Here is a 114735-nt window from a genome sequence, read left to right as displayed (position 1 = left end):
AGGCCAGGTTGGCCATCGGCCCGTACATCTGCGCGTCCACGTAGCCGCGGTTGACGGCGCGGGCGATGGCGTAGGCGTAGATGGCGGTGGCGGACGTCTCCTGGTAGGTGTCCGGGCGGTCGATCAGCTGGTGCCAGAAGCCGTCACGGGTCTGGTAGGAGGCCAGGCCCTTGATGTGGGCGCGCAGTTGCTCCTGCACGGCGCCGTACTGCTTGTGGTTCTTCGGCAGCACTTCCAGGATCTCCACCATCGACATCACGGCCCAGCCGTTGGCGCGCGCCCAGTGCATCTCTGGATGGTCGCGCAGGCCTTCCACGTAGCCGTGCATATAGATGCCCAGCTTGGGATTGAACATGCGCTTGGAGAACTGCAGCACCTGTTTGGCCGCGTCGTCGAAGTGCTTGCGGTCGCCGCTCACGGCGCCCAGGTAGGCCATGGTCGGCACGCCCATGAACATGTCGTCCAGCCACAGCGTATCCTGCAGCGGACGCATTTTCACGCCGCCCTTGCCGTCCGGGCCACCGCGCGCCAGCGTGCCGTCCTTCAGGCGGTATTCCTTCTTGGTGACGAAGTCGCCGCAGATGCCTATCATCTGGCCGTAATCGACCGGCGAGCCGCCCAGCTTGGCCTTCATGAAGCTGTGGCACAGCGCGCCCGCGTCATCCAGCGCGTGCGGGTTCAGGAAGCTCTTGATCGGCGCGTGCGAATTCTTGGGATCGGCCTGCACCACCGGATAGTAGGTTTTGGTGAGCTGGGACAGCAGCTGGTGGCGCTTGACCGTGTAGGCGGTGTAGCGCTTGTCGCCGGTGGCGGCGCCCGCGGCCAGCATGCCCAGGTAGGTAACGCCCCATTCATAGCTGGTCAGGCGGAAGTCGCCCGGCTTGAGCACCGCGTCCGGATCGGCGCGGGTCAGGTCGGTCACGGGCGCGCCGCTGCTCTTGCTGATCAGTTCAGCCGGCGTGGTGCGGTCCAGGTAGTCGAACACGCGGTCCAGCACCGCCTTCACCTCGCCCGCCTCCATGGCGCGGTACGGGGTGGGATAGGTCACCGTCAGCGCGTGCAGCATGGCGTCGGCGGCGGCCGGCCCCTTTTCCTGCGGCGGCGGCGCTTCCTGGGCGGATACGGTCAGCGCCAGCGGGAACAGGCCGGCGACCAGCGCGCCGGTTACACAGCGGCGCAGCTTCGGGGCATTCATTGATACGTCTCCTTGGTCGAATCTTGTCGAATAATTGTTGCCAAACATGGCCATAAGGATATTCGACAAAGATTGATTGGAATGATCAATATTGTGACTAAAGATCCGTTGGCCGATCAAGCGCGATCCCGCCCTACTTCGCAGCCTTGCCGCGATAGTAATCCGCCAGCACGCCAAAAGCCTGCTTGCGCACCCCGGTTTCGGACAGCAGGCCCTTGCGGTTCCAGCCGTTCTGGAATACCGGGTGCTCGCGGCGCGGCGACTGGAAGTCCTTCAGTATCCACGGCGACATGCCGGCCAGCGTTGGCATGGCGTCGGCCATGGCCAGCGTCTTGCGGTAGTACTCGGTCTGGTACTCCTCGGTGAACTTCTTGTTGCCGTCGTTGCGGTAGCCGGCCAGCGCGTCGGCGCCGAACTCGGACAGGATCAGCGGCCGGTCCGGCGGCACCTGCCATTTCAGCCCGGGCAGCGCGTCCAGCGTGTCGCTGCCGTACCAGCCGGCGTAGGTGTTCACCGCCAGCACGTCCAGCTTGCCGGCCAGCGGATCGTCGATGGCGGTCACGTCTTCGCCGTTGACCTTGCGGCGCTCCACCAGCAGGGCCGCGCTGACCAGGCGGGTGGGATCGAGGGCGCGCACATTGTCGGCCATGGCGCTGTGGAAGCGCGTGCGCGGCGCGGACACCGGCGTTTCGTTCCCCACGCTCCACATCACCACCGAAGCGCGGCTGCGGTCGCGGTAGATGGCTTCGGCCTGCATGGCCAGCGCCTTGCGCAGCACGGCCGGGTTGTCCCAGTCCACGCTCCAGTAGACCGGAATCTCGCTCCACACCAGCAGGCCCATCTCGTCGGCCAGGCGCAGCGTCACTTCCGAGTGCGGATAGTGGGACAGGCGCACATAGTTGGCGTTCAGGCCGTGCTTGATCTCGTGCAGCAGCGCGCGCGCAGCCGGCTCGGTCATGTTGCGCGCCGGGTTGGGGCCGAACTCCTCCTCGTGCAGCGAAATCCCGCGCAGGAAGATGGGTTTGCCGTTCAACAGGATCTGCCTGCCCTTGACGGCGATGGTGCGGAAGCCGATGCGGTCGCGCACGGCGTCGCCGGCGGCCGCGTAGCGCACGTCGTACAGCCTGGGGCTATCCGGCGACCAGCGCTGCAGGCCGGCCGGCGCGGCGATGTCGAACACGGCGCGGCCGCCGGCGTCGGTCACGGCGCTGGCCGTGGCCAGTCCGGCTATCGTCACGTTCACGTTCTGGCGCGCCGCCTGCGGCCCTTGCAGGCGCAGCTCGCCGGCGATGCGCCCGTCCGGCTTCAGGCTCAGGGTGGCGTCGTCGATGAAGGTGGCCGGCGTGTAGACCAGCCGCACCGGGCGCGTGATGCCGCCGTACAGGTCCCAGTCGGTGATGACGGTCGGGATGGTCTGGGCGTCGTGGCTGGAGTCCACGCCCACCGACAGGCGGTTGCCGCCTTCGCGCAGCGCGTCCGTCACTTCCAGCACGAAGGGCGTGAAGCCGCCCTCATGGCGGCCGATCTCCTTGCCGTTCAGGTAGACATAGGCGCGGTAGTTCACCGCCTCGAAGCGCAGGAAGGCGCGCCCGCCGTTAAGCGGCTTGGACTGGAACTTGCGCTGGAACCAGACCAGGCCGTCGTAATAGCGCAGCTCGGGCCTGGCCGCGTTCCAGGCGCCGGGCACCGCCATGGCCGGCCCCCGGTCCAGGTCGAACTCGAAGAAGTCGGTGCCGCCCTGCGCTTCCAGGGCCGCGACGTCCAGGTCGCGGTAGCGCTGCATGCGCGACTTGGCAACCCAGCCGTTGATGTCGTTCAGGCCCGTGCGGTACAGGTCTTTCGAGTACGTCCATTGCCCGGACAGGTCCTGCGTATCGCGCGACGGCGAAGCGGTCAGCAGGAAGGCCGGGCGCAGGTCCTCGGCGGAGGCGGCGATGCCGGCCGCGCCCCAGCAGGCGGCGGCGATCAGGAAGGTGAGGAATTTTTTCACGTTGTCAGAACTCGTACTTTACGCGCAGGCCGAAGTAGCGCTCGGAATTGCGCGGCAGTGCCTGCGTCAGCACGTGCGCGCCGCTGTAGAAGTTGAAATTATCGCCGATGAAGGCGGCGTAGCTCTTGTCGAACAGGTTGTTCACGTACAGCGTCACCTTCACCGCCTGCGACGGCGAGTTGAGCGCGATGCTGCCGTTGACGATGCCGTACGCCTTCTGCACCAGCAGCGGATTGTTGCCCAGGTCGAAATTCACCGCCGACTGGTGCTGGTAATTGAGGTTGGCGATACCGCTGTAGCCGCCCTCGCCCAGCGGGAAATTGTAGGTGGCGCCCAGGTTCAGCTTCAGGCGCGGCGAGTTGGCCAGCCGCTTGCCCGCCAGGTCCTGCACGGACGCGGTGCCGATGCGCACGCAGCCCTCGGCCACGGTCTGGCCCGGATAGCAGTTGGCGCGCGGGTACTTCTTGATCACCGCGTCCACGTAAGCCACCGAACCTTCCAGCAGCAGCGTGTTGACCGGCTTGGCCGCCACTTCCAGCTCCACGCCGCGCGTGCGCAGCTCGCCGACGTTGGTGAGCGCGTTCTGGGTCAGGTTGGTCACCGGATCGAGGCGGCTGGACTGGGCCTGGAAGTCCTCGTAGTCGGCGTGGAAGGCGGTGGCGTTCACTTGCAGGCGGTTTTGCAGGAAGCGGCTCTTCAGGCCCAGCTCATACGATTTGGACGTCTCCGGCGCAACCGGCAGGCGCACGCGCGACGCGTCGAAGCCGGAGGAAATGTCGTAGCCCGCGCCCTTGTAGCCGGTGGCGAAGGAGCCGAACACCATCACCGCCTTGTCCAGGTCATGCTGCAGCGCCAGCTTGCCCGTCACGGCGTTGTCGCTGCTCTTGCCGGTATACGTGAGCGGCGTGGCCGGCACGCGGTTGACGTAGTAGACATCGATGGTTTCGCGGTTGAAGCGCAAGCCGGCGTTCACGCGGGTGGCGGGCGCGAGCTGGTAATCCATCTGGGTGAAGGCGGCGATAGTCTTGTTGCCGGCGCGGGAATCGAAGCTGGACACGGACAGCTGCGGCCCGCGCGTGAAGGCGCGCGCATTGGTGGCGTCCGCGTAGTACAGGCCGCCGAGGTAGTTGAACACGCCCTCGCCGTTGGAGGCCAGGCGCAGCTCCTGGGTGAACATGTGCGAGCTGTACGGGCCGCCCTGCGTGACGCCGCCGTGGCGCGCGCCGTTGGAGAGCGCGCCCACCAGGTCCACGGTGCTGCCGTCGTAGTCGGTCAGCAGGTCGTAGTTCCAGTTCTGGTAGGTGCTCACGGAAGTGAGCGTGTGGCGGTCCAGCTTCCAGTTCAGGGTGCCGCTCAGGCTACTGTTTTCGCTGTCGGCGTAGCCGGGGTCGTCCATGCGCACGTTGCGGTTTTCCGCGCCGGGCGTAATGCCGGACAGGGCCGGCTCCAGCGGCGCCACGTTCTGCTGCCTGGCGCCGGCGGGCACCACGCGCAAGGTGGTGACGGGGCCTTCCGTATGGCGCTTGCTGTAGTCGGCAATCAGCTTGCCCTGCAGGGCGGCGGACGGCTTGAAATCGAGGCGCAGGCGCACACCCTTGCTGGTGTCGCCGTTCAGGTCCGCGCCCGTGGCCAGGTTCTTGATTTCGCCGTCGCGCTGGCCGGCGTAGGCGTTCAGGCGGAAGCCCGCCTTGTCGCTCAGCGGGCCGGACAGGCCGGTTTCGACGCGGCGTTCGCGGTCGCTGGTGAGCGTGAACTGCACGTGCCCTTCGCGCTCCTCGGCCGATTCCTTGGTGACGATGTTGATGACGCCGGCCGACGAGTTCTTGCCGAACAGCGTGCCCTGCGGCCCGCGCAGCACTTCCACGCGGGCGATGTCGCTCAGGTTGGAGAACGCTTGCAGCTGCTGCAGCACGGGCACGTCGTCCACGATCACCGAGACCGCCGATTCAATGCCGATGCTGTAGGCGAAGGTGCCGATGCCGCGCAGGGAGATGTTGTTGTTATTCGGATTCTGGTTGATGGTGAGCGCCGGCGACACGCGGGTCAGGTCGCTGAAGTCCACCAGCTGCTGGTTCTCGATGGCGCGCGCATCGATGGTGCTGACGGCCACCGGCACGTTCTGCATGGACTGCGGGCGCTTTTGCGCGGTCACTACCACGCTCTGCAAGCCTTCCTCGGGCTTGGCGGCGCTCTCCTGGGCCAGCGCCGGCGCCCCCCATGGCCATCAGCGCGGCCGCGTGGGCGATGGCTGTCATGGCAGGACGGTAGCGGTGAAGGGGAAAAATCATGGGTGGTCTCCGTTGTTGGCTGATCCGCGAGGCGGCATTCATTGTTTTAGAACACTAATATATTAGTTCAGAAACATGAGTGTCGCCGTGCTGGAACAATCAACTTGTTGACTGCTTGCGGGCCACACGGCTGGGGGCGGACCGCCGGTCCTCCCCCGCTCCACCCGAAAAACGGATCAGCCGAAGGTAAACGCGTAGGCTTCGGCGCCCTTGTCCAGGAAGCGGATTTCAAAGCGGCGCTGGCGCACCTTGCCGGTCTGGCGCACCAGCTGGTACAGGCGCGTGGCGGTGATGACGCCGTTGCCTTCCGCGTCGATATCGGCGCCGTGGTCCGCGCCCGGCGGCTGGCCGTCTAGCGTGACCTTGATGCGCACGCTGGCGCCGGCCTTGCCCGGTCCCAGCACCAGGTGCAGGTCGCGCGCGCTGAAGCGGTGCGCCACGGCGGCATCGGGCTGCACCGCCATCGCGCTCTCGGCGCCGACGGTCCACTGCCCGGAAAGGCCCCACTCATTCAGCTGCAGCGCGCCCACCGAGTACTGCTGCGGACGGTCCTCGCGCACCCGCTCCGGCGAACGGAAATTGGCGGCCTGGCGGTAGCCGATGTAGGCTTCGCCGGAACCGAGGCGCTCCAGGTCCGGCTGCATCTGCTCGGCCGGCGTGGGCGGATTCACCAGGCCGCTGTCCACCGGCTTGCCGCTGGCCTCGGCCAGCAGCGACTGGATGGCGCGTTCCATCTTGTCGTAATTGCCTTCGCCGAATTGCTTGTAGCGGATCTTGCCGTTGGCGTCCACCAGGTAGTAGGCCGGCCAGTAGCGGTTGCCCCAGGCTTGCCAGATGCTCTGGTTGCTGTCCACGGCGATGGGGAAGTCGATCTGGAAGCGGCCGACGGCGGCATTCACATTGGTCAGGTCCTGCTCGAACTTGAACTCGGGGGTGTGCACGCCCACCACGGCCAGGCCCTGGTCCTTGTACTTGCCGGCCCAGGCGCGCACGTAGGGCACGGTGCGGATGCAGTTGATGCAGGAATAGGTCCAGAAGTCCACCAGCACCACTTTGCCGCGCAGCTGCCTTACCGTCAGCGGCGCCGAATTGAGCCAGGTGACGGCGCCGTCGAAGCCGGGTGCCGTGCCCTCCACGGGCAAGGGGCTGCGGTATGGTGCGGCGGGCGCCGCCGGTGCTGCTGCGGCGGCGCCCGCCACCAGGATGCTTGCCAGGGTCAGGGAAATACGTGTCATCTGCGTGCCTCGTCCAGGGAAGTTGTTGATGTATGGATTACACCGTTTCCCTGTGTCGGGCAGATGTCGGGAAGCGTTCCCAGTGTATCCCGGCTCGGGCCGGACACACTGGGATACATTTCGCCCCGGGGCCGCCTCAGTGACGCCGGCGGCGGCGGCGCGCCAGCATCAGGCCCATGGCGGCCGCGCCGAACAGCGCCAGCGACGGCGGCTCGGGAACCACCATGTCGTCCATGGCCCACTGGGTGCCGCTGCTGTTGTAGATCACCAGCGTGTCGATGCCGGACCAGTCCAGCTGCACCCACAAGGGCGTGACGGTGTCGATCACGAAGGGCTGCGCCGTGGAATGCAGCAGCTCGCCGTTCAGGTAGCCCTCGAACGCGAGTTCCTGCTCCAGCCAGGCGGAAGTGAAGTAGGCGCCCACGAAGTCGAAGGCGCCCGCCCCCGCCTTCGAGATCGCCACCGTGCCGCCGTCGCGGTTGTAGGCGGCATTGGCCTGCGACACCGTGCCCGCCTCGTAGCCGCTGCCCGGGAAGGCATCCGAACGGATGGCGCCCATATTGTCCCAGACCAGCCCTTGGTAGCCGCTGGCGATGGCTTCTGTGAAGTCGCCGGACAGCTCGTCGAAGTTGATCACGCCGGCGTGCGACGCGGCGCAGCAGGCGCCCAGCAACACGGACAGCAGCATTTTTTTCAGCATCGTCGTCATTTCTCGTCCTTCTTCAGTGTGCGAGACTGGAAATTTCGGCGTCGCTCAAGGCCGTGCCGTAGATGCGCAAATCGTCCATCGAGCCTTTGTAGGGCGTGTCCCACCAGTTCACGCCGAGCGCAAACACGCCGCTGGTGGTGGTGAACACATTGGGGAAATTCACGCCGCTGTAGCGCTTCACGCCGTTGACGTAGACGCCGACGGCGCCGTTGTTGACGGCGAGCGCCACGTGCGACCACTGCCCCGCCGGGATGGTCATGCCCAGGCCCGCGTCGTACCAGGCCGTGCCGGACCAGAGCATGCTTGCGCCGCCCACGCCGTCATGCCCTTTCGGCAGGAAGCTGATCCACGCATCGCCGTTGCGGGCGCCGAAGAAGGTGGTGGTGAAAGCCGTCAGCTGCGCCGGCTTGAGCCACATGGCCACCGTGTAGTTGTTGGTCGAGATCAGGCCGTTCGGCAAGCGCACGCCGGTGGCGCCGTTAAACACGGCGGCGCTGCCCTTCATGCCCGCCTCGTAGGCCAGGCTGCCGCCGGGCACGTCGATCTTGCCGCCGATGACGCTGCCCGCGCCGAAGGCGCCGGTGGCATCGGCCAGGCTGCCGTCGAACGTGTAATGGGCCAGCATGCCGCCGATCTTGCGGACGGTGACGGTGAAGCTCTTGACCATGCGCGCCGTGCCCTTGGTGATGGTGGCCGTCAGCGTGAGGGTAACGTCGCCGGCCGGGCTGGTGACCACGCCGGTATTGCTCAACACCGAGGGATTGGACGATGACCAGCTGATGACCGCGTCGCGCGCGCCCACCGTCGGCAGCGCCAGGTTGCCGGTGACGGCACTGGTGTTGCCCAGACTGAGTTCGTTGTAGATGGCCGTCACCACCTGCGCGTCGGTGCGCGGCACCAGGCGGCTGCCCATGATGGAGACGCCTTCGCGCGAAGTGGCGGAGAACGTCATCACGTAGTTCTTCGAGGTTTCGTCCCACTGGCTGAGGAACACGCCCTTGAACGGCGAGAAACCGGGCAGGCTGACCTCGATGCGGTTGGTCTCCACCAGCTTCCAGGTGCCGGAAGCGGCGCCGCTGATGGTGCCGTTGGTGTTGAGGGTAATCAGCCGGGACTTCTTGATGTTGGCCGAAATGTCCTTGGCGTGGTTGACGAACATATAGTCGCCGAGGACGAACTCGCGCCGCACGGCCACCAGGGTTTCATTGGTGTTGCGGTACGGCGCCACCACCGGCCAGCCGTCGGCGTTCATGAACATCTGGTGCACGCGCACCTCGTGCTGTTCGCCGCGCTCCGGGAAGCGGCTGTGGAAAATCAGGAAGTGCTTGCCGGTGGCCGCGTCGTAATAGGCCGAGTTGTGGCCGGCCGACACGTAGCCGGTGCCGATGCCCGTGCCGGCCTCGCCCAGCCTGCGCTCGAACAGGAAGTTGCCCATGATTTTCACGCCGTAGGGCGCGATCGATGCGTCGTCGAACAGCGGCTTGGCGGGGTCCGCCTTCACGTTGGCCATGCTCACGCCCTGCGCGTCCACATAGGGGCCGTCCGGCGAGGTGGCGCGCGCCACCCGCATGTTGTAGCCGCCGGAGGCGTCCAGCCCGCCGAAGGAGGTGAACAGGTAGTAGTACTGCGTGGCGGGGCTGTACATCACGTACGCGCCTTCGATGCGGGCGTGGTTGCCGCCGACAAGGCGCTTGCCGTAGCCCTGCCCCGGCAGCGGCATGCCGTTGGCAGGATTCATCTGCATGATGAAGATGCCGCCGGAGTAGGAGCCGTAGACCATCCACAGCCGGCCGCCGTTATCGAAGAACACATTCGGGTCGACGGTGTTGGGATGCTTGAGCGCGTCGTACACGGTGCCGTCGTAGCTGGCCTGGCCCCACATGCCGGACTTCAGGATCACGCCCTTGTTCACGTACGGGCCTTCGATATTGTCCGCCACGGCGATGCCCAGGGCCGAGCGCGGCGAGTCGCCCTTGCAAGCGTTGTAGTACATGTAGTACTTGCCGTCTGCGAGGCGGATCACGTCCGGCGCCCACAGCGTGGAAGTCTGCGCCCAGCTGAATGTTTCGGCCAGCTCGGTGTACACATTGCTGGCGCCGTTCAGGAACAGCTTGTTGGTGGCGCTGACGGAATCCGTGATCTGCTGCCAGCGCATCAGGTCCGTCGACTTGGCCGAGGCCAGGTGGGAACCGAATACATAGTAGGTGCCGCCCGACTTGATCACCGAGGGGTCGTGCACGGAGACGTTCTGGAACGTCACGGGTGTGTAGGCTGCCTGCGCATTGGCATGCGTTGCGTTGGCGGACAGCAGGGTAGAAGCCAACAGGGCGCACGCGCCCCATAGCGGGATGGTCTTGCTCATCAAGGTCTCCGGTCTGTTATCGTTTTTTTGAGCCGTGTTCGGCCGAAAGCACGATATCGCACGCGAAATTCGACGTCCAATGACGTTTTCCGCCACCTCGATATCCAAACGGATATCAGCCGCGCTGCATACGCCGGCCCGTTCGCTCCGCGCACGAAAGGCAAATGAAAGACTCGCTGAGGCATAGTGGCAGCCATCCGGCGCTGGAGCGCCATATAAGCTGCCGCCGGCAGCACTTACAGTAGGAGACAGCCATGTTGACCGTGTTGGCATATTCAATGGTCGTAGTATTCATGTTCCTCATCATGACCAAGCGCCTGCCGGCGCTGGTGGCGCTGATCGTGGTGCCCATCGCGTTCGGCCTGATCGGCGGCTTCGGCGCGCAGCTCGGCCCGATGATGCTGGCAGGCATCAAGCAACTGGCGCCCACCGGCGTCATGCTGATGTTCGCCATCCTGTACTTCGGCGTGATGATAGACGCCGGCCTGTTCGACCCGGTGATCCGGCGCATCCTGAAGCTGGTGGACGGCGACCCGATGAAGATCGTGGTCGGCACCGCCGTGCTGGCGATGATTGTGTCGCTGGACGGCGACGGCGCCACGACCTATATGATCACCGTGTCGGCCATGCTGCCGCTGTACAAGCGGCTCGGCATCAGCCGCCTGGTGCTGGCGTGCGTGATCATGCTGGCCGGCGGCGTGTTCAACATCCTGCCCTGGGGCGGCCCGACCGCGCGCGCCGCCAGCGCGCTGGGCGTGGACGTGAGCGAGATTTTCGTGCCGATGATACCGGCCATGGTGGCCGGCGTATGCTGGGTGCTGTTCGTGGCCTGCGTGCTGGGCCGGAAGGAGCGCAAGCGCCTCGGCTTCATCGCGCTGCGCACCGAACCATCGGTGCCTGCCGCGCCGGGCGTGAATTTCCCCGGCCTGCAGCCGGTGCTTGCCGGCGCAGCCAACGTTGTCAACGTTGTGAACTCAGCAGCAGCAGCGCCGCAACCCGCGCTGGCGATGGGCGTGCGCGCCACGGCGGACGCCGACCAGGCCGGTCTGGCGGGCCATCCCTTCCCCAAGCATGGCGCAGCAGCAAGCGCGCCGGCGCTGGACCTGCCCCTGGCCGATCCGGGCACGGCGCGGCCCAAGCTGCTGTGGGTGAACTTCCTGCTTACCGCCGTCCTGATGGCGCTGCTGATCCTGGGCGCGCTGCCGCTGCCGGTGCTGTTCATGGTGGCCTTCGCCATCGCCATCATGATCAATTACCCCAAGCTGGAAGACCAGAAGGAGCGCCTCACCGCGCACGCGGCCAATGTGCTGCCGGTGGTGTCGCTGATTTTCGCGGCCGGCATCTTCGTCGGCATCCTGCAGGGCACCAAGATGGTGGACGCCATCGCCGTCAGCGTGATCGCGGCGATTCCGCAGTGGATGGGGCCCTACCTGGCCGTGGTGACCGGCATCCTCAGCATACCGTTCACCTTCTTCATCTCCAACGACGCCTTCTATTTCGGCGTGGTGCCCATCCTGGCCAAGGCGGCGGCGGTGTACGGCATCAGCGCCGCCGAGATCGGCCGCGCGGCCATCATCGGCCAGCCGGTGCACCTGCTCAGCCCCCTGGTGGCGTCCACCTATCTGCTGGTGGGCATGTCGGAAGTCGAGTTCGGCGATCACCAGCGCTATACGCTGCTGTGGTCCATTTCGGCGGCGCTGGTGCTGCTGGCCGCTGCCATCGTGTTCGGCGTGATCCCGCTGGCGGGCGGCATCGCCTGAGGCCTTAGCCTCCCCTCCTCTATCGCCGCCGCATCGGCGCGCGACAATGACAAACAGCCCGCACTTGGCGGGCTGTTTCTATTTGGACTGCTTGCTTGGACTACGTGGACGGCCTTGCGGCCGTCCGCTTGCGTCAGGCCGGGACCTTGACGGAATCGGCCACGCTGCGGAATTCTTCGATCTTGTCGAAGTTCATGTAGCGATAGATGTCATCCGCGTTCTCGGCGATCACGCCGATGTGCGACATGTATTCCGCCTTGGTCGGGATGCGGCCCAGCGCCGAGCATACCGCGGCCAGTTCGGCCGAACCCAGGTACACATTGGTGTCGATGCCCAGGCGGTTCGGGAAGTTGCGGGTCGAGGTCGACATCACGGTGGCGCCCTTGCGGATCTGCGCCTGGTTGCCCATGCACAGCGAGCAGCCCGGCATTTCCATGCGCGCGCCGGTGCGGCCCAAGGTGCCGTAGTGGCCTTCCGAGGTCAGCACCTGTGCGTCCATCTTGGTCGGCGGCGCGATCCACAGGCGCACTGGAATGTCGGACTTGCCTTCCAGGACCTTCGACGCGGCGCGGAAGTGGCCGATGTTGGTCATGCAGGAACCGACGAACACGTCGTCGATCTTGTCGCCGGCCACTTCGGCCAGGGTCTTCACGTCGTCCGGGTCGTTCGGGCAGGCCACGATAGGCTCGTGGATGTCGGCCAAGTCGATTTCGATGACGGCGGCGTATTCCGCGTCCGCGTCCGGCGCCAGCAGCTGCGGGTTAGCCAGCCAGGCTTCCATGGCCTTGATGCGGCGTTCCAGCGTGCGCTTGTCCAGGTAGCCGTTGGCGATCATCCACTTCATCAGCGTGATGTTCGAGTTCATGTACTCGATGATAGGCTCTTTATCCAGGTGCACGGTGCAGCCGGCGGCGGAGCGCTCGGCCGACGCGTCGGACAGCTCGAACGCCTGTTCAACCTTCAGCTTCGGCAGGCCTTCGATTTCCAGGATGCGGCCGGAGAAGATGTTCTTCTTGCCCTTCTTGTCCACGGTCAGCAGGCCTTGCTGGATGGCGTACAGCGGAATGGCGTTGACCAGGTCGCGCAGGGTTACGCCAGGCTGCATTTCGCCCTTGAAGCGCACCAGCACGGATTCAGGCATGTCCAGCGGCATCACGCCGGTGGCGGCGGCGAAGGCCACCAGGCCGGAACCGGCAGGGAAGGAGATGCCGATCGGGAAGCGGGTGTGCGAGTCGCCGCCGGTGCCGACGGTGTCCGGCAGCAGCAGGCGGTTCAGCCATGAGTGGATCACGCCGTCGCCCGGACGCAGGGCCACGCCGCCACGGTTCTCGATGAAGGCCGGCAGTTCGCGGTGGGTCTTGACGTCCACCACTTTCGGGTAGGCGGCGGTGTGGCAGAAGGACTGCATCACCAGGTCGGCCGAGAAGCCCAGGCAAGCCAGGTCTTTCAGCTCGTCGCGGGTCATCGGGCCGGTGGTGTCCTGGGAGCCGACGGTGGTCATCTTCGGTTCGCAGTAGGTGCCCGGACGGATGCCCTGGCCTTCCGGCATGCCGCAGGCGCGGCCAACCATCTTCTGCGCCAGCGAGTAGCCGCGGCCGGTGTCGGCCGGGTTCTGCGGCAGGCGGAACAGGGTCGACGGGGCCAGGCCCAGCGCTTCGCGCGCCTTGGACGTCAGGCCGCGGCCGATGATCAGCGGAATGCGGCCGCCGGCGCGCACTTCGTCGAACAGCACGTCGGACTTGACGGTGAACTCGGCGATCACTTCGCCGTTCTTCAGCGCCTTGCCGTCATAGGGACGCAGCTCGATCACGTCGCCCATTTCCATCTGCGATACGTCCAGCTCGATCGGCAGCGCGCCGGCGTCTTCCATGGTGTTGTAGAAGATCGGGGCGATCTTGGCGCCCAGGCACACGCCGCCGAAACGCTTGTTCGGGATGAATGGAATGTCTTCGCCGGTGAACCACAGCACCGAGTTGGTGGCGGACTTGCGGGACGAGCCGGTGCCCACCACGTCGCCCACGTAGGCGACCAGGTTGCCCTTGGCTTTCAGCGCTTCGATCTGCTTCAGCGGGCCGATCTTGCCCGGCTCTTCCGGGTTGATGCCCGGACGCGGGTTCTTCAGCATGGCCAGCGCGTGCAGCGGGATGTCGGGACGGGTGGTGGCGTCCGGTGCCGGCGACAGGTCGTCGGTGTTGGTTTCGCCGGAGACTTTGAACACGGTCAGGGTCAGGCTTGGCGGCACTTCAGGACGCGAGGTGAACCACTCGGCGTCGGCCCACGACTGGATCACTTCCTTGGCGCGCGCGCTGCCCTTGTCGGCCAGCTCTTTCACGTCGTGGAAGTAGTCGAACATCAGCAAGGTCTTCTTCAGGCCTTCAGCCGCCACCTGGCCCACCACGGCGTCGTCCAGCAGGTCGATCATCGGCTTGATGTTGAAGCCGCCCAGCATGGTGCCCAGCAGGCGGGTCGCCAGTTCGCGCGACACCAGCGGGCTGGTTTCCGTGCCCTTGGCAACGGCTGCCAGGAAGGCGCATTTCACTTTGGCGGCATCGTCCACGCCAGCCGGCACGCGGTAGGTGATCAGGTCGACCAGGAAGGCTTCTTCGCCGGCCGGCGGATTTTTCAGCAGCTCGACCAGCTCGGTGGTCTGGGCAGCGGACAGCGGCAGCGCGGGAATGCCGAGGGAAGCACGTTCAGCGACGTGGTCGCGGTAAGCAGCTAGCATGGGAAACTCTCTCAGTTAAGGTTCATGGCAGGGGGCGCGGGAGGCGCGGCCGCCCTTCAAGTACGCTATTGTACCTCAACAACTCTTCTATAAGACATAAGACAGAATAAAGTTCTCGGATGCAGCGGCCACGCCGGCTTTGTCCAGTACAGCGCGTTGGCGATCGCGCAGTTTTGCCACAGTTTGCGAACTAAATGGCCTGTTATTGCACCAAAGCAATGCCAAACCGAAAATTAGCAGTACTATCTTCACTGAATATCTATATTAAAAAAAACTTTACCAATAAGAAGATATGCAACTAAATGAACCCACAGTCCGTATCCGCAAGGGACCGCCGCGGCTGCAGGATGCGACCGGCCCGATCCCATCCACGGTCCCCACGCACGAGATGGCGGACGTCGACGAGATCGGCGACGCGCTGACCTTGCTGGCCGAGACCGGCGACCCGATCTCGATGTACGCCGCCGGCAGCCGCCAGCCGGTGCTGGGACGGATACTGTCGGTCGATCCCGAGCTGCCGCACTTCGTGATGGAGCTGAACCCAGGGCAAACCCTGGCGCCCGGCAGCGTCACCTTTGTCGCGTGGCTGCACAGCGCCAAGCTGCAATTCCGCCTGAGCGATCCGGCCTGGCGTTCCCAGTCCGGCGCGCCGGCGCTGATCCCGATGACCTTCCCCGAGACGTGCGAAGTGCTGAACCGGCGCGCCACGGAGCGCGTGGAAACGCCGCTGGGGGGCAACTTCATGGCCTCGTTCGTGGTGAACGGCGCGCCCTACGAGCTGCCGCTGTACGACTTCTCGCTGGGCGGCGTGGGCCTGCGCTGCGCGAAGAAGGACGCCAGGGGCCTGATCAAGGGCCGCAAGCTGGTGGACGTGCGGCTGGAGCTGGGGACGGAATCGGTCATCGTCGCCGACCTGGAAGTGCGGCTGACGCGTTCCTACCGCTCATTCCTGCTGGGCGAACAGCTGCACGTGGGCTGCAAGTTCGTGAACCTGTCGCGGGAGACCGAGCGCGAAATCGCCAGCCTGCTCGACAAGCTGAACGCGCCGCAGCGGCGGCGCTGATTCACTGGCCGCAGGCGCGCGCCGCCGGTACTGATGGTGTAGACTGCTGCGATTTTCCGCTTCTACCCATCACGAAAGCACAGCATGAAAAAACTGCTCTCCACCAGCGTCCTGGCGCTGTCCCTGACGCTGACGCTGGCCGCCTGCGACCGCGCCAAAGCCCCGCCTGCGGCCGCAGCGCCTGCCGTGGCCTTCCAGAAGATCGACACCGTCACCGGCAGCGGCAAGGAAGCCGTGGCCGGCAGCACGGCCGTGGTCAACTACACCGGCTGGCTGTACGTGCCGGACGCGCCGCAGCAGCATGGCGAGAAGTTCGATTCCTCGGCCGGCCGCGCGCCGTTCGAGTTCCATCTGGGCGCCGGGCAGGTCATCAAAGGCTGGGACGAAGGCGTGCAAGGCATGAAGGTGGGCGGCAAGCGCACGCTGATCGTGCCCGCCGCCATGGGCTACGGCGACGGCGGCGCCGGACCGATTCCGCCCAACGCCACCCTGATCTTCGACGTGGAACTGCTGGACGTGCGATAAGCCCAAGCGCGGGCCAGGCTGGCAGCCTGGCCTGTCAACCCGGTGTCAGCGGGCCAGCAGGTCCACGCCCAGCGGCTCCAGCCGCAGCGTGCCCGAATACTGCTTGCCCGACAGCACACCCGTCATCGCGCCATCGATGGCCACCTCCTTGGCCCCGCCGGTGGTGTTCACGTACAGCACCCTGCCCACCACGGCGCGCGCGTAAACGCCGTCCGGCGTCTTCGGTCCCGGCGTCAGGCCCAGGCTGGCGTACAGCTGGCGGTACAGCGACCCCATGAGCTGGGGCTGCGCCGGCGTGGCGACATAGATCGCGCGGCCCTTGCCATAGCGGTTGACGGTGACCGAAGGCGGCGTGCCCTCGACATTCGAGAAGCGCGCCAGCACCTGCGCGCTCGACGGTTCCAGCACCTCGTAGTGGCCGATGGTGCTCTTGATTTCCTCATCGCCGAGCTTGGTGAGCAGGCTGCCGCCGTTGTAGAACTCGTTGGTGCGCAGGCCGAACACGTCGGTCAGGCGGCCCGGCAAGGGCGTGGCGTGCCACTGGTTGTGCTCGTCGACCTTGTCGGACCAGGCCGTCATGATGGCCGTGCCGCCGCCGGCCACGAAGGCGCGGATCGCGTCGGCGCTGGCCTTGTCCAGCAGGTACATGCCCGGCACCACCAGCAGGCTGTAGCGGCTCAGGGCTTCATGCGCGACATCGATGACGGCCACGTCGATGTTGTCCTTGAGCAGCGGCTCGAAGGCATTGTGCGCCTGCGTCAGGTACGGTGTGTTCAGGTAGGGGCGAACGGAGTTGGTCTGCTCGGCCCCGCCCGGGTTGGTGGCTTGCATATTGTCGAAGGAGTAGGCCAACGCCACCTTCGGCTGCGTCATGCGCGGGAAGCCGAGCTGTTGCAGCTTGTCGAATTCGGCGGCTATGGTGGCAAACTCGGCCAGTTTCCAGGACGGGCGGTCATCATGGTCGAGCAGGCCGAACAGGGCCTGCTCCTCGCCGCCCAGGTGGCTGTTGTAGGTCCAGGCCAGCACCGCCTGCGCTCCCAGCAGCAGACCGAAGTGCGCCCACATGCGCGAACGGCCCTTGGTGCCGTAATAGCCGGGACCGCCGGCGGTGAACTCGTTGAACCAGATCGGCGCGGCCATGCCGGCCTTCATCCTCAGCGCATCGAAGCCGGAGGCGACCGGGCTGTACGGGTAGAAACCCATGGCGCCGTAACTGGCGTAGCCGCGGTAGGTGGACTGGTAGTCGAAGCCCTTGCGCCTGGAGCTGTCCCACAGATTGGATATGGCCGGCTTGTCCGGGGTGTTTTTCCGGCGGATCGCATCCAGGTCCCTGAGGGTGCCCACGGTGACGTCGGACCAGTAGCGGCGCAGGTCGAGCTGGCGCTCGAACGGGCCGGGACCGTCCGCATACGGCAGGCGCACTTCGTCCCACTGCCCGATCCTGCGCGACCAGCGCTGCGTGGCCCAGGCCTGGTTCAGCGCCGCGATCGTGCCGTACTTCTTTTGCAGCCAGCCGATGAAGCGCTTGCGGTCCGCTTCCGAGTACGACATAAAGCCGTCGCCGATCTCGTTGTTGAAGCCGATCGCATGCAGCGCAGGATGCTTGGCGTAGCGTTTGCTCAGCCTGTCGGCCAGGCGGGCCAGCAGGCGCTGGTAGTCCGGGTCGCTGGGATTGTCCATGTAGCGCTCGGCCGGATCGAGGCGCGTGCCTTGCGCGGTGACCAGGCCAACGCCGGGATAGCGGCGGTGCAGCCACAGCGGCGCGGGCTGGCCGGGAATGTCGACGATGACCTTGATGCCGGCGGCATGCATTTGATCCATGATCCAGTCGAAAGTGGCGAATGCGAAGTGGCCGTCGGCCGGTTCGAAATAGTCCCACGACAGGTCGCCCATGCGCACCACCTTGAAGCCGGACTGCTTCATCAGCGCGATGTCGGTCTTGATCTGCTCGCGCGTGCGGTCGACCGGCTGGTAGCAGGTGCCGACGAACAACTGGCCCGGGCCGGGCCAGCCGGCGGGAATCCCGGCGCCCTGCGCCACCGCGTTGCCCGCGCACAGCGCCGCCAGGGCCAGCGCGCATGCGGCGCGGGCGAGGCCGGCCGCCGACACCTGAAGTCTTGCTGTCCGTCCGTTCACCGTCGTTCCTCCCTCAGGCGTTTTGAATATATCGGATACAGCCGCCATTCTGCCGTGATGGGATGTCAACCGCTTTTATGAAATTCATCAATGCGGAAAAAATATCCGGTGAGCACGCATCCTGACAGCAGGCGCCAGATCAGTTAGAGTTCTCCTGATGCGCCAGCCAGCGAGCGTGGCCCAGAGCGACGCGCTTGTTTCACACTGCGGGATGATCGACTCATGCAATCAGCCTTTCAAAGTGAAGAATTCATCCGAGTGAATTTCCCCAGGCTGGCCACCGCGCTGGAATACATGCCGGCCGGGGTGACCATCGTCGATAGCGACCTGACCATCCGGTTCTGGAATCCCGCCTTTTGCCAGCTGCAGGGCTTGCCGGAGCATTTCATGCACCCCGGCGTCACCATGGCCGACGTCTTCCGCTTTCTGGCGGCGCGCGGGGACTATGGCGACGGCGACATCCATGAGCTGGTGGCGGCCCGGGTGGCGCTGTGCCTGACGTTCCAGCCCCACAACTTCACCCGCATCAGCGCCGACGGCGTGGTGCTGAACATCGTCGGCCGACCCATCTACGGCGCGGACGGCGCCGCCAGCGGCTTCGTCTCCATTTATCACGACGTGACCTCGGAGCGGCACTACGAGCAGCAGCTTGAGGCCAAGAACGAGGAACTGCTGCAGGCCAAGCAGCTGGCCGAGGCGGCGAGCATGGCCAAAGGCCAGTTCCTGTCCAATATGAGCCACGAAATCCGCACGCCGCTCAACTGCGTCATCGGCATGGCCTACCTGGCGCTGAAGACCGAGCTGGACCCGCGCCAGCGCGACTATCTGGAGAAAATCCGCTACGCCGGCGAACACGTGCTGGGCATCATCGACGACATCCTCGACATTTCGAAGATCGAAGCGGGCAAGATGGAACTGCAGCACATCGACTTCTCGCTCGACCAGGTAGTGCAGACGCTGACGGCGGTGGTGGCGCCGAAGGCGGCCTCGCGCGGCCTGGAGCTGGTATTCGACCTCGATCCCGCCCTGCCGCCCGTGCTGACTGGCGATCCGCTGCGGCTGAAGCAAGTACTCATCAACTACGCCAACAACGCCATCAAGTTCAGCGAGCAAGGCAGGATCGCGTTCCGCGTGCGCATGGTGGGCGGCGATGCGGGCAGTTGCCTGCTGCGCTTCGACGTGAGCGACCAGGGCATCGGCCTGTCCGAAGCGGAGATGGCCAAGCTGTTTGTCTCCTTCCAGCAAGCCGACACATCGACCACCCGGGAATACGGCGGCACCGGCCTGGGCCTGGCAATCTGCAAGGAACTGGCCCAGCTGATGGGCGGCGACGTGGGTGTCGCCAGCCAGCCCGGCGCCGGCAGCACGTTCTGGTTCACTGCCCGGCTTGGCATCTCGTCGCGCACCTTGCCCACGCTGATCAGCCAGATCGGCGACGCCGCCGGCGAGCTGCTGGCCGGCACGCGCTCGCCCGCCGTGATGGCGGCGCTGCAGACGGCCCGCATTTTGCTGGTCGAGGACAATATCTTCAATCAGCAGATCGCGCAGGAGATGCTGGAAGAAGTGGGCGCCGCCGTTTGCGTGGCCGGAAATGGCGCCGCCGCGCTGGAACTGCTGCGCGAGACCAGTGTCGACTGCATACTGATGGACTTGCAGATGCCGGTCATGGACGGACTGGAAGCAACCCGCCGCATCCGCGCCGCGCCGCAACTGAGCCATATCCCGGTGCTGGCCATGACGGCCACCGCCACCACCGAGGCGAGGGTGCGCTGCATCGAGGCCGGCATGAACGATTTCATCTCAAAGCCGGTGCAGCCGGCGCTGCTGCACCAGACCATCGCCAGGTGGCTGCCCCAGCGCGTGGCGCAGGCAGAGCCCCGCCCGCCCCCGCCGGCGCCCGCAGCCGCGCACGGCGGCGACACGGATGTGATCGACCTGTCGGTGCTGTCCATGCTGCTGGGCTACGACGAGGCCAAGGTAGGCAAGTTCGCGCTGGCGTTCCTGAGCAGTTCGCGGGACGGCATCGGCGACATGGAGGCCGCGCTGGCACGCGGCGACATGGAGACCGTGCGCCAGCTGGGCCACCGCATCAAGGGCGCCGCGCGCACTGTCGGCGCGTTCCGCATGGGCGACTTGTGCCAGCAGCTCGAGCAGCTTGTGCCGGGCGAGGCAAGCAGCGAGCAGGCCAGCGCCACCGCCATCGTCGGGCAGCTACAGGCACTGCTGCCTCAATTGGCGCAACATATTCAAGAAACCCAGCGACGCAGTTCGTGATCGATGCGCTTGGCCGCCACTCTCATGACACCGGCTTGGTCGATTGCTCAATTGGGACCGCAAAGTGTTCGGTGTGACCGAATCCGTGGGTGTAGTCTAGCAAGGAAATCGATCTGGGCCGCAGTGCGATGAACAACATGCCGGGCCAGGGCAAGACCTCTGTGCTGGAGATAATGGTGGCAAATTCCGGATACTTCTTCAGCAGCAATTGACTGGCCAAAGCCAGTTCATCGGGATCGACGAGCATGCACGCCTTCGCATTGATCGAGAGGCCCCGGATTTCCGCCCAAGACCGGTAGGGTGCATTTACGACGTACGCCACATGGGAATCGTGCCGAATGTCATGTGCCTTCTGGCTGTCCAGGGAGATCGCGCAATACGTCTCCACGCCAGCGTTGGCATAACTCATCGTCGAAGCGTGCGGTGTACCGTCCGGGCGGATTGAAGCGAGCACAAGTTCCTTGCCCGTACCTAGTATTTCTGTCGCCTGCAGCATCTGTCGTCCGAGTACGTCGTCCATAATTATCGCTCCGATCGGGACAAGGTCCGCTGTGGCCCAAGCGCCGTATTGAAGCCAGCCAGGCGCGTTACCTGTTGCATGGCGTGGCCGTCACGGGATAAGGCGAGCGGGAAAGCTGCGGTTGGCTTGACGCGGCAGCGGCAGGCTGAGGGGTTTGGTTCTTGTAGCGTTCCGCGCGCGGCGGGATGGGGTGTCTCCGCCCCCTATCCTAGGCTCTATCGCCTCGCGCAATATCGCAATTTACTATCACTTCTTTGGACACCGCGTATTGGCCTATCGCTCCGCCGGTCGGCACCGTCCTGAATTTTACAGGCGTCACCCTTCATCCCTGCTCGTGCCGGAAGCACTCCATTGCCGCAAAGGCTACCGCCGTTTTTGCGTGCGCAGCCACCATCCGGTCAAACAGCTCGTGGGCCATCAAACTGTAGACCTCCACTTTGACGCACTGGCTCAACTCATAAGCCACTTCTTGTTCCTCAGCAAGTGCCATCGCGAAATCACGATATGCTGTTCGCCCTTCGGGGCGATAGATGAACATAACAACCTCCTGTGTTGGGGTTCGCGCATTTTGACGCCATCGTTCATCCTGTTGAATCTGGCGGCGCTATTGATTCTACTCGCGCGGATCCCAAACGCCGGGAGTCGCTCGCGCTTGCGTCCGCTAGAGATAGATAAGCCCGATAACGCAGGATGCCGGCTAACGCGTTTGCTGACTTGCGACGAGAGCACCCTTATTACGACGCCTTCGGTGGGCATAACTTCCTCAGTTTTCAAAAACGGCGCCGCAGCAGTTGCCACATGCCAGCAGCCGTCTGCTGCCAGCATGCGCCACTAACATCGCAGTTTATAGGCGGATGCGGCCGCCATTCGCGGCATTCTGCGCTTCGGCTTGCTCGTCAACTACGATGTCCTCTTGCAGGACTGCATCATCACGCCGAGCCCGCGTTATGCGCCATGGTCAGCTGCGTGCGCCAGCGCCGGGGGTGCGGCCGGGCCGCCTTGCAGGCATTGAAGTCGATATCGAGTTCGCCCTTCATCTGGCGCGCCACATTTCGCTACTACGCTTGGAGGGCCTTACGCGCCCAGTTCAGCGGTCAGTTGCGGGACGATGTCGAACAAGTCGCCCACGATGCTGTAGTCGGCCACGGAGAAGATCGGCGCTTCGGGATCCTTGTTGATGGCCACGATGGTCTTCGAATCCTTCATGCCGGCCAGGTGCTGGATCGCGCCGGAGATGCCGACGGCGATGTACAGCGACGGCGCCACGATCTTGCCGGTCTGACCAACCTGCCAGTCGTTCGGCACGTAGCCCGCGTCCACGGCGGCGCGCGATGCGCCCATGGCTGCGCCCAGCTTGTCGGCCAACGGTTCCAGCATCTTGAACGCTTCGCCCGAGCCCATGCCGCGGCCGCCGGAGACGATGATCCTGGCGGCGGTCAGTTCTGGACGGTCGGACTTGGCCAGCTCGCGACCGACGCAGGCCGACTTGCCGTTGTCGCCGACAGCGGCGATGGTTTCGGTGGCGGCCGAACCGCCGGTCGAGGCAGCGGAGTCGAAACCGGTGGTGCGCACGGTGATGACCTTGACCTTGTCGGCCGACTGCACGGTGGCAATCGCGTTGCCGGCGTAGATCGGACGCTCGAAGGTGTCGGGCGCATCGACCCTGGTGATTTCCGAGATCTGGGCCACGTCCAGCTTGGCGGCCACGCGCGGCAGGATGTTCTTGCCGTAGGCAGTGGCCGGGGCCAGGATGTGCGAGTAGGCTGCCCCGCCCGCGCCGGCGATGGCGAGCACTTGCTCGGCCACGTTCTCGGCCAGGCCGTCGGCGAAGTGGGCGGCGTCGGCCAGCAGCACTTTCGAGACGCCGGCGATCTGCGCCGCTTGCGCAGCGGCGGCGGCGGCGTTCGAACCTGCTACCAGCACGTGTACCTCGCCGCCGCACTGGGCGGCGGCAGTCACGGTATGGTGGGTGCTGCCCTTCAGGCTGGCGTTGTCGTGTTCAGCGATAACTAGTGCGACCATGGTTGTTCCTTTGTGTGCATGTCGGCGGCTCGCGGCGGGTTACGCGCCAAGCGCTAACCCGCCCTACGGCTGCTGGCATTCTATTAATTAGATGACTTTGGCTTCGGTGCGCAGTTTAGCGACCAGGGTGGCAACGTCCGGCACCTTGATGCCGGCGGAGCGCTTGGCTGGCTCGGCGACTTTCAGGGTCTTCAGGCGCGGGGTCACGTCGACACCCAGCTCTTCCGCCTTGACGGTGTCCAGCGGCTTCTTCTTGGCCTTCATGATGTTCGGCAGCGTCACATAGCGCGGCTCGTTCAGGCGCAGGTCGGTCGTGATGATGGCCGGCAGCGTCAGCGCCAGCGTTTCCAGGCCGCCGTCCACTTCGCGCGTCACGGTCGCTTTGCCGTGTTCCAGCACCACTTTCGAGGCGAAGGTCGCTTGCGGCCAGCCCAGCAGGGCGGCCAGCATCTGGCCGGTCTGGTTGGAGTCGTCATCAATCGCCTGCTTGCCCAGGATGACCAGCTGCGGCTGCTCCTTGTCGACCAGCGCTTTCAGCAGCTTGGCCACGGCCAGCGGTTCCAGCTCGGTGGCGGTTTCCACCAGGATGCCGCGGTCGGCGCCGATGGCCATGCCGGTGCGCAGGGTTTCCTGGCACAGCGCCACGCCGCAGGACACGGCCACCACTTCGGTGACTTTGCCCGCTTCCTTCAGGCGGGTCGCCTCTTCCAGAGCGATCTCATCGAACGGGTTCATCGACATTTTGACGTTGGCGATATCCACGCCCGTGCCGTCGGATTTGACGCGCACCTTGACGTTGTAGTCCACCACGCGCTTGACGGGCACCAGTATCTTCATCATTTTTCCTTTTTACCTTGCATCAGTTGCACGATGCTGGAGAAATCCAGTTCGCCCGCGCCGGCACCGCTGTGCAGCGCATACAGGTTGCGCGCAAGCTCGCCCAGCGGTACCGGCGACTTCGCGGCCATGGCCGATTCCGCCGCCAGCCCGAGGTCTTTCAACATCAGGTTCACGCCGAAGCCGCCGGTGTAGCCGCGCGACGCCGGCGCGTTTTCCATCACGCCCGGTATCGGGTTGTAGACCTCCAGCACCCAGTTGCGGCCCGAGCTCTTGCTCATAATGTCCGACAACACGCGTGGGTCCAGCCCATTGGCCATGCCCAGCGCCAGTGCCTCGGCGGTGCCCGCCATCAGGATGCCCAGCAACATGTTGTTGCAGATCTTCGCGATTTGCCCCGCGCCGTGCGCGCCTGCGTGGAAGATGTTTTTACCCATCGCCAGCAGCACCGGTGTTGCGCGCTCCAGCACCTCGGCCGGGCCGCCCACCATGAAGGTCAGCGTGCCCGCGATGGCGCCGCCGGTGCCGCCGGACACGGGCGCGTCGAGCATGGCCATCCCGGCCCGGGCCGCAGCGCCAGCCACCGCGATGGCCGATTGCGAGGCGATGGTGCTGCACTCGATAATCAGCGCACCGGGGCGCATGCAGCCGATGAGGCCCTCCGCGCCCAGGTAAAGTCCTTCCACATGGCGGCTGGCCGGCAGCATGGACACGACAATATCGGCCTCGCCGACAGCCGCGTGCGCCGACGGCGCCACCTTGGCGCCGGCGTCGGCCAGCGTTTTGAGCGCGCTGGCCGACAGGTCGAACACGCTCAACTTGTGGCCGGCTTTCAGCAGATTCAGGGCCATAGGCCCGCCCATGTTGCCCAGTCCGATAAATGCGATATGGCTCATATGTTCTCCGTCATTAATTGTCCAGGCCCGCCAGCGGATGCTCGCGCGGGCGCCACGGGTTGTCGAGGAAGTGCGCGGTGCTGTCGGCGGGCCGCCAGCGCGGACGCTGGTCCTTGTCGATCAGCAGCGCGCGCACGCCTTCCATGAAATCGCCCTGCGCGCAGCAGTGCAGCGCGGCGCCGTACTCCATGCGGAACACGTCCGCCAGCGACAGGCGCGGCGCCCGTTCCAGCAAGCGCCAGGTCAGCGCCAGCGAACCGGGGGCGGCACGCTGCACGGCGGCCAGGGCCTTCGCCAGCCACGGATCGTCGGTCTGCACAGCCGCGAAAGCTGCCAAAACGGCCTCCAGGCTCTCTTGCCCGCACAGCTTGTCTATCAAGTCGCGGTGCTGCCGCAACGGGCCGGGCGCGCACGCGGCGGCGCTCCCCTCCTCGGCGGCGCGGAGCACAGCGCCCAGCAACACATGGTTGGCGGCGCAGTCAGCGCTCCAGGGCTGGCGCAGCAGCGCGGCCAGCACTTGCGGCTGGTCGGCATGGGCCAGCACGCGGTCGGCAAGCCCGGCGTAGCGCGCGTCGGCGGCGTTGATGCTGGCGCCGGTCAGCGCGAGGAAGCGGCCGATCCCGCCCGGCATGCGGCTCAGGAACCACGAGCCGCCCACATCGGGAAACAGGCCGATGCCGGTCTCGGGCATCGCCAGCCGCGTCTTTTCCGTGGCAACGCGGTGGCTGGCCCCGGCCATGAGGCCGATCCCTCCGCCCATGACGATGCCATGGCCCCAGCACAGTATCGGCTTCGGATAGGTGTGGATGCGGTAATCCAGCGTGTACTCGCGCGCGAAGAACTCGTTGGCGTAGCCGTTGCCGAGCACATCGCCGGCCTGGCGCGACGCGCGATGGCCCATCATCGTGCTGTACAGGTTGTGCAGGTCGCCGCCGGCGCAGAATGCCTTCTCGCCGGCGCCCTGCAACAGCACCATGGCAATGTGCTCGTCATAGGCCCAGGCCGCCAGCTGCGCCGCCAGCAGGTCCACCATCGGCAAGGACAAGGCGTTCAGCGTTTTTTCCGCGCTTAGCGTCAGCACGCCGATCAGGCTGCCATTGTCGGCCACCAGCGTCTCGGCCAGCACCGGCATGTTCAGTCGCTCTCCCATCAGCGGTTCCTCCATTGCGCCGTGCGCTTGCCGAGAAAGGCGTTCACGCCTTCCTTCTGGTCTTCGGTATCGAACAGATCGACGAACAGTTCGCGTTCGACTGGCAGCCACTCGGCCGGCGCACCGGCGCGCGCGCCCTGGATCAGCCGCTTGCAGGCCGCCACGCTGGACGGGCTTTGTTTGGCGGCTTGCGCCGCCAGCGCCAGCGCCGCACGCTTAGCCTCGCCCTTGCCGACCACCTCCTCGACCAGGCCGATGCGCAAGGCGGTCTGCGCGTCAACGCGTTCGCCGCACAAGATCATGCGCTTGGCCCAGCCCTCGCCGACCAGCCATGCCAGGGTCTGGGTCCCTCCCCCGCACGGCAGCAGGCCAACGGCCGCTTCCGGCAGCGCCAGCTGCACCTGCTCTTCGGCGATGCGGATATCGCAGGCCAGCGCACATTCCAGGCCGCCGCCCATGGCATAGCCATTGACGGCGGCAATCGATACGCCCCGGAACTGCGACAGCGTCTCGAATGCCTCGCCAAAATGGCGCGCCATGTCGCGCGCCACCGCCTTGTCGCCATCGGCGAACAGTTTCAGGTCCGCCCCGGCGGAAAAGAACTTCTCTCCCTGGCCCGTGACCACCAGGCTGTAGATCTCGGGATTGGCGTTCAGGTCGCCAACCAGTCGCGTCAGCGCGGCCAGGCTGGCGCCAGTCCAGGTGTTGGCGGGCGGATTGGCCAGCGTCAGGACCGCGGTATGGCCAACAATTTCCAGCTCAAGGTTTGTGTAGTCGCTCATCGGATTTCCTCGGTTGTTTGTTCCAGTAAATGGCGCGAGACAATCACGCGCATGATTTCGTTGGTCCCTTCCAGGATCTGGTGCACGCGCACGTCGCGCAGGTAGCGCTCCAGCGGGTACTCCCGGATGTACCCGTTGCCGCCATGGATCTGCAAGGCCTGGTTGCACACCTTGAAACCGATGTCGGTGGCGATGCGCTTGGCCATGGCGCAATAGACCGATGCGTTGGCGGCGCCCGCATCGAGCTTGGTGGCGGCCAGGCGCACCATCTGCCGCGCCGCCACCAGTTCGGTCTGCATGTCGGCCAGCTCGAACTGCAGGTGCTGGAAGGACGCGAGGCGGTTGCCGAACTGGCGCCGCTCGCCCATGTATTCGCGCGCCGCGTTCAGCGCCGCCTGCGCCGCGCCCACGGAACAGGTGGCGATGTTGATGCGGCCGCCATCCAGCCCGCGCATGGCAATGCGGAAGCCCTCGCCCTCGGCGGCCAGCAGGTGATCGGCAGGAATGCGCACGTCGTCAAAGCTGATGGCGCGCGTGGGCTGGCTGTTCCAGCCCAGCTTCACCTCCTTGCGCCCGAAGCTCAGGCCCGGGGTATCGGCCGGCACGGCAAAGGCGCTGATGCCATTCGGCCCGGCGCCGCCGGTGCGCGCCATCACAACCAGCAGATCGGTGGCGCCCGCGCCGGAAATGAAGGCCTTGGCGCCGTTCAGGTGGTAGAAGCCGCTTTTCAGTTCCGCGCGCATGCTGAGCGAACCGGCGTCGGAGCCGGCGCCCGGTTCGGTCAGGCAATAGGAACCCAGCTTGCGCCCGCTTGCCAGCAGCGGCGCCCAGCGTTCACGCACTGCGGGACTGGCCCAGGTCGCGAGCATCCAGTTGACCATGTTGTGGATCGTCATGTAGGCCGTGGTCGACGGGCATGCGGCGGCCAGCTCCTCGAAGACGATGGCCGCGTCCAGCCGGGACAGCCCCATGCCGCCGTCTTCCTGCGGCGTATACATGCCGCAAAAGCCCAGTTCACCGGCCTTGCGGATGACCTCCACGGGAAAGATGCATTCGGCATCCCAGTGCGCCGCCAGCGGCGCCATCTCCCCGGCGGCAAATTCGCGCGCCGCCTGGCGAAATGCGTTCTGCTCTTCGGACAGTTCGAAGTCCATGTGGCCTCCCCGGGTCGCTTATTTCAGCGAAATAGTGGTGTTGACCGCACCGGCCACGCTGTCGTCGTCGAACCAGCGCGCGGTGATGGTTTTGGTCTGCGTGTAGAACAGGATCACCTGTTTGCCGTAGGGACCGAGGTCGCCCAGCTTGGATGCGCCGGAACCGGTGAACGAGAACAGCGGCACCGGCACCGGAATCGGGACGTTGATGCCGATCTGGCCGGCATCGACTTCTTCCTGGAACTTGCGCGCGGCGGCGCCCGACTGCGTGAAGATGGCCGTGCCGTTGCCGTTCGGGTTGTTGTTGACGAAGGCGATCGCGTCATCCAGCGTGGCGGCCTGGACCAGGCACAGCACAGGGCCGAAGATTTCCTGGTCATAGATCGCCATGCCGGGCTTGACGCCCGAGAAAATGGTGGGGCCGACGAAGTTGCCGCCCGCGTAGCCCGGCACATTGGGCTGGCGGCCGTCCAGCTCCAGCGTGGCGCCGTTTTCGATGCCGCTGGCGATGAAGCTTTCGACACGGCTCTTGGCCGCGCACGAGATCAGCGGCCCGATGTCGGTGCCCGGCTCCGCCCCGCCGTTGATTTTCAGCGCGCGCGCCTTTTCCACCAGTTCGGGAATCCAGTTGTTCGCCTCGCCCACCAGCACCGTCACCGGCAAGGCCATGCAGCGCTGGCCGGCTGCGCCGAAGGCTGCGCCCAGCAAGTTATTCAGCGCTTGCTGCTTGTTCGCATCCGGCAGCACGATGGCGTGGTTTTTCGCGCCCATCATGCACTGCACGCGCTTGCCGGTTTGCGAGGCGCGGTGGTAAACATGGGTGCCGACCTTGGTGGAGCCGACGAAGGACACCGCCTTGATGTCCGGATGGTCGCAGATGGCGTTGACGGCGTCTTCGCCGCCATGCACCACGTTCAGCACGCCGGGCGGGATGCCGGCCTGCAGCGCCAGCTCCACCAGGCGCATGGTCACCATGGGGTCCTGCTCGGACGGCTTGAGCACGAAGGTGTTGCCGCAGGCGATGGCCATGGGGAACATCCACAGCGGGATCATGGCGGGGAAGTTGAACGGCGTGATGCCGGCGCACACGCCGATGGGCTGCTGCAGCGTGAAGGTATCCACACCGCTGGCCACGTTGTTGGCGATCTCGCCCATCTGCAGGCTGCCGATGTTGGCGGCGTGCTCCACCACCTCCAGTCCGCGGAAGATGTCCCCTTCAGCATCGGCCAGGGTCTTGCCCTGCTCGGCCGTCAGCAGCGCGGCCAGCTCCTGCATATTCTCGCGGATCAACTGCTGGTACTTGAGGAAGATGCGGGCGCGGGCGCCGATCGGGGTCTTGCGCCAGGTCTTGAACGCGTTCTTGGCCGCGCCCACCGCAGCCGCGATCTCGGCCGCCGTTGCCAGCGGCACGCGCGCCAGCACCTGCTGCGTGGCGGGGTTGACCACGTCCTGCCATTGGGTGCTCGACGATTCGACAAACTCGCCGTTGATCAGCAGTTTGACGGTGGGGCTCGATTGCTTGGTATTCATAGGGTTCCTCGTACAGTTGATGGGCGGTGCATTGAGAATACGGTCGCACCGCAGGCCCGGCAATGCCCGGAAATTTCAATATCGCTGCAAAAAATTGTCAGTTCGTGATAATGCGTGACGGCGCGCGAGGCTCAGTGCTGGCTGCGCGCCAGTTCCTCGCGCCGGCGATTGCGCAGCGCGAACCGCTGCACCTTGCCGCTCGGCGTCTTGGGCAGTCCGGCGACGAAGTGCACCGTACGGGGATAGGCGTGCGCGGCGAATTTGGTCTTGACCAGGTGCTGGATGCCGGTGGCCAGCGCGGGCGTCGCGCTGATCCCGTCGCGTAATACGACAAAGGCCTCGATGACTTCGCCGCGCACGGCGTCGGGCACCGCAATGACGGCGCATTCGGACACGCTGCCGTGTGTGACTATGATGGACTCCACGTCGAAGGGACCGATGCGGTATCCCGCCATGATGATCACGTCATCGTCACGGGCCGAGAAATAGCAGTAGCCGTCTTCGTCGACGCGCCCGGCGTCCCCGGTCAGGTACCAGCGGCCGTCGGCGGAGAATTTTTCGGCGCTTTTCTCCGCATCGCCGTGATAGCCGCCGAACCAGGCCAGCGGGCTCCCGGACAGGTCGATCGCCATCCTTCCGACCTCGCCAACCGCGACCGGTTGATCCGCGTCCTGCGCCAGCACCGCCGCCTTCCAGCCCGGCATCGCATGCCCCATCGAGCCCGGCCGAATTTGCTTCCTGAGCGTTGCGCGATGGTGGTTGTTGATCAGCATGCCGGTCTCGGTCTGGCCGAAATGGTCGCCCACGGGCATGCCGAGGGCGCCGACCGCCCATTCGTTGACCTCCGGCGTGAGCGGCTCGCCCGCACTGGAGAGGCAGCGCAGCCGCAAGCCTGCCGGCACCGGAATGTCCGACACGCGCAACGAGCGGTACACCGTCGGGGCGGCGGCAAAATTGGTGACGCCGCACTTGAGCATGGTGGCGTAGGTGGTTTCGGGAGAGAACCCGGCCCCCAGCAGGACGCTGCGCACGCCTGTGGCCAGCGATCCCAGCACGCCGAAATACAGGCCGTAGGCCCAGCCCGGATCGGCCGCGCACCAGTACACGTCGTCCGTCCGCAAGCCGATGCCGAACTCCATGTAGGCGTGGAAGCTGGCCAGCGCTTTCAGGGGCACCACCACGCCCTTGGGCCGGCCGGTGGTGCCCGAGGTATAGATGTGGATCAGCGGTGCGTTCGCGCCGAGCGCGGCCGCCTCGGCCAACGGATGGCGCTCGGCCATCAGGTCCTCGAACCGCAGCCCGCCCGCCTCCACCGCGCCCGGCCCGGCGCCGGCCACCACCATCAGCCATGGCGCCTCGGCCGGCATGTCTTCATTCCCGTGCAATTTCGATTGCTGCGACTGGTCGCAGATGACCGCCCTGGCGCCGCTGGCGTTGAGGCGCATGGCAATGGCCGCAGGCGCGAACGCGGTGAACAAGGGCACGTGCACGGCGCCGAGACGCCAGATGCCGACCAGGGCGACCAGCAGCGCGCGGCCTTTGCCCATCAGCGTGGCCACGCGATCGCCCTGCCGTATGCCCCGCGCGCGCAGCGCGGCCGCGAAGCGCTCGGATTCCGCGCGCAGCTCGGCATAGGTGATGGTGGCGACGGACAGGTCGGCGCCGACGATCTGGTATGCCACGCTCGACGGGTCATGGCGATCGCACAGCAGGTGGGCGGCGCTGGCACGGTCCGCGCCATACATTGCGATCAACTGACTGACACGCGTTTGCGGATGGGTGTTTTGGGAAATGTACATGGTTGTCTCCAGTTGAAAATTCGATGACCTCATCCAGCCGCGCCCGCCTGCACGCCGGCCGGCGCAAGCGGCGCCGCCACGTCCCGCGCCTGCATCGCGGCGCTGCGCGAATGATTGATCAGCATGACGGCGATCGTGCCGATGGCGCCGGCGATGCCAATGGCGAAGAAGTTCTGCTCCAGCGGCAGCTTCAGCGACACCAGCCAGCCAATCAGCAAGGGCGAAACCACTCCGCCGATCCGGCCGATACCCGATGCGAACCCCACGCCGGTGGAACGGATTGCGAGCGGATAGAACTCGCCGGCGTAGGCATAGGCAAGCAGCTGCGTGCCCAGCGTGGAGGCGCCCACGATGAACACCATGATGAACAGCAGTTCGGTCGAGCTCGTGTATCCCATCAAGGCCAGGGCCACGGCCCCCAGCGCGTAGAACGACACCAGCACGTACTTGATGTTGAACCTGTCCCCGAGATAGCCGCCAGAGATCGCCCCGGCCATGGCGCCGATATTGAAGGTCAGTACAAAATTGAGCGCCGAGCCCAGGCTGTATCCCGCCAGGGCCATCAGCTTCGTCAGCCATGAACTGAGCGCGTACACCATGAACAGGCCCATGAAGAAGGCGATCCAGATCATGGCCGTGCTGAAGCCCCGGTCGTTTTGAAAAAGAGCGCGCACCGGGCTGCTTCCGCTTGCCTCGCCAAGCGGTGGCAGAAAGCGCTCGTTAGCCGGCACGGTAAAGCCGGGCGCGAGCTTGCCTATCACCTTCCGCAATTCGGCCAGCCGGTTGCGCTTGATCAGGAACGGCAGCGATTCGGGCATCGTCAGCAGGATGAACGGAATCAGCAGCACGGGCGCCAGGGCCGTGTAGAAGATCGACTGCCAGCCGTAGGCGGCGATGACTTGCTTGGCGATCAGCGCAGCCAGGATGCCGCCGATCGAATAGCCGGCAAAGACCAGCGTGACCAGGCGCGCGCGCAGCCTGACGGGCGCGAATTCGGCCATCTGCGCCGTCATGATGGGCAGCACGCCGCCTATCCCCAAACCGGCAAGGAAGCGCGTCGCGCTGAACGAGTACGGATCGCTCGTCAGTCCGGCGGCCGCGGTAAACACGCTGAACAAGCCAACGCAGATCGAGATCAGCATGGGGCGGCCGATGCGGTCGGCCAGGGTGCCGAAGGTGATGGCGCCCAGCATCATGCCCACCAGCGCGGAACTGGCCATGAATCCCGCGCTGTTGGCGTCCACGCCCATGTCCTTCATGATGGACGGCAGCGCGGCGCCGACTATCGCGAGGTCATAGCCGTCCAGGACCAGGATCAGCGCGCCCCAGAAAAGTACCCCCCCGTGAAACCGGCTAAACCTTGATTCATCGGCCAATCTGCGCAGCTCGGAATAGTGCATTGTCGTCTCCATTGTTGTGATGTTGTGTGAACCGCGACGGGTACATTGCCCGTGTATCGGTCGAAGTATAGGGAGACGGCGTCTTGCCGGCGATGCCCGAAATCGCCATTCATCGTGAGCGATTTGGCCATACGGTTTGCCCATGGGATGCGCTATGATCGGGGCGCGCAGGCAACACTTTGCAATGCCGCGTATCGCGTTGTATATGGATGGCTCACATGCAAAAAGGCAGTGTTTCGATTTACTTCGTCAAGTCCGCGCTGGCGCCGGTACTGGCGCGCGGCATCGACGTGGCGCCCTTGCTGGCGGAGGCCGGCATTTCGCCAGCCGTCCTGCAGGCACCGCTGGGCCGCGTGACACCGCAAAGCTTCAGCGCCTTGTGGCTGAGCGTGGCGAAAGTGCTGGACGATGAACTGTTTGGCCAGGATGCGCGGCGCATGAAGGTCGGCAGCTTTGCCATGCTTAGCCATATCCTGACCGACTGCGCGACCTTGCACGATGCCTTGTCGCGCATGGTGAAGTTCTTCAACCTGATACTCGACAATTTTCACTGCGGCCTGGACATCAAGGGACGCCAGGCGCTGTTGACCATCCAGGAGACGCCGGACGCGCCGCAGCCACGGGTGTTTGGCCACGAGACCCTGCTGATGCTGCAGCACGGTCTGGCGTGCTGGCTGATCGGACGGCGCATCCCGGTGCTGGCGGCCACCTTCGCCTATCCCGAGCCGACGCGCAGCGCGGAATACCAGTTCATGTATTCCAGCCAGTTGCGCTTCAATGAAGCCGTGACGTCGCTGTGCTTCGATCGCTCCCACCTCAACCTGCCGGTGATCCAGAACGAGCGCACGGTCAAGGAGTTCGTGCGCAATGCGCCGGCCAACATCGTGCTCAAGTACAAGAACGTCAACAGCCTGGCGGCGCAGATCCGCAGGCAGCTGCGGTCTGCACCCAACTTTGAATGGCCGGAATTCGAGGCAGTCGCCAAGTCCCTCGGCAAAACCCCTTCCACCTTGCGCCGCCGCCTGGAGCAGGAAGGACAATCATTCCAGACCATCAAGGATCAACTGCGCAGGGACGTGGCGATCGACTACCTGTGCCATACCACCAGGAGCATCGCGGACATTGCAGCGGAACTAGGCTTTGGCGAAGCCAGCGCCTTTCATCGCGCGTTCAAGCGATGGGCGGGCGCATCGCCCGGTGAATACCGCTTGCTGGCGCACAAGGGCTGACGCGTCAGAAGCGCGGGCTTATGGACATCATTTCGGATTTATTCAGCCGCCAGTAGTTATTTTCCAGGCTGCCTATTGCATGTCATCGCGCCTGCGGCAGGTGGCGAAGGTGGGATTCTCGTGCAGCAGTTCTTCAAGGCTAGTTCCGTTAAGCGGTGGGCAAAGGAAGTGGCCTTGCGCCTGGTCACAGCGCGCTTTCTCCAAAAACCCGCGCTGAAGATCCGATTCCACCCCAGCTCCGACGATTTCCACGCCCATGTTGTGGCCGATATCGATCAAAGTCTTGGCAAGTCGGCCGCTACGCGCCCTGTCACAGATCTCATTTACAGATGAGCGTGTCATTTTGAGTTGGCTGATCGGAAGGCTTTGCAGGTAGGTGAGGTTGCTTGCGCCTGCGCCAAAGTCGTCTATCGACAGCCTGATGCCCAGCGACCGGCAGGCAGTGGCGACGCCACTGCTCAAATGCGGGTTCCGCATCAGGTGTTCTTCGCGCAATTCCACCTCAAAATTGCTAGGCGAAACGCCGTGACGCCGCAGCGCAGTGCGGATGTTGGTGAGGAAATCGTCCTGGATGAATTCGCGATAGGAGGCGTTGAACGACAACGGCAAATCATGCCGGCCCAGCCGGGAAAGCCGCGCCAACATGGCGCATGCATGGTCGACCACCCACAACCCCATCGGCACGATCAGCCCACTTTCCTCGGCATCGGCCAGGAATGCCGTGGGCATCAGTACCCCCAACTCAGGATGGCGCCAGCGCAGCAGTGCTTCAACGCCGACCACCCTTCCCGTGCGCAGCGACCAGCGGGGCTGGTACACCAGAAATACTTCGTTATTGGCGACCGCGTTGCGCATATCGGTCTCCAGTTTCTGCTTGGCCTCCGTGCTGGATCGCATCTCGGCAGAGAAGAACCGGACGTCCAGCATGCCGTCCCCCTTCGCTTCGTACATGGCCGCATCCGCGGCGCGCACCAAATCGATGGCGCTGGTTCCGTCGTGCGGGTAAATGCTCACCCCCATGGCAGCTCCTACGGTGACGTCCTTGCTGTCGAATAATAGGGGCCGAAGCAGGCCACTGCGCAAACGCTCTATCATGCGCAACGTGAAGCGTAGCGATGGCTGCTCCGTCAGGACCAGGACGAATTCGTCGCCGCTCAGGCGCGCCACCGTGTCGCAGTCGCGCACTGCAGCTTGCAAGCGCCGGCCCACCAGTCTTAGCACTTCGTCGCCGGCCTCGTGTCCCAGCGTGTCATTGATCTGCTTAAACTTGTTCAGGTCCACTAACACCACTGCCACCAGCGTCTTATTGCGGTGCGCCGCGTGCAACGCCTGCTCCAGCCGGTCCCACAGCAGGTTGCGGTTGGCCAAACCGGTCAGCGGGTCGTGGTTGACTTCGTGTTCGAGCAGCGAAGTGCGCTGTTTCAACGCCGTTACATCGTTGATGACGCCAATGAAGTGGGTAACCTGTTCGCGCTCGTTGCGCACCGGCGTGACCGTCAGGTCATTCCAGAACAGCTCGCCGTTTTTGCGCAGGTTGCGAAACACCACATTGATCTCCCGTTCAGCGGCGATGGCGGCGCGCAGCTGGGCGCGCTCCGCCTCGTCCAACCCGGGCGCCGCCATGAACCGCGAGTCGTTGCCGATCGCCTCGGCGGCGCTGTAGCCAGTGATTTTCTCGAAAGCGGGGTTGACATACTCAATGGGATTGTTGCCACCGGCGCAGCGCGTGATGACCACGCCATTGCTGGTGGCGTGCAATGCGCGCTCGCGCAGGCGCAGCGTTTCCTCGTCTCGGCGGCGGGCGGTAACGTCCATGCCCAGGCAGAAAATGTAGTACTGGTTTTTCAGCTGAAAACGGTTGATGGCGAACAGATGAGGTGTGGTGTGCCCGTCCTTGGCCAGTAAGTCGCACTCAAGCAACAGTTCCGCGTCCTGTCCCAATGCTTCGTCTATCCGTCGCTGCACTGTGGCCCGCTGCTGTCCGGGAAACATGTCCGTGGCGCGCGCGGCTGAGAGTTCTTCGCCGGTGAGCTGGGTGGTCTGTTCGATCTGCTTATTCCACAGCACCATCCGGCCACTACTGTTAACGACGCAGAAGTTGTTACTCCCCAAGCTCAACAGTGACTCCAGCTCCAGCGAACCGATCAGCTGGCGTTCGCTTAAAGGCGCTGGAACGGGAACCAGCAGCACGACATAGTCACGCTGGCCTTGGGCATTGTTCTGGGGCAGCAGGCGGATCTCAAAGCACGAACGCGTTCCGTCCGCATGGCGCAGCTCAAGTTGGGTATCCTGCGGCTCTGCGGACAAGGACCGCAGCAGTGCGGCGGAGTGTTCTGCGGGCGCCAGCAACACGTCGACCCGCTCGCCCAACGCATCGATGGCGCGGTGGCCCAGCAGCTGCTCGCACTCGGCAGTCCAGCTTTTGATTGCACCGTTCCCGCCAATCAAAAAGGCAGCAAGGTGATATGGTAGTTTGGCGCGCATAGGATGCTCCAGCTTGAATGTATACTGGTAGACTCCCGAAACGCGGCGTGGTTCGCCGATTTCAGCTCCGAAAAGCGAAGCGCTCTGCACTGTGGACGCGTACCCGCCCGATGAGGGCTACGCGCCGGCAGTAGCGTGGCGCCGATTCAACGATAGTTCACGCCAAGCGGCCATTCGTGTGGGCTGCGCCGTCTGAACGTAAGCGTCCAGCCGTCCCACCTGTTCAGCGGGTTTAGGACTGCGTAGAGTTCGGACATGGCAGCAGCGTATCGAGCTGGCTGTTAGGGTACGTTGGGAGACGTTCCAGTACGCTGGACAGCCAGCGCAACGGATCGAGTCCGTTCAGCTTGGCGGTGGCGAACAAGCTCTGGATGGCGGCGGCGCGGCGGCCGGCCCGCTCCGAACCGGTGAACAGCCAGTTCTTCTTGCCGATGGCAATGGGACGGATGGCGTTCTCGACCGGATTGTTGTCGATCGGCAGACTGCCGGACTCGGCGTAGCGCGCCAGCGCCGGCCAGCGCTTGAGCGCGTGGTCGATGGCCTTGGCCGTGCTGCTGCCGGCGGCGACGTTGCGTTGGGTCGCCAGCAACCAGGCGTGCAGCTCGCCCAGCGCCGGCACGGCCTGGCGCTGGCGCAACGCCAGCCGCTGCGGCCGATCGAGTCCGGCGCCTTGCTGCTCAATCGCGTACAGCGCCGCGATGCGGCGCAGCGCCTCCTCGGCGACGGGGCTGCCGCTGGCGGCGTGCACGTCAAAGAACTTGCGCCGGATATGCGCCAGGCAGGCCAGCTCAGTCGGACCGTCGGTGAACAGCGCCTTGTAGCCGACACAGTCGTCCACCATCAGGTGGCCGCGCCAGCCATGCAGGAAGGCGCGCGCGTGCGCGCCGGCCCGGCTGGTCTGGTAGTCGAACACGACGATGGGCGGACCGGCGTCGTGCACGCCGGAGCGGTAGGCCCACAGGTAGGCGTGCCGGGTCTTGCCGCTGCCGGGGTCGAGTTGGCGCACTGGCGTCTCGTCGGCATGCAGGCAGGCCTGTTGCCGCAGCAGTTCGGCGAGCCGGTCGGCCAGCGGCTGCAAGGCCACGCCGACGCGGCCGATCCACTCGGCCAGGGTCGAGCGCGCCAACGGCACGCCCTGGCGGGCCGCGATCTGCTCGATCCGGTACAGGGGCAAATGGTCGAGGTATTTGCAGGCCGCGATCCACGCCAGCAGGCCGACGGCGGCCATGCCGCCGTCGATGATGGCGGCCGGGATCGGCGCTGCCGTCACGGTCTCGCAGGGACGGCAGGCATATTGGGGACGGATGTGGCGATGCACGAAAAAGCTCGCCGGTTCCACGTCCAGTTGCTCGCTGACGTCCTCGCCGATCTTGACCAGGTCGGCCCCGCACCGGCCGCACTGGCACGATGCCGGCTCATGGCGGTGCTCGATGCGCGGCAGCTCGGGCGGCAACGGCTGCCGGCCGGCGCGCTGGCGCTGCCGCTTGGCCGGCGCCTGCCCCTCGAGCTCTTCCTCGATGGCGGCCAGGTCCATGTCGACCGTTTCCTCGAACAGCAGGCGCTGCTCGCCGACAAGCGCCTCGCTGGCCTTGCCGAAGCGGATGCGCCGGTAGTAGGCCAGCTCGTGCGTCAGCGTGGTGATCTTGAAGTCCTTCTCCGCCAACCTGGCCTGCTGCTGGGCGAACAGCGCCTGCACCTGCGCCAGCAACGCTGGGTCGATGTCGGTGCGGGCAAGGTCGTCGAGCGGGTTCATGCTGCGCGAGTTTACAGGCGGCGGCCTATGTTTACAAGCGCCACTGGGCCGGCGCCGGTGCCGACAGGCGCTGCCAGTCCACGCCCGCGACCAGCCAGCGCCATTGCTCGGCGCTCATCTGCCAGCACGCGTCGTCCGCCTGCGGCCAGACGAACTGGCCACGGTGCAGGCGGCGCAGGCACATCCAGACACCGGTGCCGTCCCAGCACACCAGCTTGAGGCGCGTGCGGCGGCGATTGGCGAACACGTAGGCCGTGCCGTCGCACGGCGGGCGCCCCAGCGCCTGCTGCACATGCAGGGACAGGCCGTCGATGCCGGTGCGCATGTCCACCGCCGCCGTCGCCAGCCAGATCGCATCGGCCGACAGTTCCATCACAGCGCTCGCAGCAATTCGGCCAGCCAGCTGGACGGCACATCGTTCGGCAAGCTCAACGGTAAGCGTCTTCCCAGCGCCGTCTGGACTGCCTGACCAGCGTAATCCATGATCGAATTTTGGCACAGCGTTGTGCCCACAATTTTCGATTATGGACACAAATTTTCAACCGATCATTTCCAAGAATCCACGCGGCCACTACCGCCAGCACCCGCTCGAGTTCAAGCGCGCATTGGTGGCGCTGTCGCTGGAGCCGGGCGCTTCGGTCGCGCGCATCGCGCGCGAGCACGGCGTCAACGCTAACCAGGTGTTCAGCTGGCGCCGTCTCTATGAGCAAGGGCGCCTCGGCGTGCCTGCGTTAATGCGGGATGATGGCTTGTTGCCGGTGGTGCTGGCGCCAACGGCGCCTGCTCCGAATAACGACACCTCCGACGCCAGCGGCATTATCGTGTTGGAGTTGGGCCAGGTCCGCGTGCGGATCGAAGGCCAGCCCAATGCCGCTGCGCTGGCGCAAGTGTTGGATCGGGTTCTACGATGATCGGCCTGCCCGCTGGCACCAAGGTCTGGCTCGCCGCCGGCACCACCGACATGCGCTCCGGCTTCAATGGGCTGGCTGCCAAAGTGCAGACGGCGCTGGAGGAAGATCCGTTCAGCGGGCACGTTTTCGTGTTTCGTGGCCGGCGCGGCGATCTCATCAAATTACTGTGGTGGACCGGTGACGGGCTGTGCCTGCTGGCCAAGCGGCTGGAGCGTGGCCGCTTCATCTGGCCGCAGGCCAGCAACGGCTCGGTGGCGTTGACGCAGGCGCAGCTGTCGATGCTGCTCGAGGGCATAGACTGGCGGCGCCCCGAGCGAACTTGGAAACCAACCTCGGCCTTGTAAACGTGATACGCCTCGCGTAAACTCGGCGCATGCTCAGCCCAGCCGACCTGCCCAACGAAATCGCCGCCTTGAAGGCGCTGCTGCTCGCTCAAAACGAGGTGGTGGAAGGTCTGCGCGAACAACTGAACACGCGCGCCGTCGAGATCGAACACCTCAAGCTGCAGATCGCGAAGTTGCGGCGCATGCAGTTCGGCCGCAAGTCGGAAAAGCTGGACCACCAGATCGAGCAGCTGGAATTGCAACTGGAAGACCTGCAGGCCGACGAGGCCGAGGCGGCGCGCGAGATGCCGGCGGCCGACCAGGCGCCGCGCAAAAAATCGGTGCGTCGGCCTCTGCCCGATCACCTGCCGCGTGACGAGAAGGTCTATGCGCCAGCGGCCGACGCCTGCCCGGCCTGCGGTGGCGGCCTGCGGCCGCTGGGCGAAGACGTGGCCGAGCAACTGGATTTCGTGCCGGCCAGCTTCCGCGTGATCCGCCATGTGCGTCCCAAGCTTGCTTGTTCCTGCTGCGATGCGATCGTCCAGGCACCGGCACCGAGCCGGCCGATTGAGCGCGGCATTGCCGGTCCCGGCCTGCTGGCCCACATCCTGGTGGCGAAATTTGCCGATCACCTGCCGCTGTATCGCCAGTCGGTCATTTATGCCCGTGAGGGCGTCGACCTTGACCGCGCCCTGTTGGCGAGCTGGGTCGGTTCGGCCAGCGCACTGCTGCGTCCGTTAGTTGACGCCGTTCGGCGCCACGTGCTGGCAGCGTCGAAGCTGCATGCCGACGACACCCCGATCCCTGTGCTGGCGCCCGGCAACGGAAAAACCAAGACGGCGCGCTTGTGGACCTACGTGCGTGACGACCGGCCTTCGGGCGACACCGCACCGCCAGCAGTCTGGTTTGTGTACACGCCCGACCGCAAGGGCATTCATCCGCAGACCCACCTGGCCAAGTTCGAAGGCGTGCTGCAAGCCGATGCGTATGCTGGCTTCAATGCCTTGTTTGAAAATGGAACGATCCGCGAAGCCGCCTGCTGGGCGCACGCGCGACGCAAGTTCCATGACCTGCACGCGGCGCGACCGACGGCGCTGACCACCGAGGCATTGCGCCGGATCGCCGAGCTCTATGTGATCGAGGCAGATATCCGAGGCAAACCTCCCGACGAACGAAGGCAGGTTCGGCAAGCCCGCTCGCGCCCGCTACTCGATGACCTGGAACACTGGCTGCGCACCACGCTCGATACGCTGTCGCGCAAGTCCGACACTGCGGCGGCGATCCTGTACGCGCTCAAACTCTGGCCGGCGCTGCTGCGCTATTGCGATGACGGCGCCATCGAGATCGACAACTCGGCGGCCGAGCGCGCCTTGCGTGGCGTAGCGATAGGCCGCCGCAACTACCTGTTTGCCGGCGCCGACAGCGGCGGCGAGCGCGCCGCCGCGATCTACTCGTTGATCGGGACGGCCAAGCTGAACGGTGTCGACCCCGAAGCTTGGTTGCGCCATGTGCTGACGCATATCGCCGATCATCCCGTCAACCGGGTTGATGAATTCTTGCCGTGGAACTGCGGCCTGCCAGCAGCCCTCTGAGATTACGCCGCTTCCCAGCGGTGTGATGCCATCATCGATCAAATTGCCAAGGCACTCAAGACGGCGCTGAGCGGACGCTTACGACCATATTGCCGATGCCGCAGCTACGGCAGCAGCAACTCCGATGCCAAAACCAACTTTGCGGGGGCGCAAACTGCCGGATCTATCAAAGTGCTAAGCTGCACTTGTTCGTACTTGACCTGACACGCGATGTCCGACTAGCGACTGGCAGCAGCCGCCCCATTGCAGACGTTTAAACTATCTTCGCTTAGCCACGTTATTGACTAGGCAACGGCAGTCTTGACCCCCGCAGGCATTATTGCAGTGAAGGAGTAGCTTGCAATTTGTCCGGATTCCGCACTACGTAAATACGTGAAATTGTACCGGCGTCGATGCAGAACGATTGCACTGATTCAACGATCCCATTGATGTATCGAATTAGCCCAGGTTCGCCATTTACGCGCGCCATTCTATAGACGACCCGGTCACGGAACGCATTCTCGACTGCCCAATAAAGTCCCGCCACACGTCCTGTCCCGATGAGAACCTTGTCCAGGGATGGTACTTTTCCTCCACCGTCGGCCCTGTATTCGACATCTGCGGATAGCAGAGTCTTCATTGCATTGCGATCAGCCTTGGCTGCCGCTTGCATAAATTTTTCGAGGACAACGCGGTGCATATTCTTCGAGACCGTGAAACGCGGACCATCCTGACGTATCCGTTCTTGCGCCCGGTGGACGAGTTGTCTGCAGGCGGCTTCGCTTTTGCCCAGCATGATTGCAACATCACCATAATCTTGATCGAATACTTTTCGCATTAGGAACGCGGCGCGCTCCTCCGGCGTCAGTCGTTCCAGCACCCAGAGCAGTGCGATAGACACGTCACTTGCCAATTCGGCAGCGGCCTCAGGCGTGTGTTCGACCATCTCGACCACAGGTTCCGGAAGCCACCAGCCGATGTAGGCTTCGCGCTCGTTTTTTCGGCTTCGCAAGCGATCGATCGAGAGCCGCGTTGTGATGGTCACTAGCCAAGCCTCAACCGATCTGACTTCATCATGCGCGCTCGTGGAAAAGCGAAGCCACGCATCCTGGACGACGTCCTCCGCGTCAGCGCGCATGCCGAGCATACGATAGGCAATCAAGAAAAGGCGTGGACGTAAGGCTTCGAACACAAGCAGGTCGGCGGACTCCATGGCTACCTTGGGCATCAATAAATCTTCCTAGACGATCCGGCACCGACTGTTGTGACAGATTTCATCCGGTGTGTCACAGCAGCGCGAGGCCTCGCGTCTTGTGGGAAGCGGCGAGCAGGTGTTGCCAGCCGCATGACCAATAACCGCACGAAAGGAAGTAGAACGATGAACCGCGCAAACTGGTTTCAAGTTTCGCAAGAAGGCGCCAAGGCGCTGGGAGCACTCCACCATTATGCAACGACGGGAACGGCTTTGGCGCCGGAACTCATTCACCTTGTTTTCCTCAGAGCTTCTCAATTGAATGGTTGCGCGCACTGTATCGATGTTCACACCCGCGATCTCATCAAACACGGGATGTCGGTGGATAAGATTGTACTTGTGCCGGTATGGGAAGAGGCCGCATATCTGTTTTCGGACCAGGAACGGGCGGCCCTCGCGTGGACAGAAGAGGTGACACGCGTGAGCGAAACCCATGCTTCAGACGAGGCATACTCGGCAGCATTGGCCGCGTTCGGAGAAAAAGACTTGGTCGAACTGACGATCGTGATCGCCGCCATGAATGCGATCAATCGCATGGGAATCAGCTTCCGCTTGAAGCCGCGTGCGAGGGTTTAGCAACGACCCGGCGGGGAACATCGTTGTTCTCCGCCCCGCCGATCTCGAATGACATCAACGTCCGCTTCTGGCCGGTAGCGGCCTGTCAGAACTCTAACTCATCTGCCAGTTGGTGACAGATCAAGTCTAAGCTAGTACAGCTAAGCCCACAGGCGGTCGGCAAGATCCGAACCGCGTAGCGATAAATAGCGCATGAACATTGTGAAGCTCTCGTGGCCCTTGATCTTCATGCACTCCTCGCTTCGGAACATCCAGCCACCGTCCTGCGCGCGCATCGTGACCCAGCGGCATGTCGCCTCGTGCCGCAGGTCATGCTCCGTCAAATCCTCGCACCCGGCATATTTGAAAGCGGACGCAAACGCCGCACTCAGCTTTGCCGTCACCTTCTTCAGTTCCGCCCGATCGCCATTCCACCAAGGGAAAATAAATGCGCTCCCCGGACTTGCGGCCGCCAGGCGCCGCTCGAGCATGCTGTAGATCGCCGGCAGAATCGGCACATCCCGGGCCGTCCCCGTTTTGCTGCCAGAAACGTGGATAGTACGCAGCGCCAGGCGAACGTCAGCTGGACGCAACGAATAGGCCTCTCGCAGGCGTAGGCCGGTATTGACGATCAGATCGTAGAGGTCCAGCAAAGCATCACCTTCGGGCAGGGACAGGGACCGCTGGCGGTCATCGCGTTTTTCTCCACGCAGGGCGGCGCGAATGGCCTGGTCCTCGCCGTCCAACAACCGCCTATCCCTTGACTCGTCCACCTTGGCGCGCTTTTTTTCATCGCCATCCAAGGCTGCGCGCTCGTGGTCGTTGTACGCTGAATAATTCTTCGGCAAGAGACGTAATGGGTTGGCCAGCGGCTGCACCCCATCTGCAGCCTCGCGCTTGAGATACCAGTCGAGCAGGCGCGCCACGGCGCCGACGCGCTTTCGGATCGTGCCCGGCGCCAGGTTCTTGACCAACTTCATCGACTTCACCCAGTCTTCAGCCCACTTGTAGCGGGTCACATCGTCGACGCGCACTACGCCAAGCTCGTGTATGCCCTTGAGCATATCCAAGATCGAAGCATCCAGGGCGCTGACCGGCACGGCGGCCTGGTAGTCGGCGATCAGACGGCCAAGCGACATCGACGTACCCCGGTCACGCTTTGCTGCCAGTTCGGCCGGCACGACACCGCGCGCCAGCAGTGCTTCAAGCTGCTGGCCGTAATTCTCGCATCGGCTTCGACCTCGAATGTCGCTGTAAAGATTTTAGGCAAAAGCGAATGCTTCACGCGAAGTTCGAATTTGGCTCCGCGCGGCCGGACCACGATTGACATGCTGCCCCCGTCAGAAATTGAACGGGGATTGTAACTGGCATGGACGGCCAAAGCGAGCCGTTTGGAGGTGGCACTGTTACCAGAACGGGGTAGCAACGAGGCGAATCGAGGCGTTTTGAGGCAACGACAACGACTCCTCCGCTACTGAGCGGACGGCTAAGTCGTTGATTTATCTGAGGAATTTTGGAGGCGAGGATCGGAGTCGAACCGACCTAGACGGCTTTGCAGGCCGCTGCATAACCGCTTTGCTACCTCGCCGAGGGAGACTTGTCTGAAATGGCAGCCGGTTAATCTCTGCCATTCGAATTCTGGAGCGGGAGAAGAGTCTCGAACTCTCGACCTCAACCTTGGCAAGGTTGCGCTCTACCAACTGAGCTACTCCCGCATTGGAGTGTGTACTGCCGCAAAACCGTGGAGCGGGAGAAGAGTCTCGAACTCTCGACCTCAACCTTGGCAAGGTTGCGCTCTACCAACTGAGCTACTCCCGCATTGGAGTTTTGATACTATCTGCAAAACCTGGAGCGGGAGAAGAGTCTCGAACTCTCGACCTCAACCTTGGCAAGGTTGCGCTCTACCAACTGAGCTACTCCCGCATGGAGTCTTACATTTTGCTGTCCTGACGCGCCAATCTCGTGCCACACAAGACTGGAGCGGGAGAAGAGTCTCGAACTCTCGACCTCAACCTTGGCAAGGTTGCGCTCTACCAACTGAGCTACTCCCGCGTTAGGAACCGCATTATCGCAGAAACATTCTCGCACTGCAAACTGGAGCGGGAGAAGAGTCTCGAACTCTCGACCTCAACCTTGGCAAGGTTGCGCTCTACCAACTGAGCTACTCCCGCTTCGCTTTTTGCTGCGCGTTGTTATCAACAACAGGCCAGCATTATAGAGCATGGGAGCGGACTGTCAAGAGTGAAAAGTTGCAAAGCTAAACGATTTATTCCGATTTACTTCACTTCCAGCATCCCGCTCTTTTCCTTGATCAGCGGCCAGGCCTTCTGCAGGTAGTAGAACATGGACCACACGGTGAGCACGGCGGCCACCCACAGCAGCTTTTCGCCCCAGAAATGGGTGTCGACGGCGCCGAACAGGATGTCGTGGAACAGCAGCAGCGGAATGGCGGACATCTGGGCGGCGGTCTTGATCTTGCCGATGGAGTTCACGGCCACCGACTTGGACGCGCCGATCTGCGCCATCCACTCGCGCAGCGCGGAGATGGTGATCTCGCGGCCGATGATGATGAAGGCGATGATGGCGTTGCAGCGGTCCAGCTGCACCAGCACCAGCAAGGCGCCGGCCACCATCAGCTTGTCGGCCACCGGGTCGAGGAAGGCGCCGAAGGCCGAGGTCTGGTTCCAGCGGCGGGCCAGGAAGCCGTCGAACCAGTCGGTGACGGCGGCGACGATGAAGACCAGGGTGGCGCCCAGATTGCGGTCGCTGACCGGCAGCCAGGCCGGCGGCAGGTAGTACACGCCTACCACCAGAGGGATCAGCGCAACGCGCAACCAGGTCAGCAAAATCGGGATATTGAAGGGCATGAGGGGCGTCAGTTAATTTTTATCAATGCGCCGCTAGTCTAACCTGCCGCCGGGCTTAGCACCAGCGAACGCATGCCCTTAGTGCAGTTGTTTGTAGATTTCTTCGGCCAAGGCGCTGGAAATGCCGTCTACCGACATCAAATCCTCCACGCTGGCGTTGACCACGCCGCGCAGGCCGCCGAAGCGCGCCAGCAGCTTCTGGCGCCGCTTCACGCCGATGCCCTCGATCTCCTCCAGGCGCGAAGTCTGGCGCGTCTTGGCGCGCTTGGCGCGCATGCCGGTGATGGCGAAGCGGTGCGCCTCGTCGCGGATCTGCGCCACCAGCATCAACGCGGCGGACTCCTTGCCCAGCTCCTGCGGGGCGCGGCCGTCCACGAACACCAGGGTCTCCAGGCCGACGCGGCGGCCCTCCCCTTTCGCCACGCCGACGATCAGGCCGATGTCCAGACCCAGTTCGGAGAACACCTGGCGCGCCATCTCGACCTGCCCCTTGCCGCCGTCGATCAGCACCACGTCCGGCATCACGCCGTCGCCGTTGGCCACTTTCTCGTAGCGGCGCATCAGCACCTGGCGCATGGCGGCGTAATCGTCGCCGGGGGTGATGTCGTTGATGTTGTAGCGGCGGTATTCGCCGTTCTGCATCTGGTGGTGGTGGAACACCACGCAGGAGGCCTGCGTGGCTTCGCCCTGCGTGTGCGAGATGTCGAAGCATTCCACGCGCAGCGCGTCCAGGTCTTCCGACTCCAGGGTCAGGGCCTCGGCCAGCGCGCGCGTGCGCGACTGCTGCGAGCCCTGCTCCGACAGCAGGCGCGCCAGCGAGATCTCGGCGCCCTTCTGCGCCAGTTCCAGCCACTGCCTGCGCTGGCCCTGCGGCTGGAAGATCAGGTTGATGCGGTGGCCGCACTGCTCCTGCAGCGCGACCATCAGCTCCGGCTGGTCGTATTCGATGTTGAGGATCAGCGTGCCGGGGATGAATTTCTCGGTGTAGTGCTGCACCAGGAAGGCGCTCAGCACTTCCACTTCCGGCGCCGCCTCGGCGATGGCCGCCGCGTCGCCGAAGTGGCTTGGGAAGTAGGCGCGGTCGCCCAGGTGGCGGCCGCCGCGCACCATGGCCAGGTTCACGCAGGCGCGCCCGCCCTGCACGATCACGGCGATGATGTCCACGTCGGCGTCGCCGGTGGTTTCCATGCTTTGCTGGTGCAGCACCTTGCTCAGCGACTGGATCTGGTTGCGCACGCCGGCCGCCTGCTCGAACTTCAGCTCGGCCGCGTAGCCGTGCATCTTCTTCTCCAGGTCTTCCATCACTTCGCTGGTGCGCCCGCGCAGGAAGCGCGCGGCGTTGTCCACGTCCACCTTGTAGTCTTCGGGCGTGATCAGGTCCACGCAGGGCGCGCTGCAGCGGCCGATCTGGTTCAGCAGGCACGGGCGCGTGCGGTTCGAGTACACGCTATCCTCGCAGGTGCGCAGGTGGAACACCTTCTGCAAGATCTGCATGGATTCCTTCACCGCCCAGGCGCTGGGGAAAGGACCGAAGTACTGGTTCTTCTTGTCCACCGAGCCGCGGTAGTACACCATGCGCGGCACGGCGTCGCCGGTGATCTTCAGATAGGGATAGCTCTTATCGTCGCGGAACAGGATGTTGAAGCGCGGCTGCAGGGCCTTGATCAGGTTGTTCTCAAGAATGAGCGCTTCCGCTTCGCTGTGCGTGACGGTGGTCTCCAGGCGCGCGATGCGCTCGACCATCATGGCGATGCGCGGGCTGGCCAGGTTTTTCTGGAAATAGCTCGACACGCGCTTTTTCAGGTCGCGCGCCTTGCCCACGTAAAGCACGTTGTCGTTGGCGTCGAAGTAGCGGTATACGCCCGGCAGGCCGGGCAGCTTGGCGACGGTGGCCAGCACCTGTTCGCGCGGATCGATGGTCTCGGTTTTCGGTGCGTCTGTCATTGCTCTACTTCGTTTCCGGTGCCTGTTCGACGATCACGAAGGCCACGGCGTAGTCGGCCTCGTCGCTTACCGTCACGTGGGACGACAGGCGGTGCTGCTGCATGAATTCGGCCAGCGTGCCCGTGCACACCATCACCGGCTTGCCGTTCGCTTCGTTGAGCAGCTGGGCATTGTGCAGGGTCATGGGTGTGGCCACGCCGGTGCCGATGGCTTTGCCGAAGGCTTCCTTGGCGGCGAAGCGCGTGGCGACAAAGCGGTGCGCGCGCACCGGGCTGACTGCCTTGCGCGCGCGGTAGATCTCCAGTTCTTCCGGCCCCAGCACCTTGTCGGCAAAGCGTTCGCTGCGCGCGAGCGCGTCGGCCACGCGGCCGATCTGGCAGATGTCGGTGCCGATGCCGAAGATCATTTTGCCAGCGCGGCCACGCGGGTGGCCGTCATGATGGCCTTCATTTCGCGCACGGCGTTCTCCCAGCCGACGAAGACGGCGTGGGCGACGACGGCGTGACCGATGTTCAGTTCCGCGATGTCCGGAATGGCGGCGATCGGCTGCACATTGGTGTAGTGCAGGCCGTGGCCGGCGTTCACTTTCAGGCCGCGCTGCACGCCGAAACGGGTGCCGGCCTTGATGCGTTCCAGCTCGGCGGCCTGCTCGGCGCCTTCGGTGTCGGCATAGCGGCCGGTGTGCAGTTCGATAACGGGCGCGCCGGATTCGGCGGCGGCGGCGATCTGCTGCTCGTCGGCGTCGATGAACAGCGATACGCGGATGCCTTCGGCCTGCAGCTGCCTGACGGCGGCCTGCACGTCGCTGAAGTGGCCCACCACATCGAGGCCGCCCTCGGTGGTCACTTCGGTGCGCTTCTCGGGCACCAGGCACACGTCGGCCGGCTTGATCATGCAGGCGAAGTCCAGCATCTCCTTGGTCACGGCCGCTTCCAGGTTCATGCGCGTGAGCAGCTGCGGCGCCAGCGCGATCACGTCGGCGTCCTTGATGTGGCGGCGGTCTTCGCGCAGGTGCAGGGTGATGCAGTCGGCGCCGGCCTGCTCGGCCAGCAGCGCGGCGCGGATCGGGTCCGGATAGGCGGTGCCGCGCGCGTTGCGCAGGGTGGCGACGTGGTCGATGTTGATGCCCAGGTCGATGACCGGGCCGGACGGGAACAGGAAGCTCATGGTGGTTTCTATAGCTGCATCAAGTCTATCAGTATCTGGCGCGTGTTCAGCGGCGCGCCCCCCAGGTGGTGCGCCAGCAGGAAGCGCATCAGTTGTTTGCTTTGCGCCTGCGTCACGGCGTCTTGGTAATCTTCGCGCTCCATGTCCAGCAGCGTCTTGCCCGACACGCGCGGCGCGGTGTCGCCGGCCTGCTCGGGGCGCGGACCGCGCTCGGGGTCCACCACGTAGAGCACGCCGGGCAGCACGCGCGCGCGGGTGGCGGTGCAGCGCGTCAAATCGGCGGCCACGCCCGTCTCCTTAAGTAAGGCCCGTTCGAATTTCCGCAAGCAGATGGGCGCAGGTTCATTATGCGCCAGCTGGTTCAGGGTGGCGACGTAGTGGTCGAACAAGGCCGGATGGGCGTCGTCGCGCGCGAGCAGCTTGACCAGCAGCTCGTTGAGGTAGAAGCCGCACAGCAGCGCGGTTTTCTCGAGCGGCAGCATGCCGCCCACCCATTCGGCGTCGGTCAGGGTGCGCAGTTCGTTCTTGCCGACGAAGCCGGCGGACAGGGGCTGGAAGGTTTGCAGCACGCCGCGCAGCTGCGAGTGCGGGCGCTTGGCGCCTTTCGCGATCAGGGCCACGCGGCCGTAGTCGCGCGTCAGCATGTCGACGATGAGGCTGGTTTCCTTGTAGGGGTAGCTGTGCAGCACAAAGGCCGGCTGCCCGGCCACGCGCGTGCCGGTGGTGCGCTCGCGCGACGGGGCGCGCGGACGTTTTGCCGGCTCGCTTGCCGGCTCGCTTGCCGGCTCGTTTACCGGCTCGGCGGTGACGGCGTCGGACATTGCAGTCGATGGCCCCGTGCGCTTACTCGTAGCCGTAAGCGCGCAGGCCCGCTTCGTTGTCGGCCCAGCCGGATTTGACCTTGACCCAGATTTCCAGGTACACCGGGCCGCCGAACAGTTTTTCCATGTCCAGGCGCGCTTGCGAGGACACTTCCTTCAGGCGCGCGCCCTTGTTGCCGATGATCATGGACTTGTGGGTGTCGCGCTCGACCAGGATGGCGGCGAAGATGCGGCGCAGATTGCCCTCCTGCTCGAACTTCTCGATCAGCACGGTGCTGGTGTACGGCAGCTCGTCGCCGACGAAACGGAACAGCTTTTCACGCACGATTTCCGAGGCCAGGAACTTCTCGCTGCGGTCGGTGATGTCGTCCGGGCCGAAGATCGGGTCGTTCTCCGGCAGTAGGCGCTTGATCTCGTCCTGCAGGCCGTCCAGCTGGAAGCGCAGCTTGGCCGACACCGGCACCACGGCCGCGAAGTCGTGCTTGGCGGCCACCTGCTGCGCGAACGGCAGCAGCACGGCCTTGTCCTTGGCGCGGTCGGACTTGTTGATCACCAGGATCACCGGCACCGATTTCGGCAGCAGGTCCAGCACTTGCTGGTCGGCCGGGCCGAAGGTGTTCGCCTCGATCACGTACAGGATCACGTCCGACGAATCGAGCGTGTTGGTGACGGTCTTGTTGAGCGTCTTGTTCAGTGCGTTCGAATGGCGCGTCTGGAAGCCCGGCGTGTCGATGTAGATGAACTGCGCATCGTCCAGCGTCTGGATGCCGGTGATGCGGTGGCGCGTGGTCTGCGCCTTGCGCGAGGTGATGCTGACCTTGGCGCCGATAAGCATGTTCATCAAGGTGGACTTGCCCACGTTGGGACGGCCCACGATGGCGATGTAGCCGCAACGGAAGCCGGCGGGAGTGGTGGTGCTGGGGGTGTTCATGGTGTTACCTTGTTCAGTGTTTGGCGAGCTTGCCGTCGCCAGCGGCCTTGCCCTTGGGGCCGTCCTGCTCGTGATTCGGTTCCTGCCCGGCGTCGCCCTGGATGGTGGCGATGCCTGCCAGTTTCAGCTGTGCGGCGCGCTGGCGCGGCTTGCGGCTGGCGGCCGGCGTTTTATGCAGCGCCTGCTCGGCCACTTCCAGCGCCAGCTTGGCGGCCGCCTGTTCGCCGGCGCGGCGGCTGCCGCCACGGCCGTAGACCTGGATGCCCAGCTTGGGCACCAGGCACTCGATTTCAAATTCCTGGCTGTGCGCGGCGCCGTGGGTGGCTACCACATTGTACAGCGGCAGCGAGATCTTCTTGGCTTGCAAGAATTCCTGCAGCAGGGTCTTGGCGTCCTTGCCCAGGGTTTGCGGGTCGACCGAGTCCAGGATGGGGATGTAGAAGGCGCGGATCACCCTGGCGGCCGCGTCGAAGCTGGTGTCCAGGAAAATGGCGCCCAGCAGCGCTTCCAGCGTGTCGGCCAGGATGGACGGACGGCGGAAGCCGCCCGATTTCAGTTCGCCCTCGCCCAGGCGCAGGAAGTTCGACAGTTCCAGCTTTTGCGCGATCTCGTACAGCGACTGCTGCTTGACCAGGTTGGCGCGCAGGCGCGACAGGTCACCTTCGTCGATGCCGCTGTAGCGTTCGTACAGGATGGAGGCGACCACGCAGTTCAGGATGGAGTCGCCCAGGAATTCCAGGCGTTCGTTATGCAAACTGCTATGGCTACGGTGCGTCAAGGCTTGCTGCAACAGGCCAGCATCCTGGAACGTATAGCCTAAGCGGGTTTGCAACAACTGTAAATTCATGTGCTCTCTTATTTATCTTCAGGCTTGGCCGCAGCGGCGCCCGATTTCGACGTGCTGCCGGCGTATTCCAGCAGCAAGCTGGCCGGCCCGACCAGAGGGATTTTCTTGTCGTAGGCAAAGCTCACTTCCAGGCCGCCGTCTTCGCGCGTGATCACCAGGTCGCGCGCCGTGATGGAGCTGATGTAGCCCACTTCGGCGCTCTTGCTGAACGAAGCCTGGATGTCCTGCGGCGTGCCGCCCGCGCTCTTGGCTTTCACGATGGCGGCCGAAATGGCGCGGTACTCCGAATACGTGGGCACGATCTGCATGGCCAGCAGGCCGATGGCGGCCAGCACGGCGATGGTGAACATCAGGCCGATCAGGGAAATTCCGCGTTGCTTCTGCAATCCTTGCATGTCCATCCCTCGTGTTTTCCGATTCTTTTATTGGATACTGCCGATGCGCTTGACCGGGTTGCTCAGGTTCATCCAGACGAAGAAGGCCTTGCCGACGATGTTCTTGTCCGGCACGAAGCCCCAGTAGCGGCTGTCCAGGCTGTTGTCGCGGTTGTCGCCCATCATGAAATAGTTGCCCGCAGGAACTACGCAGGTAAAGCCTTCCGAACGGTAGCTGCACGCTTCGCTGTTCGGGAAGTCCATCACCTGCGACACGTTCACCGAGGGCGCGCCCTCGGTGGCGATGATGCGGTGCTCGACGCCGTTCAGGTTTTCCTTGGCCTGCTTGGAGTACTGCAGGCTGTCCTCGTTCAGGTAATCGTCCAGCGGCGCGTACTCGATGGCCTTGCCGTTCACCGTCAACTTCTTGTTTTCATAGGTGATTTTATCACCCGGCACGCCGATCACCCGTTTGATGTAGTCCTGGCTCATGTCGCGCGGATACTTGAACACCATCACGTCGCCGCGCTGGGGATTGTTCAGCTCGATGATTTTCTTGTTGATGATGGGCAGGCGCACGCCATAGGTGAACTTGTTCACCAGGATCAGGTCGCCCACCAGCAGCGTCGGCACCATGGACGAGGACGGGATCTTGAACGGCTCGTACAGGAAGGAGCGCAGGAAGAACACCAGGGCGATCACCGGGAAGAAGCTGCCCGAGTATTCGATCCAGGTGGGCTGGCGCAGCTGGGCCGCTTCGATCTCGGCGCGGTTGGACGCGTTGTCGATCTTGATGCCGTCGGCGGTCAGCTTGGCCGCGCGGGCGTCGTACTCGGCCAGCGCGCGGTCGGCGGCGGCGCGGCGCTGCTTGGCCAGGTAGAACACGTCCAGAAACCAGATTACGCCCGTCACCACCATCAGGATGAACAGGATCAAGGCGAAGTTGCTCAGCACAGCTTGCAGGTTCATTTATCGTCCACTTGTAAGATTGCCAGGAATGCTTCTTGTGGAATTTCCACCGAGCCCACCTGTTTCATGCGTTTTTTACCGGCTTTCTGCTTCTCCAGCAGTTTCTTTTGCGGCTGACGTCGCCGCCGTAGCACTTGGCCAGCACGTTCTTGCGCAGCGCCTTCACGTTTTCACGCGAAATGACGTTCACGCCGATGGCGGCCTGAATGGCCACGTCGAACATCTGGCGCGGGATCAGCTCGCGCATCTTGGCTGCCACCTGGCGGCCGCGGTAGGCACTGTTGGACCGGTGGACGATGATGGCCAGCGCGTCGACCTTCTCGCCGTTGATCAGCATGTCCACTTTCACCACGTCGGACGGGCGGTATTCCTTGAACTCGTAGTCCATCGAGGCATAGCCGCGCGAGGTCGATTTCAGCTTGTCGAAGAAGTCCAGCACGATCTCGCCCATCGGCATCTCGTACACCAGCTTGACCTGGCGGCCGTGGTAGCTCATGTCCATCTGCACGCCGCGCTTGCCGATGCACAGCGTGATCACGGAACCGACGTACTCTTGCGGCATGTACAGGTTGACCGTGACGATGGGCTCGCGGATTTCGTTGATCTTGGTGGTTTCCGGCATGCGCGACGGGTTGTCCACCTTGACCACGCTGTTATCGCGCATCACCACTTCGTACACCACGGTCGGCGCGGTGGTGATCAGGTCCTGGTCGAACTCGCGCTCCAGGCGCTCCTGCACGATTTCCATGTGCAGCAGGCCCAGGAAGCCGCAGCGGAAGCCGAAGCCCAGCGCCTGCGACACTTCCGGCTCGTACATCAGCGCGGCGTCGTTCAGCTTGAGCTTTTCCAGCGCGTCGCGCAGCGCGTCGTACTGGTTCGCTTCCACCGGGAACAGGCCGGCGAACACCTGCGGCTGCACTTCCTTGAAGCCGGGCAGCGGCGCCGGCGCCGGCTTGTTGGCCAGGGTGATGGTGTCGCCCACCTTGGCCGCCTTCAGTTCCTTGATGCCGGCGATGATGAAGCCCACCTGCCCTGCCGACAGCTGCGGCAGCGACAGCGAACGCGGCGCGAACACGCCCACGTCTTCCACCAGCTGCACGGACTCGGTGGCCATCAGCTTGATCTTGTCCTTCGGTTTCAGGGTGCCGTTCACCACGCGCACCAGCATCACCACGCCCACGTAGGCGTCGTACCACGAGTCCACGATCAGCGCCTGCAGCGGCGCGTCCGGGTCGCCCTTCGGCGGCGGTACCTTGGCGATGATGGCTTCCAGCACGTCGTCCACGCCCAGGCCGGTCTTGGCCGAGCAGTGCACGGCGTCGCCGGCTTCGATGCCGATCACGTCCTCGATCTCGGCGATGGCGCTCGGTGGATCGGCGTTCGGCAGGTCGATCTTGTTCAGCACGGGCACCACTTCCACGCCCAGGTCGAGCGCGGTGTAGCAGTTGGCCACGGTCTGGGCTTCCACGCCCTGGGACGCGTCGACCACCAGCAGCGCGCCTTCGCAGGCCGACAGGGAGCGGCTCACTTCATAGGAGAAGTCCACGTGGCCGGGGGTGTCGATCAGGTTCAGGTTGTAGACCTGGCCGTCGCGGGCCTTGTACTGCAGGGCGGCGGTTTGCGCCTTGATGGTGATGCCGCGCTCGCGCTCCAGATCCATCGAATCGAGCACTTGCGCCTCCATCTCGCGCTCGGACAGGCCGCCGCACAATTGAATGATGCGGTCGGCCAGGGTCGATTTACCGTGGTCGATGTGGGCGATGATGGAGAAATTGCGTATGTTGTTCATTAAACAAATCTAAAAACGTGTAGGGACGTGGCGAGAAGCGCTCCAAGCGGGACGGAATGCCCTGGCGAGCGTTTTTGTTACTATCACTGCAAGGAAACAAGAGCTTTCCGAACCCGGCATTTTACCGGATTTCAGAGGGGAAAGCCCGGTTTTATGCCAAAGCCGTTTTCACGGCGTTTTCGTCGAGGAAGTAGTGGCACAGTTCCGGCTGGTCCAGATCGGCGTACAGGACCGGCACCAGCTCGTCGAAACGGGCCACCAGGGCCTCGTCGGCATCGACGTCGATGACCTCGACGGTGAACGGGCGTTCGGGCGTTTGCAGGGCGTTCAGGGCGTCCAGCATGTCCTGGCACAGGTGGCAGTAGGAGCGGGAGTACAGGGTGAAGTGCATGGGTCTCGGGCGGCGCCGGCGGGCTACGCCTGCGGCTAACCCGCCCTACGGGACCACCGCGCGGTGGCCGTAGGGCGGGTTAGCGCAGCGTAACCCGCCGCACGCGGCTTATTTCGCGGTGGGGCGCAGCGAGATGAACTGCGCCACGTCGCCGCGGCGCACCAGCACCACGTGCGCGCGCTTGGGATCGAGCTTGGCCACCACGGCGTTGAATTGCTTGGCGTCCTTGATCTCCACATTGTTAATCTGCAGCAGCACGTCGCCTTCGCGCAGGCCGGCATTGGCGGCCGCGCCTTCGGTGGCTTCCACCATCACGCCGCCCTCCACGCTCAGCTCCTTCTTCTGGGCGGCAGTCAGGTCTGCCACCTTGAAGCCCAGCGCGTTGGCCGGTTCCTCGGCCTTTTTCTTCTTCTCGGCCGGGCTGGACTTGGCGGCGGTCTTGTCCGCTTCCAGTTCCACCACGGTGACCGGGATGTCCACCTGCTGGCCCTTGCGCCACACGGTGACGACGGCCTTGCTGCCCAGCGCCGTGCCGCCCACCATGCGCGGCAGGTCGGACGAGCGGTTGATCGGGGTGCCGTTGAACTTCAGGATGATGTCGCCGGCCTTGATGCCGCCCTTGTCGGCCGGGCCGCCCGGCTCCACCATCGTCACTTCGGCGCCCTGCGCCTCCTTCAGGCCCAGCGATTCGGCCACTTCCTTGCTCAACTGGCCGATCTGCACGCCGATGCGGCCGCGCGTGACCTTGCCGGTTTTCTTCAGCTGGTCCGCCACGCGCATGGCTTCGTCGATCGGCACGGCGAAGGAAATGCCGTTGTAGCCGCCGGACAGGGTGGCGATCTGGGAATTGATGCCGATCACCTCGCCGCGCATATTGATCAGCGGGCCGCCGGAGTTGCCCGGGTTGACCGCCACGTCGCTCTGGATCAGCGCCAGGTATTCGCCGGTGTCGCGCGATTTGGCCGAGATGATGCCGGCGGTGACGGTGTTTTCCAGGTTGAACGGCGAGCCGATGGCCACCACCCACTCGCCCACGCGGATCTTGCTGGAGTCGCCTATGGTCAGGTAGGGCAGCTTGCTGCCTTCGATTTTCAGCACGGCCACGTCGGTGCGGGCGTCCGCGCCCAGCACCTTGGCCTTGAATTCGCGCCGGTCGGTGAGCGTGACGTAGACTTCGTCGGCGCCGTCCACCACGTGGGCGTTGGTCAGCACGTAGCCGTCGGCCGAGGTGATGAAGCCGGAGCCGACGCCGCGCTGCACTTCCTCTTCCTGCTGCGGGGCGCCGCGCCGGCCGCGCGGGGTCTGGCCGGGCTGGCGCGGGGTCGGAATGGCGCCGCCAAAGAAGCGGCGCAGGAATTCCTGCATTTCCTCTTCGCCGGGCTGGCCGCCGCGGTTCTGGTTCAGCTTCAGGCGCTCGGTGGTGCGGATGTTGACCACGGCCGGGCCAACCTTCTCCACCATGTCGGCAAAGTCGGGCAAGCCGGCCACCGTCGGGGCCGCGGCCTGCGCCAGCGGCGCCAGGCCCGCCATGGCGGGAGCGAACAGGATACCCGCGCTCAGCATCAGCGCGGTCAGCGTTTTGTTACCTGCAGAGAAGGTATTTTTCATGGATGTGGGTGCGTCTTGTAGGGTTCGGCGAATATTCAGTAAATAGTAAGCGAAAACGGCCGTTGCCGCTCGCACAAGATATTGCGAGTGGCAAGGTTTTTCAAGAGGGGGCTGGCAGGATGGCTGACTGGCTGGCCGGCGGGCGGGCTCAGCCGGCAGTGTCGGGGACCGGGGCGCCCGCCGCTGCCGCCGGCTGCGCCGATGCCGGGCTGGCGGTCGAGGAAGCCGGGCTCGCCGGCACGCTGGCCGGGCTGGCCGGAACGGCCGTCCCATGCGCCGCGGCGTGCACTGCCTGGGAAGCACCGGGCACGCCGGCGAAGCCTGCCGGGGCGGCGGCTGGCGCGGCGGCTACGGCAGCGGCCTGAGCCGGGGCCGCCCGGCCCGATCCGGGCGCCACTTCCACGTCCAGCCGCGCCGCCAGGCGGGCGCTGAAGCCTTCGCCCAGCTCGGCGCCGCTGGCGTCGCTGCGCAGCACGTCGCCGATCAGGTGATAGGCGCGCCAGGCCGCCTGCCCCTCCGGCTCGGTGAGCGCGGCCACCGCCAGCCCGGCCTCGTGGTCGGACAGCTCGCCGTCCACCATGGCGGAAATATGTTCGTGCAGTCGTTTCAGCGTATCCATCGGCGTTCCCATTTCAAGCAGCGTCCTACCAGCGTTTGTCCAGCGGCATGTCCAGCAAAGGCTTGAGCTTTTCGGCGATCACGTCGCGCGCGCGGAAGATGCGGCTGCGCACGGTGCCGATCGGACAGGCCATGATGTCGGCGATTTCCTCGTAGCTCAGCCCCTCGATCTCGCGCAGCACGATGGCCGTGCGCAAGTCCAGCGGCAGCGCGTCCATGGCGGCGTTCACGGTGCGCGCAATCTGCTGGCTGGCCAGCACCGACTCGGGCGTGTTGATGTCGCGCAGCTGCTCGCCGCTATCGAACGCCTCGGCCTGCTCGGCATCGTTCTCGGTGGAGGTCGGCGTGCGGCGGCTCTGGCTGGCCAGGAAGTTCTTGGCGGTATTGATGCCGATGCGGTACAGCCAGGTATAAAAGGCCGAATCGCCCCGGAAATGCCGGATGGCGCGGTATGCCTTGATGAACGTTTCCTGGACCACATCTTCCGCCTCCGCCGGATCATGCACGATGCGCGATACCAGCCTCATCAGCCTACGCTGATACTTCACCACCAGCAAGTCGAATGCCTGCCGCTCGCCCGCCTGGACTCGCTCGACCAGCAACTGATCGCACTCGCGCTCTGTCATCGCACCTGTTCCCCGGTGTCCTGCGGCGCGTATCCCCATACTGCTTTGGAGCAAGCACGCCGCAATAAGTTCAAAGTTTTTTTGCCGCGCAGGCGCGGCACGCCAAGGCAAGCGGCCTGAAGCGGCCCGGTGCCACGCTGTCGGGCAGCACCGCCAGCACCGTGACCGCGCCGCCCTCGTGGCGCAGCCGCAGCAACAGCAGCCACGGCCAGCAGGTCGAGCCCGCCATCAGCTCCACCGTGGCCGGCGCGGCCTCGGCCGCCTGCACCGCCGCGCCCGCCGTGCGCAGCGCTGCATGCAGGTATACCGCCAGCCGCATTTGCCCAATACCGGAAATATCAAGCCGATGCGTTTTGGCGCGCCGCAGTGCGCAGCGCAAGGCCGTCGCACTTGCCGCAGCACAAGAAATAGCCAGGATGGGGGGCAGCCAGACCGCCACGGCCAGCGCGCACGCGGCAAAGCCGGCCAGCAGCACGCGCAGGCAAAAGGAAGGACGCACGACAGCACTCACGGCAATCGACATGACGCGTTAAACCTGGGGTGCTATGGGAGGGTGACTGCAGATGCGCCGGCCGTGGGGGCCGGGCGACAGGTGCCGGCGTGCGCCGGCACCGTCTCAGCGCTCACTCCGGTTCGACCGGAGTGAGGCTAAAAAGTTCAAACTTTTCCGAACACGAGGCTGCCGTTGGTGCCGCCGAATCCGAACGAGTTCTTCACCGCGTACTGGATCTTCATGTCGCGCGCCACGTTGGCGCAGAAGTCCAGGTCGCACGCTGGGTCCTGGTTGAAGATGTTGATGGTAGGCGGCACCACCTGGTGGTGGATGGCCAATACCGTAAACACCGCTTCCAGGCCGCCGGCGCCGCCCAGCAGGTGGCCGGTCATCGACTTGGTCGAGGACACCACCATCTGCTTGGCATGGTCGCCGAAGGTGCGCTTGATGCCGACCACTTCGGCCTGGTCGCCCAGCGGGGTCGACGTGCCGTGGGCATTGACGTACTGCACCTGATCCGGGTTGAGGCCGGAGTTCTTCAGGGCGGCAATCACTGCCTTGCTGCCGCCGCTGCCATCTTCCAGCGGCGACGTCATGTGGTAAGCATCGGCGGTCATGCCAAAGCCATGCACTTCTGCATAGATCTTGGCGCCGCGCGCTTTGGCGTGTTCGTACTCTTCCAGCACCATGACGCCGGCGCCCTCGCCCAGCACGAAACCGTCGCGGTCGCGGTCCCACGGCCGCGAAGCGGTCGCAGGGTCGTCATTGCGGGTGGACAGGGCGCGGGCCGAGGCGAAGCCGCCCATGCCCAGCGGCGACACGGTCGATTCCGCGCCACCGGCCACCATCACATCCGCATCGCCGTACTCGATCAGACGAGCGGCGGCGCCGATGCTGTGCAGGCCGGTGGTGCAGGCCGTGACGATCGCCAGGTTGGGACCGCGCATGCCATACTTGATCGACAGGTTGCCCGAGATCATGTTGATGATGGAAGCAGGCACGAAGAAAGGCGAGATACGGCGCGGACCGCGCTTGTCGTAGTCTTCCTTCTGCTCTTCGATCATCGGCAAGCCGCCGATGCCGGAACCGATGATGACGCCGATGCGATCGGCGTTCTCTTCGGTGACGACGATGCCGGAATCCTGCACCGCCTGAATGCCGGCCGCCATGCCAAAGTGGATAAACGTATCCATGTGGCGCGCTTCCTTACCGGGGATGTAATCCTCGATATTGAAGCCCTTTACCTCACCGGCGAAGTGGGTAGTGAATGGCTGCGCATCAAACTTGGTGATGTTAGCAATCCCGGACTTGCCTTCAGTGACTGCGCTCCACGCTTCGGCAATGCTATTGCCGACGGGGGACACGCAGCCGAGGCCGGTGACCACTACACGACGGTTTTTAGAACTCAAGCGATTCTCCTGGAGTCGATCGGGGCAGGCTTAGGCCTTGACGTGCGCAGTAGCGTAGTCGATCGCTTGCTGCACGGTGGTGATCTTTTCAGCTTGTTCGTCAGGAATTTCCATTTCGAACTCGTCTTCCAGAGCCATCACCAGTTCAACGGTGTCCAGGGAGTCAGCACCCAGGTCGTCCACGAAGGACGATTCGGTTTTGATGTCTGCTTCTGCGACGCCCAGTTGCTCAGCGACGATTTTCTTAACGCGTTGTTCGATATCCGACATGTTATGGCTCCAATGTGTTTGTTACGGAAAGCGCGCATTTTATCAGGTTTGCGCGCTGAAAAACTAATTTCGGCACCTGCTGCTATCTGTGCCGAAATCACTGCTAAAAGACAGTGAAAACGCGGCCAACTACCGCATTTTCGCCATCAATTCATATACATCCCGCCGTTCACGTGCAGGGTGGTGCCGGTGATGTAGGCGGCCTGCGGCGAAGCGAGGAAAGCGGTGGCTGCCGCGATGTCTTCCGGCTTGCCCAGGCGGGCCAGCGGGATCTGCGTCAGCAAGGCGGCGTGCTGCTCATCGCCCAGCGCCTTGGTCATATCGGTGTCGATAAAACCGGGGGCGATGCAGTTGACGGTGATGTTGCGGCTGCCGATCTCACGCGCCAGGGCGCGGCTCATGCCTTCCACGCCGGCCTTGGCCGCCGCATAATTCATTTGACCCGGGTTGCCGGACGATGCCACGACCGAGGTGATGTTAATAATACGCCCACTTTTGGCTTTCATCATCCCGCGCAGCACGGCGCGCGACAAACGGCCCACGGAACTGAGGTTGGTGGCGATGACGCTGTCCCATTCCTCGTCCTTCATGCGCATGGCCAGGTTGTCCTGGGTGATGCCGGCGTTGTTGACCAGGATGGCGACCGCGCCCCAGGTCTTGCTGATTTCGTCGATCACTTCGCCGCAGCGGGCGGCGTCGGTCACGTTCAGCACCAGGCCCTTGCCCGCTTCCGGGCCGATGTCGGCCAGGTAGGCCGAAATGGCGTCGGCGCCGGCTTCGGTGGTAGCGGTGCCGATCACGCGGGCGCCCTGCTTGGCCAGCTCGATGGCGATGGCTTTGCCGATGCCGCGCGAGGCGCCGGTCACCAGCGCAACTTGATTTGCCAGATTCATGTGATTCCTTGTTATTTGAAGGTAGCCAGGATGCGTTCCAGCGAAGCCTGGTCGGTGATGGCGTCGCCCACCAGCACCGGATCGATGCGCTTGGCCAGGCCCATCAGCACTTTGCCAGGGCCGCACTCGACCACCTGGGTGATGCCGTCGGCGGCCAATTTCTGCATGGTTTCCACCCAGCGCACCGGGCTCGCGGCCTGGCGCACCAGCGCGTCCTTGATGCTGGCCGGGTCGTTCAGCACGGCCACGTCCACGTTGTTGATCAGCGCGATCTGCGGCGCCGAGAACGTCAGGCCGGCCATGTAGTCGCGCAGGCAGTCCGAGGCGGGTTTCAGCAGCGAGGAGTGGAACGGCGCCGAGACCGGCAGCTTCATGGCGCGCTTGGCGCCCTTGGCCTTGGCGATCTCGCAGGCGCGCTCGACGGCGGCCGTGTGGCCGGCGATGACCACTTGCGCCGGCGCGTTGAAGTTGACCGGCTCCACCACTTGCGCGGCGTCGGCAGCGGCCGCTTCGGCGCAAGCGGCGCGCACGTCGTCGTCCGACAGGCCCAGCACCACGGCCATGGTGCCCTGCCCTACCGGCACGGCTTCCTGCATGGCTTGCGCGCGGAAGCGCACCAGCGGCACGGCATCCTTGAAGGAGATCACGCCTGCGGCCACCAGTGCGGAGTACTCGCCCAGGCTATGGCCGGCCACCACCGACGGCAGCGGGCCGCCGGCGGCGATCCACGCGCGGTACACGGCCACGGCGGCGGTCAGCATCACCGGCTGGGTGTTGGTGGTCAGGTCCAGCTCTTCCTTCGGGCCTTCGGCCATCAGCTTGCTCAGGTCGAACTGCAGCGCGTCCGATGCCTCGGCGATGGTTTGCGCCACCACCGGATTGCCGGCGAAGCCGTCCATCATGGCGATGGCTTGCGAGCCCTGGCCCGGGAATACAAATGCAAATTTGCTCATATTTGTCTCTTGATTATTAACCAGATGCCTATTCTGGGGGCAGACCCGGCGGGTCCGGCCCCGGATTTAGAACACTAATTCTAAAACGGGCTGTATTTTACATCCTCGCCAGGACCGCGCCCCAGGTAAATCCGCCGCCCACACCTTCCATCATGACGTTGTCGCCCTTCTTGATGCGGCCGTCGCGCACCGCCTGGTCCAGCGCCAGCGGGATCGAGGCCGCGGACGTGTTGCCGTGCTGGTCCACCGTGACGATCATTTTTTCCAGCGGCAGGCCCAGCTTCTTGGCGGTGCCGTTCATGATGCGGATGTTGGCCTGATGCGGCACCAGCCAGTCGATCTGCCCGGCCGTCATGCCGGCATGTTCCAGCGCTTCGTTGGCAACCTTCTCCAGCACGCTCACGGCCAGCTTGAACACCGCCGGGCCGTCCATGTACAGGTAGGAGCTGCCGGCCACCGCGCCGCCGGCCAGGCTGCCGGGCACGCTCAGGATGTCCGAATGGCGGCCGTCCGCATGCAGCTTGGTGGCCAGGATGCCGGGCTCGTCCGAACCGGTCATGACGATGGCGCCGGCGCCGTCGCCGAACAGCACGCAGGTGGTGCGGTCTTCGAAATTGAGGATGCGCGAGAACACTTCGGCGCCGATCACCAGCACGTTCTTGTGCACGCCGGCCTTGATGAAGGCGTCGGCGGTGGAGACGGCGTAGACGAAGCCGCTGCACACGGCCTGCACGTCGACGGCGGCGCCGTTGTTGGTCTGGCCCAGCTTGCGCTGCACGATGCAGGCCGTGCTGGGGAAGCTGCCGAAGAAGTCAGGGGTGGAGCTGGCCACGATGATCAGGTCGATATCGTCGATCTGCATGCCGGCCATCTCCAGCGCCTTGCGGGCCGCATGCACGGCCAGGTCGGACGATGCCTGCTCAGGCTCGGCGTAGTGGCGCGCGGAGATGCCGCTGCGGCTGGAAATCCATTCGTCGGACGTCTCTATCCCCTTGGCCGCCAGCTGGGCGGTCAAGTCCTCGTTGGTCACGCGTTTTTCAGGCAGGTAGCTGCCGGTGCCAATAATTTTGCTGTACAAAGTCATGCGTTTCCATCCACTTTCAGGTGACGGAGCTGGGCTGCTCCTGTGTAGTCTCCGTGCCGCGCGGCATCAGTTCGGCAATCATGGTCGACAAATGTGCCTGCACGTCATTTTTTGCAGCATCATACGCTCGCCGGATCGCCCATTCAAATGAATATGCGTCGGCGCTGCCGTGGCTCTTGAACACCAGGCCACGCAAACCCAGCAGGCTGGCGCCATTGTAGCGGGATGGGTTGAGGCGGCTCTTGATGGCCTTCAGGGCGCTGCTGGCAATCAGCGCGCCCAGCATGGTGAAGATGTTGCGCTTGAATTCGGAGGTCAGCACGTCCTTGAAGAAGCGCGCCACGCCTTCGACCGACTTCAGCGTGACGTTGCCGACGAAGCCGTCGCACACCACCACGTCGGTGGTGCCTTTGAAAATGTCGTTGCCTTCCACGTTGCCGTAGAAGTTGAGCGCGCCACGCTCGTGGTCGGCCTGCAGCAGCTTGCTGGTGAGCTTGACCACTTCATTGCCCTTGATGTCCTCGGTGCCCACGTTGAGCAGCCCGATGGTGGGCTTGGCGATGCCTTCCATGGCATTGACCAGCACGGAACCCATGATGGCAAACTGGTGCAAATGGTGCGGTTCGCAATCGACATTCGCGCCCAGGTCCAGCATATAGGTGGGGCCGCCCTTCTGGTTGGGCATGATGGAGCAGATGGCGGGGCGGTCGACGCCGGCCATGGTCTTGAGCACATAGCGCGACACGGCCATCAGGGCGCCGGTGTTGCCGGCCGAGACGGCGGCCTGGGCCTTGCCGTCCTTGACTTGTTCCACCGCCACGCGCATCGAGGAATCCTTCTTGCGGCGCAGCGCCACTTCGAGCGGATCGTCCATCATCACTTGTTCGGAAGCGTGCTGGATAGCGATACGCGGGTGCGCCTCGGCGTGGTGCTTCTTGAGCTCCGCGCGGATGGCGTCTTCCAGGCCTACCAGGATCAGCTCGGCTTCCGCCTCACGCTTCAAAAAGGAAATGGCGGCAGGAATGGTGACAGACAGGCCGTGGTCTCCGCCCATGCAGTCGATAGAAATTTTGATTGTCATTGTGGGACAAGTGCGCGCCTGAAACGCTTCAGGGCTGCAGAGATGCGGGTTTGACAGGCAGGCTAACTAGCCGCCAAGGAAAAGAAAAAAGCGGCGCCACGTCAGTAAAAACCACGTCGCACCGCTCTTATTCTTGGTAAAAACGTCGATTACTCGTCGTTTTTGGTCTTCAGCACTTTACGGCCACGGTAGAAACCGTTAGGGCTGATGTGGTGACGCAGGTGCGTTTCGCCGGTGGTTGGCTCGATGCCCAGTTGTGGGGCAACCAGGAAATCGTGCGAACGGTGCATACCGCGCTTGGATGGGGACTTCTTGTTCTGCTGAACTGCCATGATGACTCCTAATACATAAGTTCTAAAATTCTAACACATTCGACAGGCAAATACATGCGAATCGAGTATCCCAACGGCAAAATTTGCCGCCATCGATCACTGACCGATGTTCTGATGCCACTACCTACAACAATGCCAATACTCGCAATACTCGACTGCCTGCACGCGCTTTGACACGTTCTTTACTACTACATATTTGGTAAAACTGAGCTGTACTTATTTTTTGAGGTCTTTCAGACCTTCAAAGGGCGACTTCTTCTCGGACTGCAGCGAGTCGAGCAGCGCCGTACTCGGACATACGTCGTGTTTCGGCGTGTGCGGCAGGGCCAGCAACGCTTCATCTTCCACCAGGTACATCAGATCCATGTCGCGGGTGCCCACGATCACGTCCACCGTTTCATCGTCGACGATCTCTTCGATCTCGTCGGCCTGCTCGTCATCCTTGCCCAGCATGAGCAGCGTCGAGGACGCCATGTGGTGGGCATAGGGCTGCATGCAGCGCTGGCAAACCAGCTGCACGGTGCCATCCACAGACAGCCGCATCTGCGGGAAGCCGTGCCTGCTGACGCCGCCTTCCACCTTCCAGGTGATCGTGCCGGACGGGTCCGCGCATTCCTTGGCCAGGCGGGTCATGTCGGCGACCGGCGTCACGCCGTCGCGGCTTGCCTTAGTCCGACTGAAATCAAACGCGTCGATCACAAAAGCACTCATAACCTGTATTCCCCGGAAAACCTGCGATAATAGCAGGGTTTTCGCCGGCGCGTCAAAGTCCATGCACTTTTTTGTGCCGGCGTTGGTGCGCGGCAAGTGCCAAATGCACGGCGCACAGAGCATATAACAATTTCCAAGGCAGGGCCAGTAAACTACATGCTTACCGAACAGAATTCTTCCCAACCCCGCCTCATCCTTGCCTCCAGCTCCGCCTACCGCAAGGAACTGTTGTCCCGCTTGCAACTGCCGTTCGGCGTGGCGGTGCCGGACATCGACGAAAGCCCCCTGCCCGGCGAGACGCCCAGCGCCACCGCGCTGCGCCTGGCGCGCGAGAAGGCTGCCGCCGTGGCCGCCACGCATCCGGCCTGCCTGGTGATCGGCTCCGACCAGGTGGCCACGCTGGACGACGAGCAGATCGGCAAGCCCGGCAACCATGCCGCCGCGCTGGCGCAGCTGCAGAAAATGCGCGGCCGGGAAGTGGTCTTCCACACCGCGCTGTGCCTGTGGGATGGACGCAACGGCCAGGCTTATATAGAAGACATCCAGACCGTCGTAAAGTTCCGCGACCTGCCCGACCACGAGCTGGACGCCTACCTGCGCATCGAGCAGCCCTATGACTGCGCCGGCAGCGCCAAGAACGAGGCGCTGGGCATCGCCATCCTGGAGCGCATCGACAGCAGCGACCCGACCGCGCTGACCGGCCTGCCGCTGATCGCCCTGACCGGCATGCTGCGCGCGGCCGGCGTGTCCTTTTTTAACACCAAGTGATTCCCATGCCAGGCACCCTTTTCCTGATTCCCAACACCCTCGGCGAGACCGAGGCGCTGTCCCATGTCATCCCCGAGCACGTGCAGGCGACCACCGCCGCCCTCGGCTACTTCGTCGCGGAGAACGCCAAGACCGCGCGCGCCTTCCTGAAACTGGTGGGTGCGCAGCATCCGCTGTCGCGCCCGCTGCAAGAGATCAGGATCAGCGAGCTGAACGTGAACACGCCGCAGCAGGCGCTGCTGGGCCTGCTTGAACCGCTGCTGGCCGGGCAGGACGCGGGCCTGGTGTCCGAAGCGGGCGTGCCCGCCGTGGCCGATCCGGGCGCGGACCTGGTGCGCCTGGCGCATCAGCACGGCATCCCGGTACGGCCGCTGGTCGGGCCGTCGTCGATATTGCTGTCGGTAATGGCGAGCGGCCTGAACGGCCAGAGCTTCGCCTTCAACGGCTACCTGACTACAGACGCCGCGCTGCGCGCCAAGCGCATCAAGGAGCTGGAGAGCCGCTCGCGCAGCGAGAAGCAGACGCAGCTGTTCATCGAGACGCCCTACCGCAACGCCGCCATGCTCGAAGCGCTGGTGGCCGGCTGCAATGGCGGCACCCTGATCTGCGTGGCCACCGACATTAGCCTGCCGTCCGAAACCATCCGCACCATGACGGGCGCGCAGTGGAAGAGCCTGCTTACCGCAGGCAAGGCGCCGGACTTCCAAAAAGCCCACCGTCTTCCTCATCCTGGGCCAGTAAGGGCGCCATGGACCCCGCCATGGACCTCGCCGTTTCCATTCGAAGCTATGGCGACGTCCGCTCGACGGACAAGCATGAGTACGCGCAACTGGTGCTGCCGCTGCGGGGCGCGGTCATGCTGGACATCGAGGGCAAGGAAGCGCGCCTTGATCCGCTGCGCGCGGCGTTCGTCGAACCCGGCTCCTGGCATTCGCAGCTCGGCACGCCCGATAACCGTTCGCTGATCGTCGATATCGCCGCGCCGGCGCTGCCCGATCCGCTGCGCGGCCAGCTTGGCGAACGCCCTTTCCAGCCGCTCAACGCCGCCACCGGCAAGCTGGTTGAATTCATGGGCCTGATGCTGGACCAGCAAGCCGCGCCGCCCACGGCCGCCCTGCGCGCCTGGCTGGGCCTGCTGGTCGACTCGCTGACGCTGGCATCGCCACAGCCGCGCTCGCGCCTGGCCGTGATGATGGCCGCCGTCGCCACCGATCCCGGCCAGCCGTGGAGCACCGAACGCATGGCGGCCAAGGCCGGCCTCAGCGTGAGCCGCCTGCATGCGCTGTTCCGCGAGGAGCACGAGAGCACGCCCCACGGCTGGCTGCTGCGCACCCGCATTGAGAACGCCTGCACCCTGCTGGCGCGCAGCGGGCTGCCGATTGCCGACATCGCCTGCCGCGCCGGCTTCGCCGACCAGAGCGCCCTCACCCGCGCCATGCGCAACAGTCTCGGCCAGACGCCTGCCGCCTACCGCCGCTGGGCGCAGGAGAATATGCCTAAAACCTGAGAGTCCGCGACAAGAGATTTCCGCGCGCGCGGGGCATCATCGCCCCAACCGTGAAGGAAACCTGATGGACTCGAACCGACTGTTGGCGGGCGTGGCGTGCGGCGTGGCCGCCGGGGCGCTGTGGGGGCTGGTGTTTCTCGCGCCGGAACTGGCGCGCGGGCACACGCCGCTGCAACTGTCCGCCGGGCGCTACCTGGCTTACGGCGCCGCCGCCTGCGCGCTGATCGCCCCCTCGTGGCGGCGCCTGCGCGGCGCGCTCGGCTGGCGCGACTGGCGCGCGCTGCTCTGGCTCAGCATGCTGGGCAACATCCTCTACTACCTGCTGCTGGCCAGCGCCGTGCAGCTGGGCGGCGTCGTCATGACCTCGCTGGTGATCGGACTGCTGCCGGTGGCCGTCACCGTGATCGGCAGCCGCGAGCGCGGCGCCGTGCCGCTGGCGCGCCTCGCCCCGTCGCTGCTGCTCAGCGCCGCCGGCACCGCCTGCATCGCCTGGCAGGCGCTCGCCACCACCGCGCCGCCCCCGGCCGGGGGCTCAGGCGCCGCTTCGGCTGCCATCGGCCTGCTGTGCGCATTCGGCGCGCTCGTCTCCTGGATCGCCTACGCGGTCGCCAACAAGCGCAAGCTGGCCGCGCTGAGCCACATCAGCCCGCACGACTGGAGCCTGCTGACCGGCATCGCCACCGGCGCGCTGGCGCTGCTGCTGGCCGTGCCCGCCTTCCTGCTGCCGCATGCCAGCGCCAGCGGCGCCGCAGGGCCGAGCTGGCTGCGCTTCATCGCCCTCGTCACGGCCGTCGGCCTGCTGTGCTCCATCGTCGGCAACGCCCTGTGGAACCGCGCCAGCCGCCTGCTGCCGCTCACGCTGAGCGGCCAGCTGATCCTGTTCGAAACCCTGTTTGCCCTGCTCTACAGCTTCCTGTGGGAAGCACGCTGGCCCACCGGCCTGGAATGCGCCGCCGTCGCCCTGCTCTGCGCCAGCGTGCTCAGCTGCACCTCCGCCCACCAGCGCCGGGCATGATATATTCAGCAAGCTTGATTACTACTCAACCCTGCAAGGAGCCCGCATGGCCGACGCGCACCGGCTGCACCACGTCGACGCCCTGCGCGGCCTGGCCCTGCTGGGCATCCTGAGCGTCAACATCTGGGCCTTTGCCGATTCCCACTTCGCCTCGCCCAGCCCCAACCCGGCCTACACGTCCGCGCTGGACAACGCGGTGCGCTTCACGGCAGCGCTGCTGTTCGAAGGCAAGTTCTACCTGCTGTTCTCCTTCCTGTTCGGCTACAGCTTCACGCTGCAAATGGACGCCGCCGCGCGCGCCCGCGCCGATTTCCTGCCGCGCATGTTGCGCCGCCAGGCCGGCCTGATCGCGCTCGGCCTGCTGCACGGCGCGCTGCTGTTCTATGGCGACATCATGTCGCTATACGGCATGCTCGGCCTGGTGCTGCTGGCCTGCCGCCACTGGCCGCCGCAACGCGCCGCGAAGGTGGCGATATGGCTGCTCAGCACCGTCGGCCTGGCCTGGATGCTGCTCGGCCTGCTGCTGGCCGGCGCCACCGGCGAGCCGCCCGATCCCGGCGCCCTCGTCAAGCTGCAAGCCTTCCGCGGCAGCGCAGCCGCCACGCAGGCCTACCACCTGGGCCACCTGGCCGAGACACTGGGCATTATCCTGACGGTGCAGGCGCCCAGTGCCATGGCCCAGTTCTTCCTCGGCTATGCAGCCGGCCGCGTGCGCCTGTTCGAACAGCCCGGGCTCTATCGCGCAGCTGCACACCGCCTGCTGCGCCTCGGCGCGCCCATGGGCGTCGCGGGCGCCGCCTGCTACGCCACCGCGTCCACCTACGCCCCCGGCGGCTGGCTGGAAGTGGTGGCCTTCGGCTTCGGCCAGATGACGGCCCCGCTGCTATGCTTCTCCTACATCGCGGCCGCCCTGCTGCTATTCGGCCGGCCGGCAGGCAAGCGGGTGGAAAACGCGCTGGCCGCCACGGGCAGGATGGCGCTCAGCAACTACTTGCTGCAATCGCTGCTGCTCGGCCTGCTGTTCACCGGCTACGGCCTGCGCCTGATCGACCGGCTGCCGCCGCTGGCCATCATGGCCTGCGTGGCGCCCATCTACGCGCTGCAAATGCTGCTCAGCCGCTGGTGGCTGGCGCGCTACCGCTACGGACCCGGCGAGTGGCTGCTGCGCGCCGCCACGCTTGCCGCCCTCCCACTGCTGCGGCAACGTGACGAAAGATGAGTATTTACACCACGGCGGCTGGTATGCTTCAGCTCCTGCTTGCTCTTCACTACACCGCTCATGATCATACGACCGACAACTGAATCAGACTGGAAAACCCTGAAAGCCATCCGCCTGGCCGCGCTGCTGGATGCGCCGACTGCCTTCGGCGTCACCCACGCCAGCGCCGCCGCTTACACGGACGCGCAGTGGCAGGAGCGCGCCTCGGCCCGCAACGGCACCGAATTCCTGCTGGCCTTCGACGGCGAACAGGCCACCGGCATGGCGGCCCGCGCAGTAAGCGACAAACAGGAATGCAATCTGATCGGCATGTGGGTCAAGCCTGAATTCCGGGGCACGCCGGTGGCTGCCGCGCTGGTGCAAACCCTGCTGGAGCGCGCCGTGGCGCAGGGCCACCGCCGCGTGGTGCTGGACGTGGCCCCCGAGAACGCGCGCGCGGCCGCCTTCTACCGCAAGCTGGGCTTTTCCTTCCTGCCCGAATGGGAGCCGCTGGCGAGCTATCCGGAGATCAAGGTACAGAAGATGGAATGGCTGCCCCCCGGCGCCTGATGGAGCCGCTCGTCCTGTACGCCTGTATTCCACGCCAGATCGCCCGGGCAATTGCGGCCGGCCTGCGGCATCAGCTCTCGCGCAGGGGCAGGCGGCGCGGCTAGGGCGCCAGCATGCGGGCCGCCTCGGCGGGCGGGACGTAGCGCTCCAGCATGCGCTGCACGCTGCCGTCGGCCTGCAGTTCTTTCATCAGCTCGCCCCAGCGCCTGGCGTCGTCGGCACTAAAGTGCTTTTTGCTGATCAGCAGATTGGCCGCCTCGCGCGACAGTGCCGGCGCCCAGTCTTCGATCCGCACCTTGTCCTCGCGCAGGTATTGCGAGTACACCAGCTGCGTGCCCAGCACGGCCTGGAAACGGCCCGCCTTGAACATGGCGTACAGCTGCTCGGTGCTGTCGATTTCATCCACGCGGGCGATGTTGCGCAGTTGCGCCACGAAGCCGTCGAAGGGCTTGCCGGGGAAGTGGCCGCGCGCCACGCCCAGGCGCAGGTTGGGCGCGGCGATGAAGTCGGCCGGCGAGCGGATGCCGGGGCTGACTTCCTTGCGCAGGATGATCATGTTCTTCATCCATAGGTAGGGCACGGCCCAGGCAAACACCTTGCGCTCGGCGGTGGCGATGGCGGACAAGGTCATGTCCACGCTGCCGCCCTGCATCTCCTGCCAGATGCGGCCGCGCATCATCACCCGGTATTCAAAACGGCAGCCGCTGCGCTCGGCCAGCAATTCGGCGATGTCCTTGTCCAGCCCCGCGCCGTCATGATAGAAGCGGCCGAATTCGTACAGGCCGAATACGATGGGCCGTGAAGGACAGGCAGGGCCGGCCTTGGCCTGCCCGCCGGCGGCGCTGCACAGGCCTGCGCACGCCCAGGCTAGCAAGCTGCCAGCGGCAAGGCGGCGCGCAAAGAGGCTGCGATGGCAAAGGGTTGGCATGGCGCGGCCCCGCCGTCAATGTACGCCGGCCGTGTAATCGTTCACCCACTCGAAGGCCGCCACCTGGATGGCGTACAGCTCCGCCGGCGACAAATTCATCTCCTGCAGCATGCGGCCCAGCACGGCAGGCTCGCCGGCCTCCTCCAGCCGCTCGATGTGCTCGACCAGCGTGAGCATGCGGCCGTATTCGCCGTGCCGCGCCAGCAAGGCGCCGCGCACTTCGTCCAGCACGTTGACGCTGTCGAGGATCTCGTCCATCTTCACCGAGAACAAGGTGTCCATCAGCGACATCACGCCTACCGTGAAGCCGATGTCGGCGCTGGTGCGCTGGCCGGGGCGCATGCGTTCCACCATCAGCTCCAGCGTCTTGCCGCGCGTGGTGGCCATCTGCAGCAGCGGCGAATCGAACTCGGGCTTCTGCCCGGTGCGCACGTACAGCAGGATCTGCAGCCAGCGCTGCAGCTGGCGGCGGCCCAGCACGATCAGCGCGTGCCCGACAGAGTTGATGCGGAAGCGCGCACCCACCGACGGCGTGTTCACCAGGCGCAGCAGGTTCAGCGTGATCAGCGGGTCGTGCTTGACGCTGCGCTCGAGCTCGCGCTGCTCGGCGTCCGAGCCGAGCAGGTTCAGCAGGTTGAGGATGGACAGCTGCGACGGCGTGATCTTCTTGCCGCTCAGGATCACTGGCCGCGCGAAATAATAGCCCTGGAAATATTCGAAGCCGAGGTCCATGCATTGCTGGAACTCCTCCACCGTCTCGACCTTCTCGGCCAGCAGCTTCTGGTTGGTGTGGCGCATGGAGCCGGCCAGCGCGCTCAGGCGCTCGGGCCGCATGTGGTGGATGTCGACCTTGATCACGTCCATCATCGGCTGCAGCTTGCTCACGTCGTCGGACTCGCTCACCACGTCGTCCAGCGCGAAGCGAAAGCCCGCTTCCTTGAGCTCGAGCACGCGCGCCAGCACGTCCGGCGTGGCTTGCACGGTCTCCAGGATTTCGAGGATGACTTTGTCGTTCGGCAGGAAGCGGATGAAGTCGCTCATCAGGCCCACCTTATCGACATTGACGAAGGCCATCCGGTCGCCGACCACCTGTCCCATGCCCAGTTCGGACGCGTGGGCGATCACGGTGGCGGTGGCGGCAGCGTCGTCGGTGACGTCGGCCTTGTCGGTGTCCGCGTTGCGGAACAGCAGCTCGTAGGCGACCAGGCGCTGGCTGCGGTTGAGGATGGGCTGGCGCGCCAGGTAGAAATGGTTGGCGAGCGCAGGCGCAATCTGTAGCGGCGAAGCGATGGTCATGGGCTGCCCCAATCTGCGGTGTTATCGTAAGACTATACCTTTTGATACAGTCTTGCCAATATTTTATTACCGCAAATTATGGGCGGCGCGGCTTGGTGTTGCGTGGCGTGGTCGTGCGCGGGCCGTCGGTGCCCAGTTTGGCGGCCGGCTTGGCGCCTGCCGGACGGCTGTAGCTGGCGCCGGGCGAACCGGGACGGCCCGTCCCTGCCCCGGCGCCGGGCGAGCCGGGACGCGAGGAGGTGCGCAGGCTGCCGCGCGGCGCGGGTGCGTTGTTGCCGCGCAGGCTGCCGCCCGGACCGATGGCGCGCGGCGAGATCGGCGCGCGCAGGCCGCCGCGAGGATTGTTCTCGGCCTGCTGCAGCGAGGCCGCGCGCGGCGCGGTGGCCGCATTGCCGGACTCCAGCACGAAGCTGGCGCCGGCGTCTTCGCCCAGCACTTCCACCAGGTAGGGCATCACTTCCTTGAGCGTGGCTTCCAGCGTGAAAGGCGGATTGACGATGAACATGCCGCTGCTGTGCAGGCCGCCGAAGCCGTCCGGCCCCGGCGTGCGGATGGTCAGCGTCACGTTCAGCCACTCGGTGCCCTTGATGTGCTTCATGCGCTCGGCGAAGTTGCGCGCCTCGATGCGCTGCAGGATCGGGTACCAGATCGCATAGGTGCCGGCCGGGAAACGCTTGGTGGCGTCGTTCAGCATGTCGACCACCTTGCGGTAATCCTGCTTGTCCTCGTACGGCGGGTCGCACAGCACCACCGCGCGGCGCGATGGCGGCGGCAGCAGGCCTTTCAGTTCATGGAAGCCGTCGCCGCGCGTCACCAGCACGCGCTTGCCGCGCACGGAGGAGCGGATGCCTTGCGCGGCCTTGTGTTCGTCGAGTTTGCGGAAGTTATCGGTCAGGATTTTCGAGTCGGCCGGGTGCAGCTCGAACAGGCGCAGGCGGTCCTGCTCGCGCGCCACCTGGTCGGCGCAGTACGGCGAGCCGGGGTAGTAGCGCATCTTGCCGCTCGGGTTCATGGCCTTGATCAGGTCCACGTATTCCGCCAGCGCCGGCGGCATGTCGGTGCGCTCCCACAGCGGACCGATACCGGTTTCGTACTCGGCGTTCTTGGACGCGAAATTGCCGTCCAGCGCATACACGCCCGCGCCGGCATGGGTGTCGATGTAGCTGTAGGCGGTGTCCTTCTGGTTCATATACTGAAGCAGCTGGACCAGCACGAAATGCTTGAGCACATCGGCGTGGTTGCCGGCGTGGAAGGCGTGGCGGTAACTGAACATGGTGTGGGGATTTCCTTAAAGATGATGCTGCAAGGGTGCATTATACCTAAGGAGGCCCCTGCGCCGTCCTACGCCACCATCTGCGGCGGCGCGAAGAACTGCCCGTCCTGGGGCGCCGGGCCGGGCCGGAGGCCTTGCAGGATGGCCTGCACCACCGCGCCGGCATAGCCGGCCCCACCCTCGCGCTGGTGCCTGGCGGCCGTGTAGCCCCTGGCCGCGGCGGCGTATTCGGCTTCCTGCAACTCCACGAAGGCCGGCATCTGGCGCCGCGCGTAGCCGTGGGCCAGGTTGAACATGCCGTGGTTCTGCGCATGGAAGCCGGCCTGCGCGACGAACTGGAAGCGATAGCCCATGGCGCCCAGTTCGGCCTGGAACTTGGCGATGGTGGTGTCGTCCAGGTGCTTCTTCCAGTTGAACGAGGGCGAGCAGTTATAGGCCAGCATCTTGCCCGGGAACCTGGCGTGGACAGCTTCGGCGAAGCGCTTGGCGAACATCAGGTCCGGCTTGCCGGTCTCGCACCAGAGCAGGTCGGCATAGGGGGCGTAGGCCAGCGCGCGGGCAACGGCCTGCTCCAGGCCGGGCCGCACGCGATAGTAGCCTTCCACCGTGCGCTCGCCGGTGCAGAAGGGCTTGTCGTTGGCGTCGATGTCCGAGCTGAGCAAGCCGGCCGCTTCGGCGTCGGTGCGCGCAATCAGCAGCGTCGGCGTGCCCATCACGTCGGCGGCCAGCCGGGCGGCGGTCAGCTTCTCGACCGCCTCGCGGGTGGGCACCAGTACCTTGCCGCCCATGTGGCCGCACTGTTTCACCGCTGCCAGCTGGTCGTCGAAGTGCACCCCGGCGGCGCCCGCTTCTATCATGGACTGCATCAGCTCGTAGGCCTTGAGCGCGCCGCCGCAATCGGCTTCGGCGTCGGCCACGATGGGAACGAAGTAGTCGATGCTGTCGCTGCCTTCGGACCATTGGATCTGGTCGGCGCGCTGCAAGGCGTGGCTAACGCGGCGCACCATGGCAGATACCGGATTGGCCGGCTCGGGCGGCTGATCGGGATAGGCTTCGCCGGACAGGTGGATCGCCTTCAGGCCGGCTTTCACCTGTTGAATTGCCTGGTTGCCCGTCAAGGCGCCAAGGGCGCTGACGTAAGGTGCGCCGTGCAGCAGCCGCCACAGTTTTTCGGCGCCGCGCTGCGCTACGGTGTGCTCGATTTTCAGCGAGCCGCGCAGGCGCACCACGTCGTCGGCCCGGTAGCTGCGCGTGATGCCTTGCCACCGCGGATTGCTGTCCCATTCTGCTTGCAGGGCCGCCCCCTGCTGTTCCCGAGTTGCCATGATGCTCTCCTATTGGTGTAATCCTTTACCCACCATCATAGGACCAATTGTTCAGCGCAGCACGGGTCTTATATAAGACACACATGCGCGCATTGTTCTCATGGATTCAAACACTTACGTCGGCGATTTCATGCTTCGGAATGAAATTCCTTCCCGTGAAAGCAAGGAAATGACGCACAGCCGCATGCCATCCCACATCGTGGAACCATTTTCTCGCCACATGAAAAGTGTCGCAGAGCCATCTAACTTTCCAAATTGGAATGGAAGTTATCGTAAGAAAATACAATGTGACAATTGGAGAGAGTCTGCTAATCTGAAGCTACTCTAAAAACCACAGCAGCCTGGCGCCGCGTGGAACCGGATGATGTCGACGCTGAAAGCGGTATCCGGTTTTTCCGGCGTGGGGCTAGGCCCGTTCGGCCGCTTGTCCGGACAAGCAACCTGAACGAATCGGCCGCACCGTTGCCTCGACGCGTGCGGCTTTTTTTATGGCTGGCCGAACAGCGCCTCCGGCGCGGCGCCGTCGAACAGATCCTCGACCCAAGTTTGCAGATCCGGCAGGCCGGATTCCGCGATACGCCGCTCCCAAGCAGGCGGCATCCCGCCGGCGCGCCTGGACAGCAAGCGCAGCAACAGCACCCGTAGCGCCTCTTCCCTGCCCTCTTCGCGGCCCTCTTCCCGGCCATGCATCGCCTCGTCGAGGATGCACTCCTCCCACGAATCGAATTCCTTGTCTTTCATGATGGGCACCTCCCTGGCAGCCAACGCCTTCGGTTGTAGCTTATGCCGCAAACACCGCGTAATCCAGCTCGACAGGCTTTCACGCAATGGTTGGTTATGCTCTTCGTTAATCCAGGCGCCGATAGCCCTGAGTAGCTCGATTGCCGCCTGTTTTGAACGGCAGCGCCGCAAGCCGAACAAGGCGGCGACCAGACTGCGCCCGGATGGCGCCTGCGCTGGCATGCGATGGTGGTCGACCAGCAGGTAGCGCTGCTCCGCCTGCAGCCACCCGAGACCTTCGGGCGCCGGCAATACCAGATCCGACAGTACCTGGCTGGCGGTCCAGGCACGGCGCCCGCCGTAAAGCACAATGGGCAGCACCGGAGGCAGCCGCCCGCTGCGGCCCAGCTTATGCCGCCTGATCAGGTCCTGATACAGCAAGCCAACATAAACCTGCATGCGCAGCGCCATCCAGCGGTGCAGGGAGTTTGGGCGCGATCAAATGCGCCCGGGACGCGGGAAGTTCAGGCGAGCTGTTTTTGGGAGACGAGGATGCCGTCCGCGTCGGCGTAGATCCAGTCGCCGGGATGGACAGCGACGCCGCTGATCTGGATGCGCACGTCGCGCGCGCCTTCGCCCTGCTTGGCGCTCTTTTGCGGATGCGCCCCCAAGGCGCGCACGCCGACGGCGCAGGCGTTGATTTCGTCGACGTCGCGGATGCAGCCGTGCACCACGATGCCCGCCCAGCCATTGTTCTGCGCCAGCAGGCCTAGCTGCCCGCCCACCAGTGCGCGCCGCAGGCTGCCGCCACCGTCCACCACCAGCACGTTGCCGTTGCCCTGCGTCTCCAGGGTGCTGCGCACCAGCGCGTTGTCCTCAAAGACTTTCAGGGTGGTGGCGCGGCCGCTGAATTTCCTGTGCAGGCCGTAGTGCTGGTACACGGGCGGCAGCACGGACAGCGTACCGTCCTCCAGCAGTTCGGCATTGTCGTCGCACAGGTCGGTGGTGGCAAAGTTCATGGAATCTCCGGCTCGCTTATCGGTAATCGGTAATCGGTTGAGCAGATTCTAAGCCTTTTGCAGGCGCAGCGCCCGCGTATTGCTGCCCACACCCACGGCCGTGGCGATGGCCAGCGCCTGGAAGGCGCCGATAAACACGAATACCCAGGACGGATGGTGCGCGTCCATCAGCGCGCCGAACACCAGCGGCCCCACCGACAGGCCGCTGTCGAGCCCCGAATAGACCACGCCGAACACGCGCCCGGTGGCGTTGGGCGGCGCGGCGGCGCGGATCAAGAGGTCGCGCGACGGGCCGGCAATGCCGGACGCGAAACCGATGGCCCCCATCAGCACCACCGCCATCCAGGCCGGCACCAGGGCCAGCGCCACCACGATCGCCAGCGCGGCGGCACCGCCGAAGGCGATGGTGATGGTGCGGTCATGGTTGGTGTTGCGTGCGCCGAGGAAGCCGCCCAGCGCCATGCCAGCCGCCGAGGCGGCCATGTAGGCGGTGTAGGCCGACGTGGCCCAGCCCAGCGACATGCCGTACAAGTCCACCAGCGCAGTGGACGCGAAGCTCTGGATGCCCGCCAGCGCCAGCGCGGAGATGAAGAAGAAGGCAAAGCACATCCACACCGATCTCAGGCCCAGGAAGGCCAGCGAGCCGCCTGCTGGCTGCCCCGGCGCCGCGCGCACGATGGGATCGGGCCGCAGCGCGTGGCGGTTCAGGAACAGGACGGCAAGCACGATGAAGGGCAGCACGGCAGCGCACAGCAGCGCGGTGCGCCAGCCGGACAAGGTGGTGACGAAGGTCATGAAGATGGGCGACAGCGCCCAGCCGATATTGCCGCTGATGCCGTGCACCGAGAAGCCGTGCGCCAGGCGCGCCTTCGACACGCGCTGGTTCAGGAGCGTGTAATCGGCCGGATGGAATACGCTGTTGCCCACGCCTGCCAGCATGGCGCCCGCCAGCAGCATGGAATAGTTGGGCGCGGCGGCCAGCGCCAGCGCGGATACGCCCAGCAGCGCAATGCCGGAGCACAACACGGCGCGCGCGCCGAAGCGGTCCACCACGAAGCCGGCCAGCGCCTGGCCAACGCCGGAGACGACAAAGAACACCGTCATCAGCAACCCCAGTTCGGCATACGACAGGTTGAATTCCGGTTTGAGCCAGGGGAACAGCGCGGCCAGGATCAGATGGTAAAAGTGCGAGGTGCCGTGCGCGAAGCCGACCAGGCCGATCACGCGCGCATCCTGCCGCAAGCTTGCGGTGCTCATGGGTACTCCAGGGTTGTGAGTGCGAAATCCAGTGTATCAATCCGGCACCGGCTGATTTAAGATAGGCTGACATCTTTTGTCGCGATTCTGCCAAGGCACGCCATGTCCGTCCCTGTCGTCACCCACACCAACCATTATCATCCCCGCAACGAGCCAAACGCCGGGCGTCCCGTGACGCTGCGGGCGCGCGACCTGGAAGCGGCCGAATTCATGGCGCCGCACAGCCACGCCTGGGGCCAGGTAACCTACGCGCTGGAAGGCGTGGTGCGGGTGACCGCCAACAACAGCAGCTGGATCGTGCCGCCGCTGCGGGCGATCTGGATCGCGCCGCACGTGGAACATGCGGTGACGGTGCTGGAGAAGGCGCGCCTGCGGCCGCTGTGCGTGCTGGCCGACCGCGCGCCGTTCGCGGGCTCGGAGTGCAAGGTGCTGGAGGTATCCAGCTTGCTGCGCGAGCTGATCGTGGCGCTGGAGCAGCTGGACCCGGGCACGGAGCCGGCGCGCGAGGCACTGCTGGCGGAGCTGATCCTGGACGAACTGGCACGCTCGGCCACGCGCCCTATCCGCGTGCCGCTGCCGGAGGACAAGCGCCTCAAGGTGCTGTGCGCGGCGCTGATGGACGATCCCGCCTCGCCGCAGACGCTGGAGCACTGGGCGCAGCAGGTGGGCGCATCCGGACGCACGCTGGCGCGCCTGTTCGAGCGCGAGCTCGGACTGACCTTCGGTCAGTGGCGCCAGCAGGTGCGGCTGGCGCATGCGGCGCCGCTGATCGCGCGCGGCCTGCCGCTGGCGCAGGTGGCGGAGCAGCTGGGCTACACCAGCCAGTCGGCCTTTTCAGCCATGTTCAAGAAAACATTCGGCACCACGCCGTCCGCATTCTTTACCGAAAACCCTTAATTCAACGGTTAATTCAACGATTAACTCAACTCATCGAGCAGGCCGCGGGCCAGGCGCAGGTCGCGCGTGGCATGGCCTTCGCTGTAGCGGCTGTAGACCGCTTCCAGCGGCGCGCATGCCTCCGCCCGCCTTCCCTGCGACCAACGCAGCCGCGCAAGGCTGGTGGCCGCGCGCAGCGCCCAGCCGCCCGCGCCCTGCTCCGCCGCTATCGCCATGCTGCGTTCGAACAGGTGCTCGGCCTGCGCTTCCGATCCCGATTCGCACAGTGTCTCTCCCCAGCCGCGCATGACTTCGGGACGGCACCACGCGGCGCTGCCGCTCTCCGCCCGCGCTATCGCCCGTTCCGACAGCAGGCGCGGATGCAGCGTGGCCAGCACGTCCACCTGCAGGTGGCCGCAGTGCGGGTCCTGCTGCAGCGCGAACAGCTCGGACTCCTGCGGCGGATGATGGCCGTGCAGCAGGCGCTGCGCCATGGCGTGCGCCCGGCCCCAGAAATGCCACTGCGGCAGTGCGCTGCGGTGCGCGTGTTCCAGCATCATGGCCGCGTAGCGCTGTCCCTCGGCCTCGTCGCCGCACCAGGTAAACACGGTGCATGCCACCAGTATGGCAAAGCACAGCGAAATGCCGTGGCCGGCCTGCAGTCCTTCGCCCACGCAGCTGCGCGCCGCCTGCATGGCCTGCTCCGGATAGCCTTGCAGCCACAGCACGCGGGCGTGGATGGCCATGCTGGAAATGTGCTGGTCGAACTGGAAGCCGCGTCCGTGCGCCAGGCGCAGGCCATCGAGCGGATGGCGGATCACGAACTCGATATGGCGGCGGGCCGTGTCCTGCTGGCCGAGATAGTGCATGGCGCGGGCCAGCATGCGGGCGTGCGCCAGCGTGTGGATGTCACCGCCGGCGCCGGCGGCCGCCACACCGAAGCGCTGCGCGTAGCCCAGCGCCAGCTGGTAGTCGCCGTTGAAGATAGCGTCGGTATAGCAGCCCCACAGGGCGCCCATGCAGCTGGCATGGTCGCCGGCCTGCTGCGCCAGGTCGAGCGCGCGCGCGAAGGCGCTGCAACGTTCGGCGCTGTCGGCCTGGTCGCCGGCATGCAGCAGCGCATGGCCCAGCCCGAGGGCCAGCGGCATTTCCAGCTGCGGCGACAGCACCTCACGGCCTGCGCATTCGGCCGCGCGCGCCAGCCGCAAGGCCTGCTGCAGGTGGCCGCGATATTCTCCCATCAGCGACAGCTGATACCACAGCGGCGCCGACACGGCGCACAGCTCCAGGCCCAGCGCCAGGTCCGCGCCAAAGCTCCAGTCCAGCGCCGCCCGCACGTGGTCGATGCCACGGCCATACGCTGCCAGCCAGTCGGACGGCGACAGACGCTGAAGATCGCCCTGCGCCGGGCGCAGGAAGTCGCAGCAGCGGCGGACATAACGCCGCGCCACCCATTCCAGCTCGCCGCTGGCGCGCAGCTTCTCCAGCGCATAGGCGCGCGTCGTGCCGAGCAGGCGGTACAGCATCACGTCGCCGCTGGTATCCGCCGAAATCAGGGACTTGGCGGCCAGGTTTGCAATGCAGTCCAGCACATCGGCCGCGCGGATGTCGTCGCACTGCACCAGTTCGGCCGCGCACACCAGCGTGAACGGTGCGCGGAAGATGGCGAAGCGGCGCAGGACAGCCTGCTCCACGGGGCTGAGCATGTCGTAGCTCCAGTCCAGTGTGGCGCGCAGCGTCTGGTGGCGCGGCAAGGCGGTGCGTCGGCCGCGTGTGAGCACGGTGAAGCAATCCTCCAACCGCTCGGCCAGGCCGTGCACGCCGAAGAACTCGGCCCGGCCCGCCGCCAGCTCGATCGCCAGCGGGATGCCGTCCAGGCGGCGGCAGATGTCGGCCACGGCGGCGGCATTGTCTTCGCCCAGGCGGAAGCTGTCCATGCCCGCCGTGGCGCGTTCGACGAAAAGCTGCACTGCCGGCGTGGCGGCCAGTTCGGCCAGCGCCGGCGCGGCGAAGTGCATGACGGGGCAACCGGCCGCCGGCAGCGGCGGCAAGGCCAGCGGCGGCAGGCGGTGCACCCATTCGGCTTCCGCCCGCAGCGGCTCGCGGCTGGTAGCCAGCACGTGCATGCGCGGCGTCTGGCGCAGCAGGCGCTCGGCCAGGGCGGCCACGCTGTCGATCACGTGTTCGCAATTGTCGAATACCAGCAGCGCATGCATATCGTGCAAGTGCGCGGCCAGCGCCGCCACCGGGTCGCTGGACATCGCCGGCATGCCTAATGCCAGCGCCAGCGCGCTGGCGACCTGGGCGCCGTCGGTCAATGGGGCCAGGTCGACCAGGAACACGCCGTGCGTGAAGGCCTGCGCCAGTTGCGCGCTGGCGGCCACGGCCACCGTGGTCTTACCCATGCCGCCCGGCCCCACCACGCTCACCAGGCGCCGCCGCGGCACTTGCGCCGCCAGTAGCTGCAGGGTGTCGCCGCGGCCGACGATGCGGGTAGGCGGCATCGCAGGCATGGGTGGCATGGGCGGCGTAGCCGGGATGGCGCCGGCGGCCGAAACGTTTTCCGGCGCCGATGCCGATGCCGATGCCGATGCCGATGGCGAGGACGCATCGCGGTGCGTAATGCGGCGCACCGGCGCCACGAAACTGTAGCCCCGTCCCACCACGTTTTCCACGTACAGGCTGCCGCCGGCGTCGTGCAGCACCTTGCGCAGCGCGCCGATATGCACGCGCAGATTGCCCTCTTCGACGCAGGTGCTGGGCCACACCCGTGCGATCAGCTCGTCCTTGCTCAGCACTTCACCGGGCCGCTCCACCAGCGCCACCAGCAAGTCGAAGGCGCGTCCGCTCAGCCGAACCGGCTGCCCGCCGTTAAACAGCGCGCGTTCGGACGGCACCAGGCGGTAGGCGCCAAACAAGATAGCGGTATCGGTGGATGTCATTGTGTCGTCGGTATGGCCGGCGCCTATCCCTTAAGGATATTTAACGCCAATTTACAAGAATTTATTAACCGCTGCACGGAATAGTTTTTACAATATTTAAGCGCTACAGACCACCCAAAGGCATGCCCTAGTGAACAACCCGACCACCTCCGAGGCTCCGCTTCCTTCTCCAATGGCCCCCCATGCCTGGGCCAGCCTGGACCTGGCCGCGCGCCGCGCCGACAGCGCCGCCGCCGACTTTCGCCATAGCAGCGTAGCCGAGCGCTGCCGGCTGCTCGAACTGATCTCATTTCACCTTGAAGCCGCGCGCGGCGCCATTGCCGCCAGCGCCAGGGACGAACTGGGCGACGGGGCCGCATCCGTTGCCATGGAGCACGACGCGGCGCTGCAACAGCTGCGTGCCTTCAACGCGGTGCTGCGCCGCAGCCACTGGCTAGGTGCCGCCATCGAAACCGCGCCGCCGGACCAGCGCGTGCAGAATATCGCGCTGGGGCCGGTGGCCGTGCTGGGCACCGGCCATGCCTGCGCCGCGCCGGTGTATGCGGCAGCAGCGGCCGACGTGATCGCCGCGCTGGCTGCCGGCTGCCCGGTGGTGGTGCGCGGCAGCGCAGCCCATCCGCGCACCAGTGCGCTGCTGGGCGAAGCCATTGCAGCGGCGGTGCGCGCGACCGGCTTGCCGGGAGGCGTATACAGCCTGGTGGCGGATGACACGGGCAGCGCAAGCGCGCTGGTCACGCATCCGGACATCAAGGCCGCTACCTACGCGGGCGGGCGCGACGAAGGCCTGGAACTGATGCGGCGCAGCCTGGACCGGGCCGACCCCATCCCGGTGCTGCTCGATATCGCCAGCAGCAATCCCGTGTTCATCCTGCCGCATGCGCTGAACGCGCGCGCCGAGCACCTGGGCCAGCAACTGCTGAAGCAATTCAATCCCGGCACCGCGCACAGCATGTTCAAACCCGGCATTGTAGTGGCGATAGAGGGCGACGGCTATATAGACTTAAGGGAGACCATCATCGACGGCGTGCTGGCCATGCCGCCGGTGGCGCTGGCCAGCGCGGGCGCCCGGCAAGGACATGCGGACACCGTGGAGCGCCTGCTGCGCGAACACCGCGTGGAAGTGCTGGCCGAAGGCGCGGCGGAGGCAGGCGGCGGGCGCCGCGGCGCGCGCGCGGTGTTCGTGGAGGCCGAAGCGTCCAGCCTGCTGACCACGCCGGCGCTGGCCGACGAACACCCCGGCCCGTCGGGCCTGCTGCTGCGCTGCGCCTGCCCGGAGGAACTGCTGGCGGTGGCCGCCCTGCTGGGCCGGCAGCTGGTGGCGGGCCTGCAGATGGCCGACGGCGATACCGCGCTGGCCGCGCGCCTGATGCCGCAGCTCGAGCGCATGGCGCGCCACGTCAACGTGAACAGCTTCACCTCCATGCCGATTTATAACGGGGCCACCGCCGCCCAGGCGATTGCGCGTTTTCTGCGTCCCGTGTTTTACCTCGACGTGCCATCGAGCCTGCTGCCCGCCGCGCTGCAGGACGCCAACCCGCTGCAGCTGTGGCGGCAGGTAGATGGCGAAATGCGGCATTGACCTTCGCGAGCATGCCATGCACCAGGAAGAAAAAGTAGGCGTCGCCAAAATCCGCATCCGCCAGGAACGCGCCCATACGATGGCCGTCCTCGGCTCTTTCGTGTCGGCCGACAAGCTGCTGCGCAGCTGGGCCGCCGGTCCGCTGGACTATTTCGAGTGCGATTTCGAGATCGAGTACCTGGACGGCTACCGCGTCAGCGGGCGTTATCCGATGTGGCAGAAGTGCACCACGCGCCAGTCGCTGGGCGCGTATGTGCGGCGCACGATAGAGGAGATGGAAGCGCAGCGGCTGCGCTTCGCGATGGCAGACAGCGGACTGCCCCGGCGTGAGCCGAGGCGTTTTCTGGACCGCTATGAGGTGGAGGATTTCGGGGGCGAGGCGCGCTAGCATGGCGGATTACGCGGGGCGCTGCCCCGCTAATCCGCCCTACGCGACGGTCGCTTCCTTGCCGTCGGCGCTGAACACCAGGGCGCCGTTGCGTTCGTCGACGTGGATGGTGTCCTTCGGTCCGAAGCGGCCTTCCAGGATCAGGCGCGACAGGGGGTTCTCGATCTGCTGCTGGATCGCGCGCTTGAGCGGGCGCGCGCCATACACCGGATCGTAGCCCGCCTCGGCGATCTTCTGCAGCGCGCCGTCGGTCACCTGCAGCGCCATCTCCATGCGCGCCAGGCGCTGTTCCAGGATGTGCAGCTGGATCTTGGCAATGGCGCCGATGTTCTTCTCGTCCAGGCCGTGGAACACCACGATCTCGTCGATGCGATTGACAAACTCGGGACGGAAGTGCGAACGCACCTCGGCCATCACCGACAGCTTCACCAGCGCCGGATCGGAATCCTCCATCGACTGGATCTTCTGCGAACCCAGGTTGGACGTCATGATGACGACGGTGTTCTTGAAGTCCACGGTGCGGCCCTGGCCGTCGGTCATGCGGCCGTCGTCCAGCACCTGCAGCAGCACGTTGAACACGTCCGGGTGCGCCTTCTCGATCTCGTCGAGCAGGATCACGCTGTACGGCTTGCGGCGCACCGCTTCGGTCAGGTAGCCGCCCTCGTCGTAGCCCACGTAGCCGGGCGGCGCGCCGATCAGGCGGGCCACCGAGTGCTTCTCCATGAATTCGCTCATGTCCAGGCGGATCAGCGATTCCTCCGTGTCGAACAGGAAGGATGCCAGCGCCTTGGTCAGCTCGGTCTTGCCGACGCCGGTCGGTCCCAGGAACATGAAGGAGCCGTACGGACGGTTCGGATCGGCCAGGCCGGCGCGCGAGCGGCGGATGGCGTCCGCCACCGCGTTGATGGCCTCGTCCTGCCCCACCACGCGCTCGTGCAGCTTCTCTTCGATGTGCAGCAGCTTGTCGCGCTCGCCCTGCATCATGCGCGACACCGGGATGCCGGTCGCGCGCGACACCACTTCGGCGATTTCCTCCGCCCCCACCTGGGTGCGCAGCAGCTTGGGCTTGTCCTTGCCGTCGGCCGCGCCGCTGGCGCTTTCGGCCTGCTTCAGCTGCGACTCCAGCTCCGGCAGCTTGCCGTACTGGAGTTCGGACACACGCTGCCAGTTCGAGGCGCGCGTGGCTTCCTCCATCTGCTGGCGGATGCGCTCGATCTCTTCCTTGATATGCGTGGTGCCTTGCACATTGGCCTTCTCGGCCTTCAGGATTTCCTCGAAGTCGTTGTACTCGCGCTGCAGCTTGGCGATTTCCTCGTCGATCAGGTCCAGGCGGCGGCGCGAAGCCTCGTCCTTTTCCTTCTTCACGGCTTCCTTCTCGATCTTCAGCTGGATCAGGCGGCGTTCCAGCTTGTCCATCACCTCCGGCTTGGAATCGATCTCGATCTTGATCTTGGACGCGGCTTCGTCGATCAGGTCGATCGCCTTGTCGGGCAGGAAGCGGTCCGTGATGTAGCGGTGCGACAGCTCGGCCGCCGCGATGATGGCCGCGTCGGTGATGTCCACCTTGTGGTGCAGTTCATACTTGTCCTGCAGGCCGCGCAGGATGGCGATGGTCGCTTCCACGGTCGGCTCGTCGACCAGGATCTTCTGGAAGCGGCGCTCCAGCGCGGCGTCCTTCTCGATGTATTTGCGGTATTCGTCCAGCGTGGTCGCACCCAGGCAGTGCAGCTCGCCGCGCGCCAGCGCCGGCTTGAGCATATTGCCCGCGTCCATGGCGCCTTCGGCCTTGCCTGCGCCCACCATGGTGTGCAGCTCGTCGATGAAGACGATGGTCTGGCCCTCGTCCATGGCCAGTTCCTTCAGCACGGACTTCAGGCGTTCCTCGAATTCGCCGCGGTACTTGGCGCCGGCCAGCAGCGCGGCCATGTCCAGCGACAGCACGCGCTTGCCGCGCAGCGAGTCCGGCACTTCGTTGTTGACGATGCGCTGCGCCAGGCCTTCGACAATGGCGGTCTTGCCCACGCCCGGTTCGCCGATCAGCACGGGATTATTCTTGGTACGGCGCTGCAGCACCTGGATGGCGCGGCGGATCTCGTCGTCGCGGCCGATCACCGGGTCCAGCTTGCCGGCGCGGGCGCGCTCGGTCAGGTCCAGCGTGTATTTTTTCAGCGCCTCGCGCTGGCCTTCGGCCTCGGCCGAGTCGACCTTGCCGCCGCCGCGCACGGTGTCGATGGCCGCTTCCAGCGCCTTGCGGGTCAGGCCGTTTTCGCGCGACAGCTTGCCGGCGTCGGATTTGTCGTCCGCCAGCGCCAGCAAGATCATCTCGCTGGAGACGAACTGGTCGCCGCGCTTTTGCGCTTCCTTGTCGGACAGGTTCAGCACGCCGATCAGCTCGCGGCTGACCTGCACGTCGCCGCTGGTGCCGGACACCTTGGGCAGGCGCTCCAGCGACGCTTTCAGGGCGTTGGTCAGGCCGTTGACGTTGACGCCGGCGCGCTGCAGCAGCGAGCGCGCGCTGCCGTCGTCCTGGTTGATCAGGGCAACCAGCAGGTGCACCGGTTCGATGTAGGGGTTGTCGTTACCCACGGCCAGGCTTTGCGCGTCGGCCAGGGCTTCCTGCAGTTTGGTAGTGAGTTTGTCTTGCCGCATTTGAAATGCTCCTGTATTGGTCTAAGCAACAAGTTGGGTTGCGCGACCAGTTTTCAAGGAGTACGTTTTGATCTCAGGCAAACTTGATCAAGAAAGTGTCCACTTTTTCAATGCGGCGTCATCGCTGACGCGGGCGTCGACCCAGCGGGCGCCGTCCGGGGTCTGTTCCTTCTTCCAGAACGGCGCTTCGGTCTTCAAATAGTCGATGATGAACTCGCAGGCGGCAAACGCTTCGCCGCGATGGGCCGACGTCACTGCCACCAGCACGATCTGCTCGGTGGGCTTCAGCGGGCCGATGCGATGGATCACCAGCGCGCCGTAAATCGGCCAGCGCGCCTTCGCCTGTTCAATAATGGCCTCGATCGACTGTTCCGTCATGCCCGGATAGTGTTCGAGTTCCATTTCCGCCACGTCGGCGCCATCGTTCAGGTCGCGCACGGTGCCGACGAAGGTCACTATACCGCCGACTTTGGCATTCCCGGCGCGCAGTTGCGCCACTTCAGCGGCGAGGTCGAAATCCTCGGCCTGCACCCGCACCTGCTTTCCCACCGCCGTCATTTGCCCTCCGCGCCGATGCGGCGGAACAGCTGCTCGATGCGGCTGGCCGTGCGTGCATCCGCCAGCGCGGGCATGGCGCACAGCTGCAGGAACTGGGCTGCCTGCGTCATCGGCTTCTGGCCGGACTTCAGCGACGACTGCAGCACTTCGACCTGCATTTTCAGGCGCTCGCGCGCGAACTCGGCGCCGCTATCCACGCCGGCCACGATTTCCAGGCGCAGCACTTCCTGCAGCAGCTGGGCGCGCGCAGCCTCCAGCCGGGCGGCATAGGCGCTGCGCTTGCCCGGCTCGGACGCGGCCAGCGCGGCGGTGAAGCGGGTGTGCAGCGTGCGTTCGTATTCGGCGGCCAGCGCGGGCAAGGCTTTCCAGCGCGCCTCCCATTCGGCGGCGTCGACGGCGCCGTCGGCAGCGGAGGCAGGGGCAGCAGCGCCGTTCGGCGCCGCGGCGCCTGCCAGCGCGGCCTCCAGCGCCTGCACCAGGCGCAGCTTGTCGCGCAGCGCGTTGGCCTGCGCGGCGCCGGCGCGTTTGCGGATGGCGTCGCCCTGCGCCTGCACGGCGGCCACGGCGGCCTTGTAGCGTGCCTCGATCTTCTGCTCGCTGGCGCGCGGCACGGTGCCGGACGCGTGCCAGGCGCTGGCGGCATCGCGCAAGGCCTTGGCGATGGCCGCTTGCTGGGCCTTGTCGTCGCCGCTGAACGTGGCCTGCTCCAGCTGTGCGCAGATGGCTTCACGGGCGTGCAGGTGGGCGCGGCGTTCGTGGTCGGCCGCGTGGGCCGACTCCTTGCGGGCCGCGAAGATGGCGTCGCAAGCGGCGCGGAAACGCTGCCACAGCGCCTGTTCCTGCTTGCGCTCCAGCGGCAGCGCCTTGGCGTGTTCCTGCCAGCGCTCTTGCAGGATGCGCAGCGTGTCCAGCGTGTGGCGCTCGCTCGGGTTGAGCTTGGCGGTTTCCTCGATCAGCTGCTCGCGGCAGGCCACCTCGATGCTGCGCTGGTTTTCCAGCGGCGTCAGCAGCGCGTCCATGGCTTTGCCGAAAGCGCCGTCCAGCTTTTTCTTTTCCTTGCGGTCGATCGCGCCGAGACGGCTCCAGGCCTGGCGCAGGCGCTGCGAGGCGGCGGCCAGGGCTTTGTAGTCGGGCGTTTCGGATGCGGCGGATTTGGCTGTCAGCGCGTCCACCTCGGCGATCAGCGCCTGCGCCTTGGCGGCATTGGCGTGGCGCTCGTCGGCCAGGTGCTTGAAGTGGGCGGCGGCCGGCGCGTAGGCGGCGGTGCAGGCGGCGTCGAAACGCTCCCACAGGCCTTTGGGCGCGGGGCCGGAGACGGTGTCGAGCGCTTTCCAGCGGTCGCGCATGCTGCCCACCTTCTTGGCCAGCTCGGCCATGGCGAGCTGCTGGCCCTGCAGGTCTTCCACCGCCTTCACCAGTTCCTCGCGCGACACGTTGCCGCCCCAGCGCGCCCAGTCGCCCAGGCGCTTCAGGTCAGCGCGCACGTGGGCCAGGCGGTCCGCCTGGGCGGGCGTGAGGCGGCCGGTCTTGATGTCTTTCAGCGTCTTGTCGTGGTCGTTGGCCACGTGCAGCTGGCCTTCGGCCAACGCCGCTTCCATGGCGTCCAGCGTGGCCATGAAGCGCTTGTTGGCTTCGCGCGCCGCTTCCTGCGCGGCAGGCGACAGGTCGCGCTGCTTGCCGGCGCGCTCGGCGTTATGCCGCGCGGCGCCATCAACGGTGCGATCGGTGCGACCGTTGCGACCAGTGCCGTCGGTGCCATCGGTACCATTGGCGCTGCCGGCAGGCTTGCCGGAGGCGTCCCGCGCCTCCCCGCCGCCTTCGCCCGGCTGCGCGGCGGCGCCCGGAGGAGCGACGCCGATTGCGTCACCGCCAGCCAGACCGTCGGCAGTCGTGACAACGCCGGTGCCTGCACCGGTAACAGCGTCGCCGGCACGCGTGGCGTCCGCCGTGGCCGCGCCATGGACGGTGCCGGATTCCGCTGCGCTGCTGCCCTCGGCCGCCCCGGCCTGGGCGCCCCCCGCTTGCGAGCCGGTCTGCGCGGCGCGGCGTGCCTCCAGCGCGGCGAGCTTGCCGCGCGCTTCGGCCATGGCGATTTCAAAATCGCCCAGCAGATTGCGCGGCAAGGCGCCCTTCTCCGGCGCGGCGACATGCCGGGCGTGCTCCTCGGCCAGCGCGTCCAGCTGGGCGACGTCCGGCTCGCCCGCCGCCAGGCGGCGCACGGCGGCCAGCGCGTCGAGCGCGGCGCGCTGCAGGTTCACCTGGTCTTCCAGGCGCCGGGCCAGCGCGTTGCGCACGCCATTGAATTCCTCGGCCAGCACCGGCGTGGCGGCAATCACCTTCCACAGGCGGTCCAGCTCGGCTACTTGATTGGGAGTGAGTTTCTCGTCGGCCAGCAGCTTGCGCGCGTTGGCGATGGTGGCCTCGGCCTGGCGCTGCTCGGCCTGCTGGTGGCGGATCGCGTCCAGGCGCGACTGCATCAGCTTGGCCACGCGGCGGTCCGTGTTGCGCATGGCCTGCTGCACCTTCTGCAGCGCCGGCTGCGACACCACGTGCGCAGCCGCAGCCAGGCGCACGTCGGCGAATTCGCTTTGCAAGATCAGTTCGACAGCGGCGGCCTCGTCCTCGGCCAGCGCCTTGGCCCGCTCGGCCTGCGCGGCGCGGCGCGACGCAGTCTGCTCAGCCTGGGCGGACGCGGCCACGGCGGCGGAAGCCTGTGCAGCATCGGGCTGCTGGCCGTTCGGCGCATCGCCGGGTCGCTTGAAGAGGAATTCGAACATGATGGGCTATCGCTGTCTCAAAACCACCATGATAGCAAAGGAAGGCCATGCTTTGCCTCGGCCATGCAAAAGCTAGTCGGCCATGGCGCGGCTGGGCGGACGGTGACGGCGCGGATGGGCCAGTTCGGACACCGGTATGTTGGTGTCCAGCTCCTCGTCCGGCAGCACCACGGGCAGCACGGCCAGGTTCGGCAGCGGCAATTCATCGCGCCCGGACCGCGGCTTGGCGGGCGGCGGCGGCACCAGGTGCAGCTTGCCTCCCTTGCAGCGGCGTGCCTCGGCCACGTTAGCGTCGTGCAGCAGGAACTGGTTGGCGATGGCAAACCAGGCTTCGCCGCCGATGGCGGTGCGGGCCACGGCAAACAATTCTTTTTCTTCCTTGTCCAGCCGCTTCAGCAGCGATTCGCAGAACGCGTCGATGCCGGCGCAAATGTCGTGCACGCGCTGCTCGGATTCGTCTTTCGAATCGGCAACTTGTTGCTGCAACGAACGGATCACGCCCAGCGCCGTATCGTTCAGGCGGTTCAGCTCATCCAGCAGCTGGTTGGCCTGCTCGGTCGCCTCGCGGATGGCCGGGATCAGATACATTTCGATTTTGCGCCAGTGGCAGGCCTGATACAGGCGGTTCAGCGACTCGCAAGCAAACTCCAGCTGCGCCAGCGTCAGGCTGTTCTGGTTCAGCAGCGTGGATTGGACGTATTTCTGGAAGGAAAGCAAACTGACGCGGATGTTGGCTTGCTCGACGGATAGAGCTACCAAAGTGTATGTGGCCGTTAACATTCTTACTCCAAGCGAAGATCACAAAAAGCGACGAGGCGGAAGTAAAAGTGTAAATAAAAGCGACGATCAAGACTTTGACATGGAACAAACTGTCCCAGCTTTGATCGATGAAACTACGGTTGCAGCTTGAGATTTAAATTGGCCATCCCCGGCTCCGGCGACGCACTGACCGTGCCGCCGAAGCGCCGGACCAGCTGCTGGACACCGCCATTTTCAGACAATGCTTCACCGACTATCGCCGCAGTGCCTCGGCTGCGGAAGTAATCGATCAGCTTCTGAAACAGAATAGCGCCTAGGCCCATTCCCTTCAAGTCCGAACGCACCAAAATGGCAAATTCGGCGTGCTGATTGTCGGGGTCGGCAACCGCACGTACTACCCCTAGTGTTTCGGGCTTACCCCCACTACCGATGCGTGTTGCAATGAAGGCCATCGCGCGGTCGTAATCGATCTGCGTGAGCCGCGCCAGCTGCGCCGGCTGCAGTTCGCGCATGGCGGAAAAGAAGCGCAACCGCACATCGTCCGCGTCCAGCCTGGCAAAAAATTCGACATGCTGTGGAGCATCTTCCGGGCGGATCGGGCGCAGGGTCAGCGGCGCGCCTTGCCACTGCACCTCCTGTTCCAGTTCCTGCGGATAGGCGCGGATGGCCAGCCGGTAGCCGGGGCGCGGCGGCCCCAGCGTGATGCGCGCATCCAGCGCCAGCACGCCGTGCGCGTCCGCCAGCAGCGGGTCGATACGCAGGCTGGCCAGCTCGCAGGTGTCGGCCACCAGGTCCGCCACCTGGATCAGTGCGTGGCAGATGGCCTCGCTGTCGGCCGCCGGGCGCAGACGGGTACGCTCCAGCAAGTCGCGCGCCAGTACCATGTTGAGCGGCGGCAAGCCGATGGCGCGGTGCTCGGCACCGAGGTCCACGCCGCCGTCCAGGCCGCCCGCCGCGCCGCCGGGTCCGAAACTGATCACCGGGCCGAACATGGGATCGTCGTGCACGGCGATCGCCAGCTCGTGGCCGGGCGCGCAGACGCCGCGCCCGCCCTCGCCCCTGCCCGGCTCGGCCATGCGGATGCCGTAGGCGGCCAGCATGGCGCGCGTTTCCGCCGCCTCCAGCGCGTGGCGGCCTTCCTTCATGGCGGCGGCGATGACGGCGCGGGCGGCGGCGCGCTCGGGTTTGCTGCCCGGCGGCAACTGACCGGGCACTTCCATCAGCAATTCCTGGTTGCGGCGGTACTGCACCATCTGCATGAAGCCGCGCACGGCCTGTTCCGGCGTGCCGTAGGTCGGCAATCCCGCCTCGGCGAAGACCCGGCGTGCGCCGGCCACCGCCGCGCCGCCCAGCCAGCAGGCCAGCACGTTCTTGCCCGAGGCGCGCGCCAGCGGCGCCAGCAGTTCGGCCAGGCGGGTGGCGTCCACGCCGGTGGCCGGCGCGTGGATCAGCAGCAGCGCGTCCACTTGCGGATCGCGCAGCAGGGCTTCGAACGCGGCCGCGTACTGTTCCGGCGCGGCGGCGCCGGCCAGGTTGAGCGGATTGGCCCACGCGGCAGCCCGGCCCGCCACGCCTTCGCCCGCCACGCCTTGGCCCGCCTGGCCCGCCCGGCCTGCCGCTGCGCCCGGCCCGCTGCCCGGCGCCGGCAAGCCGGGCAAGGCCGCCGTGAGCAGCGCGACGGTGGCCGGCGACAGCGGCGCCAGCTTGCCGTCCGCGTAGGCCAGCGCGTCGGTCGCGATGATGCCCAGCGCGCCGCCGTTGGCCACGATGGCCAGCCGCTCGCCGCGCAGCGCGCGCGCATGGGTCAGGGTTTCGGCGGCGTCGAACAGGTCTTCGGTCGAGTGCACGCGCAGCATGCCGGCGCGGCGGAAGGCGGCGTCGTAGGCCAGGTCGCTGCCGTCGCGGCCCGCCTTGAGCACGATCACGGGCTTGGCGCGCGCCGCCAGCCGCGCGGCCGACATGAATTTGCGCGCGCACGCCAGATTCTCCATGTAGACCAGGATGGCGGCGGTGTCGGCATCGTCGGCCAGGTAGTCGAGCAGGTCGCCCAGGTCGATGTCGGCGCGCTCGCCCAGCGAGGCGAACTTGGAAAAGCCGATGCCGTGCAGCCGCGCCCAGTCCAGCACCGCCGCCATCAGCGCGTCCGATTGGGACACGAAAGCGATCCGGCCGGCCTTGGCGCCGCCTTCGGCCAGGCTCGCGTTCAAGCCGCTGTGCGGCGCCAGCAGGCCCACGCCGCCCGGCCCCAGGATGCGCAGCAGGTGCGGCCGGGCCGCATCCAGCATGGCCTGGCGCACGCTCTTGCCGCCGCTGGCGCGCGCCTCGTCCAGGCCCTTGGTCAGCACCACGACGGCGCGCGTGCCGCGTGCGCCCAGTTCCGCGATCAGCCCCGGCACCGTGGCCGGCGGCGTGCAAATGATGGCCAGGTCCGGCGCCTGCGGCAAGGACGATACCTTGCCGTAGCAGCGCACGCCCAGCAGCTCGTCGTACTTGGGATTGACCGGCCACAGCGCGCCCGCATAACCACCTTCGGCCATATTGGCCAGCACGATGGTGCCCAGGCTGCCCGGCCGCAGCGACGCGCCGATCACCGCCACCGAGCCGGGGTCGAACAGGCTGTTGAAGTTCCTGATGCTCATGGTCCGCCCTTTCGGCGCCCGCTACCAGCGCGATGTATGGTCTTCGGTCACGCCCACCAGCTGCGTGACCATGCGTTTGGGCTGGTCCGCGCTGCTGCGCACCCAGCCGCTGAAAGTGCCTATCGGCTGCAGGTAGCGGCTGGCCGCCACCACCAGGTTCTTGTTCTGGCGGCGCGCCCCCTCCGGCGTGAAGAACAGCTCCAGCAGGTCGTCCTCGGTGAAGATGTGCCAGCGCGAGAGCGGGTCGGCCTGGTCGTAGATGAAATGGGCCGGTCCCAGCGCATGCACCTGGCCGTCCAGCCACAGCGCGTTCTCGTGGCCGCCGAAATAGCCGGCCTGCAGGTTGAATCCCAGTTCCAGATTATGCCCCGAGGCCCAGCGCCACGCGGTATTCCGCGCCAGCAGGCCGTTGGAATAGTCGAAACTGGCCACGCCGCCGGCCAGATCGTATTCCCCGCGCCACAGTTTCACCTGTCCCGTCAGCGGCATGCCGGACGATTTCTGCGTGGCGTGCACCGAACCGTCCTTGACCGGGCCGCTGGCCAGCAGCAGCGGCGCGTTGCCTGGCCCGAATTCGGCATCGATCGCCAGGTAGGGACAATCCAGCTCCAGCTTGTAGCGGCCTTCGGCCAGCGCTTCGATATTGATGTAGGTGTTCTTCACCTTGAAGGTGCTGCGGCCGCCGGCGTGCGCCGCCAGCCGGGCCGACGTGACGGGCAGGCCGTCCTGCGAGAAGTTGGCCAGCATGTCGCCGTCGTCGCGGTCGAAGGCGTAGGCGAAGCAGGTGCTGATCCAGCCCAGGTCCACGATGGCCACGGCGCAGAACACCTGCTCGGTGGCCAGCGCCACGTAGTGCCAGCGCTTGTGGTGGAAGCGCCGCCACAGGAAGCTGCGCGCGTGCGCCCCGGCCAGCGCGCTCCAGTCGAAGCCTGCGGCTTGCCCGGCGAAGCGTCCGAATAGTGGATGGCCGTCTGCGCCGACCAGGCTGGCGGGGGCGGCGGGCAGCATCACGCAGCCTCCATGTCCGGCGGATTCAACGCAGCCTGCAGCATGGCGCCAAACTCCGGCGGCTCGCTGGCGCCGGCCCGCACTTGCGGGCAGCCATGCCAGTTGGCGCAGCGCTGGATGGCGGCGGCCACGTCGCGTACAAAGCGTTCGCTCACGCGCAAGCCCGGCTCCAGCGCCAGCGCCTTCAACTCGAATATGCCGCCGCGCCGGTGCGCCTTGGCGTCCACCCGCCCCACCAGCGCGCCGCGGCGCAGGATGGGCAGCGTGAAGTAGCCGTAGCGGCGCTTCTCGGCCGGGGTGTAGCACTCGAGCCGGTAGTCGAAATCGAACAGCTCGAGCGCGCGGCGGCGGTCCCACACCACCGGGTCGAACGGCGACAGGATGGCCGTCGCGGTCGCCGAGAGCGTCCCGGCGGCGGCGCTGGCGGCCAGCGCCGCGTGGTCCGGGTGGACGTAGACCGGCTCGTCCCAGCCCTGCACGCGCGCGCGCAGCAGCGCGCCTTCGGCCACCAGGGTTTCGGGGTCGAAGCGCGGCGGACGGGTGCGGAAATAGTCGGCTATCCAGGACGCCTTGGCCAGGCCCAGCGCCTTCACGGTTTTCAGCACGAACGTGCGGCGCGTTTCGTCCATGGATGGCATGCGGCTGTCGTCCCAGCCGGGCAGCGCCCGCTCCAGCACGCGCTCGGCCAGGTCGTACACGCGCTGGAAGTTGTGGCGCCGCGCGATCATCAGCTGGCCGGCCGTGAACAGCACTTCCAGCGAGCGCTTCTCCGGCTTCCATTCCCACCAGCCGCCAGCCTTGCCGTCGGTGCGTTCAAAGTCGGACGAGCGCACCGGCCCGTGCTCGCGGATGTGGGCCAGCAGCGCGTCCACTTCGGCGCGGCGCTCGGCCATCCAGGTGACGGAGTACTTCCAGCCCATGGAGCCGGGATCGATCATGCGGTGGCGGTACAGGCCGTAGTCCTCCACCGGCACGAAGCAGGCCTCGTGCGCCCAGTACTCGAACAGCGCGCCCTCGGCCAGCAGCTCTTCCAGCCACGCTTGCGGGTAGTCGCCGAGGCGGCTCCACAACACCAGGAAGGGGCTGCGCGCCACCACGTGGATGGTGTCGATCTGCAGCACGCCCATTTGCCGGATCGCCTCCAGCAGGTCGGCTTTCTGCGCTTTCCTGCGGCGCGGCTGCAACAGCCCCTGGGCCGCCAGGTGCAGCGCGCGCGCGGCCGCCAGGCTGAATGTCAATTCGGTCAAAAACGTGGTCCTTCCATAGTTAAACCCAGCCCGCTATTCTAAAGAAGAAAGCGCGCTTTGTTACACGTGCTGTCTACGAATGATTGAAGTTTTATCACTTTTCCCGGCGCGCCGGATTTTTTTGATTTGGGCGCGGCCCCAAGCGCCTGTTTTGCGTGCAGAATACCCATGACGGAGACTGCGTTATCCTAATAGGCCCCAAGGCGACCAATTGACAAGATCAGACAACCCAGTCCGGCGCCTGCTGCACAAACTGTACCGGGTGATACTGTTGCCCGCTTTCGCCCTCGGCTTGCTGATATCCATGTGGGGGGCCGTGGCTTACCAGGTCAACCAGGAATACCATAGCGCCCGCCACGAGGCCGTGCTGCACAGCCAGACCCTGGCCCGCACGCTGGCCGAACACACCAGCCACCTGCTGCGCCAGACCGAGCACGCCACCCAGCTGTTCAAGCTCAAATACGAAGAAACCGACGGCGCGCTGCGCCTGCCGGAGTTTACCCGCCGCGGCGGCCTGCTCGATTCGCTGATGCCGTCCCGCCTGGAGCTGCCGATTGCGCTGTACCTGCCGGACGGCACGCTGCTGGAAAGCCGCAACGGCTTCTTCAACCAGTCCATCGCCAGCGACTCCGTGTTCAGGATGCTGACGCTGGCGCAGGACGACGCGGCGCTGGCGTCCAACCCCATGGTGGAGCCGGTGACCAAAAAATGGCAGATCCAGATCGCGCGCCGCCTGAACGACAGCCAGGGCCGGTTCGCCGGCGTGGTGATGCTGATGGTGGACCCGGCCTATTTCGTCGAGGACTACGACCGCCTGCACGTGGAGGAAAACGGGCTGGTGATGCTGGTGAGCCGCGACTCCGGGCTGGCCATCGGCCGCATCGAGGAACATCTTTACATTAGCGACAAGATCGACTTCACCACCACCACCACCGACGCCTACGGCAGCGCCGACGAACTGATACTGCGGGAGCCGCTGGACGGCGTGGAGCGCATCTACAGCTACCGCGACCTGCCGCGCTACTCGCTGACGGCGGTGGTGGGCAATACCGTCACCTCGGCGATGGCGCGCTTCGAGCGGCAACGCAGCCTGTATTTCGCGCTGGCCAGCGTGGCCACCTTGCTGGTGGTCGGCTTTGCCGCGCTGCTGATGCAGCAAAGCGAGCGCCTGCGCCGCAGCATGCATGCGGCCAACGAGGCGCAGCAGAAGCTGCGCGCGGCGGCCGACGCCAGCCTGGATGCGGTGTTCCTGCTCAAGGCCTGCCGCTCGCATGCGCGCGGCGACATCATGGACTTCACGCTGGTGGACATGAACGAGCGCGGCGCGCGCATGCTGGAACTGCCGCGCGACACGCTGCTGGGCCAGCGCATCGGCGAACTGGTGCCGAACTGGCGCAAGGAAGGCTTTATCGACAAGTACCGCATGGTGCTGGAAACCGGCCAGCCGCTGGAAGAGGAATTCGAAACGCGCAACCTGCCCGGCGAGCCGCGCTGGCTGCGGCACCAGATCGTGGCCATCGACGACGGCGTCACCGTCACCACGCGCAACATCACTTCGCGCAAGCGCGACGAGCTGAAAATGCGGCAGAACCAGGCGGAGCTGGCGGCCGTCAACGACGCCTCGCCGCTGGGCCTGATCCGCGCCGACGCCAACGGCCATTGCACCTACGTCAACCGCACCTTCGAGGCCATCACCGGCCTGACGCGCGAGCAGGCGCTGGGCGACGCCTGGATGGCCGGCGTGCATCCGACCGACCGCGACGTGCTCAGGGCGGCCCTCAAGCACCTGCGCGAGACGCTGCAGCCCTTCCAGGACACGCTGCGCTGCGTGCACCCGGACGGCACCGTGGTGTGGACCTCGATGAAGGTGGCTCCCATCATCATCGACGGCCGCATCGACGGCTTTGTCGGCACGCTGGACGACATCACGCTGATGCGCAAGTCGGTCATGGCGCTGCGCGAGAGCGAGGCGCGCCTGCGCACCATCGCCGACACGCTGCCGGCCATGATCGCCTACGTGGACGAGGAAGAGGTGTACCGCTTCAACAACCTGGCCTACGAGCGGGAATTCAGCCAGAGCGGCATCGAAGTGATGGGCAAGACCATACGCGACACCGTGGGCGAGGCGCGCTACCAGTACCTGCAGCCCTACATCCAGCGCGCGCTGGCCGGCGAAACCCTGTCCTTCGAGGAGGACGACGAAAGCCATGGCCTGGTGCGCAGCTTCGAGGTGATCTACATTCCGCAGTTCGACGAGGACGGCTACAGCGTGGTGGGCTTCCATGTGATGCGGCAGGACATCACGGCGCAAAAGCGCGAAAAACAGCGCCTGCTCAAACTGTCGCAGGTGGACGCCCTGACCGGCCTGACCAACCGCGCCGGCTTCCTGCAGGAGCTGAACAACGCCATGGCCGCCAGCCGCGACAACGGCACCCTGATGGCCGTCATGTACATGGACATCGACCGCTTCAAGCCGGTCAACGACACCTATGGCCACAGCGTGGGCGACTCGCTGCTGAAGGTGTTCTCGGCGCGCCTGACGCACGCCATGCGCGCCAGCGACATCATCGCCCGCCTGGGCGGGGACGAATTCACCATCATCGTCGAACGCCTGCCGCGCGCCGAGGACGCGGAGAACCTGGCGGCCAAGATCGTCACCACCATGCAGGCGCCGTTCGAGCTGGACGCGGCCACCGTATCGGTCTCCACCAGCATCGGCCTGACCTTCTACCGGGGCGAGGACGTCACCCCGGCCGAGCTGTTGAACCGGGCCGACATGCTGCTGTACCAGGCCAAACAGGCCGGCCGCAACACCTACCGCGCCGGCGCCCCGCTACCCGAGCCGCAGCCCGCCTCGAACGCCGCTTGATCGTGTGCTTGGATATTCGTCAACGCCTGCCGGGCCAACTTAGGCTATATTGAGCGCTTTTCCCGCTTCGCCCTGGCAATCCATGCGTCTGCTGCACACCTCCGACTGGCACCTGGGCCAGTCACTCCACAATTTCGAGCGCAACTACGAGCACCAGTGCTTTCTTGACTGGCTGCTGGACACCATCGTGGCCGAGCAGGCCGACGCCCTGCTGATCGCCGGCGACGTGTTCGACAACGCCAATCCCTCGTCCGCCTCGCAGCGCCAGCTGTACCGCTTCCTGCAGCAGGCCAGGGCGCGCGCGCCGCGGCTGGACCTGATCGTCATCGCCGGCAACCACGACTCGCCGGGCCGCCTGGAGGCCCCCGGCCCGCTGCTCGAAGCGCATGGCACGCAGGTGATCGGCAACGTGCCGCGCGGCGCCGACGGCCGGATCGACGTGGAACGCCTGGTGCTGCCGCTGACCGGCAAGAGCGGCGCCGTGGAAGCGTGGTGCCTGGCCATCCCCTTCCTGCGCCCCGGCGACGTGCCGCGCCCCGAGGCCGCGCCCGCCCCGGACAGTGGCCAACCGGCCGCGCCGCCCGCAGCAGACGGCGCGGCCGCCTCGCCCGCCGCCGCCGATCCTTACCTGGCCGGCATCGCCCTGCTCTACCAGCAAGCCTTCGCCGTGGCGCAGGCGCGCCGCCAGCCCGGCCAGGCCATCGTCGCCATGGGCCACTGCCACATGGTGGACGGCCAGATGTCGAACGACTCCGAGCGCCGCATCGTCATCGGCGGCACCGAAATGCTGCCCGCCGGGATATTCGCCCCGTCCATCGCCTACGCCGCGCTGGGCCACTTGCACCTGGCGCAATCGGTCGGCAAGCAGGAGCGCATCCGCTACTGCGGCAGCCCGATTCCGCTGTCGTTCGCCGAAGTCGGCTACCGCCACCAGATCCTGCGCATCGACATCGAAAACGGCGCGGACGCCGAGGTCAGTTCCATTCCCGTGCCGCGCGCGGTGGAGCTGATGCGCGTGCCCGCAAAGCCAGCCCCGCTGGAGCAGGTGCTGGAAGAACTGGCCGCCCTGCCCGCCGACAGCGAGCTGGCGCCGGACGCCCATCCCTTCCTCGAAGTGCGCGTGCTGCTGGACGCCCCGCAGCCCGGCATGCGCGCCCGCGTGGAAGCGGCGCTGGAAGGCAAGCCGGTGCGCCTGGCGAAAATCGAAACTTCCACGCCCAGCCGCGCCCCATCGCTGGATGACGCGCAGCTGACGCTGGACCAGCTGGGCAAGCTGCAGCCGGACGACATCTTCAAGCGCCTGTACCGGCAGCGCTTCGGCAACGAAGCCCCGGCCGAGCAACTGAGCGCCTTCGCCGAGCTGATGCTGCCCGGCGCCTGAACAAAGAACACCTATGCGTATCCTGAGAATCGGCGGTAAAAACCTGGCCTCGCTGGCCGGAGAATTCAGTGTGGACTTCGAACAGGAGCCGCTGGCCTCCACCGGCCTGTTCGCCATCAGCGGCCCCACCGGCGCCGGCAAAAGCACCCTGCTCGATGCACTGTGCCTGGCGCTGTACGACGCCACCCCGCGCCTGCTCAAGGCGCTCGGCCGCAGCATGCTGCCCGACGTGGGCACCGAAACCGTCACCACGCAGGACACCCGCAACCTGCTGCGCCGGGGCGCGGCCGAAGGCTATGCGGAGGTCGATTTCGTCGGCAGCGACAACCAGCGCTACCGCGCGCGCTGGAGCGTGCGCCGCTCGCGCAACAAGGCCGAAGGCGCGCTGCAGCCAACCGCCATGGGCTTGCAGCAGCTTCCCGCGCTGCTGCCCGTGGGCGGCACCAAGACTGAGGTGAAGGCCGAAATCGAAAAGCGCATCGGCCTGTCGTTCGAGCAGTTCACACGCGCCGTGCTGCTGGCGCAAAACGAGTTCGCCACCTTCCTCAAAGCGGACGACAACGAGCGCGGCGAGCTGCTCGAGACGCTGACCGGCAGTACGGTCTACAGCGAGATCTCGATGCGCGCTTTCGAGCGCGCCAAGCTGGAACTGGCGGCTTTGCAGCGCCTGACCGGACGCCTGGCGGACCAGAAGCCGCTCAGCGGGGAGGAGCGCGCCGCGCTGGAGGCACTCAGCACGGAAGCCGACGCCGTGGTGGCGGGACTGGATGCGCAAAAGGCCGTGCTGGAACAGGAACTGCGCTGGCATCAGCAGGCGCAAAGGCTGGAGCAAAGCGAGCTGCAGGCGCAGCATGCCTTGCAGGAGCGCGTGGCCGAGTCGGAAGCGGCCGCGCCGCGCCGCGCCGTGCTGGCGCAACTGGACGCCGTGCAGGCCGCGCGTCCGCTGGCGGCGGACGTGACGCGCATTGAAGACGAAATACAGGCTGCGCAAGCCGCGCTGGCGGCGCGCAAGCTGGAATCGGAACAGGCGCTGCAAGCGCAGGCGCAGTCTGCCGCCGCGCTGCAGCAGTCCGAGGCGGCCGTGGCCGATGCGGAGGCGGCGCAGCGCAATGCGGGGCCGCAGCTGGACCAGGCCAAGGCGCTGGACGCGCGCATCGAAGCCATGCTGCCCGCGCACAGGCAGGCCAGCGCCGCGCTGGAAACGGCCAGCCAGGCCGACAAGGCGGCCCGCAGCGCGCTGCAGAACAAGCAGGTCGAGCACCGCCAGTTGAGCGCGGCGCAGGATCATGGCGCCGCGTGGCTGGCGCACCACCAGCAATGGCAGGCGCTGGCCGAGTCGTGGCAGAAGTGGGACGTGCTGTTCGTGCAGGCCGGACAAGCCGCCTCGCAAGCCGAGAAGCACAGCTACGCGCTGGCGGCGGTGCAGCGGCAGGCCGCCCACCACCGCGACGAGGAAGCCCGCGCCACGGCCAGCCTGGCCGGCGCCAGCGAGCGCCTGCAGGCATTGGAAGCGCAGCGCCAGCAAGCCATCGCCGCGCTGGCGTCGTTCGACGCGGACGCCATGCATGCGCGCCGCCGCACGCTCGAACAGCGGCGCGACTTGCTTGTCACCGGCGAGAAGGCGTGGTCGGAGCTGGACGCGCGCCGGCAGCGCAAGGCCCAGCTGGACGGCGAGGCGGCGCAGCAGCAGCGCAGCAAGGAGGCGGCCGAGAAGAACCTGGCGGACGCGCAGCAGCACTACGCCGTGCTGATGGCCACCTTCGGCCAGGCCGAGCGCTCGCTCAAGCTGGCCGAGGCGGCGTGCGCGGAAAGCGTCGAGAAGCTGCGCGCCACACTGCAGGACCACACACCCTGCCCGGTGTGCGGCGCCGAGGAGCATCCCTACCGGCACGACAACGGCGCGCTCGCCGCCATGCACGCCAGCCTGCAGGCCGAGGTGACGCATTGCCGCGAGCAGCTGCAGAAGAACATCGAGCAGCAGACCTTCCAGCGCACCACGGCGCAAAACAGCGTCGAGCGGCTGGCGGTGCTGGCCACCGAACAGCACGCGCTCGCCGACGCCCTGGCCCGCGCCACCGCCGCCTGGGACGCCCACCCGCTCGCGCCGGAAGCCGCCGCCGCGCATGCCACGCATGCCACGGATGCAATGCATGCCACTTGGTTCGCCGCCGAACTGGCGTCCGCGCGCGAAGCCCTGCAGCTGATCGACCAGCAGGAGCTGGCCCTGCGCCGCGCCGGCGCCGCGCGCGACCAGGCGCAGCAAGCCTGCGACACCGCATCGGCCGAGCACGCGCGCCTGCACGCCACGGCGGCCGCCGCGCAAGCCGCGCTGGCGCAATCGAATGCCGAATACCAGGCGCTGGAAGACAAGCGCATCGAAGTCGCGCTCCAGCTGAGCGGATTGCTGGACGAACTGGACTCCGCCTTCAGCAGCATCGACCTGCCCAACGAAGGCTGGAAAGACGAGTGGAAAGCCGGTCCCGCACGCTTCCACGAAGCGCGCCGCGCCGAAGCCAAACAGTGGCAAACCCACCGCACCCAGCTTGACGAGCGCGCCCATGCCTTCGCCGCGCTGGACGCAGAACTGCACGCGCTGGCCGCCGCCCAGGCCAAGACCGGCCACGACGCCGACACCGCCCGCGCCGCCTTCGGCACCGCCGACGCCGCCCTGCACGCCATGCAGGAGCAGCGCATGGCGCTCTGGGGCGGCAAGGAAGTGCGTGACGTGGAAGCCCAGCTGCAAGCCGCCATCGCCGCCGCCCGCGCGCGCCACGCGGCCCAGCAGCAAGCCAGCCAGCATGCCGCCCAGCAGCGCGTGCGCGCCGAGGAGGCCATCGCGCAATCGGCCAGCCGCCTCGACGCGCTGCACGCCGCCGCCGAAACCGCCGCCACGCGCCTGTCGGACTGGCTGGACGCCTTCAACCGCGACCAGGCCGCGCAAGCCGGCGCCGGAAGCGCTGGCGGCGACCTGTTTGCCGGCGCCGCCGTGCCGGACCTGGAGGCCGAGCCGCTGCCGCCGGCCGTCACGCTGGCGGAGCTGCTGGCCCTGCTGGCCTGCCCCGCCGACGCCATCCGCATAGAACGCGAAGCGCTGCAGGCGCTCGACCACGCCGCCGCCACCGCCGCCACCGTGCTCAAGGAGCGCCAGCTCCAGCGCCGGCGGCACGCGGACAGCGCCCCGGCCAACAGCGCCCACACCATGGACACGCTGGCGCAAGCCCTGGACGCCCTGTCCGCCGAGCGCAAGCAAGCGCACGACGCGGCCGCCGCGCACCGCCTCGGCATCGCGCAGGACAATGACAAGCGCCAGCGCGCGCACGCCATGCTGGCGGAAATCGAACAACAGGAAGCCATTGAACAGCGCTGGGCGCGCCTGAATGAACTGATCGGCTCGGCTGACGGCAAAAAATTCCGCAACTACGCCCAGCAATTCACACTGGACGTACTGCTGGGCTACGCCAACGCCCACTTGAGCCACCTGGCGCGCCGCTACCAGCTGGAACGCATCAACCACCACAACGGCCCGTCGCTGGGCCTGCTGGTGCGCGACCAGGACATGGGCGGCGAAATGCGCTCGGTGCACTCGCTGTCCGGCGGCGAGTCCTTCCTCGTTTCGCTGGCGCTCGCGCTGGGACTGGCGTCGCTGTCATCCAACCGCGTGCGGGTGGAATCGCTGTTCATCGACGAAGGCTTCGGCAGCCTGGACGCTGAAACGCTGCGCGTCGCGATGGACGCGCTGGACGGCCTGCAAGCGATGGGCCGCAAAGTCGGCGTCATCTCCCACGTACAGGAAATGACGGAAAGAATCTCCACCCGCATCCTGGTGCAACCGTCGGCGGGCGGCAAGAGCGTGGTATCAGTACTAGCTTCCTAGCGCACCGGCAACTCGCGCCGCTCCACTTTCACCACCAGATCCCAGCCCAGCTCGCGCCGGATCTGCTGCGGGTCGGGCGGCGGGCGGCGTTCCACCAGCTTGGTCTGCAGCCACAGGCGGACTGCTTCCTTGGTCGGTTGTTTCTTCTGATCCACGGCTAGCCTCTTTAAGCAACGTTCGGATACTTGTTCAACGCGGCCCGGAATTTTCAGTTGACCGTGCGGCCCCGAATACAACACTTTGTTACGCTTTTTGCTAACATGGAATGACGATGAGCATCAGCGCCCTCTCCCCGCCCCCCGCTACGGCCGCGCCCCCCAGCGCGCAGGCCAGGGTGCAGCTCACGCCCGAGCAGCTGGCGCAGATCGAAAAACTCAAGCAGCGCGACACCGAAGTGCGCCAGCACGAGCTGGCCCATCTGTCCGCTTCCGGCGGCCTGGCCACCTCCGGACCCAGCTACACCTACCAGCGCGGCCCGAACGGCGTGAGCTATGCGGTGGGCGGCGAAGTCAATATCGACACCTCACCCGGCGCCACGCCGCAGGAAACCATCGCCCGCGCCCGTACCATCCAGGCCGCCGCACTGGCGCCGGCCGAGCCGTCCGGCCAGGACCGCGCCGTGGCCGCGCGCGCCCAGCAGCTGGAGCAGCAGGCGCGCAGCGAGCTGGAGCAGGCATATTCGCCCGCCGCAGCCGCCAGGCCGACCGTCGACGTCTACGCTTGATGCTAAAATCTTCCCTTTTTGCCGCGAGCCATACCATGCTGAAAGCCCCACGCACGCTGACGTTCAAATGCGTAAAATGCAACAAATCGGTCCAGGTTTTCCTGCAGAAAGTCTCGGCCTGCTCCCATATCCAGCCCTACCAGGGCATCTGCCAGTGCGGCGAAGTGAAGCGCCACGCCACCGGCCAGAAAGACGCCGTGCAGTCCTACCTGGCGTCGCCGGACGGCAGCTGGTCGCACCACCATTAATAAATTGATACGAAGCCGGCACTAAAGATTTCGGAGTTCCTGCCGATAAAATAGGAAACCCGTTAATAGGTGCCGCAATGTCCACACTTTCCCCTCTGAGCTCACGCCAGTACCAACCCGCCAGCCTGCCTGTTGCCAATCAGCAAACAGATAGCAAGAACGCGCGCGTCGGCAAGTCCTCTCTGATGGAGAAAGCGCAGAACGATCTCGTTTCGCTGTCCAAGAACGGGGTGGACCTGCAGCAGCGCGTCGAGTCGCTGGGCCATTCCACCGTGGACCTGGCGCAAAACCTGCTCGGCAGCTTCGCGCAGCAGCTGTTCGGCGATTCGGCCAAGGGCGCCACCGTGTCGTTCGACTCGGTCAGCCTGGAGTCGTCGTCCACCTTCGCCGCCGGCGTGCAGCAAAGCCAGGGCGCGAACGGCACCACCAATGCGGCAGCGTTCAGCCTGACGGAAAGCTCGCATTTCCTGGGTAAAGGCACGATTACCACGGCAGACGGCCGCAGTTTCGATTTCGAAGTGGAAGTGCAGTACGACTATGCGCTGGAAGCGGCCGCCAGCCAGACCACCGGCGGCGCCAATGCCGCCAATGCCGGCGCCGGCAAGCCGCCGCGCTCGGCAGCGGACCCGCTGCCGGCCGTTGAATTCCCGGACATTAAATTCCCTGGCAGCCTGCAGGACCTGTTCCGCCTGTTCGACAAGCCGCTCAAGACCGACGTGGTGCAGGACGACCAGTCCGGCCAGCAGCAAAAACTGGGCACGCTGTCGCTGCGCCTGCTCAACCTGGTCAACAGCACCGACCAGCTGGACAACTACGGCCAGCACAACGGCAATGGCAATGGCAAGTCCAAGGCCGTGGCCCATGCATACGGCACGCAGGAAACCCCGGTACCGACCCTGGCCAAAATGCCGGGCAGCGTGCCGGAGGCGGCAGCCGCGCTGGCGGCGGCCAATCCGCCGGCCCCGGCGCCTGCCCCCGCGCCGGCTCCGGCCCCCGCCGAACCGGCTCCGGCCGCGCCCGCCCCAGCCGATCCGCAGCCGGCCGCCTGAAACGCCGCGCCTGGGCACGGGCGACACGGGCCATACGGGCTGGCCGGGCCGCCCGGCGCGCCCCGCGTATAATAGAGTCCCTATACAGAACCGCCGCCCGCACGCGGCGGTTCTGCCGTTTACCTACAGATTGAAGATTCCATGACCACAGCCACTCCCGAAGCACAATACATCCACTGGACCGAAAACGGCGAGGACCGCTCGGCCCGCTGGCGCTCGGAGAGCGGCATGGCGCCGCCCAAGCGCATCGTGCAGGCAGACGACACCACCAACGCCGACACCGCCTACCGCCTGGCGTGCGAAGGCACGGCCCTGCTGTGGCGCGGCGACTTCCAGAACGCGCGCCAGCTGCTGCAGGCGCTGGCCCGCCGTGCCGACCACAAGGGCAGCAAGGGCAAGAAAGCCAAGGCGCCCAAGGTGCCGGCTACGACCACCGAAGCCTTCCACCTGCACCGCCAGGCGCAGTCGCAGCGCGGCCGCACGCTGGCCATGCTGCTGATCCCCTTCGAAGCCGACTACAGCATCCCGCTGCGCCGCGCGCCGGACGTGAAACTGGCTTGCAACGAAGCCTACGGCCGCGGCGAGGAAGCGTTCGCCATGTCGCTGCGCGAACTGCTGGGCGTGATCGGCGCGCACGAGTGGCGCCGCAACGGCGTGGAGATTCCCGCGCTGGGCGAGCGCATCCATCCGCATTACGGCGTGTTCTCGCCGGTGCGCGGCGAATACGTGGCGCTGGTGAACGAAGCGCCGCTGCCGAAGAACGCCAGGCTGGCGTTCGACATCGGCGTCGGCACCGGCGTGCTGTCGGCCGTGCTGGCGCGGCGCGGCGTGGAGCGCGTGGTGGCCACCGACCAGGACCCGCGCGCGCTGCGCTGCGCGCGCGACAACCTGCAGCAGCTGGGCCTGGCCGAGCAAGTGGAACTGGTGAACGCCAACCTGTTCCCGGAAGGCCGCGCGCCGCTGGTGGTGTGCAACCCGCCGTGGCTGCCCGCCCGCCCCAGCTCGCCGATCGAGCACGCCGTGTACGACCCGGACAGCGCCATGCTGCGCGGTTTCCTCGGCGGCCTCAAAGAGCACCTGGCGCCGGGCGGTGAAGGCTGGCTGATCCTGTCCGATCTGGCCGAGCACCTGGGCCTGCGTCCGCGCGAGCAGCTGATGGAGTGGATCGCCGCGGCCGGCCTGACAGTGCTGGACCGCCACGACGTGCGCCCCACCCACCCGCGCGCCGCCGACGCAACGGACCCGCTGCACGCGGCGCGCGCGGCCGAGGTAACCTCGCTGTGGCGTTTGGCCGCCGCATAGGGCCGTGTAAAATCTGCCCTTGCGGAATGAAACAGGCTTGTATATAATTCGGGCCTCAGACGCGGGGTGGAGCAGTCTGGCAGCTCGTCGGGCTCATAACCCGAAGGTCACAGGTTCAAATCCTGTCCCCGCAACCAGATTCAAAAAGCCGCTGATTTCGCAAGAAATCAGCGGCTTTTTCTCATTGCAGGCCGAATACGGGAGAAGCATGATGGACATCGACTGGGCGCATTTCACGCCGTGGGCCAGCCTGGCGGGCGGCGCGCTGATCGGCTTGGCGGCGGCACTGCTGGTGCTGTTCAATGGCCGCATCGCCGGCATCAGCGGCATACTGGGCGGACTGCTGCCCTGGCCCAAGGGCGATACCACGTGGCGGCTGGCCTTCCTGGCCGGCCTGGTGGGCGCGCCGCTGGTCTACGCGCTGCTGCATCCGTTGCCCGAGGTGCAGAGCGACGCCGGCACCGCCGCGCTGGTCGCGGCCGGCCTGCTGGTGGGCGTGGGCACGCGCTACGGCTCCGGCTGCACCAGCGGACACGGCGTGTGCGGCATCTCGCGCCTGTCGCCGCGCTCGCTGGCGGCCACTGCCGCGTTCATGGCGGCCGGCTTCGTCACCGTGTACGTCGTGCGCCACCTGGCCGCGCACCTGGCCGCATAAGGAACTGACATGCAGATCTTGATGGCATTGATCACCGGCCTGCTGTTCGGCCTCGGCCTCATCCTGTCGGGCATGACCAACCCGGCCAAGGTGACCGGCTTCCTGGACCTGGCCGGACACTGGGACCCGTCGCTGGCTTTCGTCATGGGCGGCGCCATCGGCGTGGCGCTGGTGGCGTTCCGCGTTGCCGGCAAACGCACCAGCTCGTTGCTGGGCGCACCGATGCGCCTGCCCGCCGCCGGCCTGATCGACCGCCGGCTGGTGCTGGGCAGCCTGGCCTTCGGCGTGGGCTGGGGCCTGGCCGGCTATTGCCCCGGCCCCGCGCTGGCGTCGCTGGCCAGCGGCGGCAGCAAGCCCTTGATCTTCGCGGCGGCCATGCTGGCCGGCATGGCGATCTTCGAGGTGCTGGAGCGCGCCCGCGCGCGCCGCCGCGCAGGAGCCTGACATGGGCCGCTTTCCCGAATCCGCCACCGTCTGGGACGAACGCTACAGCGGCCAGGACTTCCTGTTCGGCACCGCCCCGAACGCCTGGCTGGCGCGCCAGGCCGCCCTGCTGAAGCCCGGCCAGCGCGCGCTGGCCATCGCCGACGGCGAGGGCCGCAACGGGGTCTGGCTCGCGCGCCAGGGCTTGCAGGTGGATGCGTTCGACCTGTCGGCCGTGGGCATGGCCAAGGCCGCGGCGCTGGCGCAGCAGCACGGCGTGCAGCTCAACGTGCGCGTATGCGACTGCGACGCCTGGGACTGGCAGCCTGAGGCCTATGACTGCGTGGTGGCCATCTTCATCCAGTTCGCCGATCCGGTGCTGCGCGCCCGGCTGTTCGAGCGCATGGTGGCGACACTGAAGCCGGGCGGCCTGCTGATCCTGCAGGGCTACACGCTCAAGCAGCTGGACTACAAGACCGGCGGCCCGGGCGAACCCGCGCATCTGTACACGCCCGAACTGATCCGCGAGGCGTTTGCCGGGCTGGACATCCTCGACCTGCAAGACTACGAGGACGAGCTGCACGAGGGCAGCCGCCACATCGGCCGCTCCGCGCTGCTGGGGCTGGTCGCCCGCAAACCCTGATGTTTCCTATCTCGCGCCGCTGAGCTGAGTCCCACGCTAACATGCAAGTTGGAAATAAGCGCCATCCGCTTATTCCATAGCGAAGGAGATCGCGATGACGCTGGCGACGGACCAAAAGCTCGATACGCGCGGCTTGTCGGCAACATCCAGGGCACTGCTCGCCATCCGCGAAGCGGTACTGGACCGCTGGGAACGCGACGTGCGCGAGCACGTGGAAGGGGCGCGCGAGGTTGCCGGCCCCGTGCTGATCAACACACTGCCGGCCTTCTTCGACAACCTGGCCGAAGCCATCACGCCCAGCTATCCCAGGGCCAACGCCACCAGCAACACCAATGCGGCAGCCGTCCACGGCGGCGAGCGCGCCCGCATGACCACCTTCAAGCCGGACCAGATTGTCCACGAATACCAGCTGTTCAAGCGTGCCGTGCTGGGCGTGGCGCAGGAAAACGGCATCGAGCTGAACGCCGACGAGCGCGCCTCGGTGGAACATTCCGTGGACTGCGCAGCGCGCGAATCGATCCGCGAATTCACCGCCATGCACGAGGACATGCGCCAGCGCCTGGCGGCGGGCTTGTCGCACGACATGCGCTCGCCGCTGGCCGTCATCGCCAACGCGGCCCACCTGATCGGCATGTCGTCCGACCTGGCGGGGGCGCAGGCGATGTCGGCCAAGATCGCCGCCAACGCCAAGCGGCTGGAGCAGATGATGGAAGAACTGCTCGATGCCCTCACCTTCGAACGCACCGAAAAGCTGCCGCTGTCGCTGTCCCGCTTCGACATGCGCGAGCTGGCGCTGTCGGTGCAGCAGGAATTCAACAGCCTGCGCGCCGGCGCGGTGGAAGTGAGCGGCAGCAGCGTGATGGGCTACTGGTGCCACAACTCCATGTGCCGGGCGCTGGAAAACCTGGTGGTGAACGCCTTCAAATACGGCGACGGCAAGCCCATCCGGATCAACGTGGACGACACGCGCGGCCGACTCATGCTGTCGGTCCACAACACCGGCGCGCCCATCCCGCCGGAGCAGCACGGCCGCATCTTCGGCTACCTGCGGCGCGAAAGCGGCGCCGGCAAGGCCGGCTGGGGCATCGGCCTACCCTTCGTGCGCGCGGTGGCGGAAAGCCATGGCGGCAGCGCCGCCGTGGACAGCTCGGCCGCCGGCGGCACCACATTTATGATCGACGTGCTGGTGGACTGCCGGAATTGCTAAAGAATCAGCGGCTTTTTCTTGCGGCAATGATAAACTTTGCCGCTTGAAAATCTTTCATGAGGAGCCGCGCGTGAGCGACAACGAAAACCAACCCGCCAACCTGTCGCGCCGCCGCATCTTCCAGGCCGCCGCCGCCACCGGCCTTGCCACCACGGTGCCCGGCATCGCCAGCGCCACGCCGGCCAACAAGCCCGCCGCCGGCTCGCTGGACGCCAAGCTCAAGGCGCACGTGAAGAACGTGGTGGTGATCTACCTGGAAAACCGCAGCTTCAACAACCTGTTCGCCGACTTCCCCGGCCTGGCCTCGCCCATGCCCACCACACTGTCCGCCGAGCAGGCGCAGAAAGACTACAACGGCTCCGTGCTGCCGGCGCTGCCCAAGATCTGGGGCGGCATGGTGCCGCAGTCGCAGACCATAGGCGGCAAGACCTACGAGATCAAGGAAGACCAGATCAAGGACCTGCCGAACGCGCCCTTCAAGCTGACCAATACGGACGGCAAGCCGCTGCCCGAGTCGGTGATCACGCGCGACCTGTGGCACTTGTTCTACCAGAACCAGATGCAGATCAACGGCGGCAAGAACGACGGCTTCGTCGCCTGGGGCAACACCGGGGGCATGGTCATGGGCTACTACGGCGAAGCGTCGAAGAACATGGGCTTGCACCAGCTGGCGCGCCAGTACACGCTGTGCGACAACTTCTTCATGGCGGCCTTCGGCGGTTCCTATATGAACCACCAGTTCCTGATCAGCGGCCGCCCCGCCGAGTTCAAGGACGCGGCCAACAGCGCCGCCAAGAAAAAGATCGTGGTGCTGGCCGACGGCCCCACCGGCTCGCGCCTGGCCGTTGCGGAGGACAGCCCGGCCTCGGCGCTGGACGGCAAGCCGAAGTATGTAAATGACGGCTCCATCACGCCGGACGGCTACATCGTCAACACCATGGCGCCGCCCTACCAGCCGAGCTGGATCAAGCCGGTGCCCGGCGGCGACCAGAACCTGGCCAATCCGGACGAAGCCTACTACCAGCCGCCGCAAAGCTACGACACCATCGGCGACCTGCTGTCGCGCAAGGGCGTGAGCTGGGCCTGGTACGGCGGCGCCTGGCAGGCGGCGCTGGACAGCAATGGCGGCGGCCCCAAGCCCAACTTCCAGTACCACCACCAGCCGTTCAACTACTTCACCCAGTTCGCGCCCGGCACCGCCGCGCGCGCCGAGCACCTGCGCGACGGCGGCCTGGGCGACAGCCCCATGTCCAACAAATTCCTGGCCGACGCGGTGGCCGGCAAGCTGCCGGCGGTGACGTTCTACAAGCCGCAGGGCAACCTGAACCTGCACGCGGGCTACTCGGACATCGAGTCCGGCGACCAGCACGTGACCAACGTCATCGCCCACCTGCAGAAATCGCCGCAGTGGAAGGACATGGTGGTGGTGATCACCTTCGACGAGAACGGCGGCTGGTGGGACCACGTGGCGCCGCCGAAAGGCGACCGCTGGGGTCCCGGCTCGCGCATTCCCGCCATCGTGGTGTCGCCGTACGCCAAGAAGGGCGCGGTCGACCACACCTTCTACGACACCACCTCCATCATGCGCTTCCTGACCCGATTGCACGGCCTGCCGCTGCTGGAAGGCCTGAAGGTGCGCAACGAGGCGTTCGCGGCGCGCGGCGCCACGCCGCCGGGCGACCTGACCGGCGCGCTGAGTTTCCGCTAACTTTCTTTAACTTTCTCCCACACCAACATACCCGCCACGGCGGCATGGCTTTGTGATACACTGCGTGCCGCTTTAAATATTTGAGCCCGACTGCTGCAGCCGGGCTTTTGTTTTTGAGATGAGAGACAAAAAAGACAACGCGACCTTCGACCTGCCTGGCTTCGCGCCGGCCGCGCCGATGGAGCCGGAGCCCAAGCGCCCGCCTCCACCGCGCGTGCGTCGTGCCGCCTTGAAACAGGAACAGCTCGAACTGCTGGAGGCGACCGATACCACCGGCCTGCCGGTCTGGCAGCGCGAAGAAGGCCTGGACGTGACCGGGCTGCCAGTCTGGCGTCCGAATTAAGTCTCTGCAAGTCCGCTGTGAGCGGACACCGCCTGCGCACGGCCGGCACCGGCTCCCAGTAGCCTGCTAGACTGTGCGCACTTCCCCACTTTTTTACCGGGTCCGCCACCATGAGTTCTGATTCCTTCCACAGCCTGCCGCTGACGCCCGCCTTCCTGGCCAATCTCGACATCCTCGGCTATAAAACCATGACCGCCATCCAGGCCCAGAGCCTGCCGTCGGTGCTGGAAGGACGCGACCTGATCGCCCAGGCCAAGACCGGCAGCGGCAAGACCGCCGCCTTCGGCATCGGCATGCTGAGCAAGCTGAACCCGGCCTGGTTCGCCACCCAGGGCCTGGTGCTGTGCCCGACGCGCGAACTGGCCGACCAGGTTGCCAACGAACTGCGCCGCCTGGCGCGCGGCGTGGGCAACGTGAAGATCCTGGTGCTGACCGGCGGCTCGCCGATGCGCCCGCAGATCGCCTCGCTGGAGCACGGCGCCCACATCGTGGTCGGCACGCCCGGCCGCATCCGCGACCACCTGAGCCGCCAGACGCTGGAACTGGGCATGGTCAACACCCTGGTGCTGGACGAAGCGGACCGCATGACCGACATGGGCTTCTACGACGAGATCGCCGGCATCGTCTCGGCCTGCCCGAAGCGCCGCCAGACGCTGCTGTTCTCGGCCACCTACCCGGACGACATCCGCGTGGCCACCGAAGCCTTCCTGGCCGATCCGGTGGAAGTGACGGTGCAGGCGCAGCACGACAACAGCAAGATCGAGCAGCGCTTCTACGAAGTGGGCTTTGACGACCGCGACAAGGCCGTGGGCAAGCTGCTCAAGCATTACCAGCCGGCCTCGGCCATCGCTTTCTGCAACACCAAGGTGCACTGCCGCGAGCTGGTGGAATCGCTGCGCGCCGAAGGCTTCACGGCGCTGGCGCTGTACGGCGAACTGGAGCAGCGCGAGCGCGACGAGATCCTGGTGCTGTTCTCGAACCGCAGCGCCACCGTGCTGGTGGCCACCGACGTGGCCGCGCGCGGCCTGGACATCGCCAACCTGGAAGCGGTGATCAACGTGGACGTGTCCAAGGACACCGAAGTGCACATCCACCGCATCGGCCGCACCGGCCGCGGCGAGGAGCGCGGCTTGGCGCTGTCGCTGTGCGCGCCGAACGAGAAGAAGTGGGTCAAGCTGATCGAGGAATACCAGGGCGCGGCGGTGGAATGGCACTCGCTGAAGGAACTGCCGGACGATGAATATGCACAGGGCGACCCGGCGCCGTTCATGACTCTGTGCATCCTGGCCGGCAAGAAGGACAAGCTGCGTCCGGGCGACGTGCTGGGCGCGCTGACCGGCGACGCCGGCCTGGCCAAGGAGCAGGTCGGCAAGATCAACGTGTTCGAGTTCCAGACCTACGTGGCGATCGACCGCCGCGTGGCCTACGAGGCGTTCGACCGCCTGGCCAAGGGCAGCCGCGAAGGCGCCGACTTCGGCAGCTTCAAGGGCCGCAACTTCAAGATGCGCTTTATCGAAGTCTGACTGCCGCTTCCGTCTTCTGATAGAGTGGAGAGCGGGTCCACACGCACTGTATCGGGGAGACAAGCATGAGAATTGGATTAGCCGGCATCATGGTGGCGGACCAGGCCAAAGCGCTGGCGTTCTACACCGGCATCCTCGGGTTCACGGTCAAGAACGACATCCCGATGGGCAACTTCCGCTGGCTGACCGTCACCTCCCCCGAAGGCGCGGAGGGCGTGGAACTGGTGCTCGAGCCGATCGGCTTCCCGCCCGCGCACGCCTACCAGAGCGCGCTCTACGAAGCCGGCATCCCGGCCACCGCCTTCCTTACCGACAATATCGAGGCCGAATACACGCGCCTCAAAGCGCTGGGCGTGGTCTTCCGCGGCGAGCCCACCAATATGGGGCCGATCACCGGCGTGCTGTTCGAGGACACGTGCGGCAACCTGATCAACCTGGTGCAGCCGTCGTAACGATTTTCCGGCGCCTGCGCCGCACCGTGCGTTGTGTCACAGTCCGATCTTAAATCGCCGCTAGAATGGACTTACGGCTCAACGAGGAGCAGCACCATGGTCAAGTTTGCGCAGGCAGGCGAAAGGTTTAATGCCGTAACACATCTGGCCGGCGTGCTGCTGGCTGCCGGCGGGTCGGTGTATCTGCTGGGCCAGGTGCACTCCGGGCCGTGGCAAAGCGTGCTCAGCATCGGCGTGTATTGTTTCAGCCTGGTGCTGCTGTACGCGTGCTCGACCATCTATCACGCCAGCATGGGGCGCGCCAAAGCTGTGTGGCAGAAGTTCGACCACTGCGCGATCTACGTCCTGATCGCGGGAACCTACACCCCTTTCTGCAGCCTCGCGCTGGACAGCCGGCTCGGCTGGGCTTTGCTGGCCGCCGTGTGGCTGCTGGCGTTCATCGGCATCGTGCAGGAGCTGCGGCAAAGCGACCAGCGCTGGCTGTCTGTGGTGATTTATCTGACAATGGGCTGGTCTGCCGTCCTGATGGTGCTGCCGCTGCGCGAGTCGCTGGGCAATGACGGCTTTGCAGTGGTGCTGGCAGGCGGCCTGTTCTACACGGTCGGCATCATCTTCTACATCATCGACACCCGCATGCGCCACGCGCACGGCATCTGGCACATCTTCGTGCTGCTCGGCAGCGCCCTGCACTACCTCGCCATCGCGCAATTCGTCCTGCCCGAGACGAAGTAATCGCCGCTACCGGCCGTGCACCGCCCATCGCGGCAGCAGGGTTTTCAACTGGGACATTTTGTCCCGATGTATGGAAATTGCTTTGAGTTAGTATGCCCCGGAAGCCTCACGACAGATAATCTCAAGTAATAGCCTGGAAATACTCAAAATGATGGAATGGATCCCTGCAGTCTTGGTTACGTTCAAGGTTCTCGTGCTCGGCACGGGCATGTACTTCGCCATCAAGTGGCATTACGATCAGGGGAAGAAGGAGACGGACAGGGCGAAGGAGAAGCGCGCGGTGCTGCGGGCGGGCGGCAAGCTGGCCGCCGTCTTCGCGCTGTCGCTCACGGGCCTGGGATTCGCCACCTTCATCCTTGGCAGGAAGTTCGGCCTGGACTTGCCCCTCCCGTGACCGGTCCTTACCGAATATGCTCGGCGCCCGGCGGGGGCACGACCCAGCCGTGCATGCGCTCTTCGTAAATGGATATGGTGGGCGCCGGGAAATCCGGGGACGCGAACGCGCCCACCGGGATGCCCAGGTGGTCTGGCAGGGCAATCAGTTCGTAGTAGACCGTGGAGCCGCATTGCGGACAGAAGTGGAACCTGGCTCCCGGGCCTTCGTCCCCGGGGCGGGCATACTCGGTCGACGCGCCGCTGATGGCCACCTGCTCGCGCAGGAAGCGGGCTTGCTGCCCGAACGCGCTGCCGGTGCGG

General features: G+C 65.7%; 97 protein-coding genes, 7 tRNA genes and 2 pseudogenes (2 of these 106 cut by a window edge). 36 read left to right on the top strand and 70 right to left on the bottom strand.

Features of this window, described 5'->3' with window-relative positions:
• The 6 genes from ACFJI2_RS06660 to ACFJI2_RS06635 form a co-directional block, all read right to left on the bottom strand.
• A protein-coding gene (locus ACFJI2_RS06660; protein WP_377704292.1) for a glycoside hydrolase family 105 protein crosses the window boundary here: on the bottom strand, positions 1-1195 show its 5' portion. It extends 227 nt beyond the left edge of the window; only the first 1195 of its 1422 coding nucleotides appear in the window; the start codon lies at positions 1193-1195; the stop codon falls past the left edge of the window.
• 133 nt (positions 1196-1328) lie between these two features.
• Positions 1329-3185, bottom strand: a complete 1857-nt coding sequence (locus tag ACFJI2_RS06655) for a glycoside hydrolase family 2 protein (RefSeq protein ID WP_377704291.1) — start codon at positions 3183-3185, stop codon at positions 1329-1331.
• A 4-nt stretch (positions 3186-3189) separates the two neighbouring features.
• Positions 3190-5343, bottom strand: coding sequence for a TonB-dependent receptor (locus tag ACFJI2_RS06650; RefSeq protein WP_377705804.1), 2154 nt, complete (start codon positions 5341-5343; stop codon positions 3190-3192).
• Between the two features lie 306 nt (positions 5344-5649).
• Positions 5650-6708, bottom strand: coding sequence for a thioredoxin family protein (locus ACFJI2_RS06645; protein WP_377704290.1), 1059 nt, complete (start codon positions 6706-6708; stop codon positions 5650-5652).
• A gap of 136 nt (positions 6709-6844) precedes the next feature.
• Positions 6845-7417 (bottom strand): PEP-CTERM sorting domain-containing protein, encoded by a 573-nt coding sequence (locus tag ACFJI2_RS06640; RefSeq protein WP_377704289.1) that lies wholly within the window; start codon positions 7415-7417, stop codon positions 6845-6847.
• A 13-nt stretch (positions 7418-7430) separates the two neighbouring features.
• Positions 7431-9779, bottom strand: a complete 2349-nt coding sequence (locus tag ACFJI2_RS06635) for a family 43 glycosylhydrolase (RefSeq protein ID WP_377704288.1) — start codon at positions 9777-9779, stop codon at positions 7431-7433.
• A 254-nt stretch (positions 9780-10033) separates the two neighbouring features.
• Here ACFJI2_RS06635 and ACFJI2_RS06630 point away from each other — a divergent pair, with 254 nt between their 5' ends.
• Positions 10034-11539: a CitMHS family transporter gene (locus ACFJI2_RS06630; protein WP_377704287.1), complete on the top strand. Its 1506-nt coding sequence runs from the start codon at positions 10034-10036 to the stop codon at positions 11537-11539.
• A 133-nt stretch (positions 11540-11672) separates the two neighbouring features.
• Here the strand turns inward: ACFJI2_RS06630 and acnB are convergent, their stop codons facing one another.
• A complete protein-coding gene (acnB, locus tag ACFJI2_RS06625) occupies positions 11673-14264 on the bottom strand; it encodes a bifunctional aconitate hydratase 2/2-methylisocitrate dehydratase (RefSeq protein WP_377704286.1) in 2592 nt (863 codons plus the stop codon).
• Between the two features lie 292 nt (positions 14265-14556).
• Here acnB and ACFJI2_RS06620 point away from each other — a divergent pair, with 292 nt between their 5' ends.
• Both ACFJI2_RS06620 and ACFJI2_RS06615 read left to right on the top strand, forming a co-directional pair.
• Entirely contained in the window at positions 14557-15327 is a 771-nt protein-coding gene (locus tag ACFJI2_RS06620; RefSeq protein WP_377704285.1) for a flagellar brake protein, read from the top strand.
• An 84-nt stretch (positions 15328-15411) separates the two neighbouring features.
• On the top strand, positions 15412-15852 hold the full coding sequence (locus ACFJI2_RS06615) for an FKBP-type peptidyl-prolyl cis-trans isomerase (protein ID WP_377704284.1): 441 nt from the start codon (positions 15412-15414) through the stop codon (positions 15850-15852).
• A 45-nt stretch (positions 15853-15897) separates the two neighbouring features.
• Here ACFJI2_RS06615 and ACFJI2_RS06610 read toward each other — a convergent pair whose 3' ends face one another.
• On the bottom strand, positions 15898-17988 hold the full coding sequence (locus tag ACFJI2_RS06610; RefSeq protein ID WP_377704283.1) for a beta-galactosidase: 2091 nt from the start codon (positions 17986-17988) through the stop codon (positions 15898-15900).
• Positions 17989-18246: 258 nt separating this feature from the next.
• On the opposite strand from ACFJI2_RS06610, the gene ACFJI2_RS06605 reads away from it, so the two are divergent.
• A complete protein-coding gene (locus ACFJI2_RS06605) occupies positions 18247-20262 on the top strand; it encodes a response regulator (protein WP_377704282.1) in 2016 nt (671 codons plus the stop codon).
• 22 nt (positions 20263-20284) lie between these two features.
• On the opposite strand, the gene ACFJI2_RS06600 is transcribed toward ACFJI2_RS06605, so the two are convergent.
• The 11 genes from ACFJI2_RS06600 to ACFJI2_RS06550 form a co-directional block, all read right to left on the bottom strand.
• Positions 20285-20782 carry a pyridoxamine 5'-phosphate oxidase family protein gene (locus ACFJI2_RS06600; protein ID WP_377704281.1) on the bottom strand — a complete coding sequence of 166 codons (498 nt, stop codon included), beginning with the start codon at positions 20780-20782 and terminating at the stop codon, positions 20285-20287.
• 322 nt (positions 20783-21104) lie between these two features.
• Positions 21105-21320 (bottom strand): hypothetical protein, encoded by a 216-nt coding sequence (locus ACFJI2_RS06595; protein WP_377704280.1) that lies wholly within the window; start codon positions 21318-21320, stop codon positions 21105-21107.
• Between the two features lie 536 nt (positions 21321-21856).
• Positions 21857-22804, bottom strand: coding sequence for an electron transfer flavoprotein subunit alpha/FixB family protein (locus ACFJI2_RS06590; RefSeq protein WP_377704279.1), 948 nt, complete (start codon positions 22802-22804; stop codon positions 21857-21859).
• Positions 22805-22891: 87 nt separating this feature from the next.
• Positions 22892-23641, bottom strand: coding sequence for an electron transfer flavoprotein subunit beta/FixA family protein (locus ACFJI2_RS06585; RefSeq protein ID WP_377705803.1), 750 nt, complete (start codon positions 23639-23641; stop codon positions 22892-22894).
• Positions 23641-24537: a 3-hydroxyisobutyrate dehydrogenase gene (gene mmsB, locus ACFJI2_RS06580; protein ID WP_377704278.1), complete on the bottom strand. Its 897-nt coding sequence runs from the start codon at positions 24535-24537 to the stop codon at positions 23641-23643. The genes ACFJI2_RS06585 and mmsB overlap by 1 nt, the downstream gene beginning before the upstream one ends.
• A 13-nt stretch (positions 24538-24550) precedes the next feature.
• Positions 24551-25675 (bottom strand): enoyl-CoA hydratase/isomerase family protein, encoded by a 1125-nt coding sequence (locus tag ACFJI2_RS06575; RefSeq protein WP_377705802.1) that lies wholly within the window; start codon positions 25673-25675, stop codon positions 24551-24553.
• 11 nt (positions 25676-25686) lie between these two features.
• The gene (locus ACFJI2_RS06570) at positions 25687-26469 is read right to left on the bottom strand and encodes an enoyl-CoA hydratase (protein ID WP_377704277.1); all 783 of its coding nucleotides are present in this window, start codon (positions 26467-26469) and stop codon (positions 25687-25689) included.
• Positions 26466-27623 carry an acyl-CoA dehydrogenase family protein gene (locus tag ACFJI2_RS06565; RefSeq protein WP_377704276.1) on the bottom strand — a complete coding sequence of 386 codons (1158 nt, stop codon included), beginning with the start codon at positions 27621-27623 and terminating at the stop codon, positions 26466-26468. Before ACFJI2_RS06565 ends, ACFJI2_RS06570 begins: the two co-directional genes overlap by 4 nt.
• 18 nt (positions 27624-27641) lie before the next feature.
• Positions 27642-29153: a CoA-acylating methylmalonate-semialdehyde dehydrogenase gene (locus ACFJI2_RS06560; protein WP_377704275.1), complete on the bottom strand. Its 1512-nt coding sequence runs from the start codon at positions 29151-29153 to the stop codon at positions 27642-27644.
• Between the two features lie 131 nt (positions 29154-29284).
• Positions 29285-30952, bottom strand: a complete 1668-nt coding sequence (locus ACFJI2_RS06555) for an AMP-binding protein (RefSeq protein ID WP_377704274.1) — start codon at positions 30950-30952, stop codon at positions 29285-29287.
• 29 nt (positions 30953-30981) lie between these two features.
• Complete coding sequence (locus ACFJI2_RS06550) at positions 30982-32352, bottom strand: MFS transporter (protein WP_377704273.1); 1371 nt, start codon at positions 32350-32352, stop codon at positions 30982-30984.
• A gap of 218 nt (positions 32353-32570) precedes the next feature.
• Between ACFJI2_RS06550 and ACFJI2_RS06545 the strand changes: the two genes are divergently transcribed.
• Positions 32571-33581: an AraC family transcriptional regulator gene (locus tag ACFJI2_RS06545; protein ID WP_377704272.1), complete on the top strand. Its 1011-nt coding sequence runs from the start codon at positions 32571-32573 to the stop codon at positions 33579-33581.
• Between the two features lie 72 nt (positions 33582-33653).
• Here ACFJI2_RS06545 and ACFJI2_RS06540 read toward each other — a convergent pair whose 3' ends face one another.
• The 3 genes from ACFJI2_RS06540 to tnpB (ACFJI2_RS06530) form a co-directional block, all read right to left on the bottom strand.
• A complete protein-coding gene (locus ACFJI2_RS06540; RefSeq protein ID WP_377704271.1) occupies positions 33654-36065 on the bottom strand; it encodes an EAL domain-containing protein in 2412 nt (803 codons plus the stop codon).
• 232 nt (positions 36066-36297) lie between these two features.
• The gene (tnpC, locus tag ACFJI2_RS06535) at positions 36298-37818 is read right to left on the bottom strand and encodes an IS66 family transposase (protein WP_377704270.1); all 1521 of its coding nucleotides are present in this window, start codon (positions 37816-37818) and stop codon (positions 36298-36300) included.
• A 31-nt stretch (positions 37819-37849) separates the two neighbouring features.
• Complete coding sequence (gene tnpB / locus ACFJI2_RS06530) at positions 37850-38191, bottom strand: IS66 family insertion sequence element accessory protein TnpB (RefSeq protein WP_228892417.1); 342 nt, start codon at positions 38189-38191, stop codon at positions 37850-37852.
• 151 nt (positions 38192-38342) lie between these two features.
• On the opposite strand from tnpB (ACFJI2_RS06530), the gene tnpA reads away from it, so the two are divergent.
• From tnpA to tnpC (ACFJI2_RS06515), 3 genes are read left to right on the top strand one after another with little or no spacing between them, the layout of a single operon-like run.
• Positions 38343-38729 (top strand): IS66-like element accessory protein TnpA, encoded by a 387-nt coding sequence (gene tnpA, locus ACFJI2_RS06525; RefSeq protein WP_377700832.1) that lies wholly within the window; start codon positions 38343-38345, stop codon positions 38727-38729.
• Positions 38726-39073, top strand: a complete 348-nt coding sequence (tnpB, locus tag ACFJI2_RS06520; RefSeq protein ID WP_377700833.1) for an IS66 family insertion sequence element accessory protein TnpB — start codon at positions 38726-38728, stop codon at positions 39071-39073. The genes tnpA and tnpB (ACFJI2_RS06520) overlap by 4 nt, the downstream gene beginning before the upstream one ends.
• 29 nt (positions 39074-39102) lie before the next feature.
• Positions 39103-40644, top strand: coding sequence for an IS66 family transposase (gene tnpC / locus ACFJI2_RS06515; RefSeq protein ID WP_377704269.1), 1542 nt, complete (start codon positions 39103-39105; stop codon positions 40642-40644).
• A gap of 316 nt (positions 40645-40960) precedes the next feature.
• On the opposite strand, the gene sigJ is transcribed toward tnpC (ACFJI2_RS06515), so the two are convergent.
• The gene (gene sigJ / locus ACFJI2_RS06510; RefSeq protein WP_377704268.1) at positions 40961-41851 is read right to left on the bottom strand and encodes an RNA polymerase sigma factor SigJ; all 891 of its coding nucleotides are present in this window, start codon (positions 41849-41851) and stop codon (positions 40961-40963) included.
• A 150-nt stretch (positions 41852-42001) separates the two neighbouring features.
• Here sigJ and ACFJI2_RS06505 point away from each other — a divergent pair, with 150 nt between their 5' ends.
• A complete protein-coding gene (locus ACFJI2_RS06505) occupies positions 42002-42451 on the top strand; it encodes a carboxymuconolactone decarboxylase family protein (RefSeq protein ID WP_105379416.1) in 450 nt (149 codons plus the stop codon).
• 140 nt (positions 42452-42591) lie between these two features.
• On the opposite strand, the gene ACFJI2_RS06500 is transcribed toward ACFJI2_RS06505, so the two are convergent.
• The 30 genes and pseudogenes from ACFJI2_RS06500 to ACFJI2_RS06355 form a co-directional block, all read right to left on the bottom strand.
• Positions 42592-43611, bottom strand: coding sequence for a site-specific integrase (locus tag ACFJI2_RS06500; protein WP_377704267.1), 1020 nt, complete (start codon positions 43609-43611; stop codon positions 42592-42594).
• Between the two features lie 333 nt (positions 43612-43944).
• A tRNA-Cys gene (locus ACFJI2_RS06495) sits at positions 43945-44018 on the bottom strand.
• A gap of 51 nt (positions 44019-44069) precedes the next feature.
• A tRNA-Gly gene (locus ACFJI2_RS06490) sits at positions 44070-44145 on the bottom strand.
• 27 nt (positions 44146-44172) lie between these two features.
• A tRNA-Gly gene (locus tag ACFJI2_RS06485) sits at positions 44173-44248 on the bottom strand.
• Between the two features lie 29 nt (positions 44249-44277).
• Positions 44278-44353, bottom strand: a tRNA-Gly gene (locus ACFJI2_RS06480).
• A 53-nt stretch (positions 44354-44406) separates the two neighbouring features.
• A tRNA-Gly gene (locus tag ACFJI2_RS06475) sits at positions 44407-44482 on the bottom strand.
• 43 nt (positions 44483-44525) lie between these two features.
• Positions 44526-44601 (bottom strand) — tRNA-Gly (locus tag ACFJI2_RS06470).
• Between the two features lie 105 nt (positions 44602-44706).
• Positions 44707-45297 (bottom strand): CDP-diacylglycerol--glycerol-3-phosphate 3-phosphatidyltransferase, encoded by a 591-nt coding sequence (gene pgsA, locus ACFJI2_RS06465; protein ID WP_377704266.1) that lies wholly within the window; start codon positions 45295-45297, stop codon positions 44707-44709.
• Between the two features lie 78 nt (positions 45298-45375).
• Entirely contained in the window at positions 45376-47241 is a 1866-nt protein-coding gene (uvrC, locus tag ACFJI2_RS06460) for an excinuclease ABC subunit UvrC (protein WP_377704265.1), read from the bottom strand.
• Positions 47242-47245: 4 nt separating this feature from the next.
• Positions 47246-47647, bottom strand: coding sequence for a holo-ACP synthase (acpS, locus tag ACFJI2_RS06455; protein WP_377704264.1), 402 nt, complete (start codon positions 47645-47647; stop codon positions 47246-47248).
• Positions 47644-48408 carry a pyridoxine 5'-phosphate synthase gene (gene pdxJ / locus ACFJI2_RS06450; RefSeq protein WP_377704263.1) on the bottom strand — a complete coding sequence of 255 codons (765 nt, stop codon included), beginning with the start codon at positions 48406-48408 and terminating at the stop codon, positions 47644-47646. The genes acpS and pdxJ overlap by 4 nt, the downstream gene beginning before the upstream one ends.
• 8 nt (positions 48409-48416) lie before the next feature.
• Positions 48417-49229 (bottom strand): DNA repair protein RecO, encoded by an 813-nt coding sequence (gene recO / locus ACFJI2_RS06445; RefSeq protein ID WP_107875521.1) that lies wholly within the window; start codon positions 49227-49229, stop codon positions 48417-48419.
• A 22-nt stretch (positions 49230-49251) separates the two neighbouring features.
• The gene (gene era / locus ACFJI2_RS06440) at positions 49252-50160 is read right to left on the bottom strand and encodes a GTPase Era (RefSeq protein WP_107875519.1); all 909 of its coding nucleotides are present in this window, start codon (positions 50158-50160) and stop codon (positions 49252-49254) included.
• Positions 50161-50173: 13 nt separating this feature from the next.
• On the bottom strand, positions 50174-51007 hold the full coding sequence (gene rnc / locus ACFJI2_RS06435; RefSeq protein ID WP_377704262.1) for a ribonuclease III: 834 nt from the start codon (positions 51005-51007) through the stop codon (positions 50174-50176).
• Positions 51008-51015: 8 nt separating this feature from the next.
• Positions 51016-51402 (bottom strand): DUF4845 domain-containing protein, encoded by a 387-nt coding sequence (locus ACFJI2_RS06430; protein ID WP_377704261.1) that lies wholly within the window; start codon positions 51400-51402, stop codon positions 51016-51018.
• 27 nt (positions 51403-51429) lie between these two features.
• Complete coding sequence (lepB, locus tag ACFJI2_RS06425; protein ID WP_377704260.1) at positions 51430-52350, bottom strand: signal peptidase I; 921 nt, start codon at positions 52348-52350, stop codon at positions 51430-51432.
• Positions 52347-54139, bottom strand: a pseudogene (lepA, locus tag ACFJI2_RS06420) (translation elongation factor 4). The gene lepB and the pseudogene lepA overlap by 4 nt, the downstream one beginning before the upstream one ends.
• 151 nt (positions 54140-54290) lie before the next feature.
• Positions 54291-54530 (bottom strand): glutaredoxin family protein, encoded by a 240-nt coding sequence (locus ACFJI2_RS06415; protein ID WP_107875509.1) that lies wholly within the window; start codon positions 54528-54530, stop codon positions 54291-54293.
• A gap of 108 nt (positions 54531-54638) precedes the next feature.
• Complete coding sequence (locus ACFJI2_RS06410; protein ID WP_377704259.1) at positions 54639-56138, bottom strand: DegQ family serine endoprotease; 1500 nt, start codon at positions 56136-56138, stop codon at positions 54639-54641.
• Positions 56139-56286: 148 nt separating this feature from the next.
• Positions 56287-56757 carry a sigma-E factor negative regulatory protein gene (locus ACFJI2_RS06405; protein ID WP_377704258.1) on the bottom strand — a complete coding sequence of 157 codons (471 nt, stop codon included), beginning with the start codon at positions 56755-56757 and terminating at the stop codon, positions 56287-56289.
• A gap of 25 nt (positions 56758-56782) precedes the next feature.
• Positions 56783-57382: an RNA polymerase sigma factor RpoE gene (gene rpoE, locus ACFJI2_RS06400; protein WP_107875504.1), complete on the bottom strand. Its 600-nt coding sequence runs from the start codon at positions 57380-57382 to the stop codon at positions 56783-56785.
• Positions 57383-57452: 70 nt separating this feature from the next.
• On the bottom strand, positions 57453-57905 hold the full coding sequence (locus ACFJI2_RS06395; protein ID WP_377704257.1) for a protein YgfX: 453 nt from the start codon (positions 57903-57905) through the stop codon (positions 57453-57455).
• Positions 57906-58039: 134 nt separating this feature from the next.
• Positions 58040-59284: a beta-ketoacyl-ACP synthase II gene (fabF, locus tag ACFJI2_RS06390; RefSeq protein ID WP_161074716.1), complete on the bottom strand. Its 1245-nt coding sequence runs from the start codon at positions 59282-59284 to the stop codon at positions 58040-58042.
• A 30-nt stretch (positions 59285-59314) separates the two neighbouring features.
• The gene (acpP, locus tag ACFJI2_RS06385; protein ID WP_055936274.1) at positions 59315-59554 is read right to left on the bottom strand and encodes an acyl carrier protein; all 240 of its coding nucleotides are present in this window, start codon (positions 59552-59554) and stop codon (positions 59315-59317) included.
• A 146-nt stretch (positions 59555-59700) separates the two neighbouring features.
• Positions 59701-60447, bottom strand: coding sequence for a 3-oxoacyl-ACP reductase FabG (gene fabG / locus ACFJI2_RS06380; protein WP_107875498.1), 747 nt, complete (start codon positions 60445-60447; stop codon positions 59701-59703).
• 11 nt (positions 60448-60458) lie between these two features.
• A complete protein-coding gene (gene fabD, locus ACFJI2_RS06375; protein ID WP_377704256.1) occupies positions 60459-61400 on the bottom strand; it encodes an ACP S-malonyltransferase in 942 nt (313 codons plus the stop codon).
• Positions 61401-61497: 97 nt separating this feature from the next.
• A complete protein-coding gene (locus ACFJI2_RS06370) occupies positions 61498-62484 on the bottom strand; it encodes a beta-ketoacyl-ACP synthase III (RefSeq protein ID WP_377704255.1) in 987 nt (328 codons plus the stop codon).
• A gap of 16 nt (positions 62485-62500) precedes the next feature.
• The gene (plsX, locus tag ACFJI2_RS06365; protein WP_377704254.1) at positions 62501-63565 is read right to left on the bottom strand and encodes a phosphate acyltransferase PlsX; all 1065 of its coding nucleotides are present in this window, start codon (positions 63563-63565) and stop codon (positions 62501-62503) included.
• 149 nt (positions 63566-63714) lie between these two features.
• The gene (gene rpmF / locus ACFJI2_RS06360; RefSeq protein WP_008449924.1) at positions 63715-63897 is read right to left on the bottom strand and encodes a 50S ribosomal protein L32; all 183 of its coding nucleotides are present in this window, start codon (positions 63895-63897) and stop codon (positions 63715-63717) included.
• Positions 63898-64113: 216 nt separating this feature from the next.
• Positions 64114-64671: a YceD family protein gene (locus ACFJI2_RS06355; RefSeq protein WP_377704253.1), complete on the bottom strand. Its 558-nt coding sequence runs from the start codon at positions 64669-64671 to the stop codon at positions 64114-64116.
• A 93-nt stretch (positions 64672-64764) separates the two neighbouring features.
• On the opposite strand from ACFJI2_RS06355, the gene ACFJI2_RS06350 reads away from it, so the two are divergent.
• The 6 genes and pseudogenes from ACFJI2_RS06350 to ACFJI2_RS06325 all read left to right on the top strand — a co-directional run bounded on the left by ACFJI2_RS06350 (position 64765) and on the right by ACFJI2_RS06325 (position 69666).
• A complete protein-coding gene (locus ACFJI2_RS06350; protein WP_377704252.1) occupies positions 64765-65376 on the top strand; it encodes a Maf-like protein in 612 nt (203 codons plus the stop codon).
• Positions 65377-65381: 5 nt separating this feature from the next.
• Positions 65382-66117, top strand: a pseudogene (locus ACFJI2_RS06345) (SAM-dependent methyltransferase).
• Between the two features lie 115 nt (positions 66118-66232).
• Positions 66233-66883 (top strand): AraC family transcriptional regulator, encoded by a 651-nt coding sequence (locus tag ACFJI2_RS06340; RefSeq protein ID WP_377705801.1) that lies wholly within the window; start codon positions 66233-66235, stop codon positions 66881-66883.
• A gap of 64 nt (positions 66884-66947) precedes the next feature.
• Complete coding sequence (locus ACFJI2_RS06335; protein ID WP_377704251.1) at positions 66948-67898, top strand: DMT family transporter; 951 nt, start codon at positions 66948-66950, stop codon at positions 67896-67898.
• A gap of 46 nt (positions 67899-67944) precedes the next feature.
• Positions 67945-69117, top strand: a complete 1173-nt coding sequence (locus ACFJI2_RS06330) for a DUF418 domain-containing protein (RefSeq protein ID WP_377704250.1) — start codon at positions 67945-67947, stop codon at positions 69115-69117.
• 60 nt (positions 69118-69177) lie between these two features.
• A complete protein-coding gene (locus ACFJI2_RS06325) occupies positions 69178-69666 on the top strand; it encodes a GNAT family N-acetyltransferase (RefSeq protein ID WP_377704249.1) in 489 nt (162 codons plus the stop codon).
• A 100-nt stretch (positions 69667-69766) separates the two neighbouring features.
• Here ACFJI2_RS06325 and ACFJI2_RS06320 read toward each other — a convergent pair whose 3' ends face one another.
• The 7 genes from ACFJI2_RS06320 to ACFJI2_RS06290 all read right to left on the bottom strand — a co-directional run bounded on the left by ACFJI2_RS06320 (position 69767) and on the right by ACFJI2_RS06290 (position 77484).
• The gene (locus tag ACFJI2_RS06320) at positions 69767-70540 is read right to left on the bottom strand and encodes a substrate-binding periplasmic protein (RefSeq protein WP_377704248.1); all 774 of its coding nucleotides are present in this window, start codon (positions 70538-70540) and stop codon (positions 69767-69769) included.
• Positions 70541-70609: 69 nt separating this feature from the next.
• Complete coding sequence (locus ACFJI2_RS06315) at positions 70610-71890, bottom strand: EAL and HDOD domain-containing protein (protein ID WP_377704247.1); 1281 nt, start codon at positions 71888-71890, stop codon at positions 70610-70612.
• A 76-nt stretch (positions 71891-71966) separates the two neighbouring features.
• The gene (gene rlmJ / locus ACFJI2_RS06310) at positions 71967-73163 is read right to left on the bottom strand and encodes a 23S rRNA (adenine(2030)-N(6))-methyltransferase RlmJ (protein WP_377704246.1); all 1197 of its coding nucleotides are present in this window, start codon (positions 73161-73163) and stop codon (positions 71967-71969) included.
• 68 nt (positions 73164-73231) lie between these two features.
• Positions 73232-74488 carry an isocitrate lyase gene (gene aceA, locus ACFJI2_RS06305; protein WP_377704245.1) on the bottom strand — a complete coding sequence of 419 codons (1257 nt, stop codon included), beginning with the start codon at positions 74486-74488 and terminating at the stop codon, positions 73232-73234.
• Positions 74489-74974: 486 nt separating this feature from the next.
• Positions 74975-75679, bottom strand: a complete 705-nt coding sequence (locus ACFJI2_RS06300; protein ID WP_377704244.1) for an Rpn family recombination-promoting nuclease/putative transposase — start codon at positions 75677-75679, stop codon at positions 74975-74977.
• Positions 75680-75732: 53 nt separating this feature from the next.
• Positions 75733-76227 carry a ribonuclease E activity regulator RraA gene (gene rraA, locus ACFJI2_RS06295; protein ID WP_377704243.1) on the bottom strand — a complete coding sequence of 165 codons (495 nt, stop codon included), beginning with the start codon at positions 76225-76227 and terminating at the stop codon, positions 75733-75735.
• 48 nt (positions 76228-76275) lie between these two features.
• Positions 76276-77484: an MFS transporter gene (locus ACFJI2_RS06290; protein ID WP_377704242.1), complete on the bottom strand. Its 1209-nt coding sequence runs from the start codon at positions 77482-77484 to the stop codon at positions 76276-76278.
• A gap of 102 nt (positions 77485-77586) precedes the next feature.
• On the opposite strand from ACFJI2_RS06290, the gene ACFJI2_RS06285 reads away from it, so the two are divergent.
• Positions 77587-78381: an AraC family transcriptional regulator gene (locus ACFJI2_RS06285; RefSeq protein WP_377704241.1), complete on the top strand. Its 795-nt coding sequence runs from the start codon at positions 77587-77589 to the stop codon at positions 78379-78381.
• Positions 78382-78401: 20 nt separating this feature from the next.
• Here ACFJI2_RS06285 and ACFJI2_RS06280 read toward each other — a convergent pair whose 3' ends face one another.
• Positions 78402-81302 (bottom strand): ATP-binding protein, encoded by a 2901-nt coding sequence (locus ACFJI2_RS06280; protein ID WP_377704240.1) that lies wholly within the window; start codon positions 81300-81302, stop codon positions 78402-78404.
• Positions 81303-81432: 130 nt separating this feature from the next.
• On the opposite strand from ACFJI2_RS06280, the gene ACFJI2_RS06275 reads away from it, so the two are divergent.
• Together ACFJI2_RS06275 and ACFJI2_RS06270 are read left to right on the top strand one after the other, a co-directional pair.
• Complete coding sequence (locus tag ACFJI2_RS06275; protein ID WP_377704239.1) at positions 81433-82881, top strand: aldehyde dehydrogenase family protein; 1449 nt, start codon at positions 81433-81435, stop codon at positions 82879-82881.
• A 16-nt stretch (positions 82882-82897) separates the two neighbouring features.
• Positions 82898-83269, top strand: a complete 372-nt coding sequence (locus ACFJI2_RS06270) for a hypothetical protein (RefSeq protein ID WP_107875458.1) — start codon at positions 82898-82900, stop codon at positions 83267-83269.
• Positions 83270-83308: 39 nt separating this feature from the next.
• Here the strand turns inward: ACFJI2_RS06270 and clpB are convergent, their stop codons facing one another.
• The 7 genes from clpB to ACFJI2_RS06235 form a co-directional block, all read right to left on the bottom strand.
• On the bottom strand, positions 83309-85918 hold the full coding sequence (gene clpB, locus ACFJI2_RS06265) for an ATP-dependent chaperone ClpB (protein ID WP_377704238.1): 2610 nt from the start codon (positions 85916-85918) through the stop codon (positions 83309-83311).
• 87 nt (positions 85919-86005) lie between these two features.
• Positions 86006-86476, bottom strand: coding sequence for a molybdopterin synthase catalytic subunit MoaE (moaE, locus tag ACFJI2_RS06260; protein ID WP_377704237.1), 471 nt, complete (start codon positions 86474-86476; stop codon positions 86006-86008).
• Positions 86473-89253, bottom strand: coding sequence for a DUF349 domain-containing protein (locus ACFJI2_RS06255; protein WP_377704236.1), 2781 nt, complete (start codon positions 89251-89253; stop codon positions 86473-86475). The genes moaE and ACFJI2_RS06255 overlap by 4 nt, the downstream gene beginning before the upstream one ends.
• Positions 89254-89325: 72 nt before the next feature.
• Complete coding sequence (locus ACFJI2_RS06250; protein WP_377704235.1) at positions 89326-90012, bottom strand: hemerythrin domain-containing protein; 687 nt, start codon at positions 90010-90012, stop codon at positions 89326-89328.
• Positions 90013-90146: 134 nt separating this feature from the next.
• Positions 90147-92651 (bottom strand): bifunctional acetate--CoA ligase family protein/GNAT family N-acetyltransferase, encoded by a 2505-nt coding sequence (locus ACFJI2_RS06245; protein WP_377704234.1) that lies wholly within the window; start codon positions 92649-92651, stop codon positions 90147-90149.
• Between the two features lie 21 nt (positions 92652-92672).
• Entirely contained in the window at positions 92673-93662 is a 990-nt protein-coding gene (locus ACFJI2_RS06240; RefSeq protein ID WP_377704233.1) for a DUF2804 domain-containing protein, read from the bottom strand.
• Positions 93659-94906, bottom strand: coding sequence for a winged helix-turn-helix domain-containing protein (locus ACFJI2_RS06235; protein WP_377704232.1), 1248 nt, complete (start codon positions 94904-94906; stop codon positions 93659-93661). Before ACFJI2_RS06235 ends, ACFJI2_RS06240 begins: the two co-directional genes overlap by 4 nt.
• 211 nt (positions 94907-95117) lie before the next feature.
• On the opposite strand from ACFJI2_RS06235, the gene ACFJI2_RS06230 reads away from it, so the two are divergent.
• The 3 genes from ACFJI2_RS06230 to ACFJI2_RS06220 all read left to right on the top strand — a co-directional run bounded on the left by ACFJI2_RS06230 (position 95118) and on the right by ACFJI2_RS06220 (position 103030).
• Positions 95118-97775: a diguanylate cyclase domain-containing protein gene (locus ACFJI2_RS06230; RefSeq protein ID WP_377704231.1), complete on the top strand. Its 2658-nt coding sequence runs from the start codon at positions 95118-95120 to the stop codon at positions 97773-97775.
• A gap of 82 nt (positions 97776-97857) precedes the next feature.
• On the top strand, positions 97858-99156 hold the full coding sequence (locus ACFJI2_RS06225) for an exonuclease SbcCD subunit D C-terminal domain-containing protein (RefSeq protein ID WP_377704230.1): 1299 nt from the start codon (positions 97858-97860) through the stop codon (positions 99154-99156).
• 13 nt (positions 99157-99169) lie between these two features.
• Positions 99170-103030, top strand: coding sequence for an AAA family ATPase (locus ACFJI2_RS06220; RefSeq protein ID WP_377704229.1), 3861 nt, complete (start codon positions 99170-99172; stop codon positions 103028-103030).
• Here ACFJI2_RS06220 and ACFJI2_RS06215 read toward each other — a convergent pair.
• Positions 103027-103185, bottom strand: a complete 159-nt coding sequence (locus ACFJI2_RS06215; RefSeq protein ID WP_165917984.1) for a hypothetical protein — start codon at positions 103183-103185, stop codon at positions 103027-103029. The two genes, ACFJI2_RS06220 and ACFJI2_RS06215, sit on opposite strands and share 4 nt — an antisense overlap.
• 116 nt (positions 103186-103301) lie before the next feature.
• Between ACFJI2_RS06215 and ACFJI2_RS06210 the strand changes: the two genes are divergently transcribed.
• From ACFJI2_RS06210 to ACFJI2_RS06140, 15 genes are all read left to right on the top strand, one after another.
• The gene (locus ACFJI2_RS06210) at positions 103302-103754 is read left to right on the top strand and encodes a putative metalloprotease CJM1_0395 family protein (protein ID WP_377704228.1); all 453 of its coding nucleotides are present in this window, start codon (positions 103302-103304) and stop codon (positions 103752-103754) included.
• Between the two features lie 35 nt (positions 103755-103789).
• Positions 103790-104002, top strand: a complete 213-nt coding sequence (locus ACFJI2_RS06205) for a hypothetical protein (protein WP_107875433.1) — start codon at positions 103790-103792, stop codon at positions 104000-104002.
• Between the two features lie 77 nt (positions 104003-104079).
• Entirely contained in the window at positions 104080-105051 is a 972-nt protein-coding gene (locus ACFJI2_RS06200) for a hypothetical protein (protein ID WP_377704227.1), read from the top strand.
• 141 nt (positions 105052-105192) lie between these two features.
• Positions 105193-106353, top strand: coding sequence for a methyltransferase (locus ACFJI2_RS06195; RefSeq protein WP_377704226.1), 1161 nt, complete (start codon positions 105193-105195; stop codon positions 106351-106353).
• Positions 106354-106413: 60 nt separating this feature from the next.
• Positions 106414-106490: transfer RNA gene (locus ACFJI2_RS06190), tRNA-Met, on the top strand.
• A gap of 71 nt (positions 106491-106561) precedes the next feature.
• Positions 106562-107008: a YeeE/YedE family protein gene (locus ACFJI2_RS06185; protein WP_377704225.1), complete on the top strand. Its 447-nt coding sequence runs from the start codon at positions 106562-106564 to the stop codon at positions 107006-107008.
• Positions 107009-107017: 9 nt separating this feature from the next.
• Complete coding sequence (locus ACFJI2_RS06180) at positions 107018-107452, top strand: DUF6691 family protein (protein ID WP_377704224.1); 435 nt, start codon at positions 107018-107020, stop codon at positions 107450-107452.
• Position 107453: 1 nt separating this feature from the next.
• Positions 107454-108074 (top strand): class I SAM-dependent methyltransferase, encoded by a 621-nt coding sequence (locus ACFJI2_RS06175; protein ID WP_377704223.1) that lies wholly within the window; start codon positions 107454-107456, stop codon positions 108072-108074.
• Positions 108075-108168: 94 nt separating this feature from the next.
• Positions 108169-109281, top strand: a complete 1113-nt coding sequence (locus ACFJI2_RS06170; RefSeq protein WP_377704222.1) for a sensor histidine kinase — start codon at positions 108169-108171, stop codon at positions 109279-109281.
• Positions 109282-109351: 70 nt separating this feature from the next.
• Positions 109352-110989 (top strand): acid phosphatase, encoded by a 1638-nt coding sequence (locus tag ACFJI2_RS06165; protein ID WP_377704221.1) that lies wholly within the window; start codon positions 109352-109354, stop codon positions 110987-110989.
• A gap of 118 nt (positions 110990-111107) precedes the next feature.
• Positions 111108-111332, top strand: coding sequence for a hypothetical protein (locus ACFJI2_RS06160; protein ID WP_107875418.1), 225 nt, complete (start codon positions 111108-111110; stop codon positions 111330-111332).
• A gap of 110 nt (positions 111333-111442) precedes the next feature.
• Positions 111443-112855: an ATP-dependent RNA helicase DbpA gene (gene dbpA / locus ACFJI2_RS06155; RefSeq protein ID WP_107875416.1), complete on the top strand. Its 1413-nt coding sequence runs from the start codon at positions 111443-111445 to the stop codon at positions 112853-112855.
• Between the two features lie 65 nt (positions 112856-112920).
• Positions 112921-113307, top strand: a complete 387-nt coding sequence (locus ACFJI2_RS06150) for a VOC family protein (RefSeq protein ID WP_377704220.1) — start codon at positions 112921-112923, stop codon at positions 113305-113307.
• A 96-nt stretch (positions 113308-113403) separates the two neighbouring features.
• Entirely contained in the window at positions 113404-114039 is a 636-nt protein-coding gene (locus ACFJI2_RS06145; protein ID WP_377704219.1) for a hemolysin III family protein, read from the top strand.
• Between the two features lie 148 nt (positions 114040-114187).
• Positions 114188-114433: a hypothetical protein gene (locus tag ACFJI2_RS06140; protein WP_377704218.1), complete on the top strand. Its 246-nt coding sequence runs from the start codon at positions 114188-114190 to the stop codon at positions 114431-114433.
• A 7-nt stretch (positions 114434-114440) separates the two neighbouring features.
• On the opposite strand, the gene ACFJI2_RS06135 is transcribed toward ACFJI2_RS06140, so the two are convergent.
• Positions 114441-114735, bottom strand: the 3' portion of a protein-coding gene (locus tag ACFJI2_RS06135; protein WP_377704217.1) for a GFA family protein. The gene runs 104 nt beyond the window's last position; the window shows 295 of its 399 coding nt (coding positions 105-399); the start codon falls outside the window, past its right edge; it ends in the stop codon at positions 114441-114443.

Origin of the sequence: Pseudoduganella sp. UC29_71, from assembly GCF_042693265.1 — a bacterium.
Taxonomy (GTDB): Bacteria; Pseudomonadota; Gammaproteobacteria; order Burkholderiales; family Burkholderiaceae_D; genus Rugamonas.
Note: the sequence above shows the minus strand (reverse complement) of the source record. Positions and strands in the feature narration are given on the sequence as shown.

Coding starts and splice junctions, on each gene's coding strand:
- ACFJI2_RS06645 (WP_377704290.1), bottom strand. CDS start 6,708: ATGACACGTATTTCCCTGACCCTGGCAAGCATCCTGGTGGCGGGCGCC.
- ACFJI2_RS06640 (WP_377704289.1), bottom strand. CDS start 7,417: ATGACGACGATGCTGAAAAAAATGCTGCTGTCCGTGTTGCTGGGCGCC.
- ACFJI2_RS06635 (WP_377704288.1), bottom strand. CDS start 9,779: ATGAGCAAGACCATCCCGCTATGGGGCGCGTGCGCCCTGTTGGCTTCT.
- ACFJI2_RS06630 (WP_377704287.1), top strand. CDS start 10,034: ATGTTGACCGTGTTGGCATATTCAATGGTCGTAGTATTCATGTTCCTC.
- acnB (WP_377704286.1), bottom strand. CDS start 14,264: ATGCTAGCTGCTTACCGCGACCACGTCGCTGAACGTGCTTCCCTCGGC.
- ACFJI2_RS06620 (WP_377704285.1), top strand. CDS start 14,557: ATGCAACTAAATGAACCCACAGTCCGTATCCGCAAGGGACCGCCGCGG.
- ACFJI2_RS06615 (WP_377704284.1), top strand. CDS start 15,412: ATGAAAAAACTGCTCTCCACCAGCGTCCTGGCGCTGTCCCTGACGCTG.
- ACFJI2_RS06600 (WP_377704281.1), bottom strand. CDS start 20,782: ATGGACGACGTACTCGGACGACAGATGCTGCAGGCGACAGAAATACTA.
- ACFJI2_RS06595 (WP_377704280.1), bottom strand. CDS start 21,320: ATGTTCATCTATCGCCCCGAAGGGCGAACAGCATATCGTGATTTCGCG.
- ACFJI2_RS06590 (WP_377704279.1), bottom strand. CDS start 22,804: ATGGTCGCACTAGTTATCGCTGAACACGACAACGCCAGCCTGAAGGGC.
- ACFJI2_RS06585 (WP_377705803.1), bottom strand. CDS start 23,641: ATGAAGATACTGGTGCCCGTCAAGCGCGTGGTGGACTACAACGTCAAG.
- mmsB (WP_377704278.1), bottom strand. CDS start 24,537: ATGAGCCATATCGCATTTATCGGACTGGGCAACATGGGCGGGCCTATG.
- ACFJI2_RS06570 (WP_377704277.1), bottom strand. CDS start 26,469: ATGAGCGACTACACAAACCTTGAGCTGGAAATTGTTGGCCATACCGCG.
- ACFJI2_RS06565 (WP_377704276.1), bottom strand. CDS start 27,623: ATGGACTTCGAACTGTCCGAAGAGCAGAACGCATTTCGCCAGGCGGCG.
- ACFJI2_RS06560 (WP_377704275.1), bottom strand. CDS start 29,153: ATGAATACCAAGCAATCGAGCCCCACCGTCAAACTGCTGATCAACGGC.
- ACFJI2_RS06555 (WP_377704274.1), bottom strand. CDS start 30,952: ATGTACATTTCCCAAAACACCCATCCGCAAACGCGTGTCAGTCAGTTG.
- ACFJI2_RS06550 (WP_377704273.1), bottom strand. CDS start 32,352: ATGCACTATTCCGAGCTGCGCAGATTGGCCGATGAATCAAGGTTTAGC.
- ACFJI2_RS06545 (WP_377704272.1), top strand. CDS start 32,571: ATGCAAAAAGGCAGTGTTTCGATTTACTTCGTCAAGTCCGCGCTGGCG.
- ACFJI2_RS06540 (WP_377704271.1), bottom strand. CDS start 36,065: ATGCGCGCCAAACTACCATATCACCTTGCTGCCTTTTTGATTGGCGGG.
- tnpC (WP_377704270.1), bottom strand. CDS start 37,818: ATGAACCCGCTCGACGACCTTGCCCGCACCGACATCGACCCAGCGTTG.
- tnpB (WP_228892417.1), bottom strand. CDS start 38,191: ATGGAACTGTCGGCCGATGCGATCTGGCTGGCGACGGCGGCGGTGGAC.
- tnpA (WP_377700832.1), top strand. CDS start 38,343: ATGGACACAAATTTTCAACCGATCATTTCCAAGAATCCACGCGGCCAC.
- tnpB (WP_377700833.1), top strand. CDS start 38,726: ATGATCGGCCTGCCCGCTGGCACCAAGGTCTGGCTCGCCGCCGGCACC.
- tnpC (WP_377704269.1), top strand. CDS start 39,103: ATGCTCAGCCCAGCCGACCTGCCCAACGAAATCGCCGCCTTGAAGGCG.
- sigJ (WP_377704268.1), bottom strand. CDS start 41,851: ATGCCCAAGGTAGCCATGGAGTCCGCCGACCTGCTTGTGTTCGAAGCC.
- ACFJI2_RS06505 (WP_105379416.1), top strand. CDS start 42,002: ATGAACCGCGCAAACTGGTTTCAAGTTTCGCAAGAAGGCGCCAAGGCG.
- pgsA (WP_377704266.1), bottom strand. CDS start 45,297: ATGCCCTTCAATATCCCGATTTTGCTGACCTGGTTGCGCGTTGCGCTG.
- uvrC (WP_377704265.1), bottom strand. CDS start 47,241: ATGACAGACGCACCGAAAACCGAGACCATCGATCCGCGCGAACAGGTG.
- acpS (WP_377704264.1), bottom strand. CDS start 47,647: ATGATCTTCGGCATCGGCACCGACATCTGCCAGATCGGCCGCGTGGCC.
- pdxJ (WP_377704263.1), bottom strand. CDS start 48,408: ATGAGCTTCCTGTTCCCGTCCGGCCCGGTCATCGACCTGGGCATCAAC.
- recO (WP_107875521.1), bottom strand. CDS start 49,229: ATGTCCGACGCCGTCACCGCCGAGCCGGTAAACGAGCCGGCAAGCGAG.
- era (WP_107875519.1), bottom strand. CDS start 50,160: ATGAACACCCCCAGCACCACCACTCCCGCCGGCTTCCGTTGCGGCTAC.
- rnc (WP_377704262.1), bottom strand. CDS start 51,007: ATGAATTTACAGTTGTTGCAAACCCGCTTAGGCTATACGTTCCAGGAT.
- ACFJI2_RS06430 (WP_377704261.1), bottom strand. CDS start 51,402: ATGCAAGGATTGCAGAAGCAACGCGGAATTTCCCTGATCGGCCTGATG.
- lepB (WP_377704260.1), bottom strand. CDS start 52,350: ATGAACCTGCAAGCTGTGCTGAGCAACTTCGCCTTGATCCTGTTCATC.
- ACFJI2_RS06415 (WP_107875509.1), bottom strand. CDS start 54,530: ATGCACTTCACCCTGTACTCCCGCTCCTACTGCCACCTGTGCCAGGAC.
- ACFJI2_RS06410 (WP_377704259.1), bottom strand. CDS start 56,138: ATGAAAAATACCTTCTCTGCAGGTAACAAAACGCTGACCGCGCTGATG.
- ACFJI2_RS06405 (WP_377704258.1), bottom strand. CDS start 56,757: ATGGATACGCTGAAACGACTGCACGAACATATTTCCGCCATGGTGGAC.
- rpoE (WP_107875504.1), bottom strand. CDS start 57,382: ATGACAGAGCGCGAGTGCGATCAGTTGCTGGTCGAGCGAGTCCAGGCG.
- ACFJI2_RS06395 (WP_377704257.1), bottom strand. CDS start 57,905: ATGTCGATTGCCGTGAGTGCTGTCGTGCGTCCTTCCTTTTGCCTGCGC.
- acpP (WP_055936274.1), bottom strand. CDS start 59,554: ATGTCGGATATCGAACAACGCGTTAAGAAAATCGTCGCTGAGCAACTG.
- fabG (WP_107875498.1), bottom strand. CDS start 60,447: ATGAATCTGGCAAATCAAGTTGCGCTGGTGACCGGCGCCTCGCGCGGC.
- fabD (WP_377704256.1), bottom strand. CDS start 61,400: ATGAGCAAATTTGCATTTGTATTCCCGGGCCAGGGCTCGCAAGCCATC.
- ACFJI2_RS06370 (WP_377704255.1), bottom strand. CDS start 62,484: ATGACTTTGTACAGCAAAATTATTGGCACCGGCAGCTACCTGCCTGAA.
- plsX (WP_377704254.1), bottom strand. CDS start 63,565: ATGACAATCAAAATTTCTATCGACTGCATGGGCGGAGACCACGGCCTG.
- rpmF (WP_008449924.1), bottom strand. CDS start 63,897: ATGGCAGTTCAGCAGAACAAGAAGTCCCCATCCAAGCGCGGTATGCAC.
- ACFJI2_RS06355 (WP_377704253.1), bottom strand. CDS start 64,671: ATGGACTTTGACGCGCCGGCGAAAACCCTGCTATTATCGCAGGTTTTC.
- ACFJI2_RS06350 (WP_377704252.1), top strand. CDS start 64,765: ATGCTTACCGAACAGAATTCTTCCCAACCCCGCCTCATCCTTGCCTCC.
- ACFJI2_RS06340 (WP_377705801.1), top strand. CDS start 66,233: ATGCTGGACATCGAGGGCAAGGAAGCGCGCCTTGATCCGCTGCGCGCG.
- ACFJI2_RS06335 (WP_377704251.1), top strand. CDS start 66,948: ATGGACTCGAACCGACTGTTGGCGGGCGTGGCGTGCGGCGTGGCCGCC.
- ACFJI2_RS06330 (WP_377704250.1), top strand. CDS start 67,945: ATGGCCGACGCGCACCGGCTGCACCACGTCGACGCCCTGCGCGGCCTG.
- ACFJI2_RS06325 (WP_377704249.1), top strand. CDS start 69,178: ATGATCATACGACCGACAACTGAATCAGACTGGAAAACCCTGAAAGCC.
- ACFJI2_RS06315 (WP_377704247.1), bottom strand. CDS start 71,890: ATGACCATCGCTTCGCCGCTACAGATTGCGCCTGCGCTCGCCAACCAT.
- rlmJ (WP_377704246.1), bottom strand. CDS start 73,163: ATGTTCAGTTACCGCCACGCCTTCCACGCCGGCAACCACGCCGATGTG.
- aceA (WP_377704245.1), bottom strand. CDS start 74,488: ATGGCAACTCGGGAACAGCAGGGGGCGGCCCTGCAAGCAGAATGGGAC.
- ACFJI2_RS06300 (WP_377704244.1), bottom strand. CDS start 75,679: ATGGCGCTGCGCATGCAGGTTTATGTTGGCTTGCTGTATCAGGACCTG.
- rraA (WP_377704243.1), bottom strand. CDS start 76,227: ATGAACTTTGCCACCACCGACCTGTGCGACGACAATGCCGAACTGCTG.
- ACFJI2_RS06290 (WP_377704242.1), bottom strand. CDS start 77,484: ATGAGCACCGCAAGCTTGCGGCAGGATGCGCGCGTGATCGGCCTGGTC.
- ACFJI2_RS06285 (WP_377704241.1), top strand. CDS start 77,587: ATGTCCGTCCCTGTCGTCACCCACACCAACCATTATCATCCCCGCAAC.
- ACFJI2_RS06280 (WP_377704240.1), bottom strand. CDS start 81,302: ATGACATCCACCGATACCGCTATCTTGTTTGGCGCCTACCGCCTGGTG.
- ACFJI2_RS06270 (WP_107875458.1), top strand. CDS start 82,898: ATGCACCAGGAAGAAAAAGTAGGCGTCGCCAAAATCCGCATCCGCCAG.
- clpB (WP_377704238.1), bottom strand. CDS start 85,918: ATGCGGCAAGACAAACTCACTACCAAACTGCAGGAAGCCCTGGCCGAC.
- moaE (WP_377704237.1), bottom strand. CDS start 86,476: ATGACGGCGGTGGGAAAGCAGGTGCGGGTGCAGGCCGAGGATTTCGAC.
- ACFJI2_RS06255 (WP_377704236.1), bottom strand. CDS start 89,253: ATGTTCGAATTCCTCTTCAAGCGACCCGGCGATGCGCCGAACGGCCAG.
- ACFJI2_RS06245 (WP_377704234.1), bottom strand. CDS start 92,651: ATGAGCATCAGGAACTTCAACAGCCTGTTCGACCCCGGCTCGGTGGCG.
- ACFJI2_RS06225 (WP_377704230.1), top strand. CDS start 97,858: ATGCGTCTGCTGCACACCTCCGACTGGCACCTGGGCCAGTCACTCCAC.
- ACFJI2_RS06220 (WP_377704229.1), top strand. CDS start 99,170: ATGCGTATCCTGAGAATCGGCGGTAAAAACCTGGCCTCGCTGGCCGGA.
- ACFJI2_RS06210 (WP_377704228.1), top strand. CDS start 103,302: ATGAGCATCAGCGCCCTCTCCCCGCCCCCCGCTACGGCCGCGCCCCCC.
- ACFJI2_RS06205 (WP_107875433.1), top strand. CDS start 103,790: ATGCTGAAAGCCCCACGCACGCTGACGTTCAAATGCGTAAAATGCAAC.
- ACFJI2_RS06200 (WP_377704227.1), top strand. CDS start 104,080: ATGTCCACACTTTCCCCTCTGAGCTCACGCCAGTACCAACCCGCCAGC.
- ACFJI2_RS06195 (WP_377704226.1), top strand. CDS start 105,193: ATGACCACAGCCACTCCCGAAGCACAATACATCCACTGGACCGAAAAC.
- ACFJI2_RS06185 (WP_377704225.1), top strand. CDS start 106,562: ATGATGGACATCGACTGGGCGCATTTCACGCCGTGGGCCAGCCTGGCG.
- ACFJI2_RS06180 (WP_377704224.1), top strand. CDS start 107,018: ATGCAGATCTTGATGGCATTGATCACCGGCCTGCTGTTCGGCCTCGGC.
- ACFJI2_RS06175 (WP_377704223.1), top strand. CDS start 107,454: ATGGGCCGCTTTCCCGAATCCGCCACCGTCTGGGACGAACGCTACAGC.
- ACFJI2_RS06170 (WP_377704222.1), top strand. CDS start 108,169: ATGACGCTGGCGACGGACCAAAAGCTCGATACGCGCGGCTTGTCGGCA.
- ACFJI2_RS06160 (WP_107875418.1), top strand. CDS start 111,108: ATGAGAGACAAAAAAGACAACGCGACCTTCGACCTGCCTGGCTTCGCG.
- dbpA (WP_107875416.1), top strand. CDS start 111,443: ATGAGTTCTGATTCCTTCCACAGCCTGCCGCTGACGCCCGCCTTCCTG.
- ACFJI2_RS06150 (WP_377704220.1), top strand. CDS start 112,921: ATGAGAATTGGATTAGCCGGCATCATGGTGGCGGACCAGGCCAAAGCG.
- ACFJI2_RS06145 (WP_377704219.1), top strand. CDS start 113,404: ATGGTCAAGTTTGCGCAGGCAGGCGAAAGGTTTAATGCCGTAACACAT.
- ACFJI2_RS06140 (WP_377704218.1), top strand. CDS start 114,188: ATGATGGAATGGATCCCTGCAGTCTTGGTTACGTTCAAGGTTCTCGTG.